General features: G+C 70.2%; 106 protein-coding genes (2 of these 106 cut by a window edge). 44 read left to right on the forward strand and 62 right to left on the reverse strand.

Translation table 11 applies throughout. The features are described from left to right. The 7 genes from R9Z33_RS13805 to glpD all read left to right on the forward strand — a co-directional run. Positions 1-202, forward strand: the end of a protein-coding gene (locus R9Z33_RS13805) for a 2-keto-4-pentenoate hydratase (protein ID WP_318647156.1). The gene continues 563 nt to the left of window position 1, outside the view; only the last 202 of its 765 coding nucleotides appear in the window; the start codon falls outside the window, past its left edge; its stop codon occupies positions 200-202. 88 nt (positions 203-290) lie between these two features. Continuing rightward, positions 291-521 (forward strand): hypothetical protein, encoded by a 231-nt coding sequence (locus R9Z33_RS13810; RefSeq protein ID WP_318647157.1) that lies wholly within the window; start codon positions 291-293, stop codon positions 519-521. 107 nt (positions 522-628) lie between these two features. Continuing rightward, entirely contained in the window at positions 629-1,693 is a 1,065-nt protein-coding gene (gene phnD / locus R9Z33_RS13815; RefSeq protein WP_318647158.1) for a phosphate/phosphite/phosphonate ABC transporter substrate-binding protein, read from the forward strand. Continuing rightward, complete coding sequence (gene phnC, locus R9Z33_RS13820; RefSeq protein WP_318647159.1) at positions 1,690-2,451, forward strand: phosphonate ABC transporter ATP-binding protein; 762 nt, start codon at positions 1,690-1,692, stop codon at positions 2,449-2,451. Before phnD ends, phnC begins: the two co-directional genes overlap by 4 nt. Beyond that, on the forward strand, positions 2,448-3,227 hold the full coding sequence (phnE, locus tag R9Z33_RS13825) for a phosphonate ABC transporter, permease protein PhnE (protein ID WP_318647160.1): 780 nt from the start codon (positions 2,448-2,450) through the stop codon (positions 3,225-3,227). The genes phnC and phnE (R9Z33_RS13825) overlap by 4 nt, the downstream gene beginning before the upstream one ends. After that, positions 3,224-4,030, forward strand: a complete 807-nt coding sequence (phnE, locus tag R9Z33_RS13830) for a phosphonate ABC transporter, permease protein PhnE (protein ID WP_318647161.1) — start codon at positions 3,224-3,226, stop codon at positions 4,028-4,030. Before phnE (R9Z33_RS13825) ends, phnE (R9Z33_RS13830) begins: the two co-directional genes overlap by 4 nt. Positions 4,031-4,040: 10 nt before the next feature. Next, complete coding sequence (glpD, locus tag R9Z33_RS13835) at positions 4,041-5,522, forward strand: glycerol-3-phosphate dehydrogenase (protein WP_318647162.1); 1,482 nt, start codon at positions 4,041-4,043, stop codon at positions 5,520-5,522. Here glpD and R9Z33_RS13840 read toward each other — a convergent pair. The 12 genes from R9Z33_RS13840 to R9Z33_RS13895 form a co-directional block, all read right to left on the reverse strand. After that, a complete protein-coding gene (locus tag R9Z33_RS13840; protein ID WP_318647163.1) occupies positions 5,519-6,385 on the reverse strand; it encodes a transglutaminase family protein in 867 nt (288 codons plus the stop codon). The genes glpD and R9Z33_RS13840 overlap by 4 nt on opposite strands. Before the next feature lie 61 nt (positions 6,386-6,446). Continuing rightward, positions 6,447-8,897: a circularly permuted type 2 ATP-grasp protein gene (locus tag R9Z33_RS13845; protein ID WP_318647164.1), complete on the reverse strand. Its 2,451-nt coding sequence runs from the start codon at positions 8,895-8,897 to the stop codon at positions 6,447-6,449. Next, entirely contained in the window at positions 8,890-12,225 is a 3,336-nt protein-coding gene (locus R9Z33_RS13850; protein ID WP_318647165.1) for a transglutaminase family protein, read from the reverse strand. Before R9Z33_RS13850 ends, R9Z33_RS13845 begins: the two co-directional genes overlap by 8 nt. 144 nt (positions 12,226-12,369) lie before the next feature. After that, positions 12,370-13,164 carry an enoyl-CoA hydratase/isomerase family protein gene (locus R9Z33_RS13855; protein WP_318647166.1) on the reverse strand — a complete coding sequence of 265 codons (795 nt, stop codon included), beginning with the start codon at positions 13,162-13,164 and terminating at the stop codon, positions 12,370-12,372. A 65-nt stretch (positions 13,165-13,229) separates the two neighbouring features. Next, on the reverse strand, positions 13,230-13,922 hold the full coding sequence (locus R9Z33_RS13860; protein WP_318647167.1) for a hypothetical protein: 693 nt from the start codon (positions 13,920-13,922) through the stop codon (positions 13,230-13,232). Between the two features lie 121 nt (positions 13,923-14,043). Further along, on the reverse strand, positions 14,044-14,520 hold the full coding sequence (locus R9Z33_RS13865) for a copper chaperone PCu(A)C (RefSeq protein WP_318647168.1): 477 nt from the start codon (positions 14,518-14,520) through the stop codon (positions 14,044-14,046). A 23-nt stretch (positions 14,521-14,543) separates the two neighbouring features. Next, the gene (locus tag R9Z33_RS13870) at positions 14,544-14,852 is read right to left on the reverse strand and encodes a hypothetical protein (RefSeq protein WP_318647169.1); all 309 of its coding nucleotides are present in this window, start codon (positions 14,850-14,852) and stop codon (positions 14,544-14,546) included. Further along, the gene (locus R9Z33_RS13875; protein WP_318647170.1) at positions 14,852-15,358 is read right to left on the reverse strand and encodes a YcnI family protein; all 507 of its coding nucleotides are present in this window, start codon (positions 15,356-15,358) and stop codon (positions 14,852-14,854) included. Before R9Z33_RS13875 ends, R9Z33_RS13870 begins: the two co-directional genes overlap by 1 nt. Before the next feature lie 14 nt (positions 15,359-15,372). Next, positions 15,373-17,427 carry a TonB-dependent receptor family protein gene (locus tag R9Z33_RS13880; RefSeq protein ID WP_318647171.1) on the reverse strand — a complete coding sequence of 685 codons (2,055 nt, stop codon included), beginning with the start codon at positions 17,425-17,427 and terminating at the stop codon, positions 15,373-15,375. A 65-nt stretch (positions 17,428-17,492) separates the two neighbouring features. Beyond that, positions 17,493-17,852, reverse strand: a complete 360-nt coding sequence (locus R9Z33_RS13885) for a DUF2946 family protein (RefSeq protein ID WP_318647172.1) — start codon at positions 17,850-17,852, stop codon at positions 17,493-17,495. Between the two features lie 53 nt (positions 17,853-17,905). Next, positions 17,906-18,442, reverse strand: coding sequence for an RNA 2',3'-cyclic phosphodiesterase (gene thpR, locus R9Z33_RS13890; protein WP_318647173.1), 537 nt, complete (start codon positions 18,440-18,442; stop codon positions 17,906-17,908). A gap of 30 nt (positions 18,443-18,472) precedes the next feature. After that, positions 18,473-19,042, reverse strand: coding sequence for an arylesterase (locus R9Z33_RS13895; RefSeq protein WP_318647174.1), 570 nt, complete (start codon positions 19,040-19,042; stop codon positions 18,473-18,475). A 109-nt stretch (positions 19,043-19,151) separates the two neighbouring features. On the opposite strand from R9Z33_RS13895, the gene R9Z33_RS13900 reads away from it, so the two are divergent. The 3 genes from R9Z33_RS13900 (at position 19,152) to R9Z33_RS13910 (ending at position 23,274) form a co-directional block, all read left to right on the forward strand. After that, positions 19,152-19,874 carry an ABC transporter ATP-binding protein gene (locus R9Z33_RS13900; RefSeq protein WP_318647175.1) on the forward strand — a complete coding sequence of 241 codons (723 nt, stop codon included), beginning with the start codon at positions 19,152-19,154 and terminating at the stop codon, positions 19,872-19,874. After that, the gene (locus R9Z33_RS13905) at positions 19,871-22,369 is read left to right on the forward strand and encodes an ABC transporter permease (protein ID WP_318647176.1); all 2,499 of its coding nucleotides are present in this window, start codon (positions 19,871-19,873) and stop codon (positions 22,367-22,369) included. Before R9Z33_RS13900 ends, R9Z33_RS13905 begins: the two co-directional genes overlap by 4 nt. A gap of 110 nt (positions 22,370-22,479) precedes the next feature. After that, positions 22,480-23,274, forward strand: a complete 795-nt coding sequence (locus R9Z33_RS13910; protein WP_318647177.1) for a Bax inhibitor-1/YccA family protein — start codon at positions 22,480-22,482, stop codon at positions 23,272-23,274. Between the two features lie 75 nt (positions 23,275-23,349). Here R9Z33_RS13910 and R9Z33_RS13915 read toward each other — a convergent pair whose 3' ends face one another. Genes R9Z33_RS13915 through R9Z33_RS13930 form a run of 4 tightly spaced genes read right to left on the reverse strand, consistent with a single transcriptional unit; the run spans position 23,350 to position 26,668 of the window. Continuing rightward, positions 23,350-23,682 carry a DMT family transporter gene (locus R9Z33_RS13915; RefSeq protein WP_318651650.1) on the reverse strand — a complete coding sequence of 111 codons (333 nt, stop codon included), beginning with the start codon at positions 23,680-23,682 and terminating at the stop codon, positions 23,350-23,352. A gap of 22 nt (positions 23,683-23,704) precedes the next feature. Continuing rightward, positions 23,705-23,917 (reverse strand): heavy-metal-associated domain-containing protein, encoded by a 213-nt coding sequence (locus R9Z33_RS13920; protein ID WP_318647178.1) that lies wholly within the window; start codon positions 23,915-23,917, stop codon positions 23,705-23,707. After that, a complete protein-coding gene (locus R9Z33_RS13925; RefSeq protein ID WP_318647179.1) occupies positions 23,904-24,305 on the reverse strand; it encodes a MerR family transcriptional regulator in 402 nt (133 codons plus the stop codon). Before R9Z33_RS13925 ends, R9Z33_RS13920 begins: the two co-directional genes overlap by 14 nt. Further along, on the reverse strand, positions 24,302-26,668 hold the full coding sequence (locus R9Z33_RS13930; protein ID WP_318647180.1) for a heavy metal translocating P-type ATPase: 2,367 nt from the start codon (positions 26,666-26,668) through the stop codon (positions 24,302-24,304). The genes R9Z33_RS13925 and R9Z33_RS13930 overlap by 4 nt, the downstream gene beginning before the upstream one ends. 86 nt (positions 26,669-26,754) lie before the next feature. Between R9Z33_RS13930 and R9Z33_RS13935 the strand changes: the two genes are divergently transcribed. From R9Z33_RS13935 to R9Z33_RS13975, 9 genes are all read left to right on the forward strand, one after another. Then, a complete protein-coding gene (locus tag R9Z33_RS13935) occupies positions 26,755-27,846 on the forward strand; it encodes a trypsin-like peptidase domain-containing protein (protein ID WP_318647181.1) in 1,092 nt (363 codons plus the stop codon). A gap of 63 nt (positions 27,847-27,909) precedes the next feature. Then, positions 27,910-28,947, forward strand: a complete 1,038-nt coding sequence (locus R9Z33_RS13940) for an alpha/beta hydrolase (protein ID WP_318647182.1) — start codon at positions 27,910-27,912, stop codon at positions 28,945-28,947. Then, positions 28,944-29,912: a D-2-hydroxyacid dehydrogenase gene (locus tag R9Z33_RS13945; protein ID WP_318647183.1), complete on the forward strand. Its 969-nt coding sequence runs from the start codon at positions 28,944-28,946 to the stop codon at positions 29,910-29,912. Before R9Z33_RS13940 ends, R9Z33_RS13945 begins: the two co-directional genes overlap by 4 nt. Next, positions 29,913-31,301, forward strand: coding sequence for an amidohydrolase family protein (locus tag R9Z33_RS13950; protein ID WP_318647184.1), 1,389 nt, complete (start codon positions 29,913-29,915; stop codon positions 31,299-31,301). It begins immediately after the preceding gene. A gap of 8 nt (positions 31,302-31,309) precedes the next feature. Continuing rightward, positions 31,310-32,266, forward strand: coding sequence for a Bug family tripartite tricarboxylate transporter substrate binding protein (locus tag R9Z33_RS13955; protein WP_318647185.1), 957 nt, complete (start codon positions 31,310-31,312; stop codon positions 32,264-32,266). Positions 32,267-32,268: 2 nt separating this feature from the next. Then, the gene (locus R9Z33_RS13960; RefSeq protein WP_318647186.1) at positions 32,269-33,480 is read left to right on the forward strand and encodes a M20/M25/M40 family metallo-hydrolase; all 1,212 of its coding nucleotides are present in this window, start codon (positions 32,269-32,271) and stop codon (positions 33,478-33,480) included. Between the two features lie 20 nt (positions 33,481-33,500). After that, a complete protein-coding gene (locus R9Z33_RS13965) occupies positions 33,501-34,466 on the forward strand; it encodes a Bug family tripartite tricarboxylate transporter substrate binding protein (RefSeq protein ID WP_318647187.1) in 966 nt (321 codons plus the stop codon). 1 nt (position 34,467) lies between these two features. Next, positions 34,468-36,753, forward strand: a complete 2,286-nt coding sequence (locus R9Z33_RS13970) for a penicillin acylase family protein (RefSeq protein WP_318647188.1) — start codon at positions 34,468-34,470, stop codon at positions 36,751-36,753. Positions 36,754-36,758: 5 nt separating this feature from the next. Continuing rightward, positions 36,759-37,898: a benzoate/H(+) symporter BenE family transporter gene (locus tag R9Z33_RS13975; RefSeq protein ID WP_318647189.1), complete on the forward strand. Its 1,140-nt coding sequence runs from the start codon at positions 36,759-36,761 to the stop codon at positions 37,896-37,898. Positions 37,899-37,903: 5 nt separating this feature from the next. On the opposite strand, the gene R9Z33_RS13980 is transcribed toward R9Z33_RS13975, so the two are convergent. Genes R9Z33_RS13980 through pobA form a run of 3 tightly spaced genes read right to left on the reverse strand, consistent with a single transcriptional unit; the run spans position 37,904 to position 40,885 of the window. Then, entirely contained in the window at positions 37,904-38,776 is an 873-nt protein-coding gene (locus R9Z33_RS13980; RefSeq protein WP_318647190.1) for a BKACE family enzyme, read from the reverse strand. After that, positions 38,773-39,735, reverse strand: a complete 963-nt coding sequence (locus R9Z33_RS13985) for a Gfo/Idh/MocA family protein (protein ID WP_318647191.1) — start codon at positions 39,733-39,735, stop codon at positions 38,773-38,775. Before R9Z33_RS13985 ends, R9Z33_RS13980 begins: the two co-directional genes overlap by 4 nt. Further along, a complete protein-coding gene (gene pobA / locus R9Z33_RS13990; protein WP_318647192.1) occupies positions 39,725-40,885 on the reverse strand; it encodes a 4-hydroxybenzoate 3-monooxygenase in 1,161 nt (386 codons plus the stop codon). The genes R9Z33_RS13985 and pobA overlap by 11 nt, the downstream gene beginning before the upstream one ends. A gap of 68 nt (positions 40,886-40,953) precedes the next feature. Here pobA and R9Z33_RS13995 point away from each other — a divergent pair, with 68 nt between their 5' ends. Both R9Z33_RS13995 and R9Z33_RS14000 read left to right on the forward strand, forming a co-directional pair. Further along, positions 40,954-41,571 carry a DsbA family oxidoreductase gene (locus R9Z33_RS13995; protein WP_318647193.1) on the forward strand — a complete coding sequence of 206 codons (618 nt, stop codon included), beginning with the start codon at positions 40,954-40,956 and terminating at the stop codon, positions 41,569-41,571. After that, positions 41,571-42,068 (forward strand): CinA family protein, encoded by a 498-nt coding sequence (locus R9Z33_RS14000; RefSeq protein ID WP_318647194.1) that lies wholly within the window; start codon positions 41,571-41,573, stop codon positions 42,066-42,068. Before R9Z33_RS13995 ends, R9Z33_RS14000 begins: the two co-directional genes overlap by 1 nt. Here R9Z33_RS14000 and R9Z33_RS14005 read toward each other — a convergent pair. Both R9Z33_RS14005 and R9Z33_RS14010 read right to left on the reverse strand, forming a co-directional pair. Continuing rightward, complete coding sequence (locus tag R9Z33_RS14005) at positions 42,043-42,636, reverse strand: nuclear transport factor 2 family protein (protein ID WP_318647195.1); 594 nt, start codon at positions 42,634-42,636, stop codon at positions 42,043-42,045. The two genes, R9Z33_RS14000 and R9Z33_RS14005, sit on opposite strands and share 26 nt — an antisense overlap. A 2-nt stretch (positions 42,637-42,638) precedes the next feature. Further along, positions 42,639-43,523: an alpha/beta fold hydrolase gene (locus R9Z33_RS14010; RefSeq protein ID WP_318647196.1), complete on the reverse strand. Its 885-nt coding sequence runs from the start codon at positions 43,521-43,523 to the stop codon at positions 42,639-42,641. An 89-nt stretch (positions 43,524-43,612) separates the two neighbouring features. On the opposite strand from R9Z33_RS14010, the gene atzD reads away from it, so the two are divergent. From atzD to R9Z33_RS14055, 9 genes are all read left to right on the forward strand, one after another. Beyond that, positions 43,613-44,713, forward strand: coding sequence for a cyanuric acid amidohydrolase (atzD, locus tag R9Z33_RS14015; RefSeq protein WP_318647197.1), 1,101 nt, complete (start codon positions 43,613-43,615; stop codon positions 44,711-44,713). A gap of 76 nt (positions 44,714-44,789) precedes the next feature. After that, positions 44,790-45,245, forward strand: coding sequence for an SUF system Fe-S cluster assembly regulator (locus R9Z33_RS14020; RefSeq protein WP_318647198.1), 456 nt, complete (start codon positions 44,790-44,792; stop codon positions 45,243-45,245). 8 nt (positions 45,246-45,253) lie between these two features. Continuing rightward, a complete protein-coding gene (gene sufB, locus R9Z33_RS14025; RefSeq protein ID WP_318647199.1) occupies positions 45,254-46,708 on the forward strand; it encodes a Fe-S cluster assembly protein SufB in 1,455 nt (484 codons plus the stop codon). Positions 46,709-46,711: 3 nt separating this feature from the next. Further along, positions 46,712-47,452 (forward strand): Fe-S cluster assembly ATPase SufC, encoded by a 741-nt coding sequence (gene sufC / locus R9Z33_RS14030; RefSeq protein ID WP_318647200.1) that lies wholly within the window; start codon positions 46,712-46,714, stop codon positions 47,450-47,452. Next, positions 47,449-48,717 (forward strand): Fe-S cluster assembly protein SufD, encoded by a 1,269-nt coding sequence (gene sufD, locus R9Z33_RS14035; protein WP_318647201.1) that lies wholly within the window; start codon positions 47,449-47,451, stop codon positions 48,715-48,717. The genes sufC and sufD overlap by 4 nt, the downstream gene beginning before the upstream one ends. Continuing rightward, on the forward strand, positions 48,717-49,964 hold the full coding sequence (locus R9Z33_RS14040; RefSeq protein WP_318647202.1) for an aminotransferase class V-fold PLP-dependent enzyme: 1,248 nt from the start codon (positions 48,717-48,719) through the stop codon (positions 49,962-49,964). Before sufD ends, R9Z33_RS14040 begins: the two co-directional genes overlap by 1 nt. Beyond that, on the forward strand, positions 49,964-50,431 hold the full coding sequence (gene sufU / locus R9Z33_RS14045) for a Fe-S cluster assembly sulfur transfer protein SufU (RefSeq protein ID WP_318647203.1): 468 nt from the start codon (positions 49,964-49,966) through the stop codon (positions 50,429-50,431). The genes R9Z33_RS14040 and sufU overlap by 1 nt, the downstream gene beginning before the upstream one ends. Then, positions 50,424-50,780: an SUF system Fe-S cluster assembly protein gene (locus R9Z33_RS14050; protein ID WP_318647204.1), complete on the forward strand. Its 357-nt coding sequence runs from the start codon at positions 50,424-50,426 to the stop codon at positions 50,778-50,780. The genes sufU and R9Z33_RS14050 overlap by 8 nt, the downstream gene beginning before the upstream one ends. 12 nt (positions 50,781-50,792) lie before the next feature. Then, the gene (locus R9Z33_RS14055; RefSeq protein WP_318647205.1) at positions 50,793-51,161 is read left to right on the forward strand and encodes a HesB/IscA family protein; all 369 of its coding nucleotides are present in this window, start codon (positions 50,793-50,795) and stop codon (positions 51,159-51,161) included. Positions 51,162-51,182: 21 nt separating this feature from the next. Here R9Z33_RS14055 and R9Z33_RS14060 read toward each other — a convergent pair whose 3' ends face one another. Next, positions 51,183-52,004, reverse strand: coding sequence for a sulfite exporter TauE/SafE family protein (locus R9Z33_RS14060; protein ID WP_318647206.1), 822 nt, complete (start codon positions 52,002-52,004; stop codon positions 51,183-51,185). A gap of 146 nt (positions 52,005-52,150) precedes the next feature. Here R9Z33_RS14060 and R9Z33_RS14065 point away from each other — a divergent pair, with 146 nt between their 5' ends. The 5 genes from R9Z33_RS14065 to R9Z33_RS14085 are packed head-to-tail and all read left to right on the forward strand — an operon-like array spanning position 52,151 to position 57,712. Further along, the gene (locus tag R9Z33_RS14065) at positions 52,151-53,059 is read left to right on the forward strand and encodes an SDR family NAD(P)-dependent oxidoreductase (protein WP_318647207.1); all 909 of its coding nucleotides are present in this window, start codon (positions 52,151-52,153) and stop codon (positions 53,057-53,059) included. Between the two features lies 1 nt (position 53,060). Further along, a complete protein-coding gene (locus tag R9Z33_RS14070; RefSeq protein ID WP_318647208.1) occupies positions 53,061-54,218 on the forward strand; it encodes an acyl-CoA dehydrogenase family protein in 1,158 nt (385 codons plus the stop codon). Next, the gene (locus R9Z33_RS14075) at positions 54,215-56,227 is read left to right on the forward strand and encodes an acetate--CoA ligase family protein (protein ID WP_318647209.1); all 2,013 of its coding nucleotides are present in this window, start codon (positions 54,215-54,217) and stop codon (positions 56,225-56,227) included. Before R9Z33_RS14070 ends, R9Z33_RS14075 begins: the two co-directional genes overlap by 4 nt. Next, complete coding sequence (locus R9Z33_RS14080) at positions 56,224-57,039, forward strand: nitroreductase family protein (RefSeq protein WP_318647210.1); 816 nt, start codon at positions 56,224-56,226, stop codon at positions 57,037-57,039. The genes R9Z33_RS14075 and R9Z33_RS14080 overlap by 4 nt, the downstream gene beginning before the upstream one ends. Beyond that, positions 57,032-57,712, forward strand: coding sequence for an NUDIX hydrolase (locus R9Z33_RS14085; RefSeq protein WP_318647211.1), 681 nt, complete (start codon positions 57,032-57,034; stop codon positions 57,710-57,712). Before R9Z33_RS14080 ends, R9Z33_RS14085 begins: the two co-directional genes overlap by 8 nt. Before the next feature lie 20 nt (positions 57,713-57,732). On the opposite strand, the gene R9Z33_RS14090 is transcribed toward R9Z33_RS14085, so the two are convergent. The 8 genes from R9Z33_RS14090 to R9Z33_RS14125 all read right to left on the reverse strand — a co-directional run bounded on the left by R9Z33_RS14090 (position 57,733) and on the right by R9Z33_RS14125 (position 65,393). Next, complete coding sequence (locus R9Z33_RS14090; RefSeq protein ID WP_318647212.1) at positions 57,733-59,142, reverse strand: sigma-54-dependent transcriptional regulator; 1,410 nt, start codon at positions 59,140-59,142, stop codon at positions 57,733-57,735. Positions 59,143-59,144: 2 nt separating this feature from the next. After that, entirely contained in the window at positions 59,145-60,518 is a 1,374-nt protein-coding gene (locus R9Z33_RS14095; protein ID WP_318647213.1) for a sensor histidine kinase, read from the reverse strand. Beyond that, positions 60,515-61,240 (reverse strand): hypothetical protein, encoded by a 726-nt coding sequence (locus tag R9Z33_RS14100; RefSeq protein WP_318647214.1) that lies wholly within the window; start codon positions 61,238-61,240, stop codon positions 60,515-60,517. The genes R9Z33_RS14095 and R9Z33_RS14100 overlap by 4 nt, the downstream gene beginning before the upstream one ends. A gap of 146 nt (positions 61,241-61,386) precedes the next feature. Further along, complete coding sequence (locus tag R9Z33_RS14105) at positions 61,387-61,680, reverse strand: hypothetical protein (protein ID WP_318647215.1); 294 nt, start codon at positions 61,678-61,680, stop codon at positions 61,387-61,389. 196 nt (positions 61,681-61,876) lie between these two features. Then, positions 61,877-62,749 carry an MBL fold metallo-hydrolase gene (locus R9Z33_RS14110; protein WP_318647216.1) on the reverse strand — a complete coding sequence of 291 codons (873 nt, stop codon included), beginning with the start codon at positions 62,747-62,749 and terminating at the stop codon, positions 61,877-61,879. Next, a complete protein-coding gene (locus tag R9Z33_RS14115) occupies positions 62,746-63,654 on the reverse strand; it encodes a DMT family transporter (RefSeq protein WP_318647217.1) in 909 nt (302 codons plus the stop codon). Before R9Z33_RS14115 ends, R9Z33_RS14110 begins: the two co-directional genes overlap by 4 nt. Further along, positions 63,638-64,531: a DMT family transporter gene (locus R9Z33_RS14120; RefSeq protein ID WP_318647218.1), complete on the reverse strand. Its 894-nt coding sequence runs from the start codon at positions 64,529-64,531 to the stop codon at positions 63,638-63,640. The genes R9Z33_RS14115 and R9Z33_RS14120 overlap by 17 nt, the downstream gene beginning before the upstream one ends. 37 nt (positions 64,532-64,568) lie before the next feature. After that, the gene (locus R9Z33_RS14125) at positions 64,569-65,393 is read right to left on the reverse strand and encodes an FAS1-like dehydratase domain-containing protein (protein WP_318647219.1); all 825 of its coding nucleotides are present in this window, start codon (positions 65,391-65,393) and stop codon (positions 64,569-64,571) included. Between the two features lie 91 nt (positions 65,394-65,484). On the opposite strand from R9Z33_RS14125, the gene R9Z33_RS14130 reads away from it, so the two are divergent. The 4 genes from R9Z33_RS14130 (at position 65,485) to R9Z33_RS14145 (ending at position 68,128) form a co-directional block, all read left to right on the forward strand. Continuing rightward, positions 65,485-66,258 carry a class I SAM-dependent methyltransferase gene (locus R9Z33_RS14130; RefSeq protein ID WP_318647220.1) on the forward strand — a complete coding sequence of 258 codons (774 nt, stop codon included), beginning with the start codon at positions 65,485-65,487 and terminating at the stop codon, positions 66,256-66,258. Then, positions 66,255-67,208 (forward strand): glycosyltransferase family 2 protein, encoded by a 954-nt coding sequence (locus R9Z33_RS14135; RefSeq protein ID WP_318647221.1) that lies wholly within the window; start codon positions 66,255-66,257, stop codon positions 67,206-67,208. Before R9Z33_RS14130 ends, R9Z33_RS14135 begins: the two co-directional genes overlap by 4 nt. Further along, the gene (locus tag R9Z33_RS14140; RefSeq protein WP_318647222.1) at positions 67,205-67,546 is read left to right on the forward strand and encodes a DMT family transporter; all 342 of its coding nucleotides are present in this window, start codon (positions 67,205-67,207) and stop codon (positions 67,544-67,546) included. Before R9Z33_RS14135 ends, R9Z33_RS14140 begins: the two co-directional genes overlap by 4 nt. 63 nt (positions 67,547-67,609) lie before the next feature. Beyond that, on the forward strand, positions 67,610-68,128 hold the full coding sequence (locus R9Z33_RS14145; protein WP_318647223.1) for a GNAT family N-acetyltransferase: 519 nt from the start codon (positions 67,610-67,612) through the stop codon (positions 68,126-68,128). 4 nt (positions 68,129-68,132) lie between these two features. Here the strand turns inward: R9Z33_RS14145 and radC are convergent, their stop codons facing one another. The 4 genes from radC to R9Z33_RS14165 form a co-directional block, all read right to left on the reverse strand. After that, positions 68,133-68,942: a RadC family protein gene (radC, locus tag R9Z33_RS14150; protein WP_318647224.1), complete on the reverse strand. Its 810-nt coding sequence runs from the start codon at positions 68,940-68,942 to the stop codon at positions 68,133-68,135. A gap of 49 nt (positions 68,943-68,991) precedes the next feature. Further along, complete coding sequence (locus R9Z33_RS14155) at positions 68,992-71,241, reverse strand: xanthine dehydrogenase family protein molybdopterin-binding subunit (protein ID WP_318647225.1); 2,250 nt, start codon at positions 71,239-71,241, stop codon at positions 68,992-68,994. 49 nt (positions 71,242-71,290) lie between these two features. Next, the gene (locus R9Z33_RS14160) at positions 71,291-73,378 is read right to left on the reverse strand and encodes a methyl-accepting chemotaxis protein (RefSeq protein WP_318647226.1); all 2,088 of its coding nucleotides are present in this window, start codon (positions 73,376-73,378) and stop codon (positions 71,291-71,293) included. Positions 73,379-73,444: 66 nt separating this feature from the next. After that, on the reverse strand, positions 73,445-77,041 hold the full coding sequence (locus R9Z33_RS14165) for an AsmA-like C-terminal region-containing protein (protein WP_318647227.1): 3,597 nt from the start codon (positions 77,039-77,041) through the stop codon (positions 73,445-73,447). A gap of 20 nt (positions 77,042-77,061) precedes the next feature. On the opposite strand from R9Z33_RS14165, the gene R9Z33_RS14170 reads away from it, so the two are divergent. Both R9Z33_RS14170 and R9Z33_RS14175 read left to right on the forward strand, forming a co-directional pair. Further along, positions 77,062-79,992, forward strand: a complete 2,931-nt coding sequence (locus tag R9Z33_RS14170) for a bifunctional [glutamine synthetase] adenylyltransferase/[glutamine synthetase]-adenylyl-L-tyrosine phosphorylase (RefSeq protein ID WP_318647228.1) — start codon at positions 77,062-77,064, stop codon at positions 79,990-79,992. A gap of 14 nt (positions 79,993-80,006) precedes the next feature. Further along, positions 80,007-81,470, forward strand: a complete 1,464-nt coding sequence (locus tag R9Z33_RS14175) for a M81 family metallopeptidase (protein ID WP_318647229.1) — start codon at positions 80,007-80,009, stop codon at positions 81,468-81,470. A gap of 58 nt (positions 81,471-81,528) precedes the next feature. Here R9Z33_RS14175 and R9Z33_RS14180 read toward each other — a convergent pair whose 3' ends face one another. The 5 genes from R9Z33_RS14180 to R9Z33_RS14200 are packed head-to-tail and all read right to left on the reverse strand — an operon-like array spanning position 81,529 to position 85,994. Beyond that, entirely contained in the window at positions 81,529-82,344 is an 816-nt protein-coding gene (locus R9Z33_RS14180) for an ABC transporter permease (RefSeq protein ID WP_318647231.1), read from the reverse strand. Next, entirely contained in the window at positions 82,341-83,255 is a 915-nt protein-coding gene (locus R9Z33_RS14185) for an ABC transporter permease (RefSeq protein WP_318647232.1), read from the reverse strand. Before R9Z33_RS14185 ends, R9Z33_RS14180 begins: the two co-directional genes overlap by 4 nt. Further along, positions 83,252-83,638 (reverse strand): VOC family protein, encoded by a 387-nt coding sequence (locus tag R9Z33_RS14190; protein WP_318647233.1) that lies wholly within the window; start codon positions 83,636-83,638, stop codon positions 83,252-83,254. Before R9Z33_RS14190 ends, R9Z33_RS14185 begins: the two co-directional genes overlap by 4 nt. Then, a complete protein-coding gene (locus tag R9Z33_RS14195; protein ID WP_318647234.1) occupies positions 83,623-85,272 on the reverse strand; it encodes a peptide ABC transporter substrate-binding protein in 1,650 nt (549 codons plus the stop codon). Before R9Z33_RS14195 ends, R9Z33_RS14190 begins: the two co-directional genes overlap by 16 nt. Further along, positions 85,269-85,994: an orotate phosphoribosyltransferase gene (locus R9Z33_RS14200; RefSeq protein ID WP_318647235.1), complete on the reverse strand. Its 726-nt coding sequence runs from the start codon at positions 85,992-85,994 to the stop codon at positions 85,269-85,271. The genes R9Z33_RS14195 and R9Z33_RS14200 overlap by 4 nt, the downstream gene beginning before the upstream one ends. A 53-nt stretch (positions 85,995-86,047) precedes the next feature. Here R9Z33_RS14200 and R9Z33_RS14205 point away from each other — a divergent pair, with 53 nt between their 5' ends. Next, entirely contained in the window at positions 86,048-86,971 is a 924-nt protein-coding gene (locus R9Z33_RS14205; protein WP_318647236.1) for a mitochondrial fission ELM1 family protein, read from the forward strand. After that, positions 86,968-87,798 carry a protein-methionine-sulfoxide reductase heme-binding subunit MsrQ gene (locus R9Z33_RS14210; protein ID WP_318647237.1) on the forward strand — a complete coding sequence of 277 codons (831 nt, stop codon included), beginning with the start codon at positions 86,968-86,970 and terminating at the stop codon, positions 87,796-87,798. Before R9Z33_RS14205 ends, R9Z33_RS14210 begins: the two co-directional genes overlap by 4 nt. 4 nt (positions 87,799-87,802) lie before the next feature. Here R9Z33_RS14210 and R9Z33_RS14215 read toward each other — a convergent pair whose 3' ends face one another. From R9Z33_RS14215 to R9Z33_RS14325, 23 genes are all read right to left on the reverse strand, one after another. Next, positions 87,803-88,096 carry a hypothetical protein gene (locus R9Z33_RS14215; protein WP_318647238.1) on the reverse strand — a complete coding sequence of 98 codons (294 nt, stop codon included), beginning with the start codon at positions 88,094-88,096 and terminating at the stop codon, positions 87,803-87,805. Between the two features lie 92 nt (positions 88,097-88,188). Continuing rightward, the gene (locus tag R9Z33_RS14220; protein WP_318647239.1) at positions 88,189-88,947 is read right to left on the reverse strand and encodes a cold-shock protein; all 759 of its coding nucleotides are present in this window, start codon (positions 88,945-88,947) and stop codon (positions 88,189-88,191) included. Positions 88,948-89,046: 99 nt separating this feature from the next. Beyond that, a complete protein-coding gene (locus tag R9Z33_RS14225; RefSeq protein ID WP_318647240.1) occupies positions 89,047-90,303 on the reverse strand; it encodes an NAD(P)/FAD-dependent oxidoreductase in 1,257 nt (418 codons plus the stop codon). Then, a complete protein-coding gene (locus R9Z33_RS14230; protein WP_318647241.1) occupies positions 90,303-90,698 on the reverse strand; it encodes an AtzH-like domain-containing protein in 396 nt (131 codons plus the stop codon). The genes R9Z33_RS14225 and R9Z33_RS14230 overlap by 1 nt, the downstream gene beginning before the upstream one ends. A 44-nt stretch (positions 90,699-90,742) precedes the next feature. Continuing rightward, positions 90,743-91,168, reverse strand: a complete 426-nt coding sequence (locus R9Z33_RS14235) for a hypothetical protein (protein WP_318647242.1) — start codon at positions 91,166-91,168, stop codon at positions 90,743-90,745. Between the two features lie 4 nt (positions 91,169-91,172). Beyond that, positions 91,173-91,808: a LysE family translocator gene (locus R9Z33_RS14240; RefSeq protein ID WP_318647243.1), complete on the reverse strand. Its 636-nt coding sequence runs from the start codon at positions 91,806-91,808 to the stop codon at positions 91,173-91,175. Between the two features lie 4 nt (positions 91,809-91,812). Further along, on the reverse strand, positions 91,813-92,607 hold the full coding sequence (locus tag R9Z33_RS14245; RefSeq protein ID WP_318647244.1) for an FAD binding domain-containing protein: 795 nt from the start codon (positions 92,605-92,607) through the stop codon (positions 91,813-91,815). An 11-nt stretch (positions 92,608-92,618) separates the two neighbouring features. Continuing rightward, positions 92,619-94,991, reverse strand: coding sequence for a xanthine dehydrogenase family protein molybdopterin-binding subunit (locus R9Z33_RS14250; protein ID WP_318647245.1), 2,373 nt, complete (start codon positions 94,989-94,991; stop codon positions 92,619-92,621). A gap of 106 nt (positions 94,992-95,097) precedes the next feature. Continuing rightward, positions 95,098-95,601, reverse strand: coding sequence for a (2Fe-2S)-binding protein (locus R9Z33_RS14255; protein WP_318647246.1), 504 nt, complete (start codon positions 95,599-95,601; stop codon positions 95,098-95,100). A gap of 61 nt (positions 95,602-95,662) precedes the next feature. Beyond that, positions 95,663-95,959: a hypothetical protein gene (locus R9Z33_RS14260; protein ID WP_318647247.1), complete on the reverse strand. Its 297-nt coding sequence runs from the start codon at positions 95,957-95,959 to the stop codon at positions 95,663-95,665. Between the two features lie 20 nt (positions 95,960-95,979). Continuing rightward, positions 95,980-97,041: an ABC transporter ATP-binding protein gene (locus tag R9Z33_RS14265; RefSeq protein WP_318647248.1), complete on the reverse strand. Its 1,062-nt coding sequence runs from the start codon at positions 97,039-97,041 to the stop codon at positions 95,980-95,982. After that, a complete protein-coding gene (locus tag R9Z33_RS14270) occupies positions 97,038-98,045 on the reverse strand; it encodes an ABC transporter ATP-binding protein (RefSeq protein ID WP_318651651.1) in 1,008 nt (335 codons plus the stop codon). The genes R9Z33_RS14265 and R9Z33_RS14270 overlap by 4 nt, the downstream gene beginning before the upstream one ends. Before the next feature lie 11 nt (positions 98,046-98,056). Beyond that, positions 98,057-98,983 carry an ABC transporter permease gene (locus R9Z33_RS14275; protein WP_318647249.1) on the reverse strand — a complete coding sequence of 309 codons (927 nt, stop codon included), beginning with the start codon at positions 98,981-98,983 and terminating at the stop codon, positions 98,057-98,059. Positions 98,984-99,038: 55 nt separating this feature from the next. Further along, positions 99,039-99,980 (reverse strand): ABC transporter permease, encoded by a 942-nt coding sequence (locus tag R9Z33_RS14280; RefSeq protein WP_318647250.1) that lies wholly within the window; start codon positions 99,978-99,980, stop codon positions 99,039-99,041. 92 nt (positions 99,981-100,072) lie between these two features. Beyond that, entirely contained in the window at positions 100,073-101,668 is a 1,596-nt protein-coding gene (locus R9Z33_RS14285) for an ABC transporter substrate-binding protein (protein ID WP_318647251.1), read from the reverse strand. Between the two features lie 142 nt (positions 101,669-101,810). After that, on the reverse strand, positions 101,811-103,391 hold the full coding sequence (locus R9Z33_RS14290) for an ABC transporter substrate-binding protein (protein ID WP_404830684.1): 1,581 nt from the start codon (positions 103,389-103,391) through the stop codon (positions 101,811-101,813). A 5-nt stretch (positions 103,392-103,396) separates the two neighbouring features. Further along, positions 103,397-104,983 carry an ABC transporter substrate-binding protein gene (locus R9Z33_RS14295; RefSeq protein WP_318647253.1) on the reverse strand — a complete coding sequence of 529 codons (1,587 nt, stop codon included), beginning with the start codon at positions 104,981-104,983 and terminating at the stop codon, positions 103,397-103,399. A 25-nt stretch (positions 104,984-105,008) separates the two neighbouring features. Further along, a complete protein-coding gene (locus R9Z33_RS14300) occupies positions 105,009-106,601 on the reverse strand; it encodes an ABC transporter substrate-binding protein (protein WP_318647254.1) in 1,593 nt (530 codons plus the stop codon). A gap of 69 nt (positions 106,602-106,670) precedes the next feature. Next, the gene (locus R9Z33_RS14305) at positions 106,671-108,242 is read right to left on the reverse strand and encodes a TRAP transporter large permease (protein ID WP_318647255.1); all 1,572 of its coding nucleotides are present in this window, start codon (positions 108,240-108,242) and stop codon (positions 106,671-106,673) included. Next, positions 108,239-108,787, reverse strand: coding sequence for a TRAP transporter small permease subunit (locus tag R9Z33_RS14310; RefSeq protein ID WP_318647256.1), 549 nt, complete (start codon positions 108,785-108,787; stop codon positions 108,239-108,241). The genes R9Z33_RS14305 and R9Z33_RS14310 overlap by 4 nt, the downstream gene beginning before the upstream one ends. Then, positions 108,787-109,884, reverse strand: a complete 1,098-nt coding sequence (locus R9Z33_RS14315) for a TRAP transporter substrate-binding protein (RefSeq protein WP_318647257.1) — start codon at positions 109,882-109,884, stop codon at positions 108,787-108,789. Before R9Z33_RS14315 ends, R9Z33_RS14310 begins: the two co-directional genes overlap by 1 nt. Before the next feature lie 132 nt (positions 109,885-110,016). Next, on the reverse strand, positions 110,017-110,811 hold the full coding sequence (locus R9Z33_RS14320) for a phytanoyl-CoA dioxygenase family protein (protein ID WP_318647258.1): 795 nt from the start codon (positions 110,809-110,811) through the stop codon (positions 110,017-110,019). A gap of 138 nt (positions 110,812-110,949) precedes the next feature. Continuing rightward, positions 110,950-111,132, reverse strand: coding sequence for a hypothetical protein (locus tag R9Z33_RS14325; protein WP_318647259.1), 183 nt, complete (start codon positions 111,130-111,132; stop codon positions 110,950-110,952). A gap of 88 nt (positions 111,133-111,220) precedes the next feature. On the opposite strand from R9Z33_RS14325, the gene R9Z33_RS14330 reads away from it, so the two are divergent. Beyond that, positions 111,221-111,311: the start of a Bug family tripartite tricarboxylate transporter substrate binding protein gene (locus R9Z33_RS14330; protein WP_318647260.1), read on the forward strand. The gene runs 860 nt beyond the window's last position; 91 of the gene's 951 nt are visible here — the first part of the coding sequence; the start codon lies at positions 111,221-111,223; the stop codon falls past the right edge of the window.

Consider the following 111,311-nt stretch of genomic DNA (forward strand, 5'->3'; position numbering starts at 1 on the left):
CCATGGGCGGGACCTGCTGGGCCACCCGATGGAGGCGCTGGCCTGGCTCGCGGGCTCGGGTGCGGCCGAGGTCTTCGGCGGCCTGAAGGCGGGCCAGGTGGTGTGGCTCGGCTCCGTCACGCCGCCCATCTGGCTGGACGGCCCCTGCGAGGTGCGAGTGGCCTTCGAGGGGCTGGGCGAGGTCCGCACGCGCTTCACCTGAGCCGCAAGGCTCTGTTAACGCGACTCCATCTACGGTTCCGGGATCGAAACCCACCGCCAGAAGGGCGGGCAAGCGGATGACCTTTCCCATGCCCCCGCCCTCCGACTGGAAGGACATGCCGGACGAGCTGCAGCTTGTCCTGGCGCGCGAGGCCCTGCGCCGCGCGGCAGAAACACTGGCCGAGCACGCGGAGCTCCTCGCCCTCGAAATGGAGGACGGTGCCCTGCGCGACCGTGGCGGCCCCGATGCGCTCCGTCTCTTCGCCTCCGTCGTGCGGGCCACCAGCCTCGATTCGCTCGGGCCCGTGGGCCATGCCTGAAGAGGGCCGCTGACAGCGCCACCCCGGGGCGCTATGTGAAAAATCAGATGGCAGATCGTGGCGTGCGCCACGGCCTGTCGTTTCGCAAACCGGGGAAACGAACCGTCATGATCAGGATGCTTCTGGCCACCGCCGCCATCGCGCTGTTGCCCGGCCTCGCTGCCGCGCAGGGCACCACCTGCTCGCATCGCGGCGCGCTGGACGACGCGTATTGCGACGAGAATCGCGACCTCGTCGCCGATGCGCCGGCCGATCCGGCCCGCCTGCGCAACCCGAGCACGCTGGTCTTCGCCTATACCCCGGTGGAAGACCCCGCCCTCTATGCCAGCCAGTTCCGGCCGCTGCTCGACTACCTGACCCAATGCACCGGCAAGCGCGTGGTGTATTTCCAGGTGACCAGCAACGCGGCGCAGGTGGAGGCCATGCGCTCTGGCCGGCTGCACATCGCGGGCTTCTCGACCGGCCCCACCGCCTTCGCCGTGAACCTCGCCGGCGCCGTGCCCTTCGCCATCAAGGGCAATGAGCGCGAGTTCGAGAGCTATCGCGTCGTCGTCATCACGCGCGCCAATTCCGACATCCGCACGCTGGCCGATCTGCGCGGCAAGCGGGTGGCCCACACCTCCGCCACCTCCAATTCCGGCAACCTCGCCCCGCGCGCGCTCTTCCCGGCGGCCGGCGTCACGCCGGATACGGATTACCGCGTGCTCTTCTCGGGCGGGCATGACCGCTCGGTGATGGGCGTGAACGCCGGCGATTTCGACGCGGCGCCTGTCGCGAGCGATGTCTACAACCGCATGGTGGCGCGCGGTCAGGTGCAGGCGGCCAATCTCCGCACCATCTGGCAGAGCGACCCCTTCCCGACCAGCAGCTTCGCCCTGGCGCATGACCTTCAGCCGGAGCTTGCGGCGCGCATCCGCCAGTGCTTCTACGATTTCCGCTTCCCGGCCTCGATGTCGCGCGACCTCGGCGGCAATGATCGCTTCTGGCCCGCCACCTACCAGCGTGAATGGGCGCCGGTGCGCGCGGTGGCGGATGCGGTGAACGCCCCCTATACCCGCGCCGCCTTCGACCAGGAAAGTCGCCGCGAGCTGGAGGCCGAGGCCCGCCGTCGCGCCGCCCAGCAACAGCAGCAGCAGCCCGCGACGCCGGCCCCGGCCGCCCGCCCGCAGTGAGTGCCGCGCCGATCCTGAAGATCCAGGGGCTGGAGAAATCCTACACCCCTGGAAGGCCGGTGCTGCGCGGCATCAACCTCGAGATCGGCGCGCAGGGCATCACCGCTGTCATCGGCCCGTCCGGCACCGGCAAGTCCACGCTGCTGCGCTGCATCAACCGCCTGGTGGAGCCGACTGCGGGCGCCATCCTGATGGGCGACGAGGACCTGGCGAAGCTGCGCGGCAGCGCCCTGCGCCAGGCGCGGCGGCGCATCGGCATGGTCTTCCAGGAGTACAACCTGGTCGAGCGCCTCTCCGTCATGGAGAACGTGCTGACCGGGCGCCTCGGCTATGTGCCGCTGTGGCGCGCCTGGCTGCGCAAGTACCCGGAGGCCGACATCGCGCGCGCCTTCGCCCTCTTGGATGCGGTGGGCCTGCCCGATCAGGCGACGCGCCGGGCGGACGCGCTCTCGGGCGGGCAGCGCCAGCGCGTCGGCATCGCGCGTGCGCTTATGCAGTCGCCCGCCCTGTTGCTGGCCGATGAGCCCACCTCCTCCCTCGACCCCAAGACAGCCGTCGAGGTGATGGAACTGATGGCGCGGCTGACCGGCGAGGCGGGCGTGCCCGTCATCGTGAACATCCATAATGTGGATCTCGCCAAGCGCTTCGCCATCCGCATCATCGGCATGACCGGCGGCGCGGTGGTCTTCGACGGACCGCCCGAGGCGCTGGAGAACCACCATCTGCGCGAGATCTATGGCGGCGAGGACTGGCTGTGAGCGCCAGCACGCGAAACCCCTTTCCGCCCAACTGGCCGCTGCGGATCGGGGCCGCGCTCGGCATCGCCTATATCCTTTACGCCAGCGCCCAGCTCGGCATCACCGGCGAGCGCCTTCTGCATGGCATGGGCGAGGCACAGCGCTTCCTGGCCCGCATGTTCCCGCCGAATTTCGAGCGTTGGGGCCTGCTGGTGGAAGGCATGCTGGAGAGCCTGCAGATCGCCATCCTCTCGACCGCGATCGGCATCCTGCTCTCGCTGCCGCTGGGGCTCATGGCCGCGCGTAACCTCTCGCCGGTCTGGCTCGCCGCCCCCACGCGGGGCTTCATCGCGGTCTGCCGGTCGCTGCACTACGTCATCGTGGCCATCGTCTTCGTGAAGGCGCTGGGGTTCGGCGCGCTGGCCGGGGTCGCGGCGCTGACGGTCGCGTCCATGGGCTTCATCGCCAAGCTCTTCGCCGAAGCCATCGAGGAGATCAGCATGAAGCAGGTGGAGGCGGTGCGGGCCTCCGGCGCCTCGGCGGCGGGGGTGCTGATCTATGGCGTGGTGCCGCAGGTGGCGTCCCGCTTCATCGGCTTTGGCATCTACCTTCTGGATTCCAACCTGCGCAATTCGACGCTGGTCGGCATCGTCGGCGCGGGCGGCATCGGCGGCACGCTCTTCGCGGCCTTCAAGCGCTTCGACTACGACTTCGTCTGCGCCATCCTGATCAGCATCATCGCGCTCATCTTCCTGGCCGAAGTCGTCTCGGGCCGCATCCGGGCGGCGCTGCGATGAGCGCGACCCTGCCCCTGCCCCGCCGATGGGTGCGCCATTCCTTCAGCGAGCGCCTGCTGCGATATTTCCTCTGGCTCGCGGCCATCGCCTCGCTGGTCTGGGCGGTGCGTTCCATCGAGATCATCCCGGAATTCCTGGCCGATGCGCCGGAGCAGATGGCGGACCTGCTGATCCGCATGTGGCCGCCCGACCTCGCGCATTACTACCCCTCGGTCCATGCCGCGATGATCGAGACGCTGCACATCGCGAGCCTCGGCACGGTGCTGGGCGTGGCGCTCGCCATCCCCGTGGCGCTGCTGGCCGCGCGCAACATCTGCCGCAATGCGGCTCTCAACGCCTTCGCCCAATTCCTGCTGGTCTCCTCGCGCAGCGTGAACAGCCTGGTCTGGGCGCTGATCTTCGTGGCGGTCTTCGGCCCCGGGCCGGCGGCGGGCACCTTCGCCATCGCCTTCCGGTCGATCGGCTTCGTCGGCAAGCTGCTGGCCGAGGCCATCGAGGAATCCGCCCCCGGCCCGATCGAGGCGCTGGAGGCGAGCGGCGCGCCCTGGGGCCACCGGATGCTCAAGGGCGTCTGGCCGCAGGTGCAGCCGGCCTTCTGGGGCATCGCCCTGTTCCGCTGGGACATCAATGTGCGCGAATCCGCGGTCCTGGGCCTGGTCGGCGCGGGCGGCATCGGCGTGGTGCTGGATGACGCGATCAACTTCTTCCAATGGGAGAGGGTTGCCACCATCTTGCTGGCTATCCTCGCGGTGGTCGTGGTGGCGGAGATCCTCGTCACGCGCATCCGCGCCAAGCTGATCTGACCGGGTGGCGATGCAGGCATTCGATGTTCTGGTGGTGGGGGGCGGCGTCAATGGCGCCGGCATCGCGCGCGATCTCGCGGGCCGCGGCCATTCCGTGATCCTGGCCGAGCAGGGGGATCTGGCGCAGGCCACCTCCTCCGCCTCCTCCAAGCTCATCCATGGCGGCTTGCGCTACCTTGAGCATTACGAGTTCCGCCTGGTGCGCGAGGCGCTGGGCGAGCGCGAGGTGCTGCTGAAAATGGCGCCGCACATCATCTGGCCGCTGCGCTTCGTGCTGCCGCACCGGCCCGAGATGCGGCCGCGCTGGATGATCCGCGCCGGCCTGTTCCTTTATGACAACCTCGCCCGCCGCGTTTCGCTGCCCGGGGCGCAGGCTTTCCAGACCGCGCAGAACCCGATGGGCGCGGCCCTCAAGCCCGAGATCACCCACGCCTTCGCCTATTCCGATGCCTGGGTGGAGGATAGTCGCCTCGTCCTGCTGAACGCGCTGGACGCCGAGCGGCGGGGCGCCGACATCCGCACCCGCACGCGCTTCGAGGACGCCACGCGCCACGCCCATCACTGGGAGGTGACGCTGCGCGGCCCCGACGCCCAGGGCCAGCGCATCCGCGTGCGCGCCATCGTGAACGCAGCCGGCCCCTGGGTTCAGCGCGCCCTCGATTCCGCCCATGCCGAGAAGCCCGGCGCCGTGCGCCTCATCCGCGGCAGCCACATCGTCCTGCCGCGCCTCTATGAGGGAAATCACGCCTTCATCCTGCAGAATGACGATCGTCGCGTCGTCTTCGTCATCCCCTATGAGGATGAGTTCAGCCTGGTCGGCACCACCGACGTGCCGCATGAGGGCGACGCCTCCACCGCGCATTGCACGCCGGAGGAGGCGGAGTATCTCTGCGCCGCCGTCTCCCGCCAGTTCCGCCGGCCGATCACACCGGCCGACATCGTCTGGTCCTATTCGGGCGTGCGCCCGCTGTTTGACGACGGCGCGGACGACCCATCCGCCGTCACGCGCGACTATGTGCTGAAGCTGGACGAAAGCGCCGCCCCGCTGCTCAGCGTCTATGGCGGCAAGATCACCACCTTCCGCCGCCTGGCGGAGGAAGCGGCCGGCCGCGTGGCCAAGGCGCTGGGCCGTGAGGGCACGCCCTGGACGGCCGGCGCCACGCTTCCCGGCGGCGATCTCGGGGGCAAGACGCGCGAGGCCTTCGCGGCCGAGATGGCGCGCGCGCTGCCCTTCCTCGACCCGGTCTCCATCCCGCGCCTCGTTCGCACGCATGGCGGCGAATTACCGCGCGTCTTCGAGGGGCGGGAGCCTGGGCAGAGCCTGGGCGCGGGCCTGACCGAGGCGGAGCTCGACTGGATGCGCCGCCACGAGTGGGCCCGCAGCGCCGAGGATGTTCTGTGGCGCCGCACCAAGCTCGGCCTGCACATGAGCGCCGCGGAGCGCGCGGGTATCGCCGCCCGGTTCGAGGGCGCCGCCGCGCTGCCGGGCTAGCCCTCGCCCTCCGGCTCCAGATCAACGCTCACCGAAAGGCGGTGGTCGCCGCCGCCGAGCAGCACGCCGCGCAGCGGGGAGATGTCCGAGAAATCTCGCCCCCAGGCGAGGATGACATGCTCGTCCCGCACCACGATGCCGTTGGTCGGGTCAAGCTGCACCCAGCCCTGGCCCGGTCCCATCCAGGCCGAGACCCAGGCATGCGACTGGTCCGCCCCGCGCCGCCGCACCTGGCCCGGCGGCGGGCGGGTCCGCACATAACCCGAGACATAGCGTGCCGGCAGGCCAAGCCCGCGGAGGGCCGCCAGCATCACCTGGGTGAAGTCCTGGCAGACGCCGCGCCGGTCCCGGAGCACATCGGCGATGGGTGTCGTGATACTGGTCACCCCCGCCTGGAAGACGAAATCCTGCCGCATGCGCCGGTTCAGTTCGAGCAGCCCCTCCAGCACGCGCCGCCCGGGCGGGAAGGAGGTCCGCGCATAGGCGGTGGCCTCGGCCAGCAGGGGGACATGCCGCGTCGGCAGGATGAAATCGGCCGTCTCGACGCCGTGCGCCGCGGCCGCCACCTGCTCCCAGGGCAGGGTTTCGGCGCTGGGAGGCGGCGGGGCGAAATCCACCTCGACCAGGCTTTCCGCCGTCACCTCGAAGCTGGTGTGCGGGGCGACGAGGAAGAGGCGCGTCGCCGCATTGCCGAAATGGTCATGCGTCTCGGTGTGGTGGTCCGGCCGGGGCGTGCAGGTCAGCCTGGCGGAAATCACGCGCTGGCCCGGAAGGGCACGGGGCTTCAGATGCAGCAGATGCGCCGCCAGATCCACCGTCTGGGCGTAGCCATAGGCGGTGCGGTGTCGAAGCCAATAGATCATCCGGCCCATTGTGACGGATGGGCGACGCCGCGCCTACCGCCCCCCTTCGCTCGCCTGGCGATCAGGCCGTGAGGATCGCCGCCTCGCCCATATCCACGCCCACGGCGCGGGCCGGCGGCAGCAGCGCGAAATAGCGCCGCGAGAGCTGGTCCGAGAGGGTCGCGATCTCGCCCGCCATGCCGCGCAGCAGGGCGGGCAGCTCGGCCGTCGCCGCCTCGGCCTGATCGGGCGCCGCAAGCAGCCGGGGCGTGATCGCCTCGGCCTCCGCCAGCAGCCGGCGCAGCTCGCGCGCCGTCTCGGCCTCGGCCTCGCCCGAAAGCTCGCGCAGCGCGGTGCCGATCGCCTCCAGCTGGAAGGCGAGGCCGCGCGGATTGGAGGCATCGGCCAGCACGAGGTCCAGCGCCGGGGCCGGTTGCAGCACGGCGAGGTAGCGGCTGCGATAGGTGATGACGCTGTCGCAGAGCTCAAGCGTGAGGCGCAGGCCGGCCTCGATGCGCTGGGCGGGCGCGTCCAGCGCCACCGCCACCTCGCTCGCCACCGCCATGGCACGCTCGATCCGCCGGCCGAGCTCGAGGAAGAGCCGCGCGCCGCCGCGCACCATGTTCTCGGAGGCGATTCCCGCCACCGCATTGGCGAAGCGCAGCGAAGGCAGCAGCGCGCGGGCGAGGTCGGGCAGTTCGGGCGCGGAATTGTCCAACGCCTCTTCCGCCGCGCGCAGCGTCTGGGTCAGCGTCGCGTGCATGTCGGCGGTCAGGCGATCGCGCACCGATTCCACCAGCGTGCCGATCGTGCCCTGGAGCTGGCGCACCGCCGGCCGGCCTACCGCTTCCAGCGCATTGGCGAGAGAGGCGAGGTTGCCGGCGCTGGGCCGCGCCTCCTCATCCAGCAGCTGCGCCTCGCGCAGGCAGGTGGCGAGGGTGCCGAGTTCGGCCAGTTCGCGCGGCAGGGGCGCGCCGCGCCGCAGGCGGGTGATGGTGGCGCGCATCAGACGCGCCGCGCGATCCAGCCGCTCTACATAGCGGCCAAGCCAGAAGAGGTTGTCCGCGACGCGCGAGGGGATGGCGCCCGCGGTGCGGCGGATCGCAATCGGCGGGCCGCTTTGCGCGGCGGGGCCGATGATCGCCTCGGAGGGATCGGCCGGCACCCAGGCATCCTTGCACCAGCCGCCGCCCGGAAGCCGCCCGGTGAGCTTGGCGCCGGGGGTGACGAGGCGGGCGATGCCGCCGGGCAGAACCTGCCATGACGCACCGTCGGAGACGGCGAACATCCGCAGGATGAAGGGGGCCGGCGTCAGCGCGCCGCCCTCGAGCGCGGGGGCCACCGGCAGGGGCGGCAGGGCGATGGCGGCCACCGCCCCCTGCCCTGGCCGCTCGAGGGATTCGGAGGCGCTGCCCTGCCCCGCCGGACGGAAGACCCAATGGGCATGGCCCTCGGGCAAGGCCGGCGTCGGCGTGGCGGCATCGGGCAGCCAATGGGTGGGCAGGTTGGGGAGCTGGAGCGCCTCGCCCAGCATGCTGGGTGCCAATGCGCCGAGCCATGCGCCCAGCGCCGGCATCTCGGCCAGCGCCGCCCCTGGCGCGTTCAAGAGGGTGAGCGCGCCATGGCGCACCGCATCCAGCAGGCCCGGCACGCCGCTGCCCGCCGGCGCCTCCGGTTGGTCCAGCGGGTCGAGGGAGGCGGCATCCACGCGCGAAAGCACGACATCCACCGGCTGCAGGCCGCTCAGCGTCTTCAGGAAGAGCGCGCCGCCGCGCATGGTGAGGTCACCGGTCTCGACCAGGGCGCAGCCCAGCTCGCGCGAGAGGACCACGTGTTCGAACCAATGCGGATCGCGCGTGCCCGGCGAGAGCAGCGCGATGGCGGGGTCGTTCATGCCGTGCGGGCCGAGCCGGCCCAGCGCCTCCTGCCAGAGCTCGAAGAAGGGCGAGATGCTGCGCGGCTGGGTGGCGCGGGCGATCTCGGGCATGGCGGTGCCGATCAGGCGCCGGTTCTCGCGCAACTGGCCGAGGCCCGAGGCAAGGCCGGTGCGGTCCTGCAGCACCGCCCATTTCCCATCATGCCCGCGCACCAGGTCCACGGCGTAGAGATGCAGCAGGGGGCGCCGGGGCGGGCCCTTGCTGCGGCGCGCGGTGCGCTGGAAGGCCGGGCTGGCGAAGATCAGCGGCGCCGGGATCTGGCCGCTCGTCAGCAGGTCCTGCGGGCCGTAGAGATCGGCCAGGATCGCATCCAGCAGCCGGGCGCGCTGGGTGATGCCCGCCGCCAGCGCCTCGAATTCCTCCGCCGGGATGGGCAGCGGCAGCGGGTCGAGCCGCCAGAGCGCAGCCCCCGAGGCGCCGGGCAGCAGCGAGGCCACGCCGTCATCAGCCATGGCGCGGGCCAGCCTCTCACCGCGCTCGGCGAGGCCGGCGCGGCCAAGGCCACCCACGACGCCCATGACGCCGCGCCAATGCGGGCGGATGCGCCCCTCGCCGGAGACCATCTCATCAGGCCCGCCGGCGAGAAGCTCAAGCACCTGCGAAGGCCCTCAGATCCAGCGTGCAGGGATGCTCCAGGCTCGGCCGTGGCTCGGCCACGACGCGCGCGCCGGGGGTATGGCCATGGGCGAAGAAGCGCGAGCGGCGCCGCGCCTCGGCCGAATTGGCATTGACCGGGAAATCCTCATAGGCGCGGCCACCCGGATGGGCGACGTGGTGCGAGAGCCCGCCCAACGAACGGCCCGTCCAGCGATCCTGCACGTCCAGCACCAGGGGCGCCTGGGCGCGCACCGAAGGGTGCAGCGCCGAGGGCGGATCCCAGGCCTTGAAGCGGATGCCGCCGATGAATTCGCCCGCGCGGCCGGTGGGCTGCAATGGCACGGCAACGCCGTTCGCGGCCAGGAGGAAGCGCTCCGGCACCCAGTTGGTTACGCGCGCCTGCACGCGCTCGGCGCTGCTATCGACATAGCGGACGGTGCCGCCGGCCGCCTGTTCCTCACCGAGCACATGCCAGGGCTCCAGCGCCTCGCGCAGTTCGAGGCTGATGCCGGAGACATTGACCTCGCCGATCTTGGGGAAGCGGAACTCCACATGCGGCGCGAACCAGGCGGGGTCGAGCCCGAAGCCCATCTGCCCCAGCTCCTCCAGCGCGCCGTGCAGGTCTTCGCGCGCGTAATGCGGCAGCATGAAGCGGTCATGCAGGGAGGTGCCCCAGCGCACGAGCGAACGCCGGTAGGGCTGGTCCCAGAAGGCGGCCAGCGCCGAGCGCATCAGCAGCATCTGTGCCGCGCTCATCTGCGCGTGCGGCGGCATCTCGAAGGCGCGGAACTCGACCAGGCCACGGCGGCCGCTGGCCGAGTTCGGGTCATACATCTTGTCGATGCAGAACTCGGTCCGGTGCGTGTTGCCGGTCATGTCGGCCAGGATGTTGCGGAACAGCCGGTCGGTCATCCAGGGCGGCGGGTTGCCGCCCATGCGGTCCAGCTCGCCGAAGGCGATCTCCAGCTCGCGCAGCGCATCCATCCGCGCCTCGTCCACGCGGGGGTGCTGGCTGGTGGGGCCGATGAACAGGCCGCTGAACATGAAGCTCAGCGAGGGGTGGTTGTGCCAGAAGGAGACGAGGCTGCGCAGCAGGTCCGGCCGGCGCAAGAAGGGCGAATCCTCGGCGCGGGCCGCGCCCATCACCACATGGTTGCCGCCGCCGGTGCCGACATGCCGGCCATCCTGCATGAACTTCTCGGTCGAGAGGCCGATCTGCCGCGCCTCCTCGTAGAGCTGCTCGGTGCGCTGGACCATTTCCGGCCAGGACTCGGCCGGGTGGATATTGGCCTCGATCACGCCGGGATCGGGCGTGATGGAGAAATGCTGGATGCGGGAATCCTCGGGCGGCAGATAGCCCTCGATGATCACCTTGCGGCCGGTCTCGGCCGCCGTGTCCTCGATGGCCGCGATCAGTTCCAGCCAGTCCTCCGCGGCGTAGAGCGGCGGCAGGAAGACATGGATCATGCCGCCGCGCGGCTCGACGCAGAGCGCGGTGCGGACCTGCGCCGGGTCATCCAAGCCGATCTCTGGTGCGGGCTGCGGCGTGGGCCGCTGGTCGGCCGGGAGCGCATAGGGATCGGCGCCGGTGCCCGGCGTGCGGAAGCTCGCGCGGATCTGTTCGAGCAGCGGCAGTTCGGTCTCGGGCGCGAAGGGATCGGCCGGGCTGTCCAGCTCCTTCGCGAGTTCTGCCGGATCAATCCAGGGCAGCGAGGTCAGCGGCAGGCGCAAGCCCATCGGCGCATCGCCCGGGGTCAGGAAGAGCGTATCGTCGCGGAAGAACCAGCGGCCCGACTGCCAGCGGCGCTGGCCGCCCTGGACCACACGGCGCAGCGGCAGCACCGTGCCGGTGGGCGTCGCGAGCCCGCCGCGGAAGAGCCGCGCGAAGCGCTTGCGCTCCAGCGGGTCGGCCAGCTTGCTGTCCTCGGCCACGACATTCGCCGGCAGGCGGCTCTCGCGCCAAAGGTAGTAGTGGATGTCCTCATGCGCGGCGGTGGCGAGTTCGGGCGGGACCTGCAGCCGCTCGGCCAGGCTCGCCGCGAAATGCGCCGCCGCCACATGCGTCGCGTCATCCGTGTCGTCATCGGAGGCGAGCAGCGTGGGGTCGCGCCAGATGGGCTGGCCGTCCCGCCGCCAATGGGCGGAGAGGGCGAAGCGCGGCAGCGGCTCGCCCGGATATTGCTTGCCCTGGCCCGTGTGGATCACCGCCCCCGGCGCCCAGAGCGGGATGAGGCGGCGCAGCAGGCGCCCCGCATAGGCGCGCTTGGTGGGGCCCAGCGCATCCGTGTTCCATTCCGCCGCCTCGCGGTCGGAGGCCGCGACGAAGGTCGGCTCGCCGCCCATGGTCAGGCGCATGTCCTGCCGGCGCAGCGCTTCGTCCACGCGGTCGCCGGCGGCGCGGATCGCCGCCCACTGCTGCTCCGTGTAGGGTTTGGTGACGCGCGGCGTCTCGACGATGCGCGTGACGTGCATGTCGAACTCGAATTCCGTATCGGCCTTCTCGACCATGCCGGAGATGGGCGCGGCGGAAGCGGGCTCGGGCGTCGCGGCCAGCGGGATATGCCCCTCGCCCGCCATCAGGCCGGAGGTGGCGTCGAGGCCGACCCAGCCCGCGCCGGGCAGGTAGACCTCGGCCCAGGCGTGCAGATCGGTGAAATCCGACGTCGGACCTTCCGGCCCCTCGACCGGCTTCACATCGGCGACAAGCTGGATCAGGTAGCCCGACACGAAGCGCGCGGCGAAGCCCAGGTGCCGCAGCGCCTGCACCAGCAGCCAGGCGGAGTCGCGGCAGGAGCCCCGGCCCTCGCCCAGCGTGCGCTCCGGCTCCCAGACGCCCGGCTCCATCCGAACGATGTAGGAGATGCGCGACTGCACGAGCTGGTTGATGGAGACCAGGAAGTCCACCATCCGCGCCTTCTCGCGCGGGATCTCGGCCAGCAGCGACTTGAAGAGCGGGCCATAGGGGGCGAGCTTGCGGAACGGTGCCAGCTCCTCGTCCAGCACATGGTCGTAGGCGAAGGGGTAGTGCTCGGCCTCCGGCTCCAGGAAGAAGTCGAAGGGGTTGATCGTCGCCATGTCGGCGATCAGGTCCACCGTCACGTCGAAATGCGTGACGCGCTCGGGGAAGACCACGCGCGCCTGGAAATTGCCCTGCGGGTCCTGCTGCCAGTTGATGAAGTGCGGCTTGGGCTCGATCTTCAGCGCGTAGGAGAGGATGGGCGTGCGCGCATGCGGCGCGGGGCGCAGCCGAATGGTCTGCGGCCCGAGGGCCACGGGCCGGTCATAGCGATAGCTGGTGCGATGGGTGAGGGCTGCGTGGATGGACATGCGCGCGATAAGTCCCGGCCGAGATGCTGCGCCGCTTATAGGCCCGTTTGGCAGCCCTGGCAGCCAATGGATTCGCTGTTTTTGCCGTGGCCGCACACGCGCCGCGCATGGCGCGGGCGGAATGCCGCCTTCTTCAGCGCCCCCTCAGCGTCCCTTGAAGACCGGTGCCCGCTTCTCGCGGAAGGCGCGCAGGCCCTCCTGCAGGTCCTCGCTCGCCTGGCTCGCCTTGGCCCGGGCGATCGCGCCTTCCACGTCGAATTCCTGGCGGGCGATCTCGTTCAGGCTGCGCTTCACGCCCTGCACGGCAAGCGGCGCCATGGCGGCAAGGCGGTCCGCCAGCGCATCCACGCGGGCATCGAGTTCCGCGGCCGGCACCATCTCGGTCAGGTAGCCGATGGCGAGCATCTCCGCCGCCTGGATCTTCTCGGCCGTCAGGAAGAGCTTCTTGGCGGCATTCAGCCCGAGGCGGCTGACATAGCGGATCATGCCCGAGGGGTAGTAGTGCAGGCCAAGGCGCGCGGCCGGCATGAACATCTCCGCCGTGTCCACGCCGATGCGGAAGTCGCAGCAAAGGGCGAGGTCGGTCGAGCCGCCATAGACGCCGCCATTCAACCGGCAGATGGTCGGCACCCTGAGCCGCTCGAGCTGGTCGGCCACACCCTCGAAGGAGGGCGCATCGGCGCGGGCCGTGACATCGGCATTGGGGCGCTCGGCCATGTCGCCCAGGTGGTAGCCGGAGGAGAAGGACTTGCCCGTGCCGGTCAGCACCAGCACGCGGATCTCAGGATTGGCTTCCACCGCCGCGAAATGCTCACCGAGCTTCACGAGGTCGGCCGGCTCGATGCGGTTGTGCACGGCGGGCCGGTTCAGCCGGATGGTGGCCCGCGCCCCTGAGATGGTGAGCAGGGGCGTGGTCGCCTCCGCCGCCTGGATGTTCATGCCCGCTCTCCCTGATCGGCCCGGGCAGAATACAGCCCGGGACGCGTGGTGGAAGGGCCGCCGCCTCAGGCGGCCTGGCGCAGGCCATCAGCGGGCCGGGCCTCGGGCCGCCGGGCCGGCGGGGCGGCCGGCGGCTGCGCCCCCGGCGCCGGCTGGCCCCCCTCCGTCGCCCACCAGGCCAGGCGCATCATCAGGACGAAGGCGATGGGCACCAGCGCGGCGAGCGCCCAGAGCAGCACCTGCGGCGTGACGTAGTAGGCGAGGAGTGCCAGCGCCATCGCGACATTGGCAAAGAAGAGCAGGATGCCCCGGCCCAGCTCATCCTCGGCGCGCTGGTCCGCGGCCGGTGGCGCGGGCGTGAAGCCGGGCTCCACTGCGGCCTCGGCCGCGCGGCGCGCGAAGACCGAAAGCCCGAGCGTCGCCAGCAGCGCGATCACCGCCAGCGCCACGCCCTCGCCGCTCCACCAGAGCCAGGCCGCGCCCGCGAGGCCGATCCCCAGCATGGCGAAGGGCAGCAGCGCCGCCAGCCGCGCAGCGAGGCCAAGGCGCGAGGCCGCCCCCATGGAATTGCCGAGCTGCCGCAGGTTCTGGATCCAGAAGAGCCCGGCCAGCGGCAGCGAGGTCGCCAGCAGGACCCAGCCGATGGGTGACTGCCAGGCCTCCACCCCGCCGCGCATCCCCGCGGCATAGAAGCCGCCCCAGAGGAGGAAGGGGGTCAGCATGAAGATGGCGATGGCGAAGGGCAGCAGGCGGGGCATCGGGACATTCCGGGACGAGGCTTGAGGAAGGGCGCGCGGATCGGGCTCCGGGCGGCACTCCACCACCCGAACATGAACAATTCTTCACCTAGACGCGCGCGCCCGGCCGGGCAAGCCTGGATCAGTGGCGATGATGGCCCGGCGAGCGCGCGCCCGCCGCCTGCACGGCGAGCTGGATGGTCACCTCGCCCGCCCGCTCGAAGCGCAGCGTGACCGGGATGGTCTGGCCGGCGTTCATGGGCTGGGTCAGGCCGATCAGCATCAGGTGCAGGCCGCCGGGCTGGAGCGAAACCTCACCATTGGCGGGCACGGGGATGTCGTTCACGGGGCGCATGCGCATCACATCGCCGTCGCGGACATGGGTGTGCAGCTCCATGCGGCCCGCCGCCGGCGAACTGGCCGAGACGAGCCTGTCCGGCGTCGCGCCCGTGTTGCGGATGACGAGGAAGCCGCCGCCCTGCATCCCCTGCCCCGCCGCGCGGGTCCAGGGGTTCACGATGCGGAGCGGGCCGAGCTCGGTCACGCGGTCCTGCGCGAGGGCGGGGCCGGCCAGCGGCAGCAGGGCGGTGGCCAGCAGAAGGTGGCGACGATGGGTCATGGTTTGGGTTCCTGAGTTGGGGTTCAGAAAGATGCTGGGCGGGGCTGTTCGGCCCGCGCCTCGATCCGGCCGGCGACGCGCGCGAGCCGTGCCGCGTCGCGCGCCGCGGCCGCCGGGTCGCCCTCGGCGCAGATGCGCCGAAGGCTGTTAAGCTGGGATTGCAGCGAGGCCGCCTCCTGCGCGCGGGCGAGTGGCAGGGCGGCTTCCACCGCCTCGGCGGCGCCAGTGGTGGCGGCGCTGCAGATCTCGGTCATCGCGCGTTCCATCTCGTCAGGGTCGCAGGCGATGGCGGGCGTGGCGAGCAGCATCGCCATGGCGAGCAGCGCGCGCATCAGCGGGCACCGAGCCGCAGCATCGGCGCGGGGCTGCGCGGGCGAGGCTGGCCGGGCTCGGCCAGTTCTACCCAGGCATGCTGCGCGCCGCCCTCGCAGCGCTGCACCACGGGGAAGACCAGGGTCGTGCCGGGCTGGTCGGGCGCGCGGATCATCATGATGAACTCGTCATAATGGGCATCCGGCAGCGGGCCGCCGCGCCAAGCGATGCTGGCCGGCGCCTCGCGCACCAGGCCATGTCCGCTCGAGACCGGGCGCGCCAGGGGGCGCCTCTCGATGGCGATGTCCCAGCCGGGCTTGGGCATCGGGCGCGCCATGGAAACCCCCTCGGGCAACGCCACCTCGATCGCGATGGTGGCGGCCGTGCCGCAGCCATGGCCGACGCGAAAGGCGAGCCTCGCGTAGGAATGCGCGGCGACCTCCGCCGGTTCGATCACGACATGCGCCTTGGCTGGCGTCGCCCAGGCCAGGGCCGGGACCAGCATCAGGGTGATGAAGCGCTTCATTGGCGTCATTCCTTTCAGAAGCGGTAGAGCATGCCGGCATAGGCGGTGGTGCCGATGCCGGGCTCGTAGAGCGCGGGATTGCCGAGCGCGATGGGCGTGACCGAGGCGGAGCTGATGAAGCGGCTGTTCGCCAGGTTGCGCCCCTCGAGGAAGACGCCGAGGCGGCCGTCCATCAGGTCCGCACCGCCGCGCAGGCCGAGCAGCGTGTAGCTGTCGGTCCGGCGGGTATTGGCATTGTCCACGTAGAAGCCCTCGGGCACCCAATCCACATTGGGCGCGATCCACCAGCCCGACGGATGGCGATAACGTGCCTCCGCCCGCAGCACATGCGGCGGCACGCCGGGGAGCTGGTTGTTGCGGAAGATCGGGTCGTTGTCGAAGAAGAAATCGCTGAAGGTGTAGGCGCCGCGCAGCGTGATCGAATCCTGCGCCGTGAACACGTTGCGCCCCGCGACGTAGCTGGCCGCGAGCTCCACGCCCTGGTGCACCGTCTTGTCCGCGTTGCGGGCGAAGCTGGTGCCCGGCTGTTGGCCGGCAAAGAGCTGAATCTCGTTGTCCAGCCAGCTGTAGTAGTAAGCGCCGTCGAAGGTGAAGTCGCCCACCGTGCCGCGCGTGCCGATCTCGGCCGTGATGGCGCGTTGCGGCGCCAGCAGGCGGAAGCCGCCCAGCGGCACCAGGGCCACGAGGTCCGAAAGCGTCGGCGGCTCGGTAGACCAGGTGACGTTCGCATAGGCCTGGACATTGGGCGTGGCCTGCCAGAGCAGGCCGGCGCGCGGATTGAGGAAGTTCCATTCGCCGCTGCCACTGAGCGCCGCGTTCAGCCGGTTCTCGCTGCGCCGCACCGCCTGCCCGCCCGACAGCCCGGCCACGAGCGCAAGGTCGGGCAGCACATAGAAGCTGTTCTCGACATAGGCGTCGGTGGTGGAGGCGGTATCCCAGGAGGCGAAGGTCTGCGCGCCGCGCACGCCGCTCAGGTTCACGAAGCGGCGATTGTCATTGGTGCCCCAGGCCGCGTTGACGCCGGCCACCAGCCGGTTGCGGAAGCCGCCCAGCGTGCCGTCCCAGGTGACGCGCCCGAAGAGGTTGAAGTCGTTGGTGTGGTTGTCGATGTACTGGAAGATCGGATGGTCGAGCTGCCGCTGGACGAAGCTACCGCCCATCTCCACCAGCGTCTCCGCATTGGGGCGGATCGCGGTGATCGTCCCCAGCCGGAAGCTCTCGATATTGCGCTGGTAGTTGAGCTGGACATTGGTCGGGTTGGCCAGCCGCGGCGTCTGCGTCGCCGAATTGCGCGTCACCGTGCCCGGGATATCCTGCTGGATGGCGTTGTAGGTGAAGAAGACGCGCGTCTCGGCATTCTCGGCCCAGCGATAGGCGCCGTTCGAGTTCATCCGGCCGGCACTGCCCGAGGAATGGTTGCGCCAGCCATCCTGGTTCAGCATCGTGCCGCTGACCCAGCCATCCCAGGGCCCGCTGACGCCGCCCATCTGGGTGTTGCCACGCACGAAGCCCCGGCTGCCGCCCTCCAGGCGGAAGGTGACCCCCTGCCCTTCCTGCTGCCGCGCCGTGGGCGTCACGAAGTTGATCGCGCCGCCCAGGGTGTTGGCGCCGAGCGCGAAGCCATTGCCGCCGCGAAACACCTCGGCGCGCAGGAAGCTCGTCGGGTCCAGCTCCTGCAGGTCACCGCTGCCATCGGCCTGGTTGATCGGGATGCCGTCCTGGAAGACGCGCACGCCGCGCAGGTGGAAGTTGCGCGCGATGCCCGAGCCGCGGATCGAAAGGCGCGAATCCTCGCCCCATTTCGGCTGCGCGAAGACGCCGGGCGTGAACTCGAACATGTCCCGCATGGAGAGCACGCCCGGGCGGTCCCGGAATTCGGAGGCGGGCACCACCGTGTTGTTGCCCGGGCTGAGCCAGAGCCTGAGCCGCGCCTCGTTGTTGCTCTCGGAGGTGAGCGGCGGCGGGGCTGCGGTGACCACGGTATCCGGGTGGGCGCGGATTTCGGTCTGCGCGAGGGCGGGCGTGGCCAAAAGGGGCGCGCTCAGCAGCGCGCGACGCAAGAGGGACATGGATGGATTCCGGCAAGGCGTGAACAGGCGCGGCACCCGGTTGGCCGGGCGCGCGGGCGGGGTGTTCAGGCGATGACGGGTGGCGCGCGGGTCGTGTAGGGCGGCGCGCGGGCGGGCGGCAGCCAGCCATCGCCGGGCGCCATGGCCCAGCTGACGGCCTCGCCCAGCCAGGCGGGGGTGGAGAGCAGCGGCGGCGCGGGCAGGTCCACCGCCGGCAGGCCGTGGCAGGCCGGGCAGAAGCCGCTCTCGCCCCCCGGCGCGTGGTCTGCCGCGGGCTCGCCATTCGCATCGAGGCGGATGGTCCGCATACCCTCGGTCGAGCAGATCTCGACCAGCATCCCCTCGCCCGCGCCCATGCCGCGCAGACAATGCGCGACCGCCACGCCCGACTGCAGGAGCAGCACGGCCGCGAGGAGGCGGATCAACAGGGATCGCAAGGATGACACGTGGGAGGGTTTAGGCCCGCCCGGCGAAACCCTCAAGCGGCCAGGTCGTACTCGACCTCAGGCGTATAGACCGCCGCCTCCTTCCCGAGCTGGGAGGAATAGAGCACGAAGCGCTCCACCATCACAGGCTCGGTGCGGAAGAGGTTGTGCGCCTGGATGAAGCCCGCGAGCTTGGGCAGCGCCGCCCCTTCGGTCCGGGCGAGCGTGACATGGGGCGCGAAGCGCTTGCGCTCGGCCGGCAGTCCCGAGCGTTGCAGCGCCGTCTCGATCTTCGATTGCAGATGCGCGAGGCCGGGCGTGCGCTCGGCCACCACATGCAGCGATTGCACGCGCCCGCCCTTCTCGAAGGTGCCGAGGCCCGAGAGGCTGAGCGGAAACGGCTTGGCGCGGATGGCAGCGAGCGCGAGGTCGAGTTCCTCGGCCAGATGGCCCGGCACCTCGCCGATGAAGCGCAGCGTCAGGTGGTAATTCTCCGGCCGGACCCAGCGCACCCCGGGCAGGCCGCCGGCCAGCGATGCGAGGCGATCCTTCACTTCCGGTGGAAGCTCGAGAGCGACGAAGAGACGCATGGGCCAAGCCCCCTTCCCGGATTCGCGCGACTATCCTGCCGGGGAAGGCGGCACCCGGTCCAGCAGTTGTTCCGTGGCGGGCAGCATGTGGCGGATCATCGCCGCGACGCCGCGCGCGTTGGGGTGGATGCCATCCGCCTGGTTCAGCGCGCGGTCACCGGCGACACCTTCCAGGAAGAAAGGCACGAAGATCACCTGCGGCCGCTTCGTCGCCGCCTCGGTGAAGACGGCATGGAAGGCGCGGCCGTAATCGGCACCGAGATTGGGCGGCGCATGCATCCCAGCCAGAAGCGTCGGGATGCGGCGCGCCTCGAGGCGGGAGAGGATGCTCTCCAGTGCCTCCGCCATGCGGGCGGGAGGCAGGCCGCGCAGTCCGTCATTGCCGCCCAACGCCACGATCGCGGCCTGCGGCCGGTCCGCCATGGCCCAGTCGAGCCGCGCCGCGCCGCCCGCCATGGTGTCGCCCGAGACGCCGCCATCGAGCACGCGCACCGGGCGCCCACGCGCCACCAGCGCGGCCTGGAGCTGGGGGACGAAACCCTCGCCGCGCGGCAGGCCGTAGCCCGCGGTCAGCGAGTCGCCGAGGGCAAGCAGCCGCACCGGCGCCCCTGCCGGCAACCCGGCCTGCGCCAAGGCGGGCCCGGCGCCGGCCGTGGCAAAAAGCAACAGGCCCTTTTGCAGCGCAGCGCGCCGCCCATATGCGACCACCATGGACAATGCCCCAAATCCCTCCGTCAGGCCCCTCATCGTGGCGCGCGACCTCACCTTCGAAGTGGGGGGCTCGGCCGGCCGGGTCAACATCCTGAAGGGCGTGGGCCTCGAGATCGGCGAGGGAGAGGCGGTCGGCATCATCGGGCCCTCGGGCTCGGGCAAGACCTCGCTGCTGATGCTGCTGGCCGGTCTGGAGCGCGCTTCGGGCGGGTACCTGACGGTCGCGGGGCGCGAACTCGGGCGGATGAGCGAGGATGAGCTGGCCCGCTTCCGGCGCGAGGAGGTGGGCATCGTCTTCCAGTCCTTCCACCTCGTCCCCACCATGACGGCCCTGGAAAATGTGGCGATCCCGCTGGAATTCGCGGGCGACGAGCACGCCTTCACCCGGGCGGAGGCAGCGCTGAAGGCGGTGGGCCTCGGCCATCGCCTGAACCATTATCCCGGCCAGCTCTCGGGCGGCGAGCAGCAGCGTGTCGCCGTGGCCCGCGCCTTCGTGGCCCTGCCCCGCGTGATCCTGGCGGATGAGCCGACCGGCAACCTGGACCGCGCCACGGGGCTCGCGGTGATGGACCTGCTCTTCGACCTGCGCGCCAAATACGGCACCACCCTCATCCTCATCACGCATGACCCGGCGCTCGCCGCGCGCTGCGAGCGACAGATCCGCATCGAGGACGGGCGCATCACCAGCGACACCGCCGCCCTGCCCCTGGCCGCCGAATGAGGAACCTTGCTCTCGGGTTCAAGCTCGCGCGGCGGGAGCTGCGCGGCGGCGTGAAGGGCCTGCGCATCGTGCTGGCCTGCCTGGCGCTGGGCGTAGCCGCCATCGCGGCCGTCGGCACGCTGCGCGCGGGCATCAATGCGGGGCTGCAGGCCGATGGCGCCCGCATCCTGGGCGGCGACCTCGAAATCCGCGCGGGCTATGAGCCAGCCAACCCCGAGGCGCTGGACTGGGTCCGGGCCCGCGGCGGCGTGATCAGCGAGGTCGCGCTGCTGCGCGCCATGCTCATCGCCCCGAATGGCGAGCGTACGTTGGTGGAGCTGAAGGCCGCCGACGGGCGCTATCCCCTCTATGGCGCGCTGACGCTCGACCCCGCTCAGCCGCTGCAAGGCCCGATCCTGGTGGCCGAGCCCTCGGTGGCCGAGCGCCTCAGCCTCGCGCCCGGGGATGAGGTGCGGCTGGGCGAGGCACGCATGCGCTTCGCCGGCCGCATCGCGGAGGAGCCGGACCGCGTCGCCACCCCAACCGTCTTCGGCCCGCGCGCCATCATCCCGCTGGACCAGCTGCGCGCCACCGGCCTTGCCCAGCCGGGCAGCATGATCACCCACGAATATCGCATCCGCCTGCCGGAGGGCGTCTCGGCCCGCGCCTTTGGCGAGGAGCTGCGCGCCGCCTTCCCCACCGCACCCTGGCGCATCCGCCGGGCGGACCAGGCGGAGCCGGGGGTCAACCGCTTCCTGGACCGCGCCGCCTCCTTCCTCACGCTGGCCGGCCTCACCGCGCTGCTGGTGGGGGGCATCGGCGTCGCGACCGGCGTGCGCGCCTGGCTCGACGCCCGCAGCCGCACCATCGCGACCCTGCGCTGCATGGGCGCGCCGACGGCGGCGATCTTTTCCGCCTATCTCTTCCAGGTCATGGCATTGGCCGCCCTCGGCATCCTGATCGGCCTCGTGGCCGGCTGGGGGCTGACGGCCCTGGCGGCAACGGCGCTGAGCGGCACCCTGCCCGTCCCGGCGCGGGTTGGCCTCTATCCGGCCCCACTGCTGCTCGCCGCCCTCTACGGCGTGCTGACGGCGCTGACCTTCGCGCTCTGGCCGCTCGGCCGGGCCGGGCGCATCCCGGGGGCCGCGCTCTTCCGCGACGTGCTGGGCGCCGGCGGCTTCTGGCCGGGCTGGGGCGTCGGGCTGGCCAATGCCCTGGCGGCGGCCGCCCTGGTTACGCTGGTCATCGTGACGGCCGAGCAGCGCTTCTTCGCCATTGCTTTCTGCGGCGGCGCGGCGGCGGCCATGCTGCTGTTCCGCCTCGGCGCCTGGGGGCTGATGGCCGGCGCGCGCGCGCTGAGCGGCATCCGCCGCCCGGCCTGGCGGCTTGGTCTCGCCAACCTGCACCGGCCGGGGGCGCCGACACCGATCATGCTGGTGGCCCTCGGCCTGGGGCTCACCACGCTTGCCGCCATCGCCCAGATCCAGGGCAACCTCCGTTCCGCCATCGGCAACGAGATGCCGGCCCGCGCGCCCAATTTCTTCTTCATCGACATCCAGCCCGACCAGGTGGCCCGCTTCGACGCCCTGGCGCGCGAGACGCCTGGCGTGGACGAGGTGCGCCGCGTGCCAAGCCTGCGCGCCCGCATCTCCGCCGTGAACGGCGTGCCGGCCGAACAGGTGCAGGCCACGCCCGAGACCGCCTGGGCGCTGCGCGGGGACCGCGGCCTGACCTACAGCGCGACCCCGCCCGCCGGCACGCGCATCACCGAGGGCGCATGGTGGGCGGCCGATTATGACGGGCCGACGCTCGTTTCCTTCGACGCAAACCTCGCACGCGGCTGGGGCATCGGCCTCGGCGACACCATCACGGTCAATGTGCTGGGCCGCGACATTGATCTGCAGATCGCCAACCTCCGCAATGTCGAGTGGCGGTCGCTCGGCATGAACTTCACGCTCATCGCCTCGCCCGGGCTGCTCTCCTCCGCGCCGCATACCCATATCGCGACCGTCCGGGGGGACCCCGCGCAGGACCAGAACCTGCTGCGGCGGATCACCGATGCCCTGCCCAATGTCTCGGGCATCCGCGTCCGGGAAGCGCTGGAGCAGGTTGGCATCCTGCTCGGCCGCATCGGCACGGCGCTCACGGCGGTTGGCTCCATCACGCTGATGGCCGGCGCCCTGGTGCTGGCGGGCGCCGTGGCCGCCGGGCAGCAGCGCCGCATTCGGGAGGCGGTGCTGCTGAAGACGGTGGGCGCCACGCGGGGGCAGATCCTGCGGGCCTTCCTGGTCGAGTTTGGCGTGCTGGGCGGCTTTGCCGGCATCCTTGCGGCCCTCGCCGGCACGGCGGCGGCCTGGGGCGTGGTGGTGGGCATCATGCGCCAGGAATGGGTCTTCCTGCCCGGCACCTTGGCGCTGACGGTCCTGGGGTGCATGATCCTCGTGCTCGCCTTCGGCTATGCCGGCACGGCCATGGCGCTCAGGGTCCGCCCCGCGCCGCTCCTGCGTAACGAATGACAAAGCCCGCCGGGACTTCCGAATTGGATTGAATCTGATTACAGAAGTTCCATATCCTATCCATCCGGGGCGGAGGCCCCACGTCTCGTCCTTCTGGAGGAACTGAACTCATGGCACTGCAACCCGAATCGCGCTGGACGCAGCCGCTGGGCGGCCAGCAAGGCTGGGGCCGGACCGCGGGCGTGGACGCCGCCGCGATCGACGCCGGTCTGCGCGCCTATATGCTCCGCGTCTACAACTGGATGGCCTCCGGCCTGCTGGTGACGGCGATCGTCGCCTATGCGGTGGCCAATACCGGCCTCTCGGAGCTGTTCTACACCGTGGTCCGCACGCCGCGGGGCCTCGCCACCGCGCCGACGATCCTTGGCTACGTCGCGATGTTCGCGCCGCTCGCCTTCATCCTGGTCCTCTCCTTCGGCATCAACCGGATGAGCAAGACCACCGCGCAGGCCCTGTTCTGGACCTTCTGCGGCGTGATGGGCGCCAGCATGGCGAACATCTTCGTAATCTACACGGGTGCCTCGATCGCCAGCACCTTCTTCATCACCTCGGCCACCTTCGCCTCGATGAGCCTGATCGGCTACACGACGAAGCGGGACCTGACGAAGATGGGCAGCTTCATGCTGATGGGCCTGATCGGCATCATCCTCGCCTCGCTGGTCAACATCTTCCTGGCCTCCTCGGCGCTGGCCTTCGCCATCTCGGTGCTCGGCGTGATCATCTTCTGCGGTCTCACCGCCTATGACACGCAGCGCATCAAGAACGACTACATCGAGTATTCCTACGCCGAGGGCACGGATGAAGCCGGCAAGCGCAGCGTGATGGACGCGCTGGGCCTCTACCTGAACTTCATCAACCTGTTCCAGTTGCTGCTGTCCTTCATGGGCAACCGCAACCAGGGCTGAGCCTCGGCCACAAGGCCCAGGACATGGGAAACCCGGCGGAGCGATCCGCCGGGTTTTTTCATGTGCGCGGCGCGCTCAGTGCGGCGTGGCATGGGAGAAGAGGTTGATGACGGCGACACCTGCCACGATCAGCCCGATGCCGAGCACCGCCGGCAGGTCGAGCGCCTGGCCGAACCACAGCCAGCCTGCGGTCGAGATCAGCACGATCCCGATGCCCGACCAGATGGCATAGGCGATCCCCATCGGGATGGCGGTGAGCGTGAGCGACAGGAAATAGAAGGCGACGCCGTAGCCCAGGACCACCACGGCGGAAGGCAGCGGCAGGGTGAAGCCCTGCGAGGCGCGCAGCGCCAGCGTGCCCGCCACCTCGGCCAGGATGGCGACCAGCAGGTAGAGCCAGTTCATGATGGCGTCCTCGTCGCGGCGCGGCTCAGTCCCGCGTGCAGGGCAGGACCTTGTAGCCCTCGCTTTCGATGGCCTGGATCGCGCTTGCGCGGTCCAGCATCGTCTCGGCGCTCACCAGGCCCTCGGCGAGGTCCACCTGCACCCGGGCATGCGCATCCCGCGCCTGGATGGCCTTGGTCACCGTCTGCACGCAATGGCCGCAGCTCATGCCGCTGACCTTCATCTCAAGCACTGGCATCGACCTTCCCCTCCATATGGTCGAGGATCGGGCATTCCGGCCGCGCATTGCCTTGGCAGGACTGCGCCAGATGCCTGAGCGAATCCGCCACGGCCTTGAGCGAGCGCGCCTTCTCCTCCAGCGCATCAACGTGGCCGAGCGCAATTCGGCGCACCTCGGCCGATTGCCGCCCGTCATTCTGCCAGAGCGCCAGCAGCCGCTTCACCTCGGAGAGCGGGAAGGCCAGGTCCCGCGCATGGCGGATGAAGCGGAGCACGGCGACGTTCTGCTCGGTGTAGGCGCGGTAGTTGTTGGCGCGCCTGAGCGGCGTGATCAGGCCGAGCGTCTCGTAATGCCGGATCATCTTGGCACTGACACCGCTCGCCGCGGCCGCTTCGCCGATGTTCATTTGCTTTTCTCCCTCAATTGGCCCGTTGGGCGCCAGCGCGCCAGCAACAGGGCATTGCCGAGCACCGACACGGAGGAGGCCGCCATGGCCGCTCCCGCCAAGGCCGGTGACAATCCACCCAGCGCCGCCAGCGGCAGGCCCGCGGCGTTGTAGGCAAAGGCCCAGAACAGGTTCTGCCGGATCTTGCCGCGCGTGCGCCGCATCAGCTCGAGCGCCTGCGGCACCAGCGCCGGGTCGCCGCGCAGCAGCGTGACGCCCGCGGCCGCCATCGCCGCATCCGTGCCAGTTCCCATGGCGATCCCGAGATCGGCCGCGGCCAGTGCCGGCGCGTCATTCACGCCGTCCCCCACCATCGCCACCCGCTCGCCCGCGCTGCGCCAGGCGGCGATGCGGGCGGATTTGTCGGCCGGCAGCAATCCGGCCTCGATCTCGGCCAGGCCAAGCCGCGCGCCCAGCGCCTCGGCCGCCGCCGGGCTGTCGCCCGAGAGGACGGTGACGCTGAGGCCCATGCCCTTCAGCGCGGCCACCGCCTCGGCGGAATGCGGCTTCACCGCATCTTCGAAGGCCAGCAGGGCGAGGACCTGCCCCTCCTCCAGCAGCCAGGCCAGCGTCCGCCCCTGTGAGGATTCCGCCTGGGCCGCCGCCGCCAGATAGGCATCGGGCGTGGCGCCCGACTCGCCCAGCATGCGGGGCGAGCCGAGGCTGAGCGCCCGCCCTTCCACCTCGCCCCGCACGCCACGCCCGGGCAGGGCGCGGAAGGCGGCGACCGGCGGCGGGGGCGCGCGGTGGGCCGAGCCATAGGCGGTCAGCACGGCGCGGGCCAACGGATGCTCGCTGCCCGCCTGGAGCGCTGCAGCCAGGCGCAGCGCGCCAGCCTCCATCTCGTAGAGCGCGGCCAGCACCGGCTTGCCCTCGGTCAGCGTGCCCGTCTTGTCGAAGGCGACGCGGGTGATGCCGGCTGCGCGCTCGATCGCCTCGGCGTCACGGACCAGGATGCCGGCGCGGGCCGCCGCCCCGGTCCCGGCCATGATGGCGGCGGGCGTGGCGAGGCCGAGCGCGCAGGGGCAGGCGATGACCAGCACTGCCACCGCATGCATGATCGCGGCCTCCAGCCCCGCGCCGGCGAGCCACCAGCCGAGGAAACTCAGCAGCGCGATGCCGATCACCACCGGCACGAAGACGGCCGAGATGCGGTCCACCAGCTTCTGGATGGGCGCCCTGCTGGCCTGTGCGGCGGAGACCAGGGCCGCGACACGCGCCAGCACCGTCTCCTCGCCGATGGCCGTCACCCGCATGACCAGGCGACCGTCCAGCACCACCGTGCCGGTGGAAAGCGCCGATCCGGGCGCCTTGGCGACGGCTTGGCTCTCGCCGGTGAGGGCGCTCTCATCGAGGCCGGCCTCGCCCTCCGTCACCACGCCATCGGCCGGCACGCGCTCGCCTGGGCGGATGACGACGAGGTCGTCCAGCTTGAGCAGCGCCGCCGGCACCTCCCGCTCCTGCCCGGCCTCGAGCCGCATGGCGGTTCGGGGCTTGAGATCGAGCAGCGCGCGGATGGCGCCCGCCGTCGCCTGCTTGGCGCGCGATTCCAGGTGCTTGCCCAGCAGCACGAAGAAGATGACGAGGGCCGAACCCTCGAAATAGAGATGGTGATGGCCGCCCCGCAGCTGCCAGACCGAGAGCGCATAGGCGGCGCTGGTGCCGAGGGCCACCAACAGGTCCATATTGCCGGTGCGCGCCCGCAGCGCGCCCAGCGCGCCGCGGTAGAAGCGGGCGCCCAGCACGAATTGCAGCGGCGTCGCGAGCGCCAGCTGCCACCAGCCGCCGGGCATCCAGTCCCGCCCCACCGCCATGCCGAGCATGCCGATCAGGAAGGGCGCCGCCAGCAGCCCCGCCGCCAGGAGCTCGACCTTGTCGCGCGGAAAGCGTGCCTCCGTGCTTTGCCCGGCCACGGCGTAGCCGGCCCGGCCCAGCGCCGCCTCCAGCGAATCGATGGACGTCCCTGCCAGCACCTGCAGGGTCGCGCGCTCGCTGGCCAGGTTCACGGCGACCGCCAGCACCCCCGGCACCGCCTGAAGCGCCCGTTCCACACGCCCCACGCAGGAGGCGCAGCTCATTCCCGTCACCTGCAGCTCGAGCACCTGCTCCCGCAGCGCGTAGCCCGCGCCGCGCAAGGCCGCGTCCAGCGCGGGGAGTTCCGCGCTGCCCACCACCTCGGCCGATTCGGTGGCGAGGTTCACCTGCACCCCGGCGACGCCGGGCACCCCCTCCAGCGCGCGGGCTACGCGGCCGGTGCAGGAGGCGCAGCTCATGCCCGCGATGGGCAGGGTGAGGCGCGGGAGGGGTGTGTGACGGTCCATCATGACTCCGAGGTGGCGATTGCCATCGTGGCAGGGTCAAGGGGAACAGACCTTGCGCTGGCGCAAACAGCTAGGCACATGCGCGAATCATGCGCATCGCCATCATCCCCCTCGCCTCCCTCCTGGCGCTGGCCGCCCCGGCGCCAGGGATCATCGCCCCCGCCTGGGCCCAGAACGCGGCGGAGCCGTCCGGGTTCCGGGTGGTGAACCGCACGGGCACCGATGCCACGGCACTGCATGCCGTGCGCAGCCCGCGCGGCGGCCAGGGCGACTGGGGCGGCAACCTGCTGCGTCCCGACCGGCCGCTGACCGAGGGCGGCGGCTTCCGGGTGAACCCCGCGGCCGATGCCGGCTGCCGCTTCGACCTCCGCCTCGTCCTGAACGACGGGCGGGAGGCGGTGCTGCGGGACCAGGACATCTGCGTGAACCGCAACATCGACCTGGCCAACGCCACCCGCCCAGCCGCGCCCACGCCGCCGCGCCCCCTGCCCATGGCTGGCCCGGCAAGCCGCGAGACGCCGCTCGCGCAGCCCAACCAGCAAGCGCGCCAGGTCTCGACCGGCACGGGCTTCCTCGTCGCGAATGAGCGCGTGATGACGAATCACCACGTCATCGACAATTGCAACCGCGTCCTGCTCCGCACCCCTTCGGGCCATTGGCTGGCGGCGGCCCCGCCCGCGCGCATGGACGCGCAGCTCGACGTGGCGCTGCTGAACGTGCCGGGCCTGGTCGGCCCGGCACTGGCCTTCCGCAGCGGGCCGGCCGTGCGCCGTGGCGAGGGCGTCGTGGCCTACGGCTTCCCCCTGGCCGGGCTGCTCAGCTCCGACCCCAAGCTCACGCGGGGCGAGGTGAACGGGTTGCGCGGTATCGGCGACAACCCGAACCAGTACCAGATCAGCGCCGAGGTGCAGCCGGGCAATTCGGGCGGGCCGCTCGTGGACATGCAGGGCCATGTGGTCGGCGTCGTTGTCTCGAAGCTCAACGCCCAGGCCGTCAGCCGCCGCACGGGCGACATCGCGCAGAACGTGAACTTCGCCATCCAGGGCCAGGCCGCACTCGCCTTCGCGCGCCGCGCGGGCGTCGAGCCGCGCCTCGCCGAGAGCAGCGGCCCGGACCGCGCCACGGCGGATGTCGGTGAGATCGCGCATCGCAGCACGCTGTTCATCCGCTGCGAGAAATAAGGCCCCCTCGCGGAGAGGCGCGGGCTTGGCTAGTCTCTGCCCAACCCCGAGGGAGACTTCCGCATGCAACGCCGTGTCCTGCTCGCCGCCCCCGCACTGGCCGCGCCGCTGATCCCGGTGCAGGCCCAGGCGCAAGCCGCGCGCATCGTCACCGAGGAATTCATGGTGCCGGCCAGCGATGCCGGCATCGAGCTCTTCGTCCGCAACAAGCGGCCGGAGAGCATGACGAGCTTCACACCCGGCCGCACCATCATCATGGTGCATGGCGCGACCTATCCCGCACACACCGCCTTTGACCTGCCGCTCGGCGGCCTTTCCTGGATGGATTACATCGCGAGCCGCGGCTTCGACGTGTGGTGCATGGATATCCGCGGCTATGGCCGCAGCACCCGCCCGCCCGAGATGTCCCAGCCGCCCGAGGCCAATCCGCCGCTGGTGCGCGGCGTGACGGCGGTCGCCGACATCCTGAGCGTCTCCAACTTCGTGCGCGGCCGCCGCTCCATCCCGAAATGCGTGCATTTCGGCTATTCCTGGGGCACCGCCCTGATGGGCCGCTTCGCCGCCGACAATCCGGCCGTGGTGGAGCGCCTCGTGCTCTACGCGCCGATCTGGAACCGGCAGACGCCTTCGCTGGTGGACCAGGGCGGGACCATCGGCGCCTATCGCTTCGTCACGCAGGAGCAGGCGCGCGCCCGGCGTGGCGCCGGTGTGCCCGAGGCGCATCGCGCCGGCCTCGTGCCGCCCGGCTGGTTCGAGCATTGGGCGGGTGTGACCTGGGCGACCGACCCCGAGGGGCTACGCCGCAACCCGCCCGCGCTGCGCGCGCCGAACGGCGTGGTGGCGGATGGCCGCGAATACTGGTCCGCCGGGCGCCCCTATTACGACCCCGCCAAGATCACCGCCCCCACCCTGCTGGTGCTGGGCGAATGGGACCAGGACACGCCGCCCTACATGGCGCAGACGCTGTTCCCGTTGCTCACCGCCTCGCCCGGCAAGCGCCTCGTCATCCTGGGCGAGGGCACGCATGGCATGTGGATGGAGCGCAACCGTGGCGCGCTGTTCCAGGCCGTCCAGGTCTTTCTTGAGGAAGCCGCCGCATGAGCCAGTTCCCTGCCAACCCGACCATCTGCTTCGCGCATGTGGCCTATCGCTGCGCCGACCGCTTTGCCGCGCGCGGCGCGCCCTATCCGCATTTCGAGGTGCGCAGCCTGGACGAACTTCAGGCCCGCATCCCCGAGGCGGATGTGCTGGTGGTCAGCGGCTTCTGGCGCAACACGCTGCCCACGCTCACCAAGCGGCTGAAATTCGTGCAGTCGCTCTCGGCCGGCACCGATCAGTATGACCGCCCGACCTTCAAGGAGCACGGCATCGCGCTGGCCTCGGCCGCCGGCGGCAATGCGGCGGCGGTGAGCGAGCATGCGGTGAGCCTGATGCTCGGCATCACGCGCAAGCTCTTCATTGCGCGCGATGACCAGCACAAGAAGTTCTGGTCCGGCATGAAGGGCGACTTCACGCAGCGCGAGGACGAGTTGAACGGCAAGACGGCGATCGTCGTCGGCATGGGCGCCATCGGCAAGCGGGTGATCCGCGTGCTCAAGGCGCTCGACATGACGGTGATCGGCGTGCGCGCCAACCCGGCCTCTGGCGCGGAAGGCGCGGATGAGGTGCACGGCACCGCGGCGCTGCCGCTGATCCTGCCGCGCGCCGATTTCGTGGTGCTGGTCTGCCCGCTGACGGCGGAGACGACGGGGCTGATCAACGGCGCTGCGCTCGCCGCCATGAAGCCCACCGCCTACCTCATCAACTGCGCGCGCGGGAAGGTGGCCGATGAGGAGGCGCTGATTGCCGCTCTCAGGAACGGCACCATCCGCGGCGCCGGCCTCGACGTGATGGCGACCGAGCCGCTGCCGCCGGAATCCCCGCTCTGGACGCTGCCCAACGCCTTCCTCACGCCGCACACGGCGGGCGAGACCTGCGCCTACGAGGACAATGTGCTGGACCTGATGATGGAGAACATCAAGCGCCTCCAGGCCGGCCGCAGCGACCTCGTGAACCGGGTCGTCTGAATGATCGTCCTCTCCCCCCGCTGGCTCTGGTGCGCCGAGACCGGGTTGCGGGAGGGGGCGCATCTCATCATCCAGGGCGATCGCATCGCGGATATCGTGGGCGAACGCCCGGGCCTCGATGCCGAGTGCATCGAGGTGCCGGACGGGCTGCTCACCCCCGGCCTGATCAACCTGCACAACCACGCCTTCTCCGCGCCGCTGTTCCGGGGCCTGGCTGATGACATCCAGCCGGGCGACCTGCCCGGGCACATCCTGTTCTCCCTGCTGATGCCTTTGGGGGACCTCGTCTCCGAGATCATGTCACCGGACGCCATCGGTGATGCGGTGGAGATGGCGTTGCTGGAATGCCTGATGACGGGCACGACCGCGATGCTCGACATCTGGCGGCCGCAGCAGCACCAGTTCGTCCCGCGCGCGACCGCCCTCGGCCTGCGCAGCTGGTCTTGCCCCTATCTCTTTACCCAGCCCAACCTCGCCATGGACGAGGATGGCAAGCCCGCCTGGCGCGGCGCGGATGCAAGCGAGGCCAGCTTCGACTTCGTCATGCGGCTGCATGCCGCGCAGCACCGGGGGCCGGATGGTCTGGCCTCCATCGGCTTCGGGCCACATGGGCCGGACAGCAACTCGCCCGCGCTCTTGCGCCGGATTGATGCGGCGGCGCGCGAACTGGGCGCCATCGTCTCCATCCATTGCGCGCAGAACCCGATGGAGGTGGCCGCCGTGAAGGCCGCGCAAGGCAAGGGCAGCGTGGCGCATGTCGCCGATTGCGGGCTGCTGCGGCCGGGCGTGATCCTGGGCCATGCGATGTTCGCGACCGATGAGGAAATCGCGATGGTGCGCGATGCGGGCGCCACCATCGCCTCCTGCCCGCTGGGCTTCGCGCGCTCGGGCCGTGGCGTGCCGCTGGCGCGCTTCCTGCAATCGGGCGTGCGCCTTGGCATCGGCACGGATGGCGTCACGCTGGACATGGTGGATGAGCTGCGCGCCGCCGCCGTGCTGGCCAAGACGCAATCCGGTGTGGCGGGCCTAGGCAGCGCCGAACGCCTACTGACGGCCGCCACGCGCGACGCGGCCGATGCGCTGCAACGCCCCGATCTCGGCCGCCTCACGCCCGGCAGCCGCGCCGACCTGGTGATCTTCGACCTCTCCCGCCCGCGCTACCAGCCGGTCTGGAATCCGCTGCGCGCGCTGCTCACCAATGGCCAGGGCAGCGACGCGCATACCGTGATCACGGCGGGCGTCCCGCGCGTCCGGGACCGGCAGCTTCTCCGCGGCGACGCCGCCGCAATCACGCGGCGAGGACGCGCGGCCATCGAGGCGGTCTGGGCCGAGGCGGCGCGGCGCGGCGCCATCCCCGCGAAGCTCGCCACGCAGAGGCAGTTCGCATGAAGCGGCGCATGCTCCTCGCGGCGGGCCTTGCGGTGCCGGCCGTCGCCCAGGCGCAGCGGCGGACGCTGCGCGTCATCGTCCCCTTCCCGCCCGGCGGCGCGGTGGACAGCCTGGGCCGCATCCTGGCGGACCGCCTGACGCCTCTCCTGGAGCAGACCGTCATCGTCGAAAACCGCGTGGGCGCGGGCGGCGTGGTGGGCGCAGATGCGGTGGCGAAGTCGGCGCCGGATGGCAGCACCATCGGCATCGTGGGTGCGGCCAGCATCCTGGCGGCACCCCTGCTGCAACCCTCCATGCCCTTCGACGCCATGCGGGACCTGCTGCCGGTGACGCAGATCACTGATGCTGCCGTGCTCTGCGTGGCGAATGCCGAGACGGCGCGCCGCGAGAACTGGCGTGGCCTGCCCGACCTCCTGGCCACCGCCCGCGCGCGGCCGGGCGCCATCCGCATCGGCACCACCGGCGTCGCCACCGTCTCGCACCTGGCGCTGGCCGCGATCGCCGCCGGGGCAGGCGTCGAGTTCCTGCATGTGCCCTATCGCGGCGGCAGCGAGGCGATGCAGGCCGTGCTGGCCGGCGAGGTGGACGGGCTTTGCGACCTGCCGCCCCTGCTCTCGCCCCAGGTGGCGGCCGGGCGGCTCCTCGCGCTCAGCGTGAGTTCGCGTGCGCGGCTGCAATTCCTGCCCGACGTGCCCGGCTTCGGTGAGGTGCCGGCGCTGGCGCGCTTCGACATCCGCAGCTGGAACATGATCATGCTCGCCGCAGGTACGCCGGGGGGCGAACGCGCGCGGCTCTTCGCTGCACTAACCCGCATCGGCCGCGACGAAGCCTTCCGCGCGGCGCTCCGCCCGCTCTCCTATGACGCCGTGGTCTCGGACAGTCCCGAGGCCGCGCAACGCTTCATCACCGACGAAGCGCCACGCTGGCGCGAACTGGTTCGACTTTCCGGGGCACGGGTTCATTGAGCATGACGACAGACCAGATCATCGCGGCGATCCGCGCCCATGCCGGCTACCGGAAGGCCTGCGAGGTGATGCGCGCCGAGCATGACCGCACCGTGGCCGACATCATCACCCTGACGGAAATCCCAGCCCCACCCTTCGCCGAGGAGAAGCGCGCGTCCGCCTATCTCGACATGCTGCGCGCCCATGGCCTGGAGGAATGCGCGCAGGACGAGGTGGGCAATGTGATGGGGCTCCGTCGCGGCTTCGGCAATGGCGACATCCTGGTCGTCGCGGCCCATCTGGACACCGTCTTTCCCGCCGGCACCGATGTGCGTGTGCGGCGCGAGGGCACGAAGCTCTTCGCCCCTGGCGTCGGCGATGACACGCGCAGCCTGGCCGTGAATCTCGCCTTCCTGCGCGCCATGGACGCGGCGGGGCTGCGCACGCGGCATGACATCCTCTTCGTCGGCGATGTCGGCGAGGAAGGGCTGGGCGATCTGCGCGGCATCCGGCACCTCTTCGCCCATCACCCGAAGCGCGAGCGCATCCGCGCCTTCCTGACGGTGGACAGCCCGGATGTGGATCGCATCGTGACGGGCGGCATCGGCTCGCGCCGCTTCCGCGTCACCTTCCGCGGCCCCGGCGGCCACAGCTATGCCGCCTTCGGGATGGTGAACCCGATGTATGCGATGGCGGACGCCGCCCGCCACCTCGGCGCCATCCAGGTCCCGCGCGAGCCGGTGACGACGCATTGCGTGAGCGTCGTCTCGGGCGGCACCTCGATCAACGCGATCCCCGAGACGGTGACCATGGAGGTGGACCTGCGCTCCGCCAGCGCCGAGCAGCTCGCGCGGCTGGAAAAGCAGTTCCTGGACGGCGTCCATGCCGCCGTCGCCGCCGAGAATGCGGCGCGCGAGGGCACGATCACCGTGGATCTCGTCCCCGTCGGCGATCGTCCGGCCGGGCACACGCCCAATGGCTCGCCCATCGCGCGGCTGGCCTCGGCCGCCGTCGCGGCGGAGGGCTACCAGCCCAGTTTCGAATGGTCCTCGACGGACGCCAATATCCCGATGAGCCTCGGCATCCCCGCGCTGCGGATCGGCTCGGGCGGTACGGGCGGGCGGGCCCATTCACTGGAGGAATGGATCGACGTGGAGACCGAGAGCTCGCTGCGCGGCATGCGCGCGAGCCTCGCCACCATCCTTGCGATCGCCGAGATGGAGATGGCGGAATAACCGCCACCCGGGAGGAACACATGACCCTGCAACGCCGAAGCCTTCTCGCCGCGAGCCTCGCGGCCCCCACCATTGCGAATGCGCAGATCGAATGGCGGCCGAGCCGCCCGATCACCTTCATCCTGCCCTTCGCGGCCGGCTCCGGCACGGATGCCGTGGCCCGCGTGCTGGCGCAGATGTTGGGCGCCGAGCTTGGCGTGAACATCACGGTGGACAACCGCGCGGGGGCGAATGGCACCATCGCCGCTGCGGCCGCCATGCGCGCCGCCCCGGACGGCCACACGCTGTTCGTCACCACCAACACCACGCATGGCGCCAATTCCTGGCTGCTGAAGCGGCTGGACTACGACCCGATCGCCGACTTCACGCCGATCTCGCGCCTCGGCCAATACGTCTTCTGGCTGACCGTGGGCGCCGATGTCCCGGCGCGCAACTTCCAGGAGTTCATCGCCCTCGCGCGCGCAAGGCCGGGCCAGATCAGCTACGCGAGCGGCAATGGCACTGGCATCGTGGCGGGCGCCACCATCGCGCGCCTCGCGGGTGTGGAGATGCTGCACGTCCCCTATCGCTCCACGCCGCCCGCGCTGACCGATGTGCTGGCCGGGCGCGTCACCTCCATCGTGGTGGATCTGACGCCGACCCTCGGCCATGTCCGGGACGGCCGGCTGCGCGCACTGGGACAGACCAACAAGCGCCGCTCCGCCCTCATCCCCGACGTGCCGACGCTGGACGAGGTGGGGCTGACCGGCTTCGATCTGCAGAGCTTCGCCGCCCTCTTCGGCCCGGCCCGCCTGCCGCCCGAGGTCGTCGCCACGCTCTCGGCCGCCATGCAGCGCATCGGCGCGCGGCCCGAATACCGGACCCGCATGGCCGAGCTGGGATTCGATGGCTTCACCTCGACGCCGGAGGAGTTGAACCGCTTCGTCGTCGAGCAGATCGCCGCCTGGGGCGAGATGATCCGCGGCGCCGGGATCGAACCGGAATAGGATGCCGCGCCGGCGCCGCAAGACCGGCCTGCTTGGCCGCCTGCTGCTGGGGCTGCTGCTCCTGGTGCTGGCTGTGCCCGCGGGCCTGCTCGGCGCCGTCTGGTGGACACTGCCGCCGGACGCGACGGAGCTTCGCGTGCAGGGCCTGTCCGCCCCCGTCCGCATCACGCTGGACGAGGCGGGCCTGCCGCGCATCCAAGCGGCTGGCGAGCGCGATGCGGCCATCGCCATGGGTTACCTCCATGCGCGGGACCGGCTCTTCCAGATGGAGATGATGCGGCGCGGTGCCGAAGGGCGCCTCGCCGAAGTCGCGGGTAGCGCCATGCTGCGGCTCGATCGCTTCAGCCGCACGCTCGGCCTCAGGCAGGCGGCCGAAGCGGATTTCGCGGCGCTGGACAGCGAGACGCGCGGGCTGCTCGAAGCCTATGCAGTGGGCGTGAATGCCTGGATCGCCGAGCGCGGGCGCTTCGCCGCGCCCGAATTCCTCGCCCTCGGCCCGCCCGAGCCGTGGCAGCCGCAGCATTCGCTGCTCTGGGCCAAGGTGATGGGGCTCTGGCTCTCCGGCAATTGGCGTACCGAGCTGGAGCGCGCGCGCCTGGCCTCTCGCCTGCCGCCCGAGCGGCTCTGGGAACTCTGGCCCGCCGACCGCAGCGCCGGGCGGCCCGATGTCGCGGCGCTGCCGGGCGTGGAGCGCATCCTGGCCGCGCTGCCCGTCTTCGGGGTGGACGCTCCCCTTCCCGCCTCCGCTTCCAATGCCTGGGCGGTGGCCGGTTCGCGCAGCGCCTCGGGCGCGCCGCTCCTCGCGTCGGACCCGCATCTGGGCTATGGCGCGCCCGTTCTCTGGTACCTCGCGCGGATCGAGCTGGCGGATGGGCGTATCCTCTCGGGCGCGACCGCGCCGGGCACGCCGCTCGTGATCATCGGCCGCAATGCCGATCTCGCCTGGGGCTTCACCACCACCCATTCCGATACGCAGGACGTCTTCCTGGAGACGCCGGCCGATGTGCGGCGCACCCGCACCGAGATCATCGCCGTGCGTGGCGCGGAGCCCGTGACGCTGACGGTGCGCGAGACTGCGAATGGCCCCGTCATCTCCGACCTCGACGAGACACCGCGGCTGGACGGGCGACTGCTGAGTGTCCGCATGGCGAACCTGGAGCCGGGCGACACCTCCGCCCGCGGCTTCCTGATGCTGAACCGGGGGCGGAGCATCGCCGATGCCCGGGCGGCGGCCGCGCTGATTACATCGCCGCCGCAGAACCTCATGGTTGCGGACCGCGCGGGTGGCATCGCCATGTACCTGACCGGCCGCACGCCGATCCGCGCCAGCGGCGACGGCAGCCTGCCCGTGCCGGGCGACCAGCCCTGGCAGGGCTTCGTGCCCTTCGACGAATTGCCGCATGTGGAAAATCCCGAGAGCGGCGTGCTGGTGAACGCCAACAACCGCGTGAGCCCCGAGGGGCATGCGGTGCATCTCTCGCGCGAATGGTATGCCGACTGGCGCTTCCGCCGCATCCATGAGCGACTGGCGGCCGACCCGGTGAAGGGCCCGGCCGAATTCGCCGCGATCCAGATGGACACGCTCTCACTGCTGGCACGCGAAAGCCTGCCCTTCCTGAACAGCCTGCCGCGCGGCACGGGCCCGCTCGGCCAGGCGCAGGCGCTGCTGGCGGAATGGGATGGCGAGATGGCGCCAGGCCTGCCGCAACCGCTGATCTGGAACGCCTTTGCCCGGCGGATGCCGGCCCTCGCCTTGCGCCAGGCGCGCGTGCCGGAGGCGCGCGGGACGCCCGAATTCCTGCGCTTCCTGCTCACCGCGCCCGAGGCGGGCTGGTGGTGCGGTGGGGATTGCCGGGCCATGGCAGCGCTGGCGCTGGCAGAATCAGTCGCTGAACTCGGCACGCTCTTCGGGGCGGACCCGGCGCAATGGCGCTGGGGCCAGGCGCATCTGGCGCGCTTCGAACATCCGCTGCTGCGCTTCATCCCCGGCGTGAACCGCCTGATCGGCCTCAGCACGCCGGTCGGCGGCGATGGCGAGACGGTGCAACGCCAATCCGTGCGCGGCAGCGGCGCCGAGCCCTACCAGGCGATGCATGGCGCAGGGCTGCGCTTCGTGGCCGATCTCGGCGCGCCGGATGCGAGCTTCGCCATCATCGGCACCGGCCAGTCGGGCCACCCCCTGTCGCGCCACTGGGGCGACCTGCTGGAGACTTGGCGCGCGGGCGGGATGCTGCGCATCGGCCGCGAGGCCACGCAGGTCACCGCCACCATCCGCCTCTCGCCGTAGGTCGCATGCTGCAACCCATCCTGCTCGGCCTTCTGGCCGCCTTCGTCGGCTTCGCCTCGTCCTTTGCCGTCGTGCTGGCTGGCTTTGCCGCGATGGGGGCGACGCCCGAGCAGGCAGCCTCCGGCCTCATCATGCTCTGCCTGCTGATGGGCCTGCTTGGCGCGGGGTTCTCCATCATCTGGCGCATGCCCGTCTCCATCGCCTGGTCCACGCCGGGTGCCGCGCTGCTGGTGACAACGGGCGCGCCGGAGGGCGGCTTCGCGGCGGCCGTCGGCGCCTTCCTCGCGGCCTCGCTGCTGCTGGTGGCGGCCGGGCTTTGGCGGCCCTTCGCGCGGGCGGTGGAGCGCATCCCGCCGCCCATCGCGGCCGCCATGCTGGCCGGCGTGCTGCTGGACCTCTGCCTCGCCCCCGTGCGCGCGGTCGGTGCCCTGCCCTGGCTGGCCTTGCCGGTCGTGCTGGCCTGGGCGGTGATGCTGCGCGTCAACCGCCTCTGGGCCGTGCCGGCGGCCGTGCTGGTTGCCGTCGCGGCCCTGCTGCTGGGGCCGGGCCTGCCGGGTGCGGGCAGCTGGGAGCCGCCGCGCCTCGTCTGGGTGACGCCGGGCTTCGAATGGGGGGCCATGGTGGGCATCGCGCTGCCGCTGTTCCTCGTCACCATGGCGTCGCAAAACCTGCCCGGCTACGCGGTGCTGCAGGCGAACGGGTACAAGCCCGAGATGCGTTCGGTGTTCCTGGTGACCGGCGGGGGCAGCTTCCTCGGCGCCTTCTTCGGCGGGCAATTGGTGAACCTGGCCGCCATCACCGCCGCCCTTTGCGCCGGGCCGGAATCCCATCCGGACCCGAAGCGGCGCTGGGTGGCAGGCCTGGTCGCGAGCCTCGGCTATCTCGGCTTCGCGATGGTGGCGGGTGTCGCGGCGGCGGTGGTCGCGGCGGCGCCACCCCTGCTGATCCAGGCCGTCGCCGGCCTTGCCTTGCTCGCCTCGCTGGCCGGCGCGCTGACCGCCGCCATGTCTTCCGAGGCCTTGCGCGTGCCCGCCATCGTGACCTTCGTGGTCTCCGCCTCCGGGCTCAGCGTGGCGGGCATCGGTGCCGCCTTCTGGGGGCTGGTCGCTGGCGGCGCGCTGATGTGGCTGCTGCGCGCGAAGTAGGCGCCTCAGCCGCCCTTGAGGATGGCCCGCGCCTCGGCCGGCGTGGCCACATGCTCGCCAAGCTCCTCGACGATCCGCCGCGCGCGCGCCACCAGCGGGGCATTTCCCTCGGCAAGCACGCCACGCGCCATATAGAGGTTATCCTCCAGCCCGACGCGGACATGCCCGCCCAGGATCACGGCCTGCGCCACCATGGGGAACTGCGCGCGGCTGATGCCGAAGGCGGACCAGATGCCGCCCGCCGGGACCATCTGCTTCAGCGCCAGCATGGCTTCCGTCGTCGCCGGCGCGCCCCAGGCAATGCCGAGGCAGAGCTGAAACCAGGGCGGCGCCTCGAAGAGGCCGCGCTTCACCATGTCCGCCGCCAGCGCCGCATGGCCGAGGTCGAACACCTCCAGCTCGGGCTTCACGCCAGCCGCGCGGATCATCTCGGCCATGGCGGCCAGGTGCGCAGGCGTGTTCACGAAGGCGGTCGGCCCGAAATTCATCGTCGCGATGTCGAGCGAGCAGATGTCGGGGCGCAGCTCCAGCACATGCGCTACCCGCTCCTCCGGCGTCGCCATGCCGCGCGCGCGGGCGTTCACGTTGGGGTCCTCGCCGGGGGCGAAGCTGGCGCCGGGGCCGGTGGTGAGGTTGATCAGCACGTCGCTGCCCGCATCGCGGATGCGCTTCACGGTTTCGCGATAGAGCGCCACATCGCGCGACGGCTTGCCCGTCTCGGGGTTGCGGACATGGATGTGGACGATGGCCGCACCTGCCGCACGGGCGGCCAGAGCCTCGCTCGCGAGCTGGGCCGGCGTGATGGGCACATGCGGCGAGGCGCCGGTGCTGTCGGCGCCGCCGGTCAGTGCCGCCGTGATGATGATGGGGCGGGTCATGCCGCGAGGATCCCCTCGACGATCTCCTGCACCGAGAGCGCCTCCTCCAAGGTGGCGAGGTCCACCGCATGGCCCCGCGTCAGCGCGGCGAGCTTCTCGAGCTGGCCGCCCAGGGTCAGGGGCCGCATTTTCTCATTGGGCAGCGCGTCGGGTGCCGCGTGCCAGGTGCCATCCGCGGCGAGCTTCTCGGCGAATGACCAGTGGCGCAGGCGGATTGCCCCCTTGCTGCCCTGGATCCGCGTGATGTTGTGGTCATCGGCCAGAGTGATGCCGACGCCACCGGAAATGCTCACCGGCACATCTCCAGCCGAGAGCCGGGCTGCAATGGCCGTCTCGCTCCCCGTGCCGGGCGGGTAGCTGACCCGAGCCTGGGCGAGGCGGAGCGGCCCTCCCAGGCGCTGGGCCAGGAAGAGGAAATGCGACACCACCTCCCGCGTGAAGCCGCCCTCGGCGCGCTCGGAGAGCCAAGCGGCCGCGCCCTGCTGCCAGCCGCGCGGCCAGGCGGCGAAGGCGGCCGTGATCTCGATGCGCTGGAGGGGCCCGATCTCCGGCAGCCACGCGCGCAGCTGCGCGATGGCAGGCGAGGACGCCATGGGGAAGTTCACCGCGGCGCGCTGCCCCCTCGCCCCGGCCACGAAACCGCGCGCGGCCACCAGGTCCGAGGCAAGCGGCTTTTCGAGGAAGAGCGCCCTGCCCGCCGTCAGCACCTGCTGGCCGAGCGCGATATGCGAGGCGGGGGGTGAGGCGATATAGACCGCGTCACTCGCCGCGATCACGGACGCCGCATCGGCACTCATCATAATGTCAGGCGTGATGGAGGCGAGGCGCGCCACGGCGGCGGGGCCGGGATCCCAGATGGCCGTGACCTGCGTTCCGTCATGCGCGAGCGCCGCGCGCATCAGGCGCTCGCCCATGATGCCAAGGCCCAGGATGCCCAGGCGGAGAGGTTCAGACGTCATAGGGCAGCCCCACATATTGCTCGGCGAGGCCGGTTCGCGCGGCCTCGGAATTCACCAGGTAGTCCAGCTCGGCCACCTGCACGCGGTGCTCGAAGGGGTCGTTGTCGCTGAACTTGTGCAGCATGGCGGTCATCCACCACGAGAAACGCTGCACCTTCCAGATCCGCTTCAGGCAGATCTCGCTGTAGCGGTCGAGCAGGCCCATCCCCTGGCCGCGATAGAAGGCGGTGAGGCCCTGGGCCAGCACCCGCACATCAGCCACGGCGAGGTTCATGCCCTTGGCGCCGGTTGGCGGGACGATGTGCGCCGCATCGCCCGCCAGGAAGAGGCGGCCGTGGCGCATGGGCTCGGCCACGAAGCTCCGCATGGCGGTGACGCCCTTCTGGAAGATCGGGCCCTCATTCACCCCGCCCAGGCGCTGGTGCAGCCCCTCCCAGATGCGCGCATCGGACCACTGGCTGAGGTCCTCATCCGGCGCGCATTGCAGATAGAGGCGCGAGACGGTGTTGCTGCGCATCGTGGCGAGCGCGAAGCCATCGGCGTGCCGCGCGTAGATCAGCTCATGGCTGATCGGCCTGGCCTCGGCCAGGATGCCGAGCCAGGCGAAGGGATAGACGCGCTCATAGATGCGCAGCACCTCGGGCGGCATCGCGGCGCGGGAGATGCCGTGGAAGCCGTCGCAGCCCGCCACAACGTCGCAGCGCAGCTCGCGCATCTCACCATCCAGGGTGAAGGTGATGCGCGGCTGGTCGGTCGCGATGTCATGCAGCGCCGCGTCCTCCACCTCGAAATGCAGCGGGCGGCCAGTGGCGAAGCGGGCGGCCACCATGTCCTTCACCGCCTCCTGCTGGCCATAGATCGTCACGCGCTTGCCGGTCAGGCCATGCAGGTCGATCCGGTGGGAGGCGTCGTTGAAGCGCAGCTCCATGCCGTCATGCGCCAGGCCTTCGCGGTGCAGCCGATCGGCGAGACCCGCCTCGGTCAGCGTGTCCACGCTGCCCTGCTCCAGCAGGCCCGCGCGGATGCGGCCCTCGATATAGGGGCGGGACTTCGCCTCGATGATGACGCTGTCGATCCCGGCTCGGTGCAGCAGGTGTGCCAGCAACAGGCCGGCCGGCCCGGCGCCCAGAATTCCCACCTGTGTCCGCATCGTCGAACTCCCGCTACCCGAGAGCCCGGCAATGGCGCAGAATGGGGCGCTCGACAACGGGGTTTCTCATGGAACAGCCACGCCGCATTGATGTCATCTCGGATGCGATCTGCCCCTGGTGCTGGATCGGCAAGCGGCAGATGGAGCGCGCGCTGGCCATGCTCGACCAGCCCTTCACCATCCATTGGCGCCCCTACCAGCTCAACCCCGACATGCCCGTGGAAGGCGTGGAGCGTGCCGCCTATCGCGCCGCCAAGTTCGGCAGCGTCGAGCGCGGGCGGGAGCTGGATGCCAATGTGGCCGAGGCCGGACGCGCCGTGGGTCTGGAATTCCGTCATGACCGGATGCTCCGCACGCCCAACACCATCGCCGCCCATCGCCTGATCCGCTGGGCGGGCACGAAGCAGAACGAGATGGTGGAGGCCCTGTTCCAGGCCTATTTCCACGATGGCCAGGACATCGGCGACCACGCGACGCTCACCGCCATCGCCGCCACGCTCGAGCTGGATGCGACGGAATTTCTTGCCTCCAGCGAAGGTGATGCGGAAGTCCGCGCCGAGGACGCGCAGTTCCGCCGCATCGGCATCAATGGCGTGCCGAGCTTCGCCCTGGACGGCCAGGTGATGTTCTCGGGCGCCTATCCGGCCGAGCACATGGCCCGGATCTTCGGCCGGCGCGCGGCCTGATGCAGGCTGTGCTGGACCGCGCGGCGGGCCTGGGCGAGCGCCTGCGCGCGCGGGGCGAGACCATCGCGGTTTCGGAGTCCTCCACGGGCGGGCTGATCTCGGCCGCGCTCCTCGCCCTGCCCGGGGCCTCGGCCTATTTCATGGGCGGCGCGGTGACCTACACCACCACGGCGCGCGGCGCGCTGGTCGGCATCACGGCCGAGCAGATGGTGGGGCTCCGCTCGGCCAGCGAGCCTTATGCGCTGCTGCTGGCCCGCACCATGCGCGAGCGGATGGGCACCACCTGGGGCTTGGCGGAGACCGGCGCCTCAGGCCCCACCGGGAACCGCTATGGCGATGCGGCGGGCCATACCTGCTTTGCCATCTCCGGTCCGGTCGAGCTGGTTCGCACGCTAGAGACCGGCCGTGCCGAGCGCTGGCCCAACATGATGGAATTCGCGCTGGCCACGCTCGGCCTGCTGGACGAGGCGCTCAGCGCGCCAGCGCCGCACCCTTGAGCCAAGCGGCGCCATCGGCATAGAGGCGCTCCACTTCCGCGCCCTTCAGCCCGGGCATGTCCCGCTTCACCGCATAGCCGATGCGGGTCTGCAGATAGGCCAGGTGCCGGTAGCCCTCGGGGAATTGCGCGAGCAGCGCGGCATCCAGGGAAAGCCGCGCATCGGGCGCGACGGGGTCCATCCGATCCTTCTCGTAGATCGGCTGGCGCAGCCGCAATTTCCAGGCGTCCTCATGCTTCTCGACGAAATCATAGAAGCGGCCGGTGCAGACCACATCCACCAGCACGCCCTCCACCTCCGCGCGCTGGCTGATGGTCATCTTGGTCTGGGCTATGGCGCGCTCGCCCGCGATTTCGCTGCTGTGCCCGCCCAGGAAATGCAGGATGGAAACGCCGCGATTCCATCCCTCGATGCTGGCCGCGATGAACTCCGCCGCCGTGCCCTGCTTCCAGGTGGCCATCATCCGGCCCTCCGGATGCCAGCAGGTGGAAAAGCGCGCCCAGTCGCCGGCATCGCGCCAGACCGCCCAGTTCTCGATGAGGGCGCGGATCTCCGCGGCGTCGTCCATGCTCAGCGCTTTGCCGCGATGATGCCGCCCGACATGCTGGCCGGGATGCGGTCTCGCCAGGCGCCGGAATCCACAGCCGTGATGAAGTCGAGCAGGGCGCGGTTGAAGGCGTCCGGATCCTCGAGGTTCATGGTGTGGCCGCATTTCGGCATGACCAGCAGGGCCGAGCTGGTGATGGTGCGCTTGAGGTAGAGCGCGGGCTCGAGCGTCGGGTCGTCCTCGTCGCCGGCGATGATGAAGGTGGGCAGCTTCAGCTGGCGGAACTGGGCCTCCAGTTCAAAGAGCGACGGGCGCTCGCGCTGCACGCCAAGCATGGTGAGCGCCGAGCCCTCGGCCGAGTGCTCGCCCATCTGCGCCTCGAATTCCGCGAAGCCGCGCGGGTCCTTCTCCTCGAAGACCAGGCGCGTGGGGCCATGGGCATAGGTGTGGGCGAAGGCCTGCATGCCCTCGGCCCGCAATTGCGCGACGGAGGCGTCGAGCTCCGCCTGGAACTGCGCGCGCTTGCCGGGGGCGGCGCCATAGCCGACGCCCGCCGCCGTCAGGCTGCGCGCCAGATGCGGATGGCGCAGCCCGAGATGCAGCGTGGCGAAGGCACCCATGGAGAGGCCCACCACATGGGCGGGCGCCAGGTTCAGCCCCTTGATGACGGCGGCGATGTCATCGGTCGCGCGGTCCTGGCTGTAGGATTTCGGGCTGCTGGGCACGCTGCTCGGCGGATAGCCGCGGGCATGAAAGGCGATGCAGCGGTAGCGACGCGAGAAGAAGCGGATCTGCGGTTCCCAGCTCCGCGCATCGCCCGCAAATTCGTGGGCGAAGATCAGCGGCGTGCCCTCCCCCGCCTCGATGTAGTGCAGGTCAACGCCATCCTCGGTGCGGATGCTGGGCATGCGGTCGGACTCCTCTCCAAGCCTGGGCAGCTTGCGTCGCGGGCCGGGGCGCGGCAAGGGACGCCCGCCTTTCGCCCAGGAGTTTCGCCATGCCCCGCCAAGCCCTCGCCTTCCGCGTGCCGATGCGCCACCCGGGCGATGTGTCAGAGATCGCCGCCCTCTTCGAGGCGGCCGCGCTGCGGCCGGAGGAAGTGGTGGCGATCCTCGGCAAGACCGAGGGCAATGGCTGCGTGAACGACTTCACCCGCGCCTATGCCGTCAGCGCCTTGGCCGGGCTGCTCGGCGCCCGGCTCGGCACGACGGCGGAGGCGGTGATGGCGCGCGTGGCGCTGGTCATGTCGGGCGGGACCGAGGGCGGGCTCTCGCCGCACTTCCTGGTGCTGGCGGTGCGTGAAGTGGCGGCACCCGCGACGGGCGCGCTGGCCATCGGGGTCGGCTTCACGCCGGATTTCGCGCCGGAGGAGATCGGCCGCATGGCCCAGCTCCGGACCACCGCCGCCGCCGTGCGCGCCGCCATGGCCGATGCCGGCATCACCGATGCGCGGGAGGTCCACTACGTCCAGGTGAAGTGTCCCCTCATCACCTCGGCCAAGGTGGCGGATGCCGCCGCGCGCGGCCGGGATGTCGCGACATCCGACACCTATGCGTCCATGGGCCTCTCGCGCGGAGCGGCGGCGCTGGGCGTGGGGCTTGCGCTGGGTGAATTGGATGAGGCCACGCTGTCGGATGCCGCGATCGGCGAAGACTGGGCGCTGCATTCGGGACGCGCCAGCTGCTCGGCCGGCGTGGAGCTGGAGCGCTGCGAGGTAATCGTGCTCGGGAACAGCCCGGCCTGGGCGGGGGATCTCATCATCGGGCACGATGTCATGGCCGATGCGTTGGATTTCGGCGCGGTGCAGCGCGCCCTGGCCTCGGTGGGGCTTGGTGCCCCCGGGCAATTGGCGCCGGCGGCCCTGGCGCGGCTTGTGGCCGTCCTGGCCAAGGCCGAGCCTGCGAGCACCGGCAGCATCCGCGGCCTGCGCCACATCATGAACGACGACAGCGACATCAATGCCACACGCCATGCCCGGGCGCTGGTGGGCGGCGTGATCGCGGCCGCGGTGGGCCGGACGGACCTCTTCGTCTCGGGCGGAGCCGAGCATCAGGGGCCGGATGGCGGGGGGCCTGTTGCCGTCATTGCGCGGAAATAATGCCGGTGGAATCGCGGCGGGGACTGGAAACCGGACGCGGTTGGTCCTATTTGAACGTCACCGCAGGAGAACGCCGGTGCTGAAACTCTCCAGATTGACCGATTACGCCGTGGTGGTGCTGTCGCGCATGGGGCGGGACAATGCGCCGCTCCAGAGCGCGCCCGGCATCGCCGCCCGCACCGGGCTGGCCGAGCCGACCGTCGCCAAGGTGCTGAAGATCCTCGCCCAGTCCGAGATCGTCGAGGGCTTGCGTGGGGCGCGGGGCGGCTATCGGCTGACCCGCCCGCTCAGCAGCATTACCCTGGCCGAGGTCATCGTCGCCTTCGATGGCCCGATCGCGCTCACCGCCTGCGTGGATGGCGGGACGGGCGGTTGCGAGAGCGAGCATCTCTGCCCTGTCCGGGGCCGCTGGGACCCCGTCAACCACGCCATCCGCGAGGCCTTGGCCGGCATTTCCGTCGCCGATCTGGCGGGCGGGAATTGCGGGGCCAGCCTTCCGTTCACCACCGACCATTTCGTCGCCGCCGAGTAGGAGCACCTATGCCTGCCGTTGCAGAGACCCTCGAGACCGTCCAGGCCGCCAGCGATGGCGGCTACAAGTGGGGGTTTGAGACCGACATCGCGATGGAATTCGCGCCGAAGGGGCTGAATGAGGACATCGTCCGCTTCATCAGCGCAAAGAAGAACGAGCCCGAATGGCTGCTCGAGTGGCGCCTGAAGGCCTACCGGCTCTGGCTGACCATGGAGGAGCCCGACTGGGCCGCCGTCAACTATCCCAAGATCGACTACCAGGACGCCTATTACTACGCGGCCCCCACCAACAAGGTGGCGCCCAAGTCGCTGGACGAGGTGGATCCCGAGCTGCTCCGCACCTACGAGAAGCTCGGCATTCCCCTGCGCGAGCAGGAGCGGCTGCAGGGCATCGCGGTGGACATGGTGTTCGACAGCGTCTCGGTGGCCACCACCTTCAAGGAGCGGCTGCACAAGGAAGGGATCATCTTCTGCTCGATCAGTGAGGCGGTGCAGGAGCATCCGGAGCTGGTGAAGCAGTATCTCGGCTCCGTCGTGCCGCCGGGCGACAACTACTTCGCCTGCCTGAACTCGGCCGTCTTCACCGATGGCAGCTTCGTCTACATCCCCAAGGGCGTGCGCTGCCCGATGGAGCTTTCCACCTATTTCCGCATCAATGCCAAGAGCACAGGCCAGTTCGAGCGCACGCTGATCGTGGCCGATGCGGGTTCGCACGTCTCTTATCTGGAAGGCTGCACCGCGCCGATGCGCGATGAGAATCAGATGCATGCGGCCGTGGTCGAGCTGGTGCTGATGGATGACGCCACCATCAAGTACAGCACGGTGCAGAACTGGTACCCCGGCGATGCCGAGGGCAAGGGTGGCATCTACAACTTCGTCACCAAGCGCGCGGCCTGCCGCGGCGCCCGCAGCAAGGTGAGCTGGACGCAGGTGGAGACGGGCTCCGCCATCACCTGGAAGTATCCGTCCTGCATGCTGCTCGGCGATGACAGCGTGGGCGAGTTCTACTCGGTGGCCATCACCAACAACCGCCAGCAGGCCGACACGGGCACCAAGATGTGGCACGTGGGCAAGAACACGAAGTCCACGATCGTCTCCAAGGGCATCAGCGCCGGCAAGGGCCAGAACACCTACCGCGGCCTGGTGAAGATCAGCCCCAAGGCGACCGGCGCGCGCAACTTCACGCAGTGCGACAGCCTGCTGATCGGCGACCAGTGCGGCGCGCACACGGTGCCCTACATCGAAAACCGCTGCGCCACCGCGAAGGTGGAGCATGAGGCGACGACCTCGCGCATCGCCGAGGACCAGCTCTTCTACTGTCGCTCGCGCGGGCTCAGCCAGGAAGAGGCAGTGGGGCTCATCGTGAATGGCTTCTGCCGTGAGGTCCTGAAGGAGCTGCCCATGGAATTCGCCGTGGAGGCCCAGAAACTTCTCGCGATTTCGCTCGAAGGGAGCGTTGGTTAAGTCATGTTGAAGATCGAAGGCCTGACGGCCGAAATTGATGGCAAGCAGATCCTCAAGGGGATCAACCTGGAAGTGCCCACGGGCGAAATCCATGCCATCATGGGCCCCAATGGTTCGGGCAAGTCCACCCTCTCCTACGTGCTGAGCGGGCGCGAGGGCTACGAAATCACTGGTGGCAGCGCCACCTTCAACGGCGTGGACATCCTGGCCATGGAGCCGGAGGAGCGTGCGGCCGCTGGCCTCTTCCTCGCCTTCCAATATCCGGTGGAACTGCCGGGCGTGGGCAATGCGAATTTTCTCCGCACCGCGCTGAATTCCATCCGCAAGGCCAAGGGCGAGCCCGAGGTGGACGCCATGGCCTTCCTGAAGCTGGCCCGCGCCAAGCTGAAGACGCTGCAGATGAGCGACGACATGCTCAAGCGCAACGTGAATGTCGGCTTCTCGGGCGGCGAGAAGAAGCGCAACGAGGTTCTGCAGATGGCGCTGCTGGAACCCTCGCTCGCCATCCTCGACGAGACGGATTCCGGCCTCGACATCGATGCGCTGAAGATTGTCTCGGAAGGCGTGAACGCCATGCGCGGCCCGAACTTCTCCGCGCTCGTCATCACGCACTACCAGCGTCTGCTCGACTACATCACGCCCGACCGCGTCCATGTCCTGATGGGCGGCCGCATCGTGAAGTCGGGCGGCCCCGAGCTCGCCCTGGAGCTGGAGGCGGAGGGCTACGCGAAGGTGGCGGCATGAACGCCATGACCCCCGGCGGCTTCTCCGCCCGTTTCGCGGGGCTGCGCGAGCACCTGCCCGGCGGCCGTACCCCTTGGGTGGCGGCGCTGCGCGGAGCCGCAGCGGAGCATTTCGCCGCGACTGGCCTGCCGCATCGCAAGCTGGAGGCCTGGCGCTACACCGACCTCTCGCCCATTGCCCAGGCACAGTTCACCGAGGCGCTGACGCTGGCGGCCGAGCACCCGGTGCTGCCGCCCATGCGCGCGCCTTACCGCGCCGTCTTCGTGGATGGGCGCTTCGCCGCCGGCCTCTCCACCCTGCCCGCCTGGTGCCGGCCACTCGCCGCGTATCTGAACGAGGCGGAAGGCTGGCTCGGCGCGCTGGCGCAGGCGCTGCCCGTCGTCTCGCTCAACACCATGCTCTTCGAGGATGGGCTGTTGCTCGACCTGCCGGCGGGCGTCGAGGGTGACGCGCTGGAGTTGCTGAGCCTCGCCAGCCACACCGGCCGGGCCATCGCCTTCCATCCGCGCCACCTGATCCGGCTCGGCGAGGGCGCGACGCTCACGCTCGTCGAGACCAGCCTCGGCCCCGATGGCGCGAGCTACCTGCACAACCCGGTCTTCGAGATCCAGGTCGCGGCCGGCGCCACGCTCAGCCATGTGCGGATCCAGCGGGAGGGGCGCGCGGGCTTCCAGCTCTCCACCGTCCTCGCCGCGGTGCAGGCGGGCGGCACCTATGACAACTTCACCCTGAATGCCGGGGCGAAGCTGGTCCGCAACGAGATCCACACGGCGCTGCTCGGCCCCAAGGCCGCCTGCCACATGAATGGCGCGCAGCTCGCGGGCAACGGCCAGCATGCCGACACCACCACCTACCTGGATCACGCGGCGCCGGATTGCGCGAGCCGCCAGACCTACAAGACGGTGCTGGCCGGAAAGTCGCGCGGCGTCTTCCAGGGCAAGATCCTGGTGCGGCAGGTGGCCCAGCGCACCGATGGCTACCAGATGAACCAGGCGCTCCTCCTCTCCGAGGACGCCGAGATCGACGCCAAGCCGCAGCTTGAGATCTATGCCGACGACGTGAAGTGCAGCCACGGTGCCACCGTCGGCGCGCTGGACGAGGCGCAGTTGTTCTACCTGCGTGCCCGCGGCATCCCGGCCGAGGCGGCGCGGGCCATGCTGGTCCAGGCCTTCCTCACGGAAGCGATCGAGGGCGTCACCCACCCCCTTGCCCAGGCCGCGCTGGCCGAAGCCACCGAGGGCTGGTGGGAACGGGAAGCCGCGTGATGGACACCCACGTCGCGGCCAGCTTCGACGTCACCCGCATCCGGCAGGATTTCCCGATCCTGTCCACGCAGGTGCGCGGCAAGCCGCTCGTCTTCCTCGACAGCGGCGCCTCGGCGCAGAAGCCACGCCAAGTGATCGCGGCGATGACGCGGGCGATGGAGACGGCCTATGCCAATGTCCATCGCGGCGCCTACCATTTGAGCGAGGTGGCGACTGAAGCGCACGAAGCCGCGCGCGGTGCCGTGCAGCGCTTCCTGAACGCGGCCGAGCCGGAGGAGATCATCTTCACCGGCAATGCCACCGGCGCCTTCAACCTCGTCGCCCACAGCTTCGGCCGCGGCATGCTCAAGCCCGGCCAATGCGTGCTGGTGAGCGAGATGGAGCACCATGCGAACCTCGTCCCCTGGCAGATGCTGCGGGATGCGGGGCTCGGCATCGGGCTGCGTTTCGTCCGCGTGACCGACAGCGGCGAGCTGGACCTGGACGACCTCTCGGCCAAACTGGCCGATGGCACGGTGGGCCTCGTTTCCATCACGCACATGTCCAATGTGCTGGGCTCGGTCACGCCGGCCGCCACGATCATTCGCATGGCGCATGAGGCGGGCGCGCGGGTCATGCTGGATGGCAGCCAGGCCGCGGTGCATCGCGCCGTGGATGTGCAGGCGCTGGACGTGGATTTCTATGCCTTCACCGGCCACAAGCTCTACGGCCCCACCGGTATCGGTGTGCTCTACGGCAAGCGCGCGCTGCTGGATGCGATGCCGCCCTTCTTCGGCGGCGGCGACATGATCGAGACGGTGACGCTGGAGCGCAGCACCTTCGCCGCCGCCCCCGCGCGATTCGAGGCGGGCACGCCCGCCATCATCGAGGCAGTCGGCCTGCATGCGGCGATCGACTACGTGAACGCCATCGGCATGGGGGCGATCGAGGCGCATGAGCGTGGCTTGGTGGACCATGCGATGCGCGTGCTGACGGAAGTTGAGGGGCTTTCGCTGCTGGGCGCCGCGCAGGACCGCGGCGGCGTCTTCGCCTTCGCGCTGGACGGCGTGCACCCGCATGACCTCTCGACCTACCTGGACCGCTCGGGCATCTGCGTCCGCGCCGGCCGCCATTGCGCCGAGCCTCTGCATGCGCGCTTCGGGCTGGAGGGCGGCAGCACCCGCGCCTCCTTCGGCCTCTACACCACGCGGGAGGAAATCGATTTCCTCGCGCAGAAGCTGACCGACGCGCGGAGGTTCTTTGCGTGATGTCCGCCGGGGCCGCGGGATTCGAGGAATTGCAGGACCTGTATTCCAAGGTGCTGCGCGACCTTGCCCGCACGCCCATCCATCGCGGCCGGCTGGAGAACCCGACAGCCGCGGCCCGCGGCGACAACCCGATGTGCGGGGACCGCGTGGATCTCTCGCTCAACCTCGCGGGCCAGGTCATCACTGAGGCGATGTTCCAGGGCCGTGGCTGCGAGATCAGCCAGGCCAGCGCCGCGCTGCTCACGGAACTCGTGCGCGGCAAGTCGCCGGCCGAGGCACGGGCGATGGGACAGGCCGTGGCCCGCATGGCGCGGGGCGAGGCGTTGGATGCGACAAGCCCGGAGCTGGACCGCCTCGCCATCCTCTCCGTCGTCAAGAAATTTCCGAGCCGCGTCAAATGCGCCACCCTGGCGTGGCGCGCCCTCGACGCCGCCCTTGCGGGCGTGAAGGAGACCAGCAGTGAGTGAAAACGCGACCCATGGCAGCTGGACCCCAGCGGGCGAGTCGCTGCCCGCCGTAACGGAAGAGGGCGTGATCACCGCCATCAAGACCGTCTTCGACCCCGAGATCCCGGTGGACATCTACGAACTCGGCCTGATCTACGCGATCGAGCTCGGCGATGACGGCAAGGTGAAGGTGGAGATGACCCTCACCACCCCCTCCTGCCCCTCGGCGCAGGAATTGCCCAGCATGACCGAGGAAGCCATCCGCCAGATCCCCGGCGTCACCGATTGCGAGGTCGAGGTCGTGTGGGATCCGCCATGGGACCAGTCGCGCATGAGCGAGGATGCTCGCCTTGCGCTCAACATGTTCTGAGGGAGACACGCGATGAGCACCACCACCGCCCCCCCGCGCGTCAAGCGCGAATTGCCGCCCCTGATGACGCTCTCCGACAGCGCGGCCGAGCGCCTGCGCAAGCTCTACGAGAAGGCGGAGGCGGGCAAGCTGCTGCGCATCGGGGTGAAGACCAAGGGCTGCTCCGGCATGGCCTACGACCTGAGCTTCGTGGACGAGGCGGGCCCGGGCGATGAGCGCGTAACGGACAAGGGCCTCTCCATCCTGGTGGACCGCAAGGCCAGCCTCTACCTCATCGGCACCATGATGGACTACGAGGTGAAGGCGATGAGCGCGGGCTTCGTCTTCGTGAATCCGAATGAGAAGGGCCGCTGCGGCTGCGGCGAGAGCTTCCACGTCTGAACGACGTGGCGGCTACCCGCCTCAGGTGAAGAGGCTGTAGAACATCCGCAGGCTCGTTGCCGCCAGGAAGATCGCGAAGGCGCGCTTCAGCCAGATCGGCGGGATGGTGTGCGCGAGCTTCACGCCCCAGGGGGTGGCGATGATCGAGGTGGGGACGATCAGCGCGAAGCCCACCAGGCTCACATAGCCGAGCGAGTAGGGCGGCACGCCCGGGTCGTTCCAACCGCCCCAGATGAAGCCGATGGTGGCGGGCACCGAGATGATCAGGCCAAACACGCTGGACGTCGCGACAGCGGCGCGGATCGGGTAGCCGAACATGGAGAGGATGGGCACGCCCAGCGTCCCACCGCCAATGCCCATCATGGCGCTCACGGAGCCCATGCCCATGCCGAGTGCGGCGCGCGGCGGGCCCTCGGGCAGCTTGTCCGCCACGCGGAAATCCACGCCGGTGAAACCCATGTTCAGCGCCACCAGCAGCGCCACCATGCCGAAGACGGCCGTCAGCCCCTCGCCGCGCACGTGGACCGCAAGCGCCGTGCCCAGCGCCACGCCCAGCATCATCGGCAGCCAGATAGAGCGCAGCAGCGCCTCATCCATCGCGCCCGTCGCGCGATGCTTGCGGGCTGAGACGATGGAGGTGGGGATGATGGTGGCGAGCGAGGTGCCGACGGCGAGTTTCATCTGCATCGCCTCCGGGATCCCGAAGAGCGGAAAGACGTTGAACAGCAGCGGCACGATGACGATGCCGCCCCCCACGCCCAACAGCCCCGCCAGCGTGCCGGAGACAAGGCCTGTCGCCGCCATTGCCGCCGCAAGCGCGGCCAGCCACACAACCTCGTTCATTGAAAAACCCCGGCAGTCTCGTTCTTGCTGGCGTGTCTAACGCTTGCGTCATCCGGTGCGAAGCATCGGCGCGGTAGCCCACCTTCCCGCCCGGCGCATGGCGTTCTAGCCTTCGCGCCGAATCAATCGCACGGAGGGAAAGCGCCATGATGCTCAAGGACAAGGTCGCCATCGTCACCGGTTCGGGGGGCGGCATCGGCCGCGAGATCGCCATCGCCATGGCCGAGGCGGGCGCCAAGGTCGTCATCAACGACATCGGCGCGTCGCTGGGTGGCGAAGGCTTCTCGGCCACGCCGGCGGAGCAGACCAAGGCCATCATCGAGCAGAAGGGCGGCCAGGCGGTCATCAACACCGACAGCGTCTCCGAATGGGAGAACGCGAAGAAGATCGTCCAGACCGCCATTGATGCCTTCGGCCGCGTAGACATCGTGGTGAACAATGCCGGCATCCTGCGCGACCAGATCTTCCACCGGATGACGCCGGAGGAGTGGCTCTCGGTCATCAATGTCCACCTGAACGGCAGCTTCTTCGTCAGCCGCGCGGCGGCCGAGCATTTCCGCAAGCAGGAAAGCGGCAGCCTGGTGCACATCACCAGCACCTCGGGCCTCATCGGCAATTTTGGCCAGGCGAACTACTCCGCCGCCAAGCTCGGCATCGTGGCGCTGTCCAAGTCCATCGCGCTGGATATGAAGCGCTACAATGTGCGCTCGAACTGCCTGGCGCCGTTCGCCTGGTCGCGCATGACCAGTTCCATCCCGGCCGAGACGCCGGAGCAGAAGGCGCGCGTCGAGCGCATCATGAAGATGGGCCCGGAGAAGAACGCGCCGCTCGCGGTCTTCCTCGCCTCCGACGCCGCGAAGGAAGTGACCGGCCAGATCTTCGCGCCGCGCATGCATGAGCTGTTCCTGTTCAGCCAGAACCGGCCGATCCGCTCGGTGCACAGCGAGAGCGGCTGGACGCCGGAGAAGATCGCCGAGATCGCGCTGCCGGCCTTCCGCTCCAGCTTCGTGCCGATGGAGCGCTCGGGCGACGTCTTCAGCTGGGATCCCGTCTGACGTGAATTTCCAGCTGAACGAGGAACAGGCAGCCTTCCAGCAGGTGGTGCGCGGCTTCGCCGAGCGCCACCTGGCGAAGGGCGCGGTGGAACGCGCGCATACCGTGGGCTTTCCCTGGGATGTCGCGAAGCTGATGGCCGATCAGGGCCTCTTCGGCATCATGCTGCCGGAGGAGGATGGCGGTGCGGGCGGCACGGTGTTCGATGCCGTGCTGGCCATGGAGCAGATCGCCCAGGTCTGCCCGCGCAGCGCCGATGTGCTGCAGGCCGGCAATTTCGGCGCCTTCCGCACCTTCGCCGAGTATGCCTCGCCCTATCAGAAGGAACGCTTCTTCAAGCCGCTTCTGGCCGGCGAGGCGGTGGCGGCGGTGGGCATGACCGAGCCCGATGCGGGCTCGGCGCTGACCGACCTCAAGACCTTCTGCACGCCGGACGGCGAGGGCTTCCGGCTGAACGGCCAGAAGGTCTTCACCACCAATTCGGCCGAGGCCAATGTCTTCGTCATCTATTGCCGCTTCGGGCCGGGCGTGGGCGGCATCGGCTCGGTGCTGGTGGAGCGCGGCATGGAGGGCTTCCGCCTTGGCCAGCCCAGCCTCTACATGAATGACGAGGAGTGGTGCGCCCTCTACTTCGACAATGTCTACATCCCGCCCGAGATGGTGCTGCTCGGCCCCGGCGGCTTCAAGAAGCAGATCGGCGGCTTCAACGTGGAGCGCGTGGGCAACACGACGCGGGCGTTGGCACTGGGCGAATATTGCTTCAGCGCGGCGCGCGATCACGCCATGCAGCGCACGCAGTTCGGCCGCAAGCTCATGGAGTTCCAGGGGCTGCAATGGAAATTCGCGGAGATGCGGGTCGCGCTCGACAGTGCACGGCTGCTGCTCTACCGCGCGGCCATCAATGCCGGCCGCGGGCTGCCGGATGGGCAGGAGGTCGCGATGGCCAAGTATGCCTGCAACCAGGCGGGCTGGATGGCGGCCAATGAATCCATGCAGGTCATGGGCGGGACCGGCTACTCGAAGGACCTGCTGATCGAATACTGCGTCCGACGCACGCGCGGCTGGATGATCGCGGGCGGCAGCCTCGAGGTGATGAAGAACCGCATCGCCGAGGGCGTCTTCGGGCAGAGCTTCTCGCAGCGGCCACCGCGCGCGTCATGAGGGAGTTGCTGGCGCCGCGCAGCATTGCCCTGATCGGCGCCTCGGGCGACCCCGCGCGTCTCACCGCGCGGGCGCAGGTCTACCTTCGCAAGCATGGCTATGATGGCGCGCTGCACCCGGTGAACCCGCGCTCGCCGGAAGTCCTGGGCGAGCGTGCCTATGCGACCGTGGAGGACATCCCCGGCGAGATCGACTTCGCCTATATCCTCCTCAACACCGAGCATGTGGAAGGCCAGATCGCCGCCGTCGCCGCCAAGGGCGCCAAGGTCGCCTGCATCCTGGCTGATGGCTTCGCGGAGGCCGGGCCCGAAGGCCTGGCCCGCCAGCAGCGCTGCGTGGAAGCGGCGAAGGCGGCCGGACTGCGCCTGCTCGGCCCCAATTCCATGGGCCTCATCAACATTCCGGCGCGCATCGCGGTCAGCGTGAACGCGGCGCTGGAGGCCCCTTCCCTGCCCGCTGGCCGCATCGCCCTGGTCAGCCAGTCCGGCTCCATGCTCGGGGCCATCATGTCGCGGGGTGCCGCGCGCGGGATGGGCTTCAGCCACCTGATCGCGACCGGCAACGAGGCCGACCTGAGCGCGGGCGAAATCGCCGCGATGCTGGTGGATGACCCCGGCGTGGATGCGGTCATGCTCTTCCTGGAGGCGATCCGCCAGCCGCAGCACTATGCCCATGCCGCCTGGAAGGCGCATCGCGCGGGCAAGCCGCTCATCGCCTACAAGCTGGGCCGCTCGCCCTATGGGGCGGAGCTGGCCACCAGCCACACCGGCGCACTGGCGGGCTCGGATGCGGCCGCCGAAGCCTTCTTCCGCGCCCATGGCATCCTGCGCGCGACGATGCTGGAGAGCTTTCTGGAGCTTCCCGCGCTCGCCCTCGGCCGGCGTCCAGCCGTTCGGCCGCATCGCGCGGTGTCCGTGCTGACCACGACCGGTGGCGGCGGGGCAATGGTGGTGGACGCCCTGGGTGTCGCCGGCATCGAGGCCCGCGTGCCCGACGCCACCGCTTCCGCCGCCCTGGAAGCGGTGAACATGCACGGCCATGGCCGCCTGCTCGACATGACGCTGGCCGGCACCAAGCCCGACCGCATCGAGGCCGCGATCCGCGCGCTGGACAAGGCGGGCGACACGGATGCGATCATTCCCGTCATCGGCTCCTCCGCGCAGTTCCGGCCCGCCGATGCGGTGGCGGGCATCCTGGCTGCCGCGCCGCATGTGCGGCCGGTCGCCGCCTTCCTGGTGCCCCAGGCCGATGCCTCGCTGAAGCTGCTGGCCGAGGCCGGCATCCCCGCCTTCCGCACGCCGGAGAGCCTGGCGGATGCGATGCGCGCCTTCCTGGACTGGCGCGCCCCCCTCGCCGCCCCGCATGTCGCGCTGCCGGACATCGCGCTCCCGGAGGCGCCGGACGAGGCCGATGCGCGTGATCTCTTCGCTGCCCTGGGCCTGCGCACCGTCTATTCGCGGGAGTTGGAGGCGGATCATCGTTTCCCGGTCGCGCTGAAGATCCTCTCGCCCGACATCGCCCACAAGACCGAGCTTGGCGGCGTGTCCCTCAACATCCCCGATGCCGCGGCCCTGCGCGAGGCGGCGGCGGCGATGCAGGCGAGCGTGGCGAAGGCGGCCCCTGCGGCGCGTCTTAACGGCTTCCTCATCCAGCCTATGGCCAAGGGCCTGGCCGAGGTCATCCTGGGCTTCCGGCGCGACCCGGAGATCGGCCCCGTCGTCCTGCTCGGCGCGGGCGGCGTGCTGGCGGAACTGCACCGCGACGTGGCGCTGCGCCTCGCTCCGCTGCACGAGGCGGAGGCCCGCGAGATGATCGCAGAGGTCCGCGCGCTGCGCGTGATCGAGGGCTGGCGCGGGCTGCCGCGCGGCGATGTGGAGGGCCTGGTGCATGCCATCGTCGCCGTCTCGCGCCTGGCCGCCCTGCCGGAAATCCGTGAGGCGGAGATCAATCCCCTGATGATCCATCAAGAGGGCCTGACCGTGGCCGATGCCTGGGTGGTGCGCGCATGACCGATCCCCGTTCCCTCATCGAACTCCGCTACGGCCACATGCCCTTCGACCCGCCGGCCGAGGTGCCGCCCGCGCTGGGCGCGCTGCTGGACCGCCGCGTCACGCGCCGCTTCAAGCCCGACGCGATCCCCGCGCCGCTGCTGGACACCGTGCTTGCCGCGGCGCAATCGGCACCCTCCAAGAGCGACATGCAGCAGTATTCCATCGTCGTGCTCGAGGATGCGACGCGCATCGCCGCCATCGCCGACTGGATCGGCACCATGCCCTGGATCAAGGACGCCCCGAACCTCCTGATCTTCTGCGCCGATATCCGCCGCAACCGCGGCATCTGTGACCGCGCCGGGCGAGAGCATGCCAATGACAACCTGGACACGCTGCTGAACGCGACGGTGGATGCGGCACTCGCCATGGGCATGTGCATCGCGGCCGCCGATGCGGCGGGCCTCGGCACCTGCCCCATCTCCTATGTGCGCAACCACATGGAGAAGGTGGCGCCGCTGCTCTCGCTGCCCAAGGGCGTCTTCCCGATCGCGGGCCTCTCCCTCGGCTGGCCCGCCGCGCGCAACGAGCCGAGCGCGCGCCTGCCGCCCTCCGTCGTGATCCATCGCGACCGCTATTCCACGGAAGGCGAGGCCGAGGCGCTGGCCGCCTATGACGCACGCCGCGGCCGCGCCAAGCCGCGCTACCCGGAGATCCATGGCCCCGCGCCGGAGGGCTGCACCTGGACGGAGAATGTGGCGCGCCAGCTCTCCGTGCCCGAGCGGGCCGGCTTTCGCACCTGGTTGCGCTCGCGCGGCTTCGCGCTTGACTAGATCCGATGACAATCCGGGCGGTGCGGATGCCGGCGGCCGCAAGCCGCGCCGCGCCGTACGCCCCAAGGATGCGGCCAGCCTGATCCTTTGGCGCGACGGCCCGAACGGCACCGAGGTGCTGATGGGCCGCCGCCACCGCGACATGCGCTTCATGCCGGGCGTGCTGGTGTTTCCGGGCGGGCGCGTGGACCTCGCCGATTATCACGCGCGGCCGATGAGCGACCTCTCGCCCACCACACGGCGCATGCTGGAGATCAGCGCGCGCCCCACCCAGGCCGAGGCGCTCTGCGCCTGTGCCATTCGCGAGCTGCATGAGGAGGCGGGCCTCGTGATGGGGCGGATCGAGGGGCGGCGTGACAGCCTGTTCCCTGACTTCGCCCCCTTGCACTACCTGACGCGCGCCATCACCCCCGCCGACCGGCCAATGCGCTTCCATGCCCGCTTCCTGGTGGCCGAGGCGAAGCACGCCAAGGGCGAGATCCGCGGCTCGGGCGAGCTGGAGGAGGTGCGCTTCTTCGCGCTGAGCGAGCTGCACGCCCAGCCACTCGCCAAGATCACCGGCATGATCCTGGAGGAATTCTCCGTCTGGCTCGCCCTCTCGCCGCAGGCGCGGGCACGGCGAAAGCTGATCAGCATCCAGGGGCGCGATAGCCGGCGGCCGGAGCGCGCCTAGGCCCAGGCGCCCTCCCTTCCCTAACCGCCGGCTTCACCCTCGGCCACCGCCGGCTGGCCGAGGCCGTGGCGCGCCATCCTGTAGCGCATCGTATCCCGGCTCACGCCGAGCAGCCGGGCGGCGCGGGAGACATTGCCGCCGGTCCGCTCCAACGCGCGCTGCAGGGTCTGCAACTCCATCTCGGGCAAGGTCACCGTGGACTGAACCGGGGCATGCGGATGCAGGGCCTGCGGCAGGGGCGCGAGGGCGACATGGGCGGCACCGAGCGCCTGCCCCGGCACGGCCGAGAGCGTCGCCTGCTCCATCGCGTTCCGCAACTCGCGCACATTGCCTGGCCAGGCGTGGCGCGCCACGACGGCTCGCGCCGTCGCATCGAGCGTGAGATGCGGCTTGCCGTAGCGCTGGCCGTGCAGCTCCAGGAAATGCGCGGCCAGCAGCTCCGCATCGCCCAGCCGCTCCCGCAGCGGCGGCACGGTGAGCGGCACGACGGAGAGCCGGTAATAGAGGTCGGCCCGGAACTTCCCCTCGCGGACCAGCTCCTCCAGCGGGCGATGCGTGGCGGCGACGAAGCGCACATCCACCTGCCGCTCGCGCACGGCGCCGATCCGCCGGACGCTGCGGTCCTCCAGCACCTTCAGCAGCTTGGCCTGCACCGCGTGATCCAGATCGCCGATCTCGTCGAGGAAGAGCGTGCCGCCATGCGCGGCCTCGACCAGGCCGATCCGTCGCTCCCTCGCATCGGTGAAGGCGCCGCGCTCATGGCCGAACAACTCGCCCTCGACCAGCTGTGCCGGCAGGGCCGAGCAATTGAGCTCGATGAAGGGCCCTTCGGAGCGGCGTCCATCATAATGCAGCGCGCGGGCGACAAGCTCTTTGCCCGCGCCGGTCTCGCCGCGGATCAGCACGGGCGGCGGTGCATCGCCCGGCGCCATCGCCGCCTCCGCCGCCAGCAGGTTCTCGATGCGGGCCTTCAGGTCGGCGATGGCCTGGGACTCGCCGATGATGGCCGCGACACCGCTGCCGCGCGCCTCGCGGCCCCGGTAATAGGAGAGCGTCTCCTCCAGGCGCTCCTGGCCCAGGGCCTTGTCCACCAGCAGCTTGAGCTCGCCGAGCGCGACCGGCTTGGTCAGGTAGTCCCAGGCGCCCGCCTTCATCGCCTCGACCGCGGTCTGCACGCTGCCATGGCCGGTCAGGATGATCGCCTTCGCCTGGCGGTTGCGGGCACGCAGCCGGGCAAGCAGCTCGATGCCGGAGCCATCCGGCAAGGCGAGGTCGAGCAGGATGAGGTCGGGGCGGAATTCCTCGAAGGCCGCTTCGCCCGCGCGCAGGGTGCCCGCGATCCGCACCTCGAATCCCTCGCGCTCCAGGTAGCGCTGGATGTTGCGCGCCAGTGTCGCCTCGTCCTCCACCAGGAGAATGCCGTGGCCCATCCTCAGCCCTCCAGCGCGACAGGCAGGCGGATCAGGGCCTCGGTCCCCGGCCCATCACGGCGCTGTAGGGCGAGAGTGCCGCCATGGCGCTCGATGATTCGCCGGGTCAGGACGAGGCCGAGGCCCGTGCCGCGCGGCTTGGTCGAGAAGAACAGGCTGTCCCGCGGCGATGGCGAGAGGCCCGTCCCGGTATCCGTCACGCGGATCGTCACATGGCGGCCATCGGCCTCCAGCGCCGTGCCGAGGTCGAGCGACCCGCCCTCGGGCATGGCCTCCAGCGCATTGGCGATCAGGTTGTCCAGCGCCTGACCGAGCCCGCCGCCATCCGCCAGCACCGGCCGCAGCGCGCCGGCTTCGACGCGCAGCGCGACGCCTTGCTGCGCCGCCTTGGCCATGAAGGTCCGCGCGCTCTCGGCCAGCACCTGGTTCACATCCACGGCCGAGGGTGCCACCGCCTCGCCGCGCGCCTGCAGCAGCAGGTCGCGCACCCAGCGCTCCACGCGATCCGCCTCGCGCTGGATATCCATGAGGCAGGCCTGCACGCCCGCCGGGTCCTCCAGCAAGGCCAGCTCTGCCGAGGAGCGGATGGAGGAAAGCGGGTTGCGGATGCCATGCGCCACGGCCGAAGCCACCGCGCCCACCGCGCCCAGAGCCTCGGCCTCCAGCAGCATCTGCTGCTGGCGCACCATCAGCGCGCGCGCCTTGGCCGCCAGCCAGAACAGGGCGAGGTAGAGCAGCGCGGCACTCAGCCCGGCGGCGATCCAGACCAGACGTACGCCGGCATCGATGGAGCGGAACAGCGCATCCGGCAGGCGATAGATCTCGACCACGCCGATCACGCGCTGCCGCTGCTCGTCCCAGACCGGCAGGTAGGATTCCGTGAAGCGCGTGGCCCGTTCCAGCGCTTCGTGCTCTTCCTTGGGGAGCTGCCCTGCCTCGACCACGATGCGGCCCCGCAGCGCCGCCTCCAGCTCATGATTGCCGGCGAAGCGGCGCCCGATCAGCGAGGCGTTGCTCGACCAGAGCACCGTCCCATCGGTCGCGAAGACATTGGCCCGCACCACGCCGGGCAACTGCGCCACGTGGTTGAAGAAGCTCTCCAGTGCCGGGTTGGATTCCTCGCTGGCATGGGTGGAGAACCAGGACCAGGTCCGCTCCGCGCGCACGATGCTCTCCAGGAATTCGGCGCTGACCTCTGCATCGCGATCCAGCATCTGCTCGGTGAGGAAGCGGCTGAGGAAGAAGGCCGTGCCCATGCCGGAGACCAGCACGCAGAGCAGGCTCAGCAGGGCGAACCAGCGCAGCAGGTTGAAGCCGCGCAGGGAGGGGCCGGCCAGGCGCCAGCTCCGGGCGGGAGGGTGTGCGGACGCGCTCATGGGGCGAGCCTACCGCCGCGCACCGGCACGCGGTAGGAGAAGCGAAGGCCGAAACTGTAGTCCACGCTCTCCGTGGTGAAGCCGCGCCAGGCAAAGGCGCCCAGGGTGAGGTCCGGCGTCAGGCTGTACTCCACGAAGAGGCCCGCCTCCAGCACGGGGCGGTTCGCCTCGGGCACGCGGTTCTGCGCGTCCATCGAGACGCCGATGGTCCAGTCGTCGGTCACATCCAGGGCCAGGCTGCCGAAGAAGGTCCAGTAGTCGGCACCGCCGCCGCCACGGATGGGAAAGGGCACGAAGCGGCGCCCGATGGAGATATCGAAGGCGAGGGTCTCCGAGATGTTGGCGCCGAAGTCCGCCCGAAGGAAGGTCTCGACCTGGCCGCTGCCGAGGCCGGCGGGAACCGCCGTCGGCACGCGAAGCTGCGCCGCGAGGCCGAGATAGGGCTCCCAGATCGTGTCGCCGGCCTGGAGCAGCGCATGGGTCGCGGTCAGGCGCACATCGCCCAGGCCGCGTGTGGTGCCGCTGCCACGGGGGTCGCTCCCCTCGCCCACTTCACCGATGCGCGGTACGAAGTTGGAGGGGCCGTTCACCGAGAGATAGGGGACGCGCAGCGTGAAGCTGTTTCGGTCCGTGACCAGCCGCAGGTCGAGCGGCGCGCTGATCGCCACGGTCCGGGTGGGGTTGCCGTAATGGCCGCTGGCATATTCGGGAGTCATGTTCACGTAGAGGTCGGCGGCGCCCAGCGGCGATGCCGCCAGGCCAGCCGCCAGCCCCAGGGCCCAAAGGACCCCTCCCACCCACCGGCCCAGGATGCGGGCCGGCCAGATGCGTGAGAGAGGTCCCGGAAGGCGCATCTCCGAGATGCGTGTCAGCGACCGTCCCGGCCACGCGACCGGCGCGAACCACCCTCACGCACCAGCTGGATCCCGTTGTCCACGGTCTGCTCGGCATCGGCACGACGGCGGTCATTGCGGCGATCGGCGCGGCGGTTCTCGCGGCGCGGGGCCTCGCGCGCCTCACGCGCCTGGTGCACGTCATCCATCGCGGCCACGACATCGGGCATCGCGATGATCGAGCGGGTAACGCCGGCCTGGGCCGGGAGCGAGGCACCGATGAGAACGCTGCCGCCGAGGAGCAGGCCGGCAATGAGGGTCTTCTGCATGGGAAAGTCTCCTGATGGCCGGCGGAATTGTCCGGCGCATCAGTCCTTGCAGCCGCCGTGCCAAGTCCGGCGAGAGATGCAAGAGACTGCAAAGAAATCGTTTTCTGCTTTCGCCGAGTGGTGAAACTGGGTGGGGTGGGTGATATCCCCCACCCAATCCTGGGGCCCGGTCGGCCCCACCTGGCCCCTCTGCCCGTCAGGCCAGCTTCCAGGCCTCGCCCTCGCGCGCGGCGACACCGTCCTCCTCCAGCATGATGAGCTGGGCCAGCAGGCTGCGCCCGGCGGCAGTCACCAGCTTCGGGTCGAGTGGTCCATAGACCTGGCCGACCAGCGCCGGGATCGCCATCAAGCCGCCCTCACGCAGCGCCGCGATGATCCGCGCCTCGCGCCGGCGGCGATGCTCGGCGAGGCCGTCGAGGAAGGGCATGGGGTCGGGCAGCTTCGGGCCGTGGCCGGGGAGGTAGAGCGTATCCTGGCCCTCCCGCGCGCGAAGCTTGGCGAGGCTCGTCATGAAGTCGCGCATGTTTCCGTCCGGCGGGCTGACCACGCTGGTGGACCAGCTCATCACATGGTCCGCGCTGAACAGGATGCCTGTGCCGTCGAGCGCGAAGCAGAGGTGGTTACCGCAATGGCCGGGCGTGAAGATGGGCGTCACGCGCCAATCGCCGCCTTCCAGCGGGATGCCCTCCGGCAAGCGATGGTCGGGCTGGAATGCGTGGTCGCCGCTCTCCACGCCGGGCGTGGCGTGCGGGCCATGCGCGTAGGTGGCGGCCCCGGTTGCCGCCTGAAGCGCCGCCGCACCCGGCGAATGATCCCGATGCGTGTGCGAGACGAGGATATGCGTGATCCGCTCGCCCGCCGTGGCGGCGAGGATCGCGCCCAGGTGATCCGCATCCACCGGGCCAGGATCGAGCACGGCCACGGAGGAACCGCCGCCGATCAGGTAGGTGTTGGTGCCGCGATAGGTGAAGGGCCCCGGATTGTTGCAGAGCACGCGGCGCACGCCGGGCGCGATCACTTCCACTTGGCCATGCACCAGCGGGTCGTCGCGCAGGAAGGGAATGTTCACGGCGGGGTTCCTCGTTTCTGCACGGCGCGGATCGCCTCGCGCCGCATGATGTAAAGTGCCGCCAGCACGATCAAGCCGGAGCCCACGAAGGTCGCGATCCCTGGCGTCTCGCCGAAGAAGATCCAGCCCAGCAGCACGGCCCAGAGAATGCCGGTGTAGGAATAGGCGCCGAGCGAGGAGACCTGCGCGCTCGCGAAGGCCTCGGTCAGCATGACCTGCGCGACACCGCCGACGAGGCCGATCACCAGCAGCAGCAGCCATTCATGGCCCGAGGGCGTGACCCAGACGAAGGGCAGCGTCAGCGCCGTGAAGCCCGTCATCAGCAGGGACTGCCAGAGGACGATCGTTGTGGAGCGCTCAGTGGCAGAAAGGCTGCGCACCAGCAGCGTGGTGGCGGCGGAGAAGACGCCGTGCATCACGGCCACGAACATGCCGAAGATGATCCACGGCTCCATCGGCCCCATGAAGGCGCCCTTGCCCAGCGCGATGACGAGGATGCCGACAAAGCCGAGCGCCACGGCGCTGAAGCGGTGGATACCCACCTTCTCGCCCAGCAGGGGAATGGCGAGCAGCGTGACGAAGATGGGCGTGGTGAAGGTCAGCGCCGTCTGCTCGGCCAGCGGCAGCACGGTGAGCGCGAAGAAGGAGCAGGACATCGCCGCCGTGCCGGTCATGGCGCGCATCACATGCTGCGGGAAGCGCTGGGTCACCAGCGTGGCGCCGCCGCCCATCCGCAGCACGATCAGGAAGACGACCGGCAGCGCCAGGATGCTGCGGAAGAACATGATCTCGAAGAAGGGGATGCGCTCGCCCACCAGCTTCACCACCGCGCTCATCATGGTGAAGAGCGCGGTGGAGGCGAGCATCAGCAGCGCGCCGCGCTTGGCGTCATGCCTGAGCGCCACGTTCCGCCCTTTCCTGCGAGCGCCGCACGCGCTCGCGATGCAGGTTGTAGAGCCCCGCGCAGATGACGATCGCGGCGCCGATCAGCGTGGTCCAGGCCGGCACCTCGCCCCAGATCATGAAGCCGAGAACCAGGCCCCAGAGGAGCGGCGAATACTCGAGCGGCGCGAGAGAGGCGATGTTTGCCAGCGCGAAGCCCCGCGCGAAGAGCAGGTGCGCCGCCGCATTGGCCACGCCGAAGAAGAGCAGCAGGGCCAGCATCCAGCCGACCGGGAAGAGGTCCGGGAAGCCCTCGGGCGGCCAGAGCGCCGCGATGGGCAGCACCATCAGCCCCATGGGGATATGCGTCAGCATCAGCCAGAAGGAGATGCAGGCCGGCGTGTCGGTGGCCGCCAGCGTGCGCGTCCAGATGCGGCTGAGCGCCATGCCGCAGACGGCGACCAGCAGCACCGCCGCCTCCCATCGCCACAGCTCGCCGCCCGGCTGCAGCATGAAGAGCACGCCGAAGAAGCCCACCGCGCAGGAGGTCCAGCGCCGCCAGCCCACGCGTTCGCCCAGCATGGGAATGGCGAGCAGCGTCATCAGCAGCGGCGCGGCGGCGGCCACGGCATAGCTGTCCGCCAGGCCGAAGCCCGACATCCAGACGAAATACCAGAGGATGGAGACGGAGCAGTGCATGATCGAGCGGCCGAAGACGAGCCGCTTGTTGCGCGGCCAGAGGCCCCGCCCGCGCGTCAGCAGCGCGATGGAAAGCGCGCCCGCCCCGCCGCGCCAGAGCATCGCACCCGCGACGCCCACCACCGGCAGGGCAAACTTGATGGCCGCATCCGCGAAGGAGATGATGGCATAGCCGAGGGCGGCGAGCATGAGGCCGCGCACCGCGGCCTCGCCGCTGGTTGATCGGCCTGGCGGGTCCTTATCCAAGCAAGGCTTCGGCCTGCATGCAGGTCGCGCCCCCGTGGTCGCGCGTCTCAGCCACGGCGGCGTCGCCCTCGGCCCGCGCCAGGACGGAAAGCGCGTTGCCGGCGAAGCAGGGCCGCTTGCCGCGGAAGGCGAAGCGCAGGAGGCGCCGGCCGGGGGCCGCATCCAGAATGGTCTGCGCCATCAGCGTCGCCTGCAGCGGGCCGTGCACGATGAGGCCGGGATACCCCTCCTCGCCGGTCACATAGGGCATGTCGTAATGGATGCGATGGCCATTGCCGGTCAGCGCCGAATAGCGGAACAGCAGGAGCGCATCGGGCACGAGATCGAGCCGCGCACCGGCGGCGAAGGCGGGCGCCTGCTCGGCCGCACGAACCGCCGCACCTTCGGTCCCGCGATAGACGATGTCGTGCTCCTCGGTCAGCACGGGCCCGCGCGGCCCCGTGATCTCATGCCGCACGGTGACGAAGACAAGCTTGCCCGAGCCGCCCGACTTCTCCGAGATGGCCGCGATGGTGGAAAGCCGCGTCACCCGGTCCTCGGCGCGCAGCGCATTGGCATGGAAGTCGAGCCGCCCGCCCGCCCACATGCGGCGGGGCAGCTCATGCACGGGCGGCAGGAAGCCGCCGCGCTTGGGGTGGCCATCCGGCCCGACGCCGGAGGGCCGGCGCCAATCCTGGAAGAGCATCCAGTGCCAGAGTGGGGGCACATCCCCATCCGGCGTGGGGCGGTCCAGCGTTGCGGCGAGACCCTCGATCAGGCGGGGGTCGAGGCGGTCCTCACGGGTTTCCGTGCGGCCGAGGAAGTCCTGGTAGCTCATCCGGACATCCTTCCCCGCTTGGCCGTCGTGCCGCAACCGGGTTTTGCGCGCATCTGCCATCCCTTGGCCATGTTCCGGGCTTGCAAGCGCCATGTCGCGCGTCCAGAACCGCGGCATGGACGCCGCCGAATATGATCTGATGGATGCGGTCGAGGACCGGATGTGGTGGTATCGCGCCATGCACGGCCACGCGCTGCGCGCCCTCGCGGGCCTGCCGGAGCATGCCCGCATCCTTGATGCGGGTTGCGGCACGGGCGGCTTCCTGGCCAAGCTGCGTGGGGCATATCCCGGGGCCGAACTGTTCGGCCTGGAATATGCCGAGGCCGCCGCCTTCCGCGCTGCCAGCAAGGCCGGCGCCCATGTCGCAGCCGGCACGATCAACGCCCTGCCCTTCCCCGACGCGCAGTTCGACGCCGTCGTTAGCCTCGATGTCCTTTGCCACGATGCGGTGCAGGAGGCGGCGGCCCTGGCCGAATTCCGCCGCGTGCTGCGGCCGGGCGGGCGGCTCGTGCTGAACCTGCCCGCGCATGAATGGCTGCGCTCGGCGCATGACCGGCGCGTCCACACCGCCCGCCGCTATGATCGCGCCCGCGCCACCGCCGTGCTCGCCGAGGCGGGCTTCGAGCAGGCGGCGCCCCGCCATTGGAACAGCCTGCTGCTGCCGCTGATGGTGGTACAGCGCAAGGTGCTGCGACGAGACGAAGATGCCGCCTCCGACGTGGCACCCTTTCCGCCCTGGCTCGATGCCAGCCTGTTTTCCGTCTGCCGGCTGGAGGCGGCGCTGCTCGGCGCCGGCCTGCGCTTCCCCGCCGGCGGCTCGCTGCTTGCCACCGCAACCCGTCCCCTGGACCCCGCACGCCCATGAATGACCATCCCGTCGGCCTTTCCATCGTCGTGCCCGTCTATCGCGGGGCGGCTACCATCGGGCGCCTGGTCGAGGCGGTCTCGCAGCTCAAGCCCGCGGGCGGGCTCGAGATCATCCTGGTGAATGACGGCAGCCCGGATGACAGCGGCGACGTCTGCCGCCGCCTTGCCGAGACGGCCTCCGTGCCGCTCACCTACATCGAGCACGCGCGCAATTTCGGCGAACACAATGCGGTGATGACCGGCCTGCGCCATGCCCGCGGCGCCTACGTCATCAACATGGATGACGACCTGCAGAACCCGCCGGAGGAGCTGATCCGCCTCTACGACCATGCGCGGCTCGGCGGGTGGGACGTGGTTTACACGCGCTACGCCAAGAAGGAGCATGAGGGCTGGCGCAACCTCGGCAGCCGCTTCGCCAACAAGGTGGCGGACAGCCTGCTGGACAAGCCGAAGGGGCTCTACCTCTCCTCCTTCCGCTGCATGAGCGCGATGGTGGTGCGCGAGGTCACGAAGTATTCCGGCCCCTATCCCTACATCGACGGCCTGATCATGCAGGTGACGCAGCGCATCTCCTCGATCGAGGTCGCGCATTACGCGCGGGCCGACGGCGTCTCCAACTACAACATGCGCCGCCTCGTCCGGCTCTGGCTGAACCTCGCGACCAACTTCTCGGTGCTGCCGCTGCGCCTCGCCATCTTCGCGGGCGTCGCGATGGGCATGCTGGGCTTCCTGGTGGCCATCATCGTGATCATCGAGGCGCTGTTCTTCGAGACGCCCTCGGGCTGGGCCTCCTCGATGATGCTCATGCTGCTGATCGCGGGCGTGCAGTTCACCATCCTGGGCGTGATGGGCGAATATGTCGGCCGGGCCTTCCTCTCGGCCAATGGCAAGCCGCAGGGCGTAGTGCGCGAAGTGATCGAGCCGCGCGAGAAGGTGCACGGCGAATGAGCTTCTACTGGGGCGCCCTGGCCGCCGCCATCTGCTCCTCGCTGGTCGGCCAGGTGCTCCTCAAGGCCGGCGCCGAGGCGCTGAGCGGCGCCAGCTTCCTGGCCCAGATGCTGCGCTGGCAGACCATGCTGGGCCTGTGCTTCTACGGGCTTGGCGCGCTGCTCTACATCATGGCGCTGCGCCGCATCCCGATGAGCGTGGCACTGCCCTGCACGGCGGCCAGCTACGTGCTGATCGCCGCCATCGGCTGGTATTTCTTCGGCGAGACGATGGGCGCCCAGAAGATCGCGGCCATCACGCTGATCGCGGCCGGGGTGGCGCTGCTCGCCACCGCCTGAGGCGGACAAGCGGGCGATTGGTCCCGCTTCCCGCCCGGGGGCGCTGGCCTTAAGCGGCAGCGCATGCTGATCCGCGACGCCCTCGATTCCGACCTGCCCGCCATCACCGCCATCTATGCCCATTGGGTCACACATGGCCGCGCGAGCTTCGAGCTCGACCCGCCCGACCTCGCCGAGATGACGCGCCGCCGCGCCGCCATCCTCCAGGGCGGCTATCCCTATCTCGTCGCGGAACATGCGGGCGAAGTGGTGGGCTATGCCTATGCCAGTCTCTACCGGGCTCGGCCGGCCTATCTGTTCACGGTGGAGAACAGCGTCTATGTCCGGCCCGGCGGCAGCCGCCAGGGTGCCGGGCGCGCGCTGCTCGAGGAGCTCATCGCACGCTGCGCCGCGCGCGGCTTCCGCCTGATGATCGCGGTCATCGGCGACAGCGGCAATGCGCCCTCCATCGGCCTGCACGGCGCCTGCGGCTTCCAGCCAGCGGGGCTGCTGCCTGGCACCGGCTGGAAGCACGGGCAATGGGTGGACACCGTGCTGATGACGCGCGAACTGGGCGAGGGCCGCGCCACGCCGCCCAACTGAGGCGCTAGAGCAGGCCCTCGCGCCGGAAGCTCGTATGCCGCCCCTGGCCCAGGATGAGATGGTCATGCAGGGTGATGTCGAGCAGGCTCGCCGCCGCCTTGATCTGCTGCGTCATCTCGATGTCGGAGCGGCTCGGCGTGGGGTCCCCCGAAGGGTGGTTATGGACCAGGATGAGGGCTGTGGCGTGCAGTTCGATCGCGCGCTTCACCACCTCACGCGGATAGACGGGCGTGTGGTTCACCGTACCGCGCGCCTGCGCCTCATCGGCGATCAGACGATTTTTCGAATCCAGGAAGAGCACGCGGAACTGTTCGATCTTCTCGCGCGCGAGGCGGGCGGTGAGATATTCGAGCAGCCGGTCCCAGTTGTTCAGCACGGGCTGTTCGGCCACCTCGGCCTGCATCATCCGCAGGGCCGCCGCCTGGACAAGCTTCAGTGCGGCCACGCTGTGCGGACCAAGGCCCCGCGTGGCGAGCAGCACATCCTGCGGGGCGGCCATCACCCGCGCGAAGCTGCCATGCTGGTTGATCAGCGCCTTGGCGAGCGGCTTGGTATCCCCGGTCTTGAAGGCGAAGAAGAGCAGCATCTCCAGCACTTCATAGTCGGCCAGCGAATCGGGGCCGCGCTCCAGCAGCTTCTCCCGCATGCGGCCGCGATGGCCCTGTGGTCCGGTCGAGCTGAAGGGAAGCGTGGCCGGGGTCCGTCCGAAGGGCTGCGGCGCTTCGGCGAAGCCGCGCGTCGGAGGGCGGGACGGCGCTTCCGCCAGTGAGGCCGTGCGGCGACCGAACCAGTCACGAAGCCAGGACACACGCATTCCTTGAAGATTCTGCTACCGAGAGTAGCAATATCAAGGCGGAATTCAATTAATTCCGTGAGCCGAGCGCCCGCCAGATCGCCTCCGGCGTCGCCGGCATCTGGACATCCGCGCCCACCGCATCGCGGATCGCGGCCATGATGGCCTGGGGGGCCGCGATGCAGCCGGCCTGCCCGGTGCCCTTCACGCCAAGCCCATTCGCCGCCGTCGGCTGGTCCTCGCGCAGTTCGACGCGCAAATCGGGCAGGTCCGCCGCGCGTGGCATGGCGTAGTCCATGAAGCCGGCGGAGAGGAGCTGCGCGCTCTCCGCGTCATAGGCGATGCGCTCCATCAGCGCCTGCCCGATGCCCTGCGCGACGCCGCCCTGCACCTGGCCGCGCGCCAGCATGGGGTTCAGCAGCCGGCCATAATCATCCACCGCCGTATAGCGCAGCAGCGTCACCTCGCCCGTCTCGATATCCACCTCCAGCTCCGCCGCGTGCGCGCCATTGGGGAAGGTGACGAGGTCCACCGCATGCGCCACCTCGCCCTCCAGCGCGCCCTCCTCCGCCGCGATCTCGGCCAGCGTCAGGCCCCGGCCATCGGGCAGGCTGAAGCGCCCCGCCGCGTAGTGCAGCGCATCGGGCATGGACTGCAGCAGCCGCGCGGCAACCGAGCGCGCATGGGCCAGCAGCGCGCCTGCCGCCTGGCGCATCGCCTCGCCGCCCATGTGAAGGCTGCGTGCGCCGCCATGGCCGCTGCCGCGCACGACCCGCGCCGTATCGGCCTGGACGTAGCGGATGGCCTCGATGGGGATGTCCAGCAGATGGGCGACGTATTGCGGGAAACTCGTCTCGTGCCCCTGCCCGTTGGATTGCGTGCCGATGGCGAGCTCCACGAGCCCATCGGGCGTGGCGCGCAGCCGTGCCCATTCGCCGGGCGCGCCGCGCGCCGTCTCCAGGAAGCCGGTCAACCCGAAGCCGCGCCGCTTGCCCTGCGCCTCGCTCCGGGCGCGGCGTGCGGGGAAGCCCGCGCGGTCAGCCAGGGCCGCGCATTCGACGAGGCGCGCCACGAAGTCGCCGTCACGGATCTCCTGCCCCAGCGCCGAGCGGTGCGGCAGCGCGGCGATGGCGTTCAACTCGCGCAGCACCTGGGCGTCGCGGCCCGTATCTTGCGCGGCCGCTTCGATCATCATCTCGATGATGTAGTTCGCCTCGGGCTTGCCGGCGCCGCGATAGGCCTCCATCGGGGCGGTGTTGCTGAAGGCGCCCTCCGCGACGAAATGCACGGCCGGGATCGCATAGATGCCCGAGAGCGCGGTGGCCGGCGTATGGCTCGCGCAATAGGGGCCGTTGGAGGAGAGATAGGCGCCAAGCTCGGAGAGGGACTTCACTTCCAGCGCCAGGAAGCGCCCCTCGGCATCGAGCGCGAGCCGCGCCGTCGCCGCCATGCCGCGCCCATGGGCGGAGGCCGCGAAATCCTCGCCCATCTGCGCCACCCAGCGGATGGGCCGCCCCAGCAGGCGCGTGGCATGCAGCAGGACCACATGCTCGCCGAAGGCGACGTTCTTCACGCCGAAGCCGCCGCCCACATCGGGCGCGTGCAGATGCATGCTCTCCGGCGCGATCCCCATCGCGGTCGCGATCTGCGCGCGGATCGCGTGCATGTTCTGCCCGTTCAGCTCCAGCGTCAGCACGCCATCCACCTGATGGGCCAGCGCCGCGCGGGGTTCGATCGGCGCGCAGGTGACGCGCTGGTTGAGCAGGTGGCGCGTCGAGACATGCGCGGCCCGCGCCATGGCGGCAGCGACCGCCGCCGCATCGCCGCGCTGCCAGCGGAAGGCAAGGTTGCCGGGCGCCACCGCATGCAGCTGAACGGCCCCCGGGGCGATGGCGGCCTCGGGCGTGCTGATGGCGTCGAGCGGGGTGTAGTCCACCTCGATCAGTTCGGCCGCATCCTCGGCCTGGGCGCGGCTCTCGGCGATGATGCAAGCCACCGCCTCGCCCACATGGCGCACGCGGTCCTGGGCCAAGGCCGGGCGCGGCGGGATGATGAGGGGCTGGTCGGCGTCGAGGATGGGCAGGCAGGGCAGGCTGCCGATGCCGGCCGCACGCAGATCCTCGCCGGTCAGGACCAGGTGCACGCCGGGCGCCGCGCGTGCCGCGTCCAGCCCGATCGCGCCCAGCCCGGCATGGGCATGCGGGCTGCGCAGGAAGACGGCGTGCAGCGTGCCCGGCGGCGGCGCCGCATCACTGACGTAGCGCCCCTGCCCACGCAGGAAGCGATCATCCTCCAGGCGCCGAATGGACTGACCGAACATGCTTGCTCTCCCGAATCCCGGGAGAGCTTACCGGCGAAGCCGCGCGCCGTCAGGCCGCGCGCATCTCCTGCAGCATGACCGAGAGCTCGGCCTTGAGCGCCTCGCCCTGGCCGGCCACGGCATCGGTGCCGCCGCTGAGTTGAAGGACCGCCTCCTGCGCGGCGGCCATGTCATCGCCCACCGCCTGGATCTGGGTGGAGACGGCATCGGTGCCCGCGGCGGCCTCGGCCACGTTGCGGGCGATTTCGCGGGTGGCCGCCCCTTGCTGCTCGACGGCCGCGGCGATGGCGCTGGCCACCTCGTTGATCTCCTCGACGACGGTGCCGATGCCCTGGATGGAGAGCACCGCCGCCCCGGCGGCCGCCTGGATCGCGCCGATCTGCGCGCCGATCTCGCCGGTGGCGCGCCCGGTCTGGCTGGCCAGGCTCTTCACCTCGCTCGCCACCACGGCGAAGCCCTTGCCGGCCTCGCCCGCGCGCGCGGCCTCGATCGTCGCGTTGAGCGCGAGCAGGTTGGTCTGGCCCGCAATGTCGCTGATCAGGCGCACCACCTCGCCGATCTTCTCGGCCGCGCCGGTCAGTTCGCGCATCGTCTCGTCGGTGCGGCGCGTCTCGGCGAGCGCGCGGCTGGCGACCTGGGCCGCCTGGGAGACCTGGCGCGTGATCTCGCCGACCGATGCGGCCAGCTGTTCGGCCGCCGCGGAGACGGTTTGCACATTGCCGCTCGCCTGCCCCGCGCTGGCCGAGACCTCCTGCGCCTGGTTCGCCGTGCGGTCGGAACCCACGCGCAGCGCGTCCACGGCGGCGCGAAGCGTCTCGACCTCGGTGCCGAGTCGGCTGACCACGCCCCCGATCGAGCCCTCGATCCGCTCGGCAAGGGCGAGGCGGGCGGTGCGGCGTTCAGCCTCCGTGGCCAGGCGCTGGGTCTCGGCCGCCTGGTCGAGGCTCTCGGCGCGTGCGGCTTCCAGGCGCAGCGCTTCCAGGCCCTGGGCCAGGCGGGCGAATTCATCGGTGCCTTCGGTGCCGGGCACGGCAGTCGCGTAGTCGCGCGCCTTGAGGCGCACCGTGGCCGCCTCGAGCCGGGCGAGCGGGCGCAGCACGCGGCGCATCAGCAGCCATCCGGAGAGCAACAGGCCGAGGACCGCCCCCAACAGCACGAGGCCGGAGAGGGCGGCCCGCGCGCGAGCCTCGGCGAGGAGCGTGGCCAGCTGCTCCTCCGTCACGACCGTCGCCGCATCGCGCACCGCGAGCAGGCTGCCGATCATCGGCGTCGTGCGCTCGATGAAGACCGGGCCCGTCAGGCGGTGCGGCCCGGGCTCGGCCTGCTCGGCGGACAGCGTGCGGAAGGCCTGGAAATACTCCGCCTCGGCCAGGGCCACCGACGCCATCAGCCGGGCCTCGGTCCGCACCGAGGGATCGGCCGCGACCAGGCGCCAGGCGAGGTCCACAGCCCCGCGGGAGGCCTGGATGGTGTTGCGCTCATCGCCGGTCGGGCTCCGGTTGGCGGAGACCACATTCGCGACGGTGCTGCGCTCCCGCCCCGCCGCGTCCCGTGCGAGCCAGGAGGCCTGCTTCAGGGCATTCACCCGGGCCACCAGGGGATCAATCGCGCCGCCCTGCTGCAGCAGAAGGGCCCAGATGCCCTGCTGCAGCTCGACAAAGGCCGACATCTCGCGGAAGAAGCCGCCACCGGCGAAATCGGCCTGCCGCTCCGCGAGCGGGCGCGCCATCTCCGCGTCCGCACGCTGCCGCAGGGCAGCGAGGCGAGTGATGCCCTGCTCCAGATCGTTCAGCATGCGCTGGGCGTCGGGTGCGCCACTCCGCAGCATTGCATCGCGCGCCTCACTCAGCTTTGCGTCGAATTGCCGGCGGCTGCGGTCGATGGTGGCGCGCGAGGCCGCGCCGATGGCGCTGTTCGCGCCCAAGGCGGCATTGCTGGCCGCGCGCTCCAGCAGAAGTTCGAACAGCGCCTCGTTCAGGCGGTTCCCGGCCTGGTCCACGCGAAGCGCCTGGCCGGCCGCCATCCATTCCCGCCAGGAGCCTTGCAGCGTGATGCTCGCCGGAATGATGGCGAGGCCCGCCAGCAGCAGGCAGCCTCCCAGGATAGGAGCGCGGACGGAACGAAGGGAGGTAAGCATGCGGGTGCATCCAATTGTTAAGGAACTCTGTTCCCACACCCTCCGCCTCGCGGCGTAAATGAAGCCCTAACGCCCCGGGCGCCCTGTCTCCGCCAGGCCGAACATCCCGCGCAGAAAGCCCGGCGTGACGATGGCGAGCGGGTTCACTGTGATCTCCGCATCCTCGGGCGGGCCCTGGGCGCGGAAGGTAGCGGCGAAGACCCCGCCCCCGGCCTCCGGGCTGAACAGGCGGCCCACCAGCGGCAGATTTCCCAGCAAGGTGTTGAAGAAATAGGCGGGCACGATGGTCCCATCGAGGTCGAGGATCACGCGCTCCCGCAGCACCCGGCCGCGCGCCGTGAGCCCGAGCGAGGCGGAGAAGGCGCGCGCATCATTCAGCCGCAACTCGCTGGGCGAGAGGCTGAACGGCACCACCGCCCGGTTGAAGACCAGGCCCGAGCCCCCCTGCACCGCCTCCACCAATCCGAACAAGGTCATGGCCTGGAGCAGCTTGCCCAGCGCCGGCGCGTTGCGGACGGTGAAGCTCTCAAGCTCCGCCGTGCCGGTGAGCGGCGTGCCGGGGCGCGATTCCGCGTATTCCGCATTGAGCTGCATCCGCCCCCCCTCGATGGTGCCGATCAGGCCGAAGGCCCGCAGCAAGGCACCGCCATCCTCGGCCGAGCCGCGCAATTGCCGCGCCTCGCCGCGCGGGGTCATCACCAGCTCGAAATTCCCGGCGGTGCGGGAGGTTCGGGCCCGCAGATTCGCCTCGCGCAGCACGCCCGCCGCATCGAGCCGCCCGCGCGCCTGGGCCGCAAAGACATCGCGGCCGGGCGCCAGCATCACCTGGTCGAAGCGCAGGTCGAGTGCGAGGGGTGGCTGCGGGCCTTCGACCACCTGCGCGTCGCGCGCGCCGCCCGCGACATGGCCGGAGGGGCCGAAGACAGAGCGCAGGTCCAGCACAGGCCCGCGCAGCGAGATGGCCCAGGGGCCGCCCGGCGCGGTGGGCGCGCGCGCATCGCCGACCAGGCGGCTCGCACCGAAGCCGGTCTCCTGCAGCTCCACGCGCTCGATCCGCCCGCCGCGTGCCACGGCCCGCGCCCGCAAGGCCAGTTCCAGCGCCTCGATCCGGATGCCCTCGATACTGGTCAGTTGGTCCCCCTGAAGGCGCAGCGAGGCGTCGGCCCGGCCGGGGCTGCCGGCGGGCTTGGTCCAGCCGAGCGGCGGGAAGGCCAGCACCGAATCACGCAGGTCGCCGCGCAGGTTCACCGTGTACTGCCCGTTGCGCCGCCGCTCCGTCCGCACCTCGAGCGCGATGGGGCCGGTGACGAGCGCCCCCATGTCGAAGCCGAGTTCCGCGATCCGGCGCGCATCGGGGCGGCCCGTGATCGCCTCGCGCAGCACCACCTGGTTGGCCGGCCCAGAGCGGAAATCCATCTCCACATTGATGCGCAGCGGCACGGTGTTCAGCGTGGCGCTGCCGTTCAGCCGCAGCTGCTCCATGTCCACGGCGAGGTCGAAGCTGCCCTCCTCCAGGTCACGCTCCAGCAGCAGGCGCGTGAAGCGCGCATTGGTGACCTTCGCCTCCGCCCCGAGCCGGACCATGTCCATCGTCAGGTGGGCGACCATGGGGAAGGCGATGTTGAGCCGCCCCTCCAGGCTGCCGCCGGCCGCCTGCACCGGGAAGGGCCGGCGCTCGAAGAGGCGCAGCCGCGGGTGGCGCAGCACAGCCACCGTCTCAGTGACCGGCCCCGCGAGCTGGATCGCCATCTCCGTGCTGGCCGTGCCGCCCCGTGGCAGCAGGAAGCGGAGCGTGGAGGCCTTGAGCTCGATGCCACCCGGCTGGCCCGCGGCATTGTCCAGCCGCCCGCCCGCGGCCTGCACGGTGATCTCGGTGAGGCCGAATTGCGCGCGGCCCTGCAGGCCGCGCACGGGCGGCATGGGGCGGAGCCAATAGACCGTCGTCTGCCGCAGCTCGGCCGTGCCGCTCAGGCCGGTCAGTGCCGCATCCACGAAGCCCGGCGCGCTCTCGGCCTCGATCCGCCAGCGGCCGCCGCTCGCCTCGCCGGCCGTGATATTGCTGGTGATCCAGTCGCGCGCGCCCTCGGCCACACCCTGCGGCCAGAGCTGCGGCAGGTCGGCCAGGGAGATGCGGTCGAGCGCCAGGTCGAGCCCGCCACGCCAGCGCCCCGCTTCCAGACGTGCCTGCCCCGAGGCCTCCACCGTGCTGGTTCCACCGGGCGCGGGGAGGCGCAGCGTCAGGGTCTCGATCGCCATGGCCTCGGCCGAGGCCATGGCGTGGAAGCTGGCACTCTCGATCGCGACCGTGCCACCGGCCGGCAGCACGAGGCGCAGGTCGCTCGCCCCGCCCGCGATGCGGCCCTCGGTCGCGCGCCAGCCGCTCAGCTCGGTGCCCGCGGCGAGGCCGATGCGCAGGCTCGTCTCGCGCAGCAGGCCGCGCGGGATGGCGACGCTCAGCGCCTCGCGCGCCTCAGGCGCCAGTTCGGCCGGCCAGAGCGCGGGAAGCTCCGCGATGTCGAGCCGGTCCAGCGAGGCACGCAATTCGCCGACCCAGCCGCCTTCCGTGCGGCGCAGATCGCCGTCGGCCTCCAGCGTCGCGCCCCGCCCACCAGGGAGTTCAAGCCGCGCTTCCTCTAGCGCCATGCGCGTATCCGTTCCGGCCATGCGCGCCGTCAGCCGCTGGAAGGGCAGCCGCGAGCCCGGGGTGAGCTGCAGATCCCCTCCCTCCTCCGCCGCCAGCGCCAGGCCGAAGCCGGTGTTACGCCCGGCCGCGTCGAAATCCGCCGAAGCGCGGATCGCAACCGGGGCGTTCAGGATGGCGAGCGGCCCGAGCGGGGGCAGCAGCGAGGCGACCTCGGAGGGGCGCAGCACCGGAAGGTCGAAGCCGACCGAGAAGCGCAGAGGCGCGCCCACGACGCTCGCCGTGACATGGACCGGAATGTCGACGCCATTGACCTGCAGGGTCGCCTCGCCATCCGCATCGATGCCCCCGGCCGGCAGGCGGCGGAGGTCCATGATCGGGTCCCGCAAGGCCCAGTCGAGGCCCAGCAGCTCGTCCCGCACCGTGACCGACCCGCCGGTCACGCGGATGCGGCGGAAGGAGGTGTGCCGCAACCGGTCCTCCGGCGGGCGCATCAGGTCGTTCAGGATCTCGGCGAAGCCTTCCTGGCTGGCATGCGGCTCGGCTTCCGGAACCGCCGGCGCAGCGTCCGGGCCGCTGTCCAGCGCGATCCCACCCTCGGTGTCGCGGCGGATGGTGAGGCTCGGCCCATGCATCTCGATGCTGGAGGGGGCCAGCACGCCCCGCAGCAATGGCCCGAGGGCGAGCGTGACGCTCGCCTCCGGCAGGTGCCCCCGCTCGCGCCCCGCGGCATCGCGCAGGATCACGTCGGAGAGGCGGATGTCGATCGGCGCGCCTTCGCCGTGCCAGCCCTGCCAGGCGATGGTGGCACGGCCGATCTCAACCCGCAGCCGGTGGCCGGGCAGGTTCACGCCCGCCTCGATCTGCCGGGCGAGGAAGCTGCTCGCCACCGGGTCGGCCGAGAGGCGCCAGGCGAACACGCCGAGCGCGAGCCCGGCCAGCAGCGGGAGCGCGGCCAGCAGGCCGAGACCGAGGCGCAGCGCCAGCGGCCAGTGCCGGCGCGGGGCTTGACCCGCGCTCATCGCGGCGTCTCCCCTGTGGCATGAACGAAACGAGGCCCCTCTACGATCCCCAGGCGATTCTCCTGCTCCGCGCGCGCCTTGCCGAGGGCGACGCCGCCCAGCAGGCGCTGGCCGCGCGCGAGGATGCCGCACCCCTGCTCGACGTGCTGGCGGCGCACAGCCCCTATCTCAGCGACCTCTGCTGGGCCGAGGCGCCGAGCCTGCTCCGCCTGCTCGACCGTGGCGCGGAGGACGCCATGCGATGCGCGCTGGAGCCGCTGACCAAGGCGGACCCGGCTGCCCCACGCGAGGCGGTGATGAGCCTGCTGCGCCGGGCCAAGCGCCAGGGCGCGCTGGTGGCGGCGGCGGCGGACCTGGCCGGCCTCTGGCCGCTCGACCGCGTGACCGGCGCGCTGAGCGACCTCGCCGACCTGACCATCGATTTCGCCTGCGCCCACCTGCTGCTGGAGGCCGCGCGACGCGGCCAGATCAAGCTGGCCCGCACCAAGGGCGAGCCCCGCCAGATCACGAAGGGCTCGGGCCTCATCGTGCTGGGCATGGGAAAGCTCGGTGGGCGCGAACTGAACTACTCCTCGGATATCGACCTCTTGTTGCTGCATGACCCGGACGGGGCTTCCTATCACGAAGAATACGGCGCGGCGCCCTATATCCGGATCGCGCGGGACCTGGTGCGGTTGATGGAGGAACGCACGAGCGAGGGCTACGTCTTCCGCACCGACCTGCGGTTGCGGCCAGACCCTGCGGCGACCCCGCTCTGCGTGAGCGTGCCCATGGCCCTCTCCTACTATGAGAGCCTCGGCCAGAACTGGGAACGCGCTGCGATGATCAAGGCGCGGCCGGTGGCTGGCGACCGTGCGGCAGGCGAAGCCTTCCTGCGGGAGTTGCGCCCCTTCGTCTGGCGGCGTCACCTCGATTTCGCGGCCGTCGCCGACATCCATTCCATCAAGCGGCAAATCCATCTGCACAAGGCCGAACGCGGCGCTGGGGGCGAGATTGCCGTGGCCGGGCACGACGTCAAGCTTGGGCGTGGCGGCATCCGCGAGATCGAGTTCACCGTGCAGGTGCTCCAGCTCATCTGGGGCGGTCGCGACCCCGCGCTGCGCGACCCGACGACGCTGGGCGCGCTGTCCCTTCTGGCGGCCGCCGGCAAGATGGACCGCCGCGCCGCCGCCGACCTGGCCGACGCCTATGTCTTCCTGCGCAACACCGAGCACCGGCTGCAGATGGTGCATGACCGGCAGACCCACCGCCTGCCGGAGGAACCGGAGGAACTGGCGCGCATCGCGAGCTTCATGGGCTACCCGGACACGGCGGGCTTCGCCGAGGCGCTGACCGCGCACCAGCGCCGCGTGCAGGGCCATTACAGCCACCTCTTCGAGGCGGCCCCCCGGCTGACCGCGCCCGAGGCCGCGGGCAACCTCGTCTTCACCGGCGTCGAGGATGACCCGGAGACGCTGCAGAGCCTGCGCGGCCTCGGCTTCCGAGAGGCGTCCTCCATCGCCGCCATGGTGCGCGGCTGGCACCATGGCCGCCCGCGCGCGACGCGCAGCGAGCGCGCGCGCGAATTGCTCACCGAGCTGATGCCCGCCCTGCTCGCCGCCTTCGGGCGCCAGCGCGAACCCGAGGCCGCCATCGCCCGCTTCGACCGGCTGCTGGGCCAGCTTTCGGCCGGGGTGCAGTTCCTCTCGCTGCTGCACCGCAACCCGCGGCTGATGGACCGGCTGGCCTCGTTGCTCGGCGCCGCACCGCAGCTGGCCGACCACCTCGCCCGCCGCCCCTCGGCGCTGGAGGGGCTGCTCGCCGGCAGCTATGCGGCGCCTGGCGAGAAGCCGCTCGCTGCCCTGCCCGCCCTGCTGCGCGAGGCGCGGGACCTGGAGGATGCGCTGGAAGCGACGCGCCGCCTCGTCACAGAGCGGATCTTCGAGGTGGATGCGGCCGAGCTGGAAGGCCGGATGGATGCGGATTCCAGCGGCGAGGCGCGCAGCGCGGTGGGTGAGGCCGCGATCTGCGCCCTGCTGCCCGCCGTCGAGCGCGACTTCGCCCGCCGCTTCGGCCGGGTGCCGGGCGGCCAGTTCGCCGTGCTCGCGCTGGGCAAGCTCGGCGGGCGCGAGATGCTGCCCAATTCCGACCTGGACCTGATCTTCATCTACGAGCACGAGGCAGAGACGGAGGGCAGCGAAGGCGGCCAGCGCTCGCTCGCCCCTTCGGAATACTTCATCCGCCTCTCGCACCAGGTGGTGGCGGCCCTCACCACGCCGGGCCGGGATGGCCGCGCCTTCGAGGTGGACATGCGGCTGCGCCCCTCGGGCAACAAGGGCCCGGTCGCCGTCCGCCTCTCCGCCTTCGCCCGCTACCACGCCGAGGAGGCCTGGACCTGGGAGCGCATGGCGCTGACCCGCGCGCGCGTGATCGCCGGGCCGTCAGCGCTGACGCGCCGCATCGAGGCCGCGCTGGATGCCGCGCTGACCGAGCCGCGCGATGCGGCGGCCGTGCTGAAGGACGCCGCCCTGATGCGCGGGCGCATGCTGCGCGAATTGCCCGCCGACGGCCCCTGGGACCTCAAGGCCATGCCGGGCGGGCTGGTGGAGGTGGAGTTCATCGCCCAGGCCCTGACGGTGGCGCATGCAGCGGAGCATCCGCGCCTGCTCCGCCGCACGACGCGGCTCGTGCTTGGCGAATTGGGCCGCGCCGGGCTGATCGAGGAGCGCGAGGCAGCGACGCTGATCCAGGCCGAACGGCTCTGGCGCGCGCTGCTCGGCCTGCTGCGGCTCACCGTCGGCAAGTGGAGGGAACCCGGCCTGCCGGTCACGGTGGAGGAGGCGCTGCGCCACGGCGCGGGCACGCTGGTGCATGAGGAGATCCAGAGCCTCTCCCACCTGAGGGATGTGATGCAGGGCCATGCCGAGGCGGTGCGCGCGAGCTTCCTGCGCCATGTCGGCACCCTGAGCTGAGGAGACCGGGCTCGATGAAGCTCTTCATGGCGGCGCTGCTGACCGAGACCAACACCTTCTCGCCCTTGCCCACGGGGCGGGAAGCCTTCCTCGGCAATGGGTTCAGCCGCAACGCGGGAAGCCGCGCATCGCCCTTCTGGGGCAACATCCCGCTCATCGCCTGGCGGCGCCTCGCGGCCGAGGCGGGGATCGCGGTGGTGGAGAGCATCACCGCCAATGCCCAGCCGGGCGGCACCACCATCCGCAGCGCCTATGAGGAACTGCGCGGGATGATCCTGGAGGATCTGCGCCAGGCGGGGCCGGTGGACATCGTGCTGCTCAACCTGCACGGCGCCATGGTGGCGGAAGGCTACGAGGATTGCGAAAGCGACCTGGTGCACCGCGTGCGGGAGATGGTGGGGCCCGAGGTGGTGATCGGCGTCGAGCTCGACCTGCATTGCCATCTGGACGAGACGCTGCGCGAAAACGCCGACCTCGTCGTCATCTACAAGGAATACCCGCATGTGGACATGGCGGAGCGGGCGGAGGACCTGTTCCGCCTGGCGCTCCGCACGGCACGGCGGGAGATCCGGCCGGTCATGGCCTATCACCCGCTGCACATGCTGAACATGTGGCACACGCCGGTGGAGCCGATGAAGGGCCTCGTGGCCGGCATGCTGGCGGCCGAGGCGCAGGGCGAGATCCTCTCCCTCTCCTTCGCGCATGGCTTCCCCTGGGGCGACGTGCCGCATCTGGGCGCGAAGATGCTGGCCATCGCCGATGGCGATGCGAACCATGCGGCCCGCACCGCGAAAGCCTGGGGCGCGCGGATCTGGGCGCTGCGCGAGACGACGCGCAAGCGCTTCGACACGCCGGACGAGGCGATTGACGCGGCACTCGCCGCGCCCTCGGGCACCACCGTCGTGGCCGAGACCTCGGACAATGCGGGCGGCGGCGCCCCCTCCGACTGCACGGCCATGCTGGCGCGCATGCTGGCGCGCGGCGTGCGCGATGCGGCGATCGGGATGTTCTGGGACCCCATCGCCGTCTCCTTCCTGCGCGAGGCGGGCGCCGGTGCGCTGATGCCCCTGCGGCTCGGTGGCAAGTGCGGCGCCATGTCGGGCGACCCGCTGGACCTGATGGTGCGCGTACACGCGGTGACTGACCGGCATGTGCAATCGGGCCTCTCCGGCGGGACGAGCGAGATGGGGCCCGCAGCCTGGATCGAGGTGCCGAGCGGCGGCGGGGGCCTCCACATCATCGTCGCCAGCGCGCGGCAGCAGGTCTTCCACCCCGATGCCTTCACCGGCCTGGGCTGCACGCTGCACGACAAGCGCCTCGTCGTCGTGAAATCCTCGCAGCATTTCTATGCGGCCTTCGCGCCCATCGCGCGGGAGGTGCGCTATTGCGCGGCCGAGGCCGGGATCCTGCGCGACTTCGCGGCCATCCCCTACCAGCGCTTCACCGGGCGCTACTGGCCCAAGGTGGAAACACCATAGACGTGAATCAGCCTCTCCGCGAAGGGCTAGACTGTGATCAACCCTTGCTGATCACAGTCTAGCGCCAGCGCGCGACGCCATCGGCCACGAGGTTGCAGCCCAGCACCGTCAGCAGGATGGCGAGGCCCGGCCAGAGCGCGGCCAGCGGCGCCTGGAACACCAGCTCCTGCGCATTGGCCAGCATGTTCCCCCAGGAGGGCGCGGGGGGCGCGATGCCGAGGCCGAGGAAGCTCAGCGTGCTCTCGGCCAGCACGGCACCGCCGACGGCGAGCGCCGTGGCGATGGCGATGGGGGCAGCCAGTTCCGGCAGCACATGGCGCCACAGCACGCGCCCTTCCGAGACGCCCATGGCGCGGGCCGCGCGCACGAAGTCCCGCGCCAGCACCGACAGTGCCGTGGCCCGCACAAGCCGCGCGACGCCGACCCAGCCGAAGGCGGCGAGCAGCACGGCGATGCGCAGGATGTCGGCCCCCGCCTCGCCGCGCGGCAGGCCCACCACGGCGGGGTCGAGCGCCGCGAGGATCACCAGCAGCGGCAGCGCGGGCAGCGCCAGGAGTCCATCGGCCAGGCGCATCAGCACCGCATCCCAGATGCCACCGCGCCAGGCGGCCATCAGGCCCACCAGCGTGCCGATCACCGTCGCGGCAAGGGCCGCGAGCAGCCCCACGGCCAGCGAGACGCGGGCGCCTTCGAGCAGGCGCAGCAGCAGGTCCCGCCCCAGTTCGTCGGTGCCGAGGGGATGCAGGGCGCTGGGCGGCGCGAAGCGGTTGAAGAGGTCCGGCAGGAAGGGATCATGGCCGAGCGCGGCAGCGGCGAGCGGCGCGGCGAGCGCGGCCAGCACCAGCAGGGCCAGCAAGACGAGGCCCGCCCTCACGCCAGCCTCGGGTCGAGCCAGCGCTGCGCGAGATCCGCCGCCAGCGTCGCCAGCATGGTGACGATGGCGACAACCAGCAGCGCGAGCAGCGACAGGTTGAAATCATTGCCCATCACCGCGTCGTAGATCAGCTTGCCCATGCCGGGGCGCGCGAAGATGGTCTCGGTGATCAGCGCGCCCGAAACCAGCGCGCCCGCATCGAGCGCCGCGATGGTCAGCAGCGGCACGCCGGCATTGGGCAAGGCGTGGTGCAGCAGGATGCGCCGCTCGCCCGCCCCCTTGGCGCGGGCGGTGCGGATATGCGGCTCCTGCAGCGCGGCCGCGAAGGCGGCGGCGGCATGCCGCGCATAGGCGGCGAGATTGGCAAAGCAGAGCGTGGCCACCGGCAGCACCAGGTATTGCCATCCATCCTCGCCGCCCGCCGGCAGCCAGCCGAGTTGCACGGCGAAGAGGATGATCAGCAGGATTCCGAGCCAGAAGGAGGGCACCGCCTGGGCCACCAGCGCCAGGCCCTGCACGAAGGGCGCCGTCCGCGGCCGCACCGCCGCCAGCGCGCCGAGCGTGATGCCAAGCCCGGCCGCCAGCAGCAGGGCAAGGCCGAGCAGTTCCAGGGAACTCAGCAGCGCCGGCCACAAGAGCGCCGCCACCGGTTGGGCGAAGAGGCGCGAATGGCCGAAGCGCCCCTCCAGCACCGCCCCGGCCCAGGCGAGGTAGCGGGCCATCATCGGCTGATCGAGCCCATGCAGCGCGCGCAGCCGCGCCGCATCCTCGGCCGAGAGGCGCGGATCGCCGGCGATGGCAAGGTCGATCGGGTCGCCCGGCATGAGGGCGATGAGCATGAAGGCGCAGAAGGAGAGGATGGCCGCCGTCACCGCGATCTGCGCGAGGCGCGAGAGCAGCAGCCGGATCATGGCGCGTGGCAGACCGCTTCCACCCGGTTGCCGTCGGGGTCGCGCAGAAAGGCCGCATAGTAATGCGGGTGGTATTCGGGCCGCGGCCCGGGCGCGCCGTCATCCTGTCCGCCCGCGGCGAGGCCCGCCGCGTGGAAGGCCCGCACCGCCGCACGATCCCGGGCCCGGAAGGCCCAATGCCGGCGATCAGCCAGCACGCCCGGGCATTGCCGGACCGTCAGATAGCCCTCCCCGCTATCCCGCGCGCCATACCCGATGGCCCCGGCCTCCCGCCAGACACAGGGCACGCCGAGGGCCGCCATCACCGCGTCATAGAAGGGCGCGCTGCGCGCAAGCTCCGACACGGTGATGGAGACATGGTCCAGCATCAGCGCACCCGCCACGCCTCGACCCAGAGGCTGGAGGGATTGAGATGTCCCGTCGGCCGCACGCCATCGAGCCAGGCCGGCCAGAGATGTGCATCCTGCCGGAACCAGAGCGGGAGCGCCGGCAGTTCCTCGGCATAGATCGCCTGCAGCCTGTGCCACAGCGCGCGGCGGCGCTCGCGGTCCAACTCCTGCGGCAGGGCTTCGAGCAGCGCGTCCATCTCGGCATTGCGGAAACCCGCGTAGTTCTGGCCGGACCAGTTGCGCTCGGCGCGCGGGATCTCGTCCGAATGGAGGCTCGACCGCGGCACGCTCTCCGGCGCCGAGACCCAGGCGAACATCGCCGCCCCCTGGAAGCGGCGGCGGGAGAGCGTCTCGCCGAAGAGCACGCGCGGCGGCTCGTTGCGGATGCGCGCCTCCACGCCCACCTGCCGCCACTGCGCCTGGATCACCTGCTGCACCGCCTCGCGCGAGCGGTTGCCGGCGGTGGTCAGCAGCTCGAAGGAGAGGCGCTGGCCTTCGGCATTGCGGCGGATGCCGTCGGGGCCCGACGTCCAGCCCGCCTCCGTCAGCAGGGCGGCGGCGCGCGCCGGGTCATGCCCATATCGGCGGACATCCGCGTCATGCGGCCAGTCGAGCGGGTTCACGCTGGTCTGTGCCACGGTCTGCCGCCCCTCGAAGAGGCGGGCCACGATCTGCCCGCGATCCAGCGCCAGCAGCAGCGCCTGGCGCACGCGGCGATCCGACAGCGCCGGGACATCGAGGTTCAGGTCCAGGTGCTCATAGATCAGGCCGGGGCGGTATTCGGCGCGGAAGCGGCTGCCGGTGCGGCGGATCAGCGCGCTCGCCTGCTCGACCGGCAGGCCCAGTTCGCCCGCGATCATGTCCACCTGGCCGGCCAGCAGCTGCGCTTCCAACGCCGGGGTGCTCTCCACCGTGCGGATCACGATGCGGCGGAAGGCGGGGGCAGCGCCGGACCAATGCGGGTTGCGCTCCAGCGTGATGGCGGAACCGGCCTGCACCTGGACGATGCGGTAAGGCCCGTTCCAGAGGCCGGGATTGGTGGGCTCCGTGTCATACAGGGTGCGTGTGCGGTAGCTGCGCGGATCGGACTGCCAGCGGGCGCGCTCCAGATGCGCGGGCAAGGGCGCGAAATCGCCGAGGCTCGCGAACTGGAAGGTCACGCGGTCGAATCGCAGGGTGAAGCTGCGCGCGTCCTCGGCGATGAATTCATAGGCGGAGCGGAAGAACTCGGCGGGGCCGATGCCCGTCGCACCCTCGCGCCCGGCATCATAGGTGAGGCGCAGATCCTCGGTGGTGACGGGCGTGCCATCGCCCCAGCGCAGCCCCTCGCGCAGGCGCCAGGTGACGCGCAGGCCAGGCTTGCCGTCGGGCGTCGTCTCCCGGACGGCGAGGCCGTTCTCCAGGGTGGGGATCGTCTCGCAGAGCAGGCAGATCAGTTGCCAGTCAGCGTCGTAGGCGGTGACCGGACGGCGGGTGAAGCCCAGCACATAGGACTTCGCCACCATGTTCTCGATGTTGGGGTGCAGCGTCGAGGGATACTGCGTGATGCCGATGGTCAGCGTGTCGCGCTGGGCTTGCGCCAGCGCGGGAAGCGCGAGGCAGGCCAGCGCGACAAGCCAGCGGATCAACCCGCCTTGCCCTTGTGCGCCAGCGCCTCTTCCAGGCTGCCGACGCCGCCATGCGCGCGGCTCCAGGCCACCGGATCCTCCAGGAACTTGCGCACGCCCGAGAGCGAGGCCTCGGGGAAATAGGCGCGCTCGCGGCAGACCTCCAGCACGTCCCACCAGGTGGCGAGGTGATGCAGCGAGAGGCCCATGGCCTTCATCTGCTCGAAGCTGCCGGGGAAGACGCCGTAGTAGAAGACCACGAAGGTGTGGGCGCATTTGGCGCCAGCCTCGCGCAGCGCCTCGGCGAAGCGGATCTTGCTGGCGCCATCGGTGGTGAGGTCCTCCACCAGCAGCGTCTCGCGCTCCACCGGCACATCGCCCTCGATCAGCGCGTTGCGGCCGAAGCCCTTGGGCTTCTTGCGCACATAGGCCATGGGCAGGTTCATGCGGTCGGCGATCCAGGCGGCGAAGGGGATGCCGGCCGTCTCGCCGCCCGCGATGCTCTCGATCGTCTCGAAGCCGACATTGCGGTTGATCTTCTCGACGCCGAGGTCGCAGATGCGGGTGCGCGCGCGTGGGTAGGAGATGATCTTGCGGCAGTCGATGTAGACGGGCGACTTCCAGCCGGAGGTGAGGGTATAGGGTTCCTCGGGGCGGAAATTCACCGCCTTGATCTCCAGCAGGATGCGCGCCGTGGTCAGTGCCGCGTCCCTGTCCCAATCCGAGGCGTGATGGCCGCTCATGTGTTCACTCCGATCCTGATGGCGTCTCGTAACGCCGGGCGCGTTCGCCGTCCATGATCTGGGTTCTGGAAGATCCGCGCGCGGGCACGGCAGCCCAGGCGCTGGGCATTGCCGAGCGGCTGGGCCTTCCCTTCCGCCCTGTGCCGCTGCGCTTCGGCCCGCTCGCCAGGCTGCCCTGGCCCTGGCCGACACTGGCGGGCCTCGCGGACCGCACGGCCTTTGTGCCGCCCTGGCCGGGCCTGGTGATCTCCGCCGGGCGGCGCTCCGCGCCCGTGGCTCGCTGGCTGCGGCAGCGCGGCGCGCGGACGGTGCATGCGATGCGCCCGGGCTTCGGCGCGGATGATTTCGATCTGCTGGTGCTGGGCGCGCATGACCACCCCGCCCCGGCCCCGAATACCCTGGTGATCCAGGGCGCCGCGCATCGCCTGACGCCCGCGGCGCTGGCGGCGGCGCCCGCCGCCTTCCCCGTATTCGCCGCGCTGCCGCGCCCCATCGTGACGCTGCTGCTGGGCGGGCCGGTGCGCGGCGAGGGCATGGACCCGGCGCGGGCCGCCGGCATCGCGCGGGAGGCCGCCGGCCTCGGCGCCAGCCTGCTGGTCACCGCCTCACGCCGCACCGGCACCGCCGCGACCGAGGCGGTAGCAGGAGCCCTGAAAAATCTTCCCCACGTGCTGTATCCCTGGGGCGGGGCTGGAGCGAACCCCTATCTGGCCATGTTGGCCATGGCCGACCGGCTTGTTGTCACAGGTGATTCCATTTCCATGGTCTCCGAGGCGCTGATGACCGAGGCGCCGATCCTGGTGGCCGATCCTGGCGGGCTCGGCGCGCGGCATCAGGCGATGATCGAAAGCCTGGTCACGGCCGGCCTTGCTGCCCGGCTGGGCGGCCCCCTGCCCCCGCCACGCGCGGCCCGTGATGAGACAGCGCGAATCACGGCCGAGATCCGGGCGCGCGGCTGGGCCCCGGGGGGCGCATGAGCTTCACACCCTGGCGGGACCGTGCCGGGCGCCTCTCCGCCCTGCGCATCGCCACGCTGCTCATCATGACGCTGCCCGCGCTGCGGCTGCTGGCACTGTGGCTCACCGATGCGCTCGGCCCGGAGCCGCTGGAGGCTGCGACCCATGAAACCGGGCGCTGGGCCATCCGGCTGCTGGTGGCGACGCTGGCGGTGACACCGCTCGGCCGCGTGCTGGGCTGGCCCAGGCTCTTTCAGCTGCGGCGGATGCTGGGGCTGGGCGCGCTCGCCTGGGTGCTGCTGCACTTCGTGCTCTATATCGGCGATCAGAACTGGCGGCTGCTGCGCGTCGGCCTCGAGATCGTGAGCCGCGCCTATCTGACCATCGGCTTCGCCGCGCTGATGGGCCTCGTCATCCTCGGCTGGACCTCCACCGATGGCTGGATGAAGCGGCTCGGCCGCGGCTGGAAGCGGCTCCACCGGCTGGTTTTTCCGGTCATGCTGCTTGGGCTGCTGCATGCCTTCATCCAGTCGAAATCGGACATTTCCCGCGCGGTGGTGCTGGCGGGATTGCTGGTCTGGCTGCTCGGCTGGCGAGCCCTCCCCGCCCGTTGGCAGACGAACCTCGTGGCGCTGGCGGGGCTGAGCCTGGCCGCGCTGCTGGGCGGGGTGCTGATCGAATACCTCTGGTATTCGGCCTTCTCGAACCTGCCCGCCGGGCGCATCGCGCTGGCCAATCTGGACCTCGCCTTCGGCCCGCGGCCAGCCGTCCTGGCGGGGATGATCTGCGCCGGCGTCACGCTGCTCGCCGCCCTGCTCCCGCTCTGGCGGCGCCTCGCCCCGCGTTGAGGAGTCAGCGCGGCGGGCGCGGCTCGATCCAGAGCTGTGGTGGCGGGATGTATTGCGGCCAGGGCGGTGCATCGAGCTGCGGCAGCGTGGCCGGCGCCGGGCGGCAATCGGGGCGGAGCGCCCCGCAATCCCAGCGGAAGCCATCCGGCCGGCCGGTCAGCTGCCCACCCGCCTGATAGCGGCAGCGGCAAAGGCGGCCATCGAAGCAGGCGGTCATGCCCTCGCGTTCCGCCTGGCAGATCGGCACCTGGGCGGCGGCCGGCCAACTGAGGAGCAGGGCGAGGAACAGGATGCGCATGGCCGGACGCTGCGCCCGGGTGGGTAAAGAAACGCAAAAGGCCCCGCGATCACTCGCGGGGCCTTCGCCAAGCCAGCGCCGAGGCGCGAGGCTTACTTCATGCCGATCGCCTGGCGGCCGCGCTGGCCGTCACGCACGTCGAGCGAGACCTTCTCGCCCTGCGCGAGGTCGGTGCGGCCGGCGCGGGTGAGCACGGAGGAGTGCAGGAACACGTCCTGGCCGCCATCTTCCGGCGTCACGAAGCCGAAACCGCGGACCTGGTCGAACCACTTCACGGTGCCGTTCAGCGGATAGACGGGGCCGGTGCCCTCGTCGAAGTTGCGCCGCGGCGGACGGTCACCACCGCCACCGAAACCGCCGGAGCGCGGGGCGCCGAAGCCACCACCACCGCCGCCGAAGTCACGGCGCGGCGGACGGTCGCCGAAGCCACCCCCCCCACCGGGGCCACCGAAATCACGGCGCGGCGGACGATCGCCGAAGCCGCCGCCCGGGCCACCGAAATCGCGACGCGGCGGACGATCGCCGAAGCCGCCACCGGGGCCGCCGAAATCGCGGCGCGGCGGACGGTCGCCGAAGCCACCGCGCGAGGCACCGCCGCCGGGGCCGCGCTTGAGCTCGGTGATGCGGGTGACGAGGCGGCGGCCCTGCCGGTCCGAACCGATCTCGCACACCAGAATATCGTCGGTATCGGGCTGCTCGATGCCCGCATCCGTCAACGCGGATGCGTGGAAGAACACATCCTGCCCATCAGGGCCGAGCACGAAGCCGAAGCCCTTGCGCCCATTATACCACTTCACCTTGGCCTCGATCAGGCCAGTGTCACCGCCCGTAGGCGCATAATCGTCAGACACGTCGCTCTTCAATCCACGCTAGTGTTCGCAGCCAAACGGGATGCTGGGCCGGCGGACCAAAACAATGCCACCGCTGATTCGGAAATGCACGCAAAAAACTCAGCGGAAGCGACGGGGCGAATAGGGTGCCGCCGGAATGGGCGCGGGCGTGCCCGCCAGCAGCGCCGCCAGAAGCTCGGCCGAGCGCGGCGCGGCGACCAGCCCCACATGGCCATGGCCGAAGCCATGCAGGATATCGGCACTGGCCGAGGCCGGGCCCAGGCAGGGAAGGCCATCGGGCATGGAGGGGCGGTGGCCCATCCAGAACTTCACCCGATCGGGCGGCAGCTCGCGCGGCAGGCCAGGAAAGCTGCGCAGCAAATGGTCGCGCAGGATTTCTGCGCGCTTCCAGTTGGGCGCGGCCTCCAACCCCGCGATCTCCACCTGGCCCGCCACGCGCAGGCCCGTCGCCGTCCAGGTCAGGCTCATCTTGCCGTCCGAGGGCATCATCGGTGTGCGCGGCCCGGCCTCCGCATCGGCGATCACGGCGTGGTAGCCGCGCTCGGTCTCCAGCGGCAGGTCATCGCCGGCCTCCCGCGCCAGGGCGCGCGAGTAGGCGCCGGCCGAGATCACCGCCTTGCCGGCCGGCACCTCGCCCTGGTCGGTGCGGATGGCCTTGAGGCGGCCGCCCTCGATCACAAAGCCGGTCGCGCGCGCCGCGACACGCTTCATGCCCTGCGCCTCGGCCTGGGCGATGAGGGCCGCGACATAGGCGCCGGGGTTGAGGCAATGGCCCCCCTCCTCCACCACCACGCCGAAGGTGTAGCGACGGTCCAAATCGGGCTCACGCTGACGGAGTTCGTCCTCGCTCAGTTCGAGCCACTTCACGCCCGTCTCGCGCCGGACGCGCCAGGCCAGCGCCTCCGCCTCGAAATCCGCGCGGCTCGGATAGATGTAGAGCAGGCCGCGCCGCTCGATCAGGTGGCCGACACCGGCTTCCTCAGCCAGGGCCGCGTGCAGTTCCGGCGCGCCGGCGACCAGCGCGCGCAGCGCGTGCCCCGTCTTCATCACCCGCGCTTCGGTCCAGCCGGCCAGCAGGTAGCGCACCAGCCAAGGCGCGACCTTGGGCAGGTAGCTCCAGCGGATCGCGAGCGGGCCGAGCGGGTCGCTCAGGAATTTGGGTAGCTTCCTCCAGAGACCGGGCACCGCGGGCGGCACGACGCTGGACGGGCTGAGCCAGCAGCCATTGCCATAGCTTGCCGCCTGTTCGCCGCCCGGGGCCTCCGGCTCGATCAGTGTGACGGCGAAGCCCGCGCGCTGCGCGGCGAGTGCCGTGCAGGCACCGACGATGCCGCCGCCGAGGATGGCAACGTGCATTACGTCCGCCCCGGATCGTTGTTGGTCAGCAGCGAGACATGCGCCGAAACCACGCGCCAGCCGATCTCGGGCAGGCGGACCATGATCTTCGTCTCCCGCCCGATCAGCCCGGTGCCGACGCGCTCATACTCCAGATGCGTGCAGGCGAAGTCCTGGCCGAAGCTGGTGATGTGGACCTTGCGCTGGACGCGCTTCGCATAGGCCTTCACGCTGGAGCGGAAGGCGCGGATCGCCTCAATCCCGTAGAGGATCTCGGTGATGCCGAATCGCACCGTGCGCGGATCGGCCCAGAAGATGCTGTCGAGCACCTCGGTGCGGTTGTTCATCAGCGCGTCCTCATATCGGTCGAAGACGGCACGGGCTTCGGCGATGACGCCGGGATCGTCGAGCTGCATCCGGAGATGTTACGCGGCTAGACTATCCAGGGCTAGCTTGGGCCCTACCGGGAGCAACCGTTGCCGGGACCGCTTCGAAGGCGGACATCCTGTTCCAGCCAGAATTCCCGCGCTGCCGGCGGCAGCGGCTGATCGGGAAAGGCCTCCATCATCTGCGTGATCGCACCGGTGATCCATAACGCAGCGTCATCGGGACCCCATTCCTTGGCAGCCCCACGCGGGCCAGCGTGACGTAGCCATTGAATTGCATCGTTCGGCTTGGATCGCCTCGCGTCTTCGTCGCCGCGAGTCTCAATCAGGCTCTTGAAGATGTCGTAACGCGCCGACGAGGCCTCACCCCGCAGGATGCCCTCTGCTGCGCTCGCCAGCGATATCGAAGCAGCCCATGACGCTGCGTGAAAGGCTCGGATGCTCCAGACAAGTTGTTCGGTGGCGGCGTCATGAACGCTGTAGAGCCGTTCAGTGGTCACGGCCTTACCCGGCCGGGCGCCGCAGCAACAGCACGCCGAGGCCGAGCGCCATGATCAGCGCCGCACTGCCCTGGCGCAGCCGGCGCAGCAGACCGGGCCGCTGTCCAAGCTCGCCCCGCACCCGCCCGGCCGCGAGCGCCACGCCCGCATCCACCAGCGTGTTGAGTGCGACGCAGATGCCGCCCAGCAGCAGGAACTGGCCGATGACGTCGCCGCGCTCCGGCGCCACGAATTGCGGCAGGAAGGCCAGGAAGAAGAGCGCGGTCTTGGGATTCAGCGCCTCGACCACCGCGCCCTCGCGGAAGGCGCGCCACAGGCCGAGCGCAGGAAGCGGCGTGCCCAGCGGCATGGGCGCCCCGGCCTCGCGCCAGGAGCGCCAGCCCAGCCAGACGAGGTAGCACCCGCCCAGCAGCTTCATCACCGTGAAGACCTCGGCGCTTGCCAGGATCAGCGCGGAAAGACCGAAGGCTGCCGCCAGAACATGCACAAGGCCGCCGAGCCCCGTGCCAATGGTGGAAGCGAGCCCCTCGCCCAGGCCGCCCGAGAGCGTCCGGGCGCCCACATAGAACATGCCCGGCCCGGGGGACAGGGCCAGGAGAGTGGCGGCCGCCAGGAAGAGCCAGAACTGCTCGGCCGCCATCGCCTCAGCCCGCGGCGGTGACCGCGCGCTTGGCCATGACCGTCACCAGATGCGCGCGATATTCGGCGCTGCCATGGATGTCGCTGTTCAGCCCATCGGCCGGCTGCTTCACGCCCGCCACCGCCTCGGCCGACCAGTTGCGGCCCAGCGCCGCTTCCATGTCGCTCTGGCGGAAGACGCAGGGGCCCGCGCCGTTGATCGCGACGCGCAGGCCCGCCGGCCCCTTCGAGACGAAGGCGCCGGCCATGACGTAGCGGCTGGCCGGATTCTTCAGCTTGGCGTAGCCCGCCTTCTCCGGGATCGGGAACTCGATGGCGACGAGGATCTCGCCCTCCTCCAGCGCCGTCGTGAACATGCCCTGGAAGAAGTCATCGGCCGCGATCTTGCGCTTGCTGGTATGGATCGTCGCCCCCAGACCCAGCACCGCCGCCGGGTAATCCGCCGCCGGGTCGTTGTTGGAGACGGAGCCACCGATGGTGCCGCGGTTACGCACCTGGTTGTCGCCGATATGGCTCGCCATGTAGGCGAGCGCCGGGATCGTGGCCTTCACCTCGGCGCTGTTGGCCACTTCGACGTGCTTCGTGAGCGCGCCGATCACCAGCGCGTTGCCCTGCCGCTTGATGCCCTTCATCTCGGCGATACCGGAGAGGTCCACCAGGGCCGAGGGCTTGTTCAGCCTGTGCTTCAGCGCCGGCAGCAGCGTGTGGCCGCCCGAGACCGGCTTGGCGTCCGGGTCGGCCGCCAGGAGCTTCACGGCATCCGCGATGGAGGAGGGCTTGTGGTAGGCGAAATCATACATGGTCGGGCTCCTCAGACTGTCTTGCCGTGAATGATGGACCAGATTTTCGGCGCTGTCGCGGGCATCTCGATGTGCTCCACGCCGTAATCGCGCAGGGCATCGACCACCGCGTTGATGACGGCAGGCGGCGAGCCGATGGCCCCCACCTCGCCGCAGCCCTTCACCCCCAGCGGGTTGTGGGTGCAGAGCGTGGTGTGGGTGGCCACACTCACCGGCGCCAGGTCATCGGCGCGCGGCATGGTGTAGTCCATCATCGAGCCGCTCATCAGCTGGCCGTCCGCGTCATAGACGCAGGCCTCAAGCAGCGCCTGGCCGATGCCCTGGGCGACGCCGCCCTGCACCTGGCCCTCGACGATCATCGGGTTGATGACACGGCCCACATCATCCACCGCGGTGAAGTTCACCATGGAGACCTTGCCCGTCTCGATCTCGATCTCGATCTCGGCGATGTGGCAGCCGCCCGGATAGGTGAAGTTCTTCGGGTCGTAGAACGCCGTCTCTTCCAGCCCCGGCTCGATCTCGTCGATCGGATAGTTGTGCGGCACATAGGCGGCGAGGCTGACATCCGTCAGCGTCTTCGTCTTGTCGGTGCCGGCCACGCGGAAGGTGCCGCGGTCGAACTCCACATCCTCGACCGAGGCCTCCATCAGGTGGGCCGCGATGCGCTTTCCCTTGGCGATGATCTTGTCCATCGCCTTCTCCATGGCAGAGCCACCGACGGCGAGCGAGCGGCTGCCATAGGTGCCCATGCCAAAGGGCACCTTGGCGGTGTCGCCATGCACGATGTCCACATTGGCGATGGAGACGCCGAGCTTGTCGGCCACCAGCTGGGCGAAGGTCGTCTCATGACCCTGGCCATGGCTGTGCGCGCCGGTCAGGACCGTGACGGAGCCGGTCGGATGCACGCGGATCACGCCCACCTCGTAGAGGCCGGCACGCGCCCCGAGCGAGCCCACCACCGCCGAGGGCGCGATGCCGCAGGCTTCCAGATAGGTCGAGATGCCGATGCCGCGCAGCCGCCCACGCAGCTTCGCCTCGGCGCGGCGTGCCTCGAAGCCGGCCCAGTCCGCCGTCTTCAGCGCCTGGTCGAGCGTCGAGAAATAATCGCCGCTGTCATACTGGAGGGCGACGGGCGTCTGGTAGGGGAAGGCATTGGTCGGGATGAAGTTGCGCCGGCGCAGCTTCACGCGGTCAAAGCCGCATTGCTTGGCAGCGACATCCACCAGCCGCTCCAGCAGATAGGTCGCCTCCGGGCGGCCGGCGCCGCGATAGGCATCCACCGGAACAGTGTGGGTGAAGACGGCCTTCACCTCGGCATAGATGGCTGGCGTTGAATACACGCCGGCCAGCAGCGTCGCGTAGAGATAGGTCGGCACGCAGGGCGCGAAGGTGGAGAGATAGGCGCCCATGTTGGCATGGGTGAGCACGCGCAGGCCGAGGAAAGTGCCTTCCTTGTCCAGCGCCAATTCGGCGCGGGTCACATGGTCGCGGCCATGTGCGTCGGACATGAAGGCCTCGGTGCGGTCGGCCGTCCATTTCACCGCGCGGCCAAGCTTGGCCGCCGCCCAGGTGACGATCGCCTCCTCGGCATAGTGGTAGATCTTGCTGCCGAAGCCGCCGCCAACATCGGGCGCCACGACACGCAGCTTGCTCTCGGGGATCTGCAGGACGAAAGCGCCCATCAGCAGCCGGATCACATGCGGGTTCTGGCTGGTGGTGAAGAGCGTGTGCTCGCCCGTCGTGGTGTCATAGTCGCCGACGGCGCAGCGCGGCTCCATGGCGTTGGGAACCAGGCGCTGATTGGTCGTCTCGAAGACCACGCGATGCGCGGCGGCGGCGAAGGCCGCATCCACCATCGCCTTGTCGCCGATATGCCAGTCGTAGCAGAGGTTGCCGGCCACATCGTCATGCACGCGCGGCGCATCGGCGGCGAGTGCTGCCGTCGTCTGGCTCACCGCCGGCAGCACTTCGAACTCGACCTGGATCGCCTCGCCCGCGTCGCGCGCCTGGGAGCGCGTCTCGGCGATGACGACGGCGATGGGGTCGCCCACATGGCGCACCTTGCCCTCGGCGAGGACGGGGTGCTTCGGCTCCGCCATCGGCGTGCCATCCTTGTTGTGGATCTGCCAGCCGCAGGGCAGCCCGCCGATGGCGGCGAGATCCGCGCTCGTGTAGATCGCGACCACGCCGGGCATGGCGGATGCCGCAGCGGTGTCGATCTTCAGGATGCGCGCATGCGCGTGCTGGCTGCGCAGGATCCAGGCGTGGGCCTGGCCAGGACGATTGATGTCATCCGTGTATTGCCCGCGACCGGAAAGGAAGCGGACATCCTCCTTTCGGCGGACGCTCGCACCAATGCCCTCGAACGGCGTGACGACGTTCATGCCAAGCTCCTCCCTGCGTTGTTCCTGGGGCGATTCACCCGCCGCATGCGCGGCGGGATCGCTCCATCGGGCCGCGGCTTTGGCGCCGCTTATGCCCGCAAACCGGTTATTCCGCCGCGGCGGCGATGCTCGTGCGCTTGCCGTGCATCACATCCTGCGCGGCAGCGATGGCCTTCACGATGTTGTGGTAGCCCGTGCAGCGGCAGAGGTTGCCCTCAAGCCCCTCGCGAATCTCCTGCTCGGAGAGGCCCTGCGGGTTCTTCGCCACCAGGTCCACGGCGGACATCACCATGCCGGGCGTGCAGAAGCCGCACTGGAGCGCGTGATACTCGCGGAAGGCCTCCTGCATCGGGTGCAGCGTGCCATCGGCCTTGGCCAGCCCCTCGATGGTGGTGACCGAGGCGCCCTCGCACATCACGGCGAGCGTGGTGCAGGACTTCACGCTCTGCCCGTCCACATGGACGACGCAGGCGCCGCACTGGCTCGTATCGCAGCCGACATGGGTGCCCGTGAGGCGCAGCTTCTCGCGCAGCAGCTCAACCAGGAGGGTGCGGCCCTCGACCTCGACCGTATGCGTCTTGCCGTTCACCGTAAGCGTGACCTGCGGCATCAACCGTCTCCCCGTCCATGCACTGTGTTGAGTTGGAGCCTCGCGAATGTCGCGCAAGGCGTCAAGCGTCAGGTTGGCGTGGCCCCGGTGCGGGATGCTCGATGACCAGGCGCTTGCCCCGGGTGAGCAGCATCAGCAGGCCCATGACCGGCACGCCGACCAGCCAGATGGCCCAGAGAACGCCCAAGGCCCCTGCCCCGAACATCATGGCGCCGGCCGCCACCTCCTCATCCTCTGAGAAGACGAAGCGCTGCAGCCCGGCGCAGGTGCCGAGCATGAGCAGCGGCGGCGCCAGGGTGATCAGCCAGAAGCCCCATTTGATGAGGCGCCCGAAAAGGCTTCGTGGCGTCCGGGCCACGAAGCGGAGGGGCTGGCCGCTCAGGCGTCGGCCGTCCGGAAGGCGGTGGGGGGCGCCTTGTTCAACAGCGGGTTCTCCGCCGCCGGGCGGTCATGCAGGTGGCAGGCCGCGAGGTGGCCGGTACCGTCATCGCGCAATGCCGGCTCCTCCGACCGGCAACGGTCGAAGGCATAGGGGCAGCGCGTGTGGAATCGACAACCCTTGGGCGGCTTGATCGGGCTTGGCACGTCGCCCTGCAGCACGATGCGCTCGCGCACCGCGCCTGGCACGGGCACCGGCACGGCGGAGAGCAGCGCCTCCGTATAGGGGTGGCGGGGCGAGCCGAAGAGCGACTTCCGGTCCGCCACCTCGACAATCTTGCCGAGATACATGACGGCCACGCGGTGCGTCATGTGCTCGACGATGGCGAGGTCATGGCTGATGAACAGCATGGCGAGGCCGAGTTCCGACTGCAGGTCCTGCAGCAGGTTCACGATCTGCGCCTTCACCGACACGTCGAGCGCGGAGACGGCCTCATCGCAGACGATGACGTCGGGCTCGGCGGCCAGCGCGCGCGCGATGCAGATGCGCTGCCGCTGCCCGCCCGAGAATTCGTGCGGCCAACGGTTCACGGCGTCCCGCGGCAGCCGGACCTTGTCCATCAGGGCGCCGACGCGCTCATCCACCTCGGCCTCGTTCTTGGCGAGGCCGAAATTCCGGATCGGCTCGGCCAGAATGTCACGCACCCGCATGCGCGGGTTGAGCGAGGAGAAGGGATCCTGGAAGACCACCTGGATCTGCCGGCGCAACGGGCGCAGCGTGCCGGCGGAGAGGTCGTCGATGCGGCGGTTGTTCAGCACCACCTGGCCGGAGGTCAGCGGGAAGAGGCGGAGCACCGCCTTGCCCACCGTGGACTTGCCACAGCCCGATTCGCCCACCAGCGAGAGCGTCTCGCCCTTGTTGATGTGGAAGGAAACGCCGTCCACGGCATAGACATAGCCGACGGTGGAGCCGAGGAGCCCGCCCCGGATGGGGAAGTGCTTCTTGAGGTCCGTGACCTCGAGGATGCGCTCGCCGAGCTTCGCGTGTGCGGGATGTGTCATGCGGCGACGGAACCTTCGACCTGGGCGTAATGGCAGGCGGCGATGTGGCCGGGCGCCTTCTGCTGGAGCGCGGGCGCGACCGCGCGGCAGAGATCGGTCACGGCGGGGCAGCGCGTCGCGAAGACGCAGCCCGGGATCTTCTGCTTGAGGCTGGGCACGAGGCCCGGAATCTCGGCGAGGCGCGAGGTCTCGCCGGTGAGCGAGGATCCGAGCTTGGGCACCGAGCCCAGCAGCCCCTGCGTGTAGGGGTGGCGCGGATTGCGGAAGAGGTCGCCCACGGGCGCTTCCTCCACCTTCTTGCCGGCGTACATGACCACCACGCGCTCGGCCACCTCGGCCACCACGCCGAGGTCGTGCGTGATGAGCACGATGGCAGCCCCCACGCTGTGCTTGAGGTCGCGCATCAGGTCCAGGATCTGCGCCTGGATGGTCACGTCGAGCGCCGTGGTCGGCTCATCCGCGATCAGCAGCTTCGGATTGCAGGCGAGCGCGATGGCGATCATCACGCGCTGGCGCATGCCGCCCGAGAGCTGGTGCGGATACTCGCGCACGCGGCGGCCAGGCTCCGGAATGCCGACGAGCTTGAGCATCTCGACTGCGCGATCCTCGGCCTGCTGCTTCGAGAGGCCCTGGTGCAGCCGCAGCGTCTCGCCGATCTGGCGCCCATTGGTGAGCACCGGGTTCAGCGAGGTCATCGGCTCCTGGAAGATCATGCTGATCTCGTTGCCGCGGATCGCGCGCATCTCGCGGTCCGAGCACTTCAGCAGATCCTTGCCCTGGAAGCGGATGGCGCCCGCGATCTTGCCGGGCGGCTCCGGGATGAGGCGCAGGATCGACATGGCGGTGACGGACTTGCCGCAGCCGCTCTCGCCCACGATGGCCAGCGTCTCGCCCGAGCGGACGTGGAAGCTGACGCCGTCCACGGCGCGGTTCACACCGTCCATGGTACGGAAATGGGTCTGGAGGTTGTCCACCTCCAGGAGGATGTCGCGATTGTCGGCCATGGGGGTCGTGCTCACAGCTTGGTCGCCAGGCGCGGGTCGATCGCGTCGCGGAGGCCGTCGCCCAGCAGGTTCACCGCAAGCACGGTGATCGAGAGGAAGATGGCCGGGAAGAAGACGATGTAGGGCTTCACCTGCCAGAGGGCGCGGCCCTCGGCCATGATGTTGCCCCAGGAGGGGATGATCGGCGGCGTGCCCGCGCCGATGAAGGAGAGGATGGCCTCCGTGATCATCGCCGCCGCGCAGATGAAAGTCGCCTGCACCGTCAGCGGCGCCAGCGTGTTGGGCAGGATATGCTTGAAGATGATCACCGGCGTTCGCGTGCCCGAGGCCACCGCCGCCTCGACATAGGGCTGCTCGCGCAGGGAGAGCACCACGCCGCGCACCAGGCGCGAGACGCGGGGCACCTCCGCGATGGTGATGGCGAGGATGACGTTCTGCACCGAGCCGCGCGTCAGCGCCATCAGCGCGATGGCGAGCAGGATGGGCGGGATGCTCATCATGCCGTCCATGACGCGCATGATGATGCTGTCCGCCAACCGGCTGAAGCCGGAGACCAGGCCGATGGTCAGGCCGATGATCGAGGCGAAGAAGGCGACCGAAAAGCCCACCAGCAGCGAGACGCGCGCGCCATAGAGGACGCGGGAATAGACGTCCCGCCCCAGCATGTCGGAGCCGAACCAGAATTGCGCGCCCGGTTCGCGGGTACGCAGCGCCGGCGCCAGTGCCGTCGGGTCCTTCGTCCAGAGGAAGGGCGCGAAGACCGCGACGAAGAGCATCAGCAACAGCAGCCCGCCGCCGATCGCGATGGTCGGGTAGCGGCGGAGGAAGCCGAAGAAGCCGCGGCGCGGCTTCACGTTGGAGAGGATGTCCTGCGTCGGCTGCGCGATGGCGAGGCCGGGCGGGATCACCACGCCGGGCGGGAGTGTCGTGGTGCTCATCGGGCCTCCGAGGGCTGGAGCGGGAGCATCGCGCGGAAGGCGAAGAGGGCGGCCATCAGTAGCGGATCCTCGGATCGAAGAGGGTGTAGAGAAGGTCGATCAGCAGGTTGACCAGCACGTAGACGAAGCTGAACAGCAGGACGACGCCCTGGATGACCGGATAGTCGCGCCGCAGGATCGCATCCACCGTAAGGCGACCGAGACCCGGGATCGCGAAGACGCTCTCCGTCACTACCGCGCCGCCGATCAGCAGCGCGATGCCGATGCCGATGATGGTCACGATGGGAACCGCCGCGTTCTTCAGCGCATGCAGGAAGAGGATGCTGCGCTGCCCAGCGCCCTTGGCGCGGGCGGTGCGGATGTAGTCCTGGCTCAGCACCTCCAGCATGGTGGCGCGGGTGATGCGCGCGATCAGCGCGATGTAGACGCCGCCGAGCGCCACCGCGGGCAGGATCAGGTTCTCCATCCAAGGGAAGAAGCCCTCGCGAAAGGGCGTATAGCCTTGCACCGGCAGCCAATCGAGCTCCAGGGCGAAAACGAAGGCAAGAAGGTAGCCGACCACGAAGACCGGCACCGAGAAGCCCAGCACCGCGAAGGCCATCACCGCGCGGTCGATGGTCGTCCCCTGCTTCCAGGCGGCGACCACGCCCATCGGCACGGCGATGGACACGGCCAGGATCAGAGTCACGATCATCAGCGAGAGCGTGGGCTCGATGCGCTGGGCGATCATGTGGCTGACCGGCAGGTTGGTGAAGATCGAGGTGCCGAGGTCGCCATGCAGGATGTCCCATACCCAGGCGCCGAAGCGCACCAGATACGGGCGGTCCAGGCCGAGCGAAGCGCGGATGCGCTCCACGTCGTCGGGCGTCGCCTGGTCCCCGGCGATGACGGCCGCCGGATCACCCGGCGCGAGATAGAGCAGCGAGAAGACGAAGAGTGCGACGACCGCCATGACCGGGATGGTCGCCAGCACGCGCCGGACGATATAGGCCCACATTCAGATATTCCCCCAACGCGGCGTGCATGCTCCGCCGGGACGCTTTGTGACGCCCCGGCGGAAAGACCGCAAGCCGTGCCGGCCTTGCAGGATCACGACTTGGAAACGCCCCAGAACCAGGGCAGCGGACCAGCGACGATGCCGCTGACATTGCCCCGCCACGCCTGATAGGCGCGATAGAAGCCCGTCGGCACGAAGGGCAGGCTCTGGCATGCGGCGCGGTTGATCTCGTCGCAGGCGGCCTTCTCCTCGGCCGCCGTCGTCGCGGCGAACCACTTGTCGCGGCCCGCCTCCACCGCCGGATCGTTCGGCCAGCCGAACCAAGCCTGGTCGCCGCTGGCGCGCAGGCCGAGATAGGAGGCCGGGTTGGTGCAGTCCGCACCGGCGAACCAGGTGAAGAACACGTTCCAGCCGCCACGGTCGCGCGGCTCGCGGCTCGCGCGGCGGGCACCGACCGTGCCCCAGTCGGTCGCGACGTAGTCCACGTTCATGCCGATCGCGCGCAGCGCGGCATTCGCCACCTGGCCCATGGCCGAAAGCGCCGCGATGTCCTGGCCCACGATCATGGTGATCGGCTCGTTGTTGTAGCCGGCCTCCTGCAGCAGGCGGCGGGCCATCGCCGGATCGCGCGGGCGGGAGAGGATCTCGCCACCGGCCTCGGTGTAGTTCGGCGTGTCCGGCGTGAAGAAGCCGTTCATCTGCTTCCACAGCGCGTCGTCATTGCCGACCACGGCACGCATGAAGTCCGGCTGATTGATGATCCAGGCCACGGCCTGACGAATCTTCGGATTGTTGAACGGCGCGTGCAGGTGGTTGAAGCGGAAGCAGCCCACATTGCCCAGCGGGTCCGCCACATCCACGCGGATGTTGCGGTTGCGGCGCAGCACGGGGATGAGGTCGTTCAGCGGGGTCTCCCACCAATCCACCTCGCCCGACTGCAGCGCGGCGCCGGCGGTCGCGGCGTCGGGCTGGATGATCCACTCGACGCGGTCCACCATCATGCGCTTGCCGCCGGAGAGCCAGTTCGGCGCCTCACTGCGCGGCACGTACTGGTCGAACCGGCTCCAGGTCGCGCGCGCGCCCGGCACCCATTCGGAGCGGTTGAAGCGCATCGGGCCGGAGCCGACATATTCCGAGATCTGCTGGAACGGATCGGTGCGGGCGATGCGCTCGGGCATCATGAAGGCGATCGGCGTGTTGTTCTTGCCCAGCGCCAGCAGCATCTTCGGATAGGGCGCCGAGAGGCGCAGGCGGAAGGTGCGGTCATTCACCGCCACCAGTTCCTGGCGCAGCGCGCGGATCATCTGGCCCATGCCGTCGCGCACCATCCAGCGCTCGAGGCTGGCGATGCAGTCCTGAGCGCGAACGGGTTCGCCATCATGCCAGCGCAGGCCCTCGCGCAGGCGGAAGGTCCAGGTCAGGCCGTCGGAGGAGACTTCCTCGCTTTCCACCATCTGGCGGCGCGGCGTGAAGGTGTTGTCGATGCCGTAGAGCGTGTCCCACACCAGCATCGAGGCGTTGCGGACGACGAACTGCGTGCCCCAGATCGGGTCGTAATTGGCGAGGTTCGCCTGCGGCACGAAGCGCAGCGTGCGCGCGGCGGCACCCTGGCTGAGCGCCGGCGCCGCAATGCCGGTGCTGGCCGCGGTGGCGGCAACGCCCGCCTGGAGGAAACTTCTACGATCCATCAACCCGTTCTCCCTGATCACCCGGCGTGGTGCCGGTCATCTGCTATCATCTTGACCGATATCTGCACCAGCCTTAGGCATCGCGCCAGCGTCACCCGCCGGCACGCGCCCATGGCCATATCGCTTGCACGTCCCGTGCCACTCAGCTGCGGCGCACGCCCCAGAACAGCGCGGACCCGCCCCGCACCACATCGGTGATGCTGCGCCGCCAGGCCTGGGGCGGCCGCACGAGGCCGAGCGGAATGAAGGGCACCTCCTGCAGGGCCACGCGCTGGATCTCCTCCGCCACGCGGCGCGCGGCAGCGGGGTCGGGCGCGGTGAACCATTCCTCGCGAAGTTCCTCGAGGCGCGGCATGGTGGGCCAGCCTGCCCAGGCGGCCGAGCCATGGCCCCGCAGTGGCTGGTGGCTGCCGGGCACGGAGACGTCGAGCCCTTCCCACGTCGTGCAGAAGGCGCTCCAGCCCCCCTGCTCCACCCCGTTGCGGTTGGTGCGGCGCTGGATATGCGTGCCCCAGTCCATGCCGGGGAAATCCACGTTGAAGCCCACGCGGCGCAACAGGTCCGCCGCGACCTCGGACAGGTTCTGCAGCACCGGAAGGTCGGTCGCCGAAAGCAGCGTCACGCGCTGGTTGCTGTAACCCGTGGCACGCAGCGCGGCACGCGCCGCATCCAGGTTGCGCGGGCCCGAGAGCACCTCCAGCCCCGCCTCATTGGCGAGCGGCGTGCCCGGCGTGAAGACGCCGGCCGGCACAACGGAGAGGGCGGGATCGGTGCCGATCGCCGCATTCATGAAGTCGCGCTGGTTGATGGCAGGCAGCAGGGCGCGCCGGACCGCGGGGTCGTTGAAGGGCGGGTGCAGGAAGTTGAAGCGCAGCACGCCGAGATTGCCCGCCGGGTTCACCACGCCGATCTCGATCTCGCGGTTGCGGCGGAGCAGCGGCAGCAGGTCGGGCAGCGGGGTTTCCCACCAATCCGCCTCGTTGTTCTGGAGCGCAGCGCCGGCCGTCGCGGGGTCCGGCATGATCTTCCACTCGACGCGGTCGAAATTCACCCGCTTCCCGCCGGAGAGGAAATCCACCCGCTCCTCGCGCGGGCGGTAATCCGCGAAGCGTTCATAGACGGCGACATCGCCGGGCCGGAACAGATCCTGGCGGAAGCGGTAGGGCCCGCTGCCCGTGGCGTCGGTGATCTGCGTGAAGGGGTCGGTCCGCGCGACGCGCTCGGGCATGATCGCGCAGATATTGGCGGACGGCTTGCCCAGCGCCCAGGCGAGGCCGGGCCAGGGCCGCTTCAACCGGATGCGGATCGTGCGGTCATCCGGCGCCGAGATCTCGTCCGCCAGCGCATCCAGGCGCTGGCCCAGCACGTCGCGCTTCGACCAGCGCTGGATGGAGGCAACGCAGTCCCTGCCCCGCACCGGCTCGCCATCATGGAAGCGCAGCCCGTCGCGCAGCCGGATGGTCCAGGTCAGCCCGTCATCATTGATGACGTGGCCCTCGGCCATCTGTGGCCGCACCTGGTAGTCGGCGCCCAGGCCATAGAGCAGGTCATAGACCATGAGCCCATGGTTGCGGACGATGACCGCCGTGCTCCAGACCGGATCGATGCTGGCCAGGTTGGATTGCGGGATGAAGCGCAGCAGCCGCGCATTGGCCTGGGCCGAAGCCAGGCGCGGGGCGGCCACCAGAGAAGCCGCGCCGGCCATGGCCGCACGGCGGGACATCTCGGTCATGTCTTGCTGATGTTCCAGAACACGGTGGCGGGCGCGCGGAACACGCCCTGGATGTTGCGCCGCCAGGCGCTGGGCTGCCAGTAGTAGCCGAGCGGCATGTAGTACATCTCGCGCATGGCGGCGCGGTTCAGCGCCTCGGCGATGCGGCGCCCCTCGGCCGCATCGGCGCCCTTCTCCACCCATTCTCCGCGCAGCCGCTCGACCTCCGGCACATCGGGCCAGCCGAACCAGGCATTGGGGCCGTTCGCGCGCAGGAAGAGATGGAAGACCGGCAGCGTGAGCGCCTGGCCCGAGGAGGTGGTGTGGATGATGCTCCAGCCGCCGCGCTCCACCGGCTCTCGGCTCGCGCGGCGCTGCACCAGCGTGCCCCAGTCGGTCGAGACGACTTCGAGGTTCATGCCCATGCGGGTCAGGATGTCGGCGGTGACGAGGCTGAGCGCGTTGATCTGCGGGTAGTCGCCCGGCGTGATCAGCACCACCTTCTCGCCATTGTAGCCCGCCTCGCGCAGGGCCGCGCGGGCACGCTCGATGTTGCGGGTCTTGAAGATGTCGCTGCCCGCCTCGTTGGCGAGCGACGTGTCGCAGGTGAAGACGCCCTCGCAGACGCCCCAGCCGGCCTGGTCATTGCCCGCGACGGCGCGGAGGTAGTCGCGCTGGTCCACCGCCATGGCGACGGCACGACGGATGGCCGGGTTGTTGAAGGGCGGCTGCAGCGTGTTGAAGCGCGCGATGCCGTAGGTGCCATCGAGCAGTCGCTGCTCCACCACCACCTGACGGTTGCGGCGCAGCAACGGCAGCAGGTCATGCAGCGGGTATTCCCAGTAGTCCTGCTCACCCTGGTTGATGGCATTCGCGCTGGTGGCGGAATCGACGATGACCGTCCACTCGATGCGATCCACGCGCGGCATGCGCCCGCCGGCCAGGCCGTCCACCGCCTCCTGCCGCGGCACATAGCGCTCGTTGCGCGCCCAGACCGCCTTCTGGCCAGGATTCCACTCGCCGGGGATGAAGCGGAAGGGCCCGCTGCCCACCGTCTCGCGGATCTGCTGGAACGCATCGGTCTGCGCGATGCGCTCGGGCATGATGAAGCAGGGAAATTGCGTCTGGCCCAGCGCCAGCGTGAGCAGCGGGATGGGCCGGTGCAGCCGGAAGCGGAAGCGCCGGTCATCCAGCGCCGTGATCTCCGCCACGGCGGGCCAGAGCACCTGCATGAAGGGATCGCGCCGCGCCCAGCGGTTGATCGAGGCGATGCAGTCGCGGGCGCGCACCGGTTCGCCATCATGGAAGGCGAGGCCCTCGCGCAGCGTGAAGGTCCAGGCGAGCTGGTCGTCCGAAACGCTCCAGCCCTCGGCCATCTGCGGGCGGATCGCGCCGGAGGCGTCCTGCGCGCAGAGCTGGTCGTAGATCAGGAAGGCGTGGTTGCGCGTGACCACGGCGGTGGTCCAGACCGGATCCACGCTGGTGAGATTGGCCTGTGGGATCACGCGGAGGGTGCGCGCCGCCGAACTCTGCGCGCCCACCACATGCGGGGCGACGACACCCGCCGCCGCCCCTGCCAATACGCCGCGCCTGCCGAGTGTCATCGCCCTGTTCTCCGTTCAAGAGGTCTCAGCTTCGCTGGATGCCCCAGAAAAGTGCAAGCCCGCCGACGCGCCCGTTCAGGTTGCTGCGCAGCGCAGTGGTGGACATGTAGGCACCCACCGGAATGTAGGGCAGCTCATCCATCGCCACGACCTGCATCTCGCGCGCGAGGCGCTGCTCGGTCGCGAGGTCGGGCGCGTCGAACCACGCGTCCCGCAGCTCCTCCAGGCGGGGGATGGTCGGCCAGCCGAACCAGGCGTTGGTGCCGTTGCCGCGCAGCGGGAAATGCGCCGCCGGATTGGCGAAATCGAAGGAGGAGAAGGCGGTGAAGAGCATGCTCCAGCCCCCCCGCTCCACCGGCTCGCGCGAGGTGCGGCGCTGCACCGTGGTGCCCCAGTCGGTCAGCAGGATATCGGCGCTGAAGCCGAGGCGGCGAACGAGGTCGGCGCCCACCTGCGTCATGGCCGAGGGCGCGAGGATGTCGGTGGGTCCGATCAGACGCATGGGCTGGTTGGTGTAGCCCGCCTCGCGCATCAGGGCGCGGGCGCGGTCTACGCTGCGCGGCCCGGTCAGCGGGCCCATGGCCGCGTCATTGGCGAGCGGCGTGCCGGGCGTGAAGAAGCCCACCCCCGTGCGGTAGTCTGCCGCATTGGTGCCCACCACGGCGCTCATGAAATCCGCCTGGTTGATGGCAGGCAGGATGGCCTGGCGCAGGCGCTTATTGTCGAAGGGCGGGTGCAGGTGGTTGAAGCGCAGGATGCCGGTGAGCGGCAGCGGGTCGATCGCCTCCAGCTTCACGTTGCGGTTGCGGCGCAGCAGCATCTGGATTTCCGGCGGCGGCTGCTCGTACCAGTCGATCTCACCCGTCTGCAGCGCGGCGGCAGAAGTCGCGGCGTCCACGATGATGTGCCATTCGACGCGGTCGAAATGCGCGACCTTGGGGCCGGCCGTCAGGCTTGGCGTGCCACTCGAGACCGGGACGTAGTCCGCGTTGCGCGTATAGACCACGCGGCTGCCCGAATTGTATTCATCCGCCTTGAAGCGGAAGGGCCCGCTGCCGATGGCCTCGCGCACCTGCTGGAAGGGATCGGTGCGGGCGAGACGCTCCGGCATGATGAAGGCCGGGCTGTTCGACACCTGCGCGAGGGCCGCAAAGAGTAACGGAAACGGCTTCTTCAGGCGGAAGACGAGGCGCTTGTCATCCACCACCTCGACGGCGTCGGTCGCCGCCGCAAGTTGCTGGCCGAAGGGGTTGCGGCGCATCCAGCGCTGGATGCTGGGCACCACATCCTGCGCGCGCACCGGCTCGCCATCATGGAATTTCAGCCCGTCCCGCAGTGTGATCGTGACGCGCTTGCCGTCCTGATCCACCACATGGCCGGCCGCCATCTGCGGCTGGGGGCGGAACTCCGCATCCATGCCGTAGAGCGAGTCATAGATCATGTGCCCGTGGTTGCGCGTGATGTTCGCGGTGGTCCAGATCGGGTCCAGGCTGGTCAGGTTCGCCTGGGGCACGAATTTCAGGGTGCGGTTCTGGGCGGGCTGGGACAGGGCCGGCCCCGACAATGCGGCGGCGCCGAGCGTGGCTCCGGCGGTGGTGATGAGGTCACGGCGCTTCATGGCGTCTTCCTTCCGACAGGCCAGGCGTGATGCGCCACGAAGCCTGAAACCAGGCTGAACGATCGCGCATCAGAACAACACATCCGGCAGCCAGGTGGCCAGCGCCGGGAACAGGACGACCAGCAGGATGCCGATTACCTGCAGGATCACGAAGGGCGTCACGCCGCGATAGACGTCGCGCGAATCCACCTCCGGCGGCAATACGCCCTGGAGGTAGAACAGGGTGGGCCCGAGCGGCGGCGTGAGGAAGCTTGTCTGCAGGTTCATCGCGATGAGCACGCCGAACCAGATCGGATCGATCCCCATCTGCAGCAGGACCGGCCCGACGATGGGGACCACGATGATGACGATCTCCACGAAATCCAGCGGGAAACCGAGGATGAAGATCACCAGCATCACGGCCGCGAGCGCGCCATACTTCCCGCCCGGGATCATCTCCAGGACGGCGCGGATCATCTCGTCCCCGCCCAGCCCGCGGAAGACGAGCGAGAAGAGCGTGGCGCCGATCAGCGTCGCGAAGATCATCGCGGTGACCGACATGGTGGCATGCGAGACCTGGCCCAGCATGCCGCCCCGGAAGGCACGGCGGAGCGAGACGAGGATGCCGTAGGCGAGCCCGACCCCCAGCACCGCCGCCGTCCAGACGGCGATGCGGTCCATGAGTGGCGCCTCCTGACGGCCGATGCGCAGGTCGAACATCACGCCGAGCACCACCATCACGACGGCGCAGGTCGCGGCGAGGTAGATCGGCCAGGCGCTGTCCTCGCTGTTGCGCAGTCCGGCGAGCAGCGTGGCGCCGACGGCGCCGACCGCGGCAGCCTCGGTCGGCGTGGCAATGCCGCCTAGGATGGAGCCGAGCACGGCGATGATCAGCGCGATGGGCGGGATCAGCGCGCGGGCGATCTGCCCGCCGCTGACGCTGTCGCGATCCGATTGCGGGATGGCTGGGCCGATCTCGGGCTTCAGGTAGCAGAGCGTGACCTGGTACAGGATATAGATGCCGGCCAGCATCAGCCCAGGGATCATCGAACCCGCGAAGAGCTGGCCGACAGAGATCGTCTGGATCGAGAACAGGCCCTGCGCCAGCTGCGCCTGCTGATAGGCCGAGGCCAGCACCTCACCCAGGATGACCATGACGGTGGAGGGCGGGATGATCTGGCCGAGCGTGCCCGCCGCGCAGATGCTGCCGCAGGAGAAGCCCGGCTCGTAGTTGCGCTTCATCATGGCCGGCAGGGCGATCAGGCCCATCGTCACCACCGTCGCACCCACGATGCCGGTGGAGGCCGCCAGCAAGGCGCCCACGATGGTGACGGAGATGGCGAGCCCGCCGCGCACGGAGCCAAAGAGCCGCGCCATCGCCTCCAGCAATTCGGGCGCGATCTTCGACTTCTCCAGCATCATGCCCATGAAGACGAAGAGCGGGATGGCGATCAGCACCTCGCTCGTCATCGTGCCGAAGACGCGCTGCGCGAGCGCGCCCAGCATGAAGGGATCAAAGGCGCCGAAGAGGATGCCCAGCCCCGCGAAGATGATGGCGCAGCCCGTCAGGATGAAAACGACGGGAATGCCGATCATGATGAGGGTGCAGAGCGCCACCATCATCATCACATCCAGGATGGAGCCGATCTCGGAGGGACTCATCCTTCACTCACCGCCTGGCGCCAGGGAAACAGCTTGTCGGTTGCACCGGTGATGACACCGAGCGCGCGGATCATGACCGAGATGGATTGCAGCGCGAGCAGCCCCGCCATCACCAGGATCAGCGCCTTGAGATACGGCGTGAAGGGCAACCCGCCGACCGCCATCGGGCCCTCCCCCATCATGAAGGAGCGCGAGACATAGCCCCAGCTGGCCCAGACCAGCAGCCAGCAGAAGGGCAGCACCGTCACCACCACGCCGATCAGATCGGTCCAGGCCTTCTTCTTCTCGGACCAGCCGGCATAGAAGAAATCCACCCGCACATGCGCGTCGAGCAGGTAGACGTAGCCGATCGCCAGCATGAACAGGGCGGCGTGGATGTAGACCACGCCCTCCTGCATCATGATGAAGCTCGACCCGAAGGCGTAGCGGATCACGACCACGGTGAACTGGACGAGCACGAGCAGCACCGCCAGCCATTTCACGCCGCGCCCGAGCAGGCGCGACACCGCGTCGATCCCGTCCGCCAGCGCCAGCAGGGGGCGCATCAGCCCCAGCGGATCGGCAATGCGCGCGAGTTGAAGTTGGCGCCGTAGCTCTGCGACATGTAGCTGGCGCTGCGGTTGCGGAAGGTCGCGTAGCTGTCGGCGATGCGCTTCACCAGGGGATCCTGGTGGTTGCGGAATTCGGCCAGCATCTCGCCAGCGGTGTTGCCGAAGGCGATCAGCAGATCCCGCGGGGCCTCGCGGACGATGACGCCCTGGCGCGCGACCAGCTCGGCCAGCGCGATGGGGTGGCGCACGTCGTATTCCGTCGTCGTCTCCTCATGGAGCGACATGGCGGCGATGCGGACCACGGTCTTCAGGTCATCCGGCAGAGCATTCCAGCGCGCCATGTTGATGCCGATCTCCTCGGCCGAGGAGGGTTCCTGCACGCCCGGGAAATAGTAGTTCTTCGCCACCTGGTGCAGGCCAAGCGGCGCGTCGCTGAAGGGCCCGAGGAATTCGGCGGCGTCGATCGTGCCGGACTGCAGGGCCGAGAAGATCTCGCCCGCCGGCAGGTTCACGACGGAGGCGCCGGCGCGGCGGAACATCTCGGCGCCGAGGCCCGTGGTGCGGAAGCGAAGGCCACGGAAGTCGTCCACCGAGCGGATTTCGCGGCGGAACCAGCCGAGCCATTGCGGGCCGGAATTGCCGACGATGAAGGGCTTGATGCCGAAGCGGCCATAGATCTCGTCATACATGGCCTGGCCGCCGCCATGCATCATCCAGCCCTGCTGCTCATAGGCGGTCAGGCCGAAGGGGAAGCTGCCGAAGAAGCCAATGCCGGGCGACTTCGAGACCCAGAACGCAGGCACGCCGTGGTAAAGGTCGGCCGTGCCGGCGGCCACCGCGTCAAAGGCGCCGGGGGCCGGCACCACCTCGCCCGCCGAGAAGAGGCGCACCGTGAGCCGCCCGCCCGAGAGCGCGCCGATGCGGTCGGCGCAGCGCTGCGCGGCCACGCCGGGCCCGGGCAGGTTGCGCGGCCAGATGGTGATCATGCGCCACTCAATGCGGCCCTGGCTGAGCGCCGGAGCCGAGAGGGCGGCCGTGCCGATGGCGGCGGCCCCGATTGCGGCGTTCTGGGCGAGGATGCGGCGCTTCATTCGGAGGTCTCCAGCGGTAAGGGTCAGAAATTGTGACAGCAGAGACAGGTGCCTGCCAAGCCTCCCCACGCCAATCCGGCCGTTTCCGGCCCCGGATGGATGAAGTGGCAGGCAATCGGCCCGCCCACTGCCTCAGAGGCGCGCAACCACCGGGAAATCGGGCCCATCCAGCGGCGCGCCGTCGGGCAGCGTCAGGTGGCGCATGGGCGGCGAGCCGCGGCCCTTGCGGTCAATGAAGGTCGCATCCTGCCCCACCCAGCGGGCAGAGAAGACGCGGCGGCGATTCTGCCGGTTGGTGTTGGCCGGCGCGCCATGCACGGTGCGGAAATCGAAGGCGACGGCATCGCCCGGCTCCATCGCCCAACCGAGGATGCGGTAGTCGGCCCGATGGGCGTCGATGTCGGGCATCTCGATCGCGGTATCGCCCTCATAGAGGTCGGTTCCGTCAAAGCGCTTGGGCTTGTGGTTCACGCCCCAGCGATGCGAGCCGGCCACCGATTCCAGCGTGGTGTCCCGGCCCACCGGGTCCAGCGGGATCCAGAAGCTCACGCTCTGCCGGCCTCCCACGCAGTAATAGGGGCTGTCCTGGTGCCAGGGCGTCACGATCGAGGTCCCGGGCTCCTTCACCAGCACATGGTCGTGGAAGAAGCGCGCGACCGGCGAGGACATGAGTTGCGCCGCGATGGAGGCGGCCGGGCTTTCGAAGACGAAGGCGCGGAATTCGGGGATGCGCTGCCAGTTGCAGAGATCCTGGAAGAACTTCGCCGAGCCGTCCTTCGGCGTATAGCTGCGCTCGAGCGGACTGGGGTCCGCCATGAGCGCCTCGATGCCATCGGCGAGCGGCTTCACCCAGTCGCGGAAGGCCCCGCGCAGGAGGATGACGCCGTCCTCGGCGTAGGATTGGATGTCGGCGGCGCTGATCTGCATGGCGCCGAGGCTATCAAGCGGCGCGCGGACCCGGCAAGGGCCGCATGGCGGCGCAGGAGCAGACGAGCGTTCCATCCGGCAGCCGGTTCGCCATGGTGGGCTCCCCGCAATGCGGGCATTCGCGCAGGCCCTCGCGGCTCATTGCCGGGCGCTCCGGTCCGGCAGGGGGCGCATGGCGCGGAGCTGCGCGGCGAGCGCCCCCTGCCCCGCATGCTCGGCCAGCAGCGCCGCTTCCTCGCGCGCCGCCTCGAAGCCGAGGCGGTAGCCCTCATAGGTGGCGCGGTCGAGGCTGCGCGCGATGGCCTGGGGGATGCTTTCCATCCGCGAGATGTGCCGCCGCCGCTTTCGCTTGCAAGGGCGCGCGGGGCGGTTTCTGCTGTGCGGACAGGACTTCGGGAGAGAGACACCCATGCAACGCCGCGCCCTGCTGGCCCTGCCGTTGGCTACCCCTGCCCTTGCCTCCGCGCAGTCCCTGGGCGAGCGGCCGGTGCGGCTCATCG

Source organism: Sediminicoccus rosea (genome assembly GCF_033547095.1).
In the GTDB taxonomy this organism is placed as follows: domain Bacteria; phylum Pseudomonadota; class Alphaproteobacteria; order Acetobacterales; family Acetobacteraceae; genus Roseococcus; species Roseococcus rosea.

What these genes read in the sequence shown, in the direction of transcription:
- R9Z33_RS13810 (WP_318647157.1), top strand. Translation starts at nt 291, where the DNA reads ATGCCCCCGCCCTCCGACTGGAAGGACATGCCGGACGAGCTGCAGCTT.
- phnD (WP_318647158.1), top strand. Translation starts at nt 629, where the DNA reads ATGATCAGGATGCTTCTGGCCACCGCCGCCATCGCGCTGTTGCCCGGC.
- phnE (WP_318647161.1), top strand. Translation starts at nt 3,224, where the DNA reads ATGAGCGCGACCCTGCCCCTGCCCCGCCGATGGGTGCGCCATTCCTTC.
- glpD (WP_318647162.1), top strand. Translation starts at nt 4,041, where the DNA reads ATGCAGGCATTCGATGTTCTGGTGGTGGGGGGCGGCGTCAATGGCGCC.
- R9Z33_RS13840 (WP_318647163.1), bottom strand. Translation starts at nt 6,385, where the DNA reads ATGATCTATTGGCTTCGACACCGCACCGCCTATGGCTACGCCCAGACG.
- R9Z33_RS13850 (WP_318647165.1), bottom strand. Translation starts at nt 12,225, where the DNA reads ATGTCCATCCACGCAGCCCTCACCCATCGCACCAGCTATCGCTATGAC.
- R9Z33_RS13855 (WP_318647166.1), bottom strand. Translation starts at nt 13,164, where the DNA reads ATGAACATCCAGGCGGCGGAGGCGACCACGCCCCTGCTCACCATCTCA.
- R9Z33_RS13860 (WP_318647167.1), bottom strand. Translation starts at nt 13,922, where the DNA reads ATGCCCCGCCTGCTGCCCTTCGCCATCGCCATCTTCATGCTGACCCCC.
- R9Z33_RS13865 (WP_318647168.1), bottom strand. Translation starts at nt 14,520, where the DNA reads ATGACCCATCGTCGCCACCTTCTGCTGGCCACCGCCCTGCTGCCGCTG.
- R9Z33_RS13870 (WP_318647169.1), bottom strand. Translation starts at nt 14,852, where the DNA reads ATGCGCGCGCTGCTCGCCATGGCGATGCTGCTCGCCACGCCCGCCATC.
- R9Z33_RS13875 (WP_318647170.1), bottom strand. Translation starts at nt 15,358, where the DNA reads ATGAAGCGCTTCATCACCCTGATGCTGGTCCCGGCCCTGGCCTGGGCG.
- R9Z33_RS13880 (WP_318647171.1), bottom strand. Translation starts at nt 17,427, where the DNA reads ATGTCCCTCTTGCGTCGCGCGCTGCTGAGCGCGCCCCTTTTGGCCACG.
- thpR (WP_318647173.1), bottom strand. Translation starts at nt 18,442, where the DNA reads ATGCGTCTCTTCGTCGCTCTCGAGCTTCCACCGGAAGTGAAGGATCGC.
- R9Z33_RS13900 (WP_318647175.1), top strand. Translation starts at nt 19,152, where the DNA reads ATGGACAATGCCCCAAATCCCTCCGTCAGGCCCCTCATCGTGGCGCGC.
- R9Z33_RS13905 (WP_318647176.1), top strand. Translation starts at nt 19,871, where the DNA reads ATGAGGAACCTTGCTCTCGGGTTCAAGCTCGCGCGGCGGGAGCTGCGC.
- R9Z33_RS13910 (WP_318647177.1), top strand. Translation starts at nt 22,480, where the DNA reads ATGGCACTGCAACCCGAATCGCGCTGGACGCAGCCGCTGGGCGGCCAG.
- R9Z33_RS13920 (WP_318647178.1), bottom strand. Translation starts at nt 23,917, where the DNA reads ATGCCAGTGCTTGAGATGAAGGTCAGCGGCATGAGCTGCGGCCATTGC.
- R9Z33_RS13925 (WP_318647179.1), bottom strand. Translation starts at nt 24,305, where the DNA reads ATGAACATCGGCGAAGCGGCCGCGGCGAGCGGTGTCAGTGCCAAGATG.
- R9Z33_RS13930 (WP_318647180.1), bottom strand. Translation starts at nt 26,668, where the DNA reads ATGATGGACCGTCACACACCCCTCCCGCGCCTCACCCTGCCCATCGCG.
- R9Z33_RS13935 (WP_318647181.1), top strand. Translation starts at nt 26,755, where the DNA reads ATGCGCATCGCCATCATCCCCCTCGCCTCCCTCCTGGCGCTGGCCGCC.
- R9Z33_RS13940 (WP_318647182.1), top strand. Translation starts at nt 27,910, where the DNA reads ATGCAACGCCGTGTCCTGCTCGCCGCCCCCGCACTGGCCGCGCCGCTG.
- R9Z33_RS13945 (WP_318647183.1), top strand. Translation starts at nt 28,944, where the DNA reads ATGAGCCAGTTCCCTGCCAACCCGACCATCTGCTTCGCGCATGTGGCC.
- R9Z33_RS13950 (WP_318647184.1), top strand. Translation starts at nt 29,913, where the DNA reads ATGATCGTCCTCTCCCCCCGCTGGCTCTGGTGCGCCGAGACCGGGTTG.
- R9Z33_RS13955 (WP_318647185.1), top strand. Translation starts at nt 31,310, where the DNA reads ATGCTCCTCGCGGCGGGCCTTGCGGTGCCGGCCGTCGCCCAGGCGCAG.
- R9Z33_RS13960 (WP_318647186.1), top strand. Translation starts at nt 32,269, where the DNA reads ATGACGACAGACCAGATCATCGCGGCGATCCGCGCCCATGCCGGCTAC.
- R9Z33_RS13965 (WP_318647187.1), top strand. Translation starts at nt 33,501, where the DNA reads ATGACCCTGCAACGCCGAAGCCTTCTCGCCGCGAGCCTCGCGGCCCCC.
- R9Z33_RS13970 (WP_318647188.1), top strand. Translation starts at nt 34,468, where the DNA reads ATGCCGCGCCGGCGCCGCAAGACCGGCCTGCTTGGCCGCCTGCTGCTG.
- R9Z33_RS13975 (WP_318647189.1), top strand. Translation starts at nt 36,759, where the DNA reads ATGCTGCAACCCATCCTGCTCGGCCTTCTGGCCGCCTTCGTCGGCTTC.
- R9Z33_RS13980 (WP_318647190.1), bottom strand. Translation starts at nt 38,776, where the DNA reads ATGACCCGCCCCATCATCATCACGGCGGCACTGACCGGCGGCGCCGAC.
- R9Z33_RS13985 (WP_318647191.1), bottom strand. Translation starts at nt 39,735, where the DNA reads ATGACGTCTGAACCTCTCCGCCTGGGCATCCTGGGCCTTGGCATCATG.
- pobA (WP_318647192.1), bottom strand. Translation starts at nt 40,885, where the DNA reads ATGCGGACACAGGTGGGAATTCTGGGCGCCGGGCCGGCCGGCCTGTTG.
- R9Z33_RS13995 (WP_318647193.1), top strand. Translation starts at nt 40,954, where the DNA reads ATGGAACAGCCACGCCGCATTGATGTCATCTCGGATGCGATCTGCCCC.
- R9Z33_RS14000 (WP_318647194.1), top strand. Translation starts at nt 41,571, where the DNA reads ATGCAGGCTGTGCTGGACCGCGCGGCGGGCCTGGGCGAGCGCCTGCGC.
- R9Z33_RS14005 (WP_318647195.1), bottom strand. Translation starts at nt 42,636, where the DNA reads ATGGACGACGCCGCGGAGATCCGCGCCCTCATCGAGAACTGGGCGGTC.
- R9Z33_RS14010 (WP_318647196.1), bottom strand. Translation starts at nt 43,523, where the DNA reads ATGCCCAGCATCCGCACCGAGGATGGCGTTGACCTGCACTACATCGAG.
- atzD (WP_318647197.1), top strand. Translation starts at nt 43,613, where the DNA reads ATGCCCCGCCAAGCCCTCGCCTTCCGCGTGCCGATGCGCCACCCGGGC.
- sufB (WP_318647199.1), top strand. Translation starts at nt 45,254, where the DNA reads ATGCCTGCCGTTGCAGAGACCCTCGAGACCGTCCAGGCCGCCAGCGAT.
- sufC (WP_318647200.1), top strand. Translation starts at nt 46,712, where the DNA reads ATGTTGAAGATCGAAGGCCTGACGGCCGAAATTGATGGCAAGCAGATC.
- sufD (WP_318647201.1), top strand. Translation starts at nt 47,449, where the DNA reads ATGAACGCCATGACCCCCGGCGGCTTCTCCGCCCGTTTCGCGGGGCTG.
- R9Z33_RS14040 (WP_318647202.1), top strand. Translation starts at nt 48,717, where the DNA reads ATGGACACCCACGTCGCGGCCAGCTTCGACGTCACCCGCATCCGGCAG.
- sufU (WP_318647203.1), top strand. Translation starts at nt 49,964, where the DNA reads ATGTCCGCCGGGGCCGCGGGATTCGAGGAATTGCAGGACCTGTATTCC.
- R9Z33_RS14055 (WP_318647205.1), top strand. Translation starts at nt 50,793, where the DNA reads ATGAGCACCACCACCGCCCCCCCGCGCGTCAAGCGCGAATTGCCGCCC.
- R9Z33_RS14060 (WP_318647206.1), bottom strand. Translation starts at nt 52,004, where the DNA reads ATGAACGAGGTTGTGTGGCTGGCCGCGCTTGCGGCGGCAATGGCGGCG.
- R9Z33_RS14065 (WP_318647207.1), top strand. Translation starts at nt 52,151, where the DNA reads ATGATGCTCAAGGACAAGGTCGCCATCGTCACCGGTTCGGGGGGCGGC.
- R9Z33_RS14075 (WP_318647209.1), top strand. Translation starts at nt 54,215, where the DNA reads ATGAGGGAGTTGCTGGCGCCGCGCAGCATTGCCCTGATCGGCGCCTCG.
- R9Z33_RS14080 (WP_318647210.1), top strand. Translation starts at nt 56,224, where the DNA reads ATGACCGATCCCCGTTCCCTCATCGAACTCCGCTACGGCCACATGCCC.
- R9Z33_RS14090 (WP_318647212.1), bottom strand. Translation starts at nt 59,142, where the DNA reads ATGGGCCACGGCATTCTCCTGGTGGAGGACGAGGCGACACTGGCGCGC.
- R9Z33_RS14095 (WP_318647213.1), bottom strand. Translation starts at nt 60,518, where the DNA reads ATGAGCGCGTCCGCACACCCTCCCGCCCGGAGCTGGCGCCTGGCCGGC.
- R9Z33_RS14105 (WP_318647215.1), bottom strand. Translation starts at nt 61,680, where the DNA reads ATGCAGAAGACCCTCATTGCCGGCCTGCTCCTCGGCGGCAGCGTTCTC.
- R9Z33_RS14125 (WP_318647219.1), bottom strand. Translation starts at nt 65,393, where the DNA reads ATGAGCTACCAGGACTTCCTCGGCCGCACGGAAACCCGTGAGGACCGC.
- R9Z33_RS14130 (WP_318647220.1), top strand. Translation starts at nt 65,485, where the DNA reads ATGTCGCGCGTCCAGAACCGCGGCATGGACGCCGCCGAATATGATCTG.
- R9Z33_RS14135 (WP_318647221.1), top strand. Translation starts at nt 66,255, where the DNA reads ATGAATGACCATCCCGTCGGCCTTTCCATCGTCGTGCCCGTCTATCGC.
- R9Z33_RS14140 (WP_318647222.1), top strand. Translation starts at nt 67,205, where the DNA reads ATGAGCTTCTACTGGGGCGCCCTGGCCGCCGCCATCTGCTCCTCGCTG.
- R9Z33_RS14145 (WP_318647223.1), top strand. Translation starts at nt 67,610, where the DNA reads ATGCTGATCCGCGACGCCCTCGATTCCGACCTGCCCGCCATCACCGCC.
- radC (WP_318647224.1), bottom strand. Translation starts at nt 68,942, where the DNA reads ATGCGTGTGTCCTGGCTTCGTGACTGGTTCGGTCGCCGCACGGCCTCA.
- R9Z33_RS14155 (WP_318647225.1), bottom strand. Translation starts at nt 71,241, where the DNA reads ATGTTCGGTCAGTCCATTCGGCGCCTGGAGGATGATCGCTTCCTGCGT.
- R9Z33_RS14160 (WP_318647226.1), bottom strand. Translation starts at nt 73,378, where the DNA reads ATGCTTACCTCCCTTCGTTCCGTCCGCGCTCCTATCCTGGGAGGCTGC.
- R9Z33_RS14165 (WP_318647227.1), bottom strand. Translation starts at nt 77,041, where the DNA reads ATGAGCGCGGGTCAAGCCCCGCGCCGGCACTGGCCGCTGGCGCTGCGC.
- R9Z33_RS14170 (WP_318647228.1), top strand. Translation starts at nt 77,062, where the DNA reads ATGAACGAAACGAGGCCCCTCTACGATCCCCAGGCGATTCTCCTGCTC.
- R9Z33_RS14175 (WP_318647229.1), top strand. Translation starts at nt 80,007, where the DNA reads ATGAAGCTCTTCATGGCGGCGCTGCTGACCGAGACCAACACCTTCTCG.
- R9Z33_RS14185 (WP_318647232.1), bottom strand. Translation starts at nt 83,255, where the DNA reads ATGATCCGGCTGCTGCTCTCGCGCCTCGCGCAGATCGCGGTGACGGCG.
- R9Z33_RS14200 (WP_318647235.1), bottom strand. Translation starts at nt 85,994, where the DNA reads ATGAGCGGCCATCACGCCTCGGATTGGGACAGGGACGCGGCACTGACC.
- R9Z33_RS14205 (WP_318647236.1), top strand. Translation starts at nt 86,048, where the DNA reads ATGATCTGGGTTCTGGAAGATCCGCGCGCGGGCACGGCAGCCCAGGCG.
- R9Z33_RS14210 (WP_318647237.1), top strand. Translation starts at nt 86,968, where the DNA reads ATGAGCTTCACACCCTGGCGGGACCGTGCCGGGCGCCTCTCCGCCCTG.
- R9Z33_RS14215 (WP_318647238.1), bottom strand. Translation starts at nt 88,096, where the DNA reads ATGCGCATCCTGTTCCTCGCCCTGCTCCTCAGTTGGCCGGCCGCCGCC.
- R9Z33_RS14225 (WP_318647240.1), bottom strand. Translation starts at nt 90,303, where the DNA reads ATGCACGTTGCCATCCTCGGCGGCGGCATCGTCGGTGCCTGCACGGCA.
- R9Z33_RS14230 (WP_318647241.1), bottom strand. Translation starts at nt 90,698, where the DNA reads ATGCAGCTCGACGATCCCGGCGTCATCGCCGAAGCCCGTGCCGTCTTC.
- R9Z33_RS14240 (WP_318647243.1), bottom strand. Translation starts at nt 91,808, where the DNA reads ATGGCGGCCGAGCAGTTCTGGCTCTTCCTGGCGGCCGCCACTCTCCTG.
- R9Z33_RS14245 (WP_318647244.1), bottom strand. Translation starts at nt 92,607, where the DNA reads ATGTATGATTTCGCCTACCACAAGCCCTCCTCCATCGCGGATGCCGTG.
- R9Z33_RS14250 (WP_318647245.1), bottom strand. Translation starts at nt 94,991, where the DNA reads ATGAACGTCGTCACGCCGTTCGAGGGCATTGGTGCGAGCGTCCGCCGA.
- R9Z33_RS14255 (WP_318647246.1), bottom strand. Translation starts at nt 95,601, where the DNA reads ATGCCGCAGGTCACGCTTACGGTGAACGGCAAGACGCATACGGTCGAG.
- R9Z33_RS14265 (WP_318647248.1), bottom strand. Translation starts at nt 97,041, where the DNA reads ATGACACATCCCGCACACGCGAAGCTCGGCGAGCGCATCCTCGAGGTC.
- R9Z33_RS14270 (WP_318651651.1), bottom strand. Translation starts at nt 98,045, where the DNA reads ATGGCCGACAATCGCGACATCCTCCTGGAGGTGGACAACCTCCAGACC.
- R9Z33_RS14275 (WP_318647249.1), bottom strand. Translation starts at nt 98,983, where the DNA reads ATGAGCACCACGACACTCCCGCCCGGCGTGGTGATCCCGCCCGGCCTC.
- R9Z33_RS14280 (WP_318647250.1), bottom strand. Translation starts at nt 99,980, where the DNA reads ATGTGGGCCTATATCGTCCGGCGCGTGCTGGCGACCATCCCGGTCATG.
- R9Z33_RS14285 (WP_318647251.1), bottom strand. Translation starts at nt 101,668, where the DNA reads ATGGATCGTAGAAGTTTCCTCCAGGCGGGCGTTGCCGCCACCGCGGCC.
- R9Z33_RS14290 (WP_404830684.1), bottom strand. Translation starts at nt 103,391, where the DNA reads ATGTCCCGCCGTGCGGCCATGGCCGGCGCGGCTTCTCTGGTGGCCGCC.
- R9Z33_RS14295 (WP_318647253.1), bottom strand. Translation starts at nt 104,983, where the DNA reads ATGACACTCGGCAGGCGCGGCGTATTGGCAGGGGCGGCGGCGGGTGTC.
- R9Z33_RS14300 (WP_318647254.1), bottom strand. Translation starts at nt 106,601, where the DNA reads ATGAAGCGCCGTGACCTCATCACCACCGCCGGAGCCACGCTCGGCGCC.
- R9Z33_RS14305 (WP_318647255.1), bottom strand. Translation starts at nt 108,242, where the DNA reads ATGAGTCCCTCCGAGATCGGCTCCATCCTGGATGTGATGATGATGGTG.
- R9Z33_RS14310 (WP_318647256.1), bottom strand. Translation starts at nt 108,787, where the DNA reads ATGCGCCCCCTGCTGGCGCTGGCGGACGGGATCGACGCGGTGTCGCGC.
- R9Z33_RS14315 (WP_318647257.1), bottom strand. Translation starts at nt 109,884, where the DNA reads ATGAAGCGCCGCATCCTCGCCCAGAACGCCGCAATCGGGGCCGCCGCC.
- R9Z33_RS14320 (WP_318647258.1), bottom strand. Translation starts at nt 110,811, where the DNA reads ATGCAGATCAGCGCCGCCGACATCCAATCCTACGCCGAGGACGGCGTC.
- R9Z33_RS14325 (WP_318647259.1), bottom strand. Translation starts at nt 111,132, where the DNA reads ATGGAAAGCATCCCCCAGGCCATCGCGCGCAGCCTCGACCGCGCCACC.